The organism is Citrobacter sp. CK188, assembly GCF_030333525.1.
In the GTDB taxonomy this organism is placed as follows: Bacteria; Pseudomonadota; Gammaproteobacteria; order Enterobacterales; family Enterobacteriaceae; genus Citrobacter_B; species Citrobacter_B koseri.
In genome coordinates, this window is record NZ_JAOWFU010000035.1 from 314935 (window position 1) to 403131 (window position 88197).

General features: G+C 54.4%; 79 protein-coding genes and 1 pseudogene. 43 read left to right on the forward strand and 37 right to left on the reverse strand.

The window, feature by feature from the left end:
* Positions 1-155: 155 nt before the first annotated feature.
* Positions 156-2753, forward strand: coding sequence for a bifunctional aconitate hydratase 2/2-methylisocitrate dehydratase (gene acnB / locus OGV67_RS17225; protein WP_047458888.1), 2598 nt, complete (start codon positions 156-158; stop codon positions 2751-2753).
* A 176-nt stretch (positions 2754-2929) separates the two neighbouring features.
* On the forward strand, positions 2930-3292 hold the full coding sequence (yacL, locus tag OGV67_RS17230; protein WP_012134038.1) for a protein YacL: 363 nt from the start codon (positions 2930-2932) through the stop codon (positions 3290-3292).
* 33 nt (positions 3293-3325) lie between these two features.
* Here yacL and speD read toward each other — a convergent pair whose 3' ends face one another.
* From speD to OGV67_RS17245, 3 genes are all read right to left on the reverse strand, one after another.
* Positions 3326-4120 (reverse strand): adenosylmethionine decarboxylase, encoded by a 795-nt coding sequence (gene speD / locus OGV67_RS17235; protein WP_012134037.1) that lies wholly within the window; start codon positions 4118-4120, stop codon positions 3326-3328.
* Positions 4121-4135: 15 nt separating this feature from the next.
* The gene (gene speE, locus OGV67_RS17240) at positions 4136-5002 is read right to left on the reverse strand and encodes a polyamine aminopropyltransferase (RefSeq protein ID WP_012134036.1); all 867 of its coding nucleotides are present in this window, start codon (positions 5000-5002) and stop codon (positions 4136-4138) included.
* A 118-nt stretch (positions 5003-5120) separates the two neighbouring features.
* Positions 5121-5468: a YacC family pilotin-like protein gene (locus OGV67_RS17245; RefSeq protein WP_012134034.1), complete on the reverse strand. Its 348-nt coding sequence runs from the start codon at positions 5466-5468 to the stop codon at positions 5121-5123.
* A gap of 167 nt (positions 5469-5635) precedes the next feature.
* On the opposite strand from OGV67_RS17245, the gene cueO reads away from it, so the two are divergent.
* On the forward strand, positions 5636-7186 hold the full coding sequence (gene cueO / locus OGV67_RS17250; RefSeq protein WP_115615122.1) for a multicopper oxidase CueO: 1551 nt from the start codon (positions 5636-5638) through the stop codon (positions 7184-7186).
* 147 nt (positions 7187-7333) lie between these two features.
* On the opposite strand, the gene OGV67_RS17255 is transcribed toward cueO, so the two are convergent.
* Positions 7334-9724: a glucose/quinate/shikimate family membrane-bound PQQ-dependent dehydrogenase gene (locus tag OGV67_RS17255; RefSeq protein ID WP_115615121.1), complete on the reverse strand. Its 2391-nt coding sequence runs from the start codon at positions 9722-9724 to the stop codon at positions 7334-7336.
* Between the two features lie 205 nt (positions 9725-9929).
* Between OGV67_RS17255 and hpt the strand changes: the two genes are divergently transcribed.
* Positions 9930-10466: a hypoxanthine phosphoribosyltransferase gene (gene hpt, locus OGV67_RS17260; protein ID WP_024130701.1), complete on the forward strand. Its 537-nt coding sequence runs from the start codon at positions 9930-9932 to the stop codon at positions 10464-10466.
* A gap of 86 nt (positions 10467-10552) precedes the next feature.
* On the opposite strand, the gene can is transcribed toward hpt, so the two are convergent.
* The gene (gene can / locus OGV67_RS17265) at positions 10553-11215 is read right to left on the reverse strand and encodes a carbonate dehydratase (RefSeq protein WP_012134030.1); all 663 of its coding nucleotides are present in this window, start codon (positions 11213-11215) and stop codon (positions 10553-10555) included.
* A gap of 232 nt (positions 11216-11447) precedes the next feature.
* On the opposite strand from can, the gene OGV67_RS17270 reads away from it, so the two are divergent.
* The 3 genes from OGV67_RS17270 (at position 11448) to OGV67_RS17280 (ending at position 13685) form a co-directional block, all read left to right on the forward strand.
* Positions 11448-12374, forward strand: coding sequence for an ABC transporter ATP-binding protein (locus OGV67_RS17270; RefSeq protein WP_104869070.1), 927 nt, complete (start codon positions 11448-11450; stop codon positions 12372-12374).
* Positions 12371-13141, forward strand: coding sequence for an ABC transporter permease (locus OGV67_RS17275; RefSeq protein ID WP_115615102.1), 771 nt, complete (start codon positions 12371-12373; stop codon positions 13139-13141). The genes OGV67_RS17270 and OGV67_RS17275 overlap by 4 nt, the downstream gene beginning before the upstream one ends.
* Positions 13142-13244: 103 nt before the next feature.
* Positions 13245-13685: a PTS sugar transporter subunit IIA gene (locus tag OGV67_RS17280; protein ID WP_115626364.1), complete on the forward strand. Its 441-nt coding sequence runs from the start codon at positions 13245-13247 to the stop codon at positions 13683-13685.
* Positions 13686-13740: 55 nt separating this feature from the next.
* Here the strand turns inward: OGV67_RS17280 and OGV67_RS17285 are convergent, their stop codons facing one another.
* The 16 genes from OGV67_RS17285 to thpR all read right to left on the reverse strand — a co-directional run bounded on the left by OGV67_RS17285 (position 13741) and on the right by thpR (position 28491).
* On the reverse strand, positions 13741-14853 hold the full coding sequence (locus OGV67_RS17285) for a fimbrial protein (RefSeq protein ID WP_286465803.1): 1113 nt from the start codon (positions 14851-14853) through the stop codon (positions 13741-13743).
* An 11-nt stretch (positions 14854-14864) separates the two neighbouring features.
* Positions 14865-15473, reverse strand: a complete 609-nt coding sequence (locus OGV67_RS17290) for a fimbrial-like protein (RefSeq protein ID WP_012134025.1) — start codon at positions 15471-15473, stop codon at positions 14865-14867.
* Between the two features lie 18 nt (positions 15474-15491).
* Complete coding sequence (locus OGV67_RS17295) at positions 15492-16058, reverse strand: fimbrial protein (RefSeq protein ID WP_012134024.1); 567 nt, start codon at positions 16056-16058, stop codon at positions 15492-15494.
* Positions 16059-16084: 26 nt separating this feature from the next.
* A complete protein-coding gene (locus tag OGV67_RS17300) occupies positions 16085-16717 on the reverse strand; it encodes a fimbrial protein (RefSeq protein WP_071257592.1) in 633 nt (210 codons plus the stop codon).
* A 27-nt stretch (positions 16718-16744) separates the two neighbouring features.
* Positions 16745-19345, reverse strand: a complete 2601-nt coding sequence (locus OGV67_RS17305) for an outer membrane usher protein (protein WP_286465805.1) — start codon at positions 19343-19345, stop codon at positions 16745-16747.
* 64 nt (positions 19346-19409) lie between these two features.
* Entirely contained in the window at positions 19410-20153 is a 744-nt protein-coding gene (locus tag OGV67_RS17310; protein WP_114847947.1) for a fimbrial chaperone, read from the reverse strand.
* 80 nt (positions 20154-20233) lie between these two features.
* The gene (locus OGV67_RS17315; RefSeq protein WP_115181980.1) at positions 20234-20824 is read right to left on the reverse strand and encodes a fimbrial protein; all 591 of its coding nucleotides are present in this window, start codon (positions 20822-20824) and stop codon (positions 20234-20236) included.
* Between the two features lie 421 nt (positions 20825-21245).
* Positions 21246-21626: an aspartate 1-decarboxylase gene (gene panD, locus OGV67_RS17320; RefSeq protein WP_012134019.1), complete on the reverse strand. Its 381-nt coding sequence runs from the start codon at positions 21624-21626 to the stop codon at positions 21246-21248.
* Between the two features lie 92 nt (positions 21627-21718).
* Positions 21719-22573: a pantoate--beta-alanine ligase gene (gene panC, locus OGV67_RS17325; RefSeq protein WP_115615099.1), complete on the reverse strand. Its 855-nt coding sequence runs from the start codon at positions 22571-22573 to the stop codon at positions 21719-21721.
* Positions 22574-22691: 118 nt separating this feature from the next.
* Positions 22692-23483 carry a 3-methyl-2-oxobutanoate hydroxymethyltransferase gene (gene panB / locus OGV67_RS17330; protein ID WP_047458863.1) on the reverse strand — a complete coding sequence of 264 codons (792 nt, stop codon included), beginning with the start codon at positions 23481-23483 and terminating at the stop codon, positions 22692-22694.
* 120 nt (positions 23484-23603) lie between these two features.
* On the reverse strand, positions 23604-24083 hold the full coding sequence (gene folK / locus OGV67_RS17335) for a 2-amino-4-hydroxy-6-hydroxymethyldihydropteridine diphosphokinase (RefSeq protein WP_104869067.1): 480 nt from the start codon (positions 24081-24083) through the stop codon (positions 23604-23606).
* The gene (gene pcnB / locus OGV67_RS17340) at positions 24080-25477 is read right to left on the reverse strand and encodes a polynucleotide adenylyltransferase PcnB (RefSeq protein ID WP_220364121.1); all 1398 of its coding nucleotides are present in this window, start codon (positions 25475-25477) and stop codon (positions 24080-24082) included. Before pcnB ends, folK begins: the two co-directional genes overlap by 4 nt.
* Before the next feature lie 69 nt (positions 25478-25546).
* Positions 25547-26443: a tRNA glutamyl-Q(34) synthetase GluQRS gene (gene gluQRS / locus OGV67_RS17345; RefSeq protein WP_012134014.1), complete on the reverse strand. Its 897-nt coding sequence runs from the start codon at positions 26441-26443 to the stop codon at positions 25547-25549.
* A 145-nt stretch (positions 26444-26588) separates the two neighbouring features.
* Complete coding sequence (dksA, locus tag OGV67_RS17350) at positions 26589-27044, reverse strand: RNA polymerase-binding protein DksA (protein ID WP_001155232.1); 456 nt, start codon at positions 27042-27044, stop codon at positions 26589-26591.
* A gap of 177 nt (positions 27045-27221) precedes the next feature.
* Positions 27222-27926: a DNA/RNA nuclease SfsA gene (gene sfsA, locus OGV67_RS17355; protein WP_012134013.1), complete on the reverse strand. Its 705-nt coding sequence runs from the start codon at positions 27924-27926 to the stop codon at positions 27222-27224.
* A gap of 34 nt (positions 27927-27960) precedes the next feature.
* Positions 27961-28491: an RNA 2',3'-cyclic phosphodiesterase gene (gene thpR / locus OGV67_RS17360; RefSeq protein ID WP_047458852.1), complete on the reverse strand. Its 531-nt coding sequence runs from the start codon at positions 28489-28491 to the stop codon at positions 27961-27963.
* 73 nt (positions 28492-28564) lie between these two features.
* On the opposite strand from thpR, the gene hrpB reads away from it, so the two are divergent.
* The 6 genes from hrpB to fhuB all read left to right on the forward strand — a co-directional run bounded on the left by hrpB (position 28565) and on the right by fhuB (position 39945).
* Positions 28565-30994 (forward strand): ATP-dependent helicase HrpB, encoded by a 2430-nt coding sequence (gene hrpB, locus OGV67_RS17365; protein ID WP_200003578.1) that lies wholly within the window; start codon positions 28565-28567, stop codon positions 30992-30994.
* A gap of 170 nt (positions 30995-31164) precedes the next feature.
* Positions 31165-33705 (forward strand): bifunctional glycosyl transferase/transpeptidase, encoded by a 2541-nt coding sequence (gene mrcB / locus OGV67_RS17370; RefSeq protein ID WP_047458846.1) that lies wholly within the window; start codon positions 31165-31167, stop codon positions 33703-33705.
* A gap of 350 nt (positions 33706-34055) precedes the next feature.
* A complete protein-coding gene (gene fhuA / locus OGV67_RS17375; RefSeq protein ID WP_071257599.1) occupies positions 34056-36230 on the forward strand; it encodes a ferrichrome porin FhuA in 2175 nt (724 codons plus the stop codon).
* A 48-nt stretch (positions 36231-36278) separates the two neighbouring features.
* Positions 36279-37076, forward strand: a complete 798-nt coding sequence (gene fhuC, locus OGV67_RS17380; protein ID WP_012134007.1) for a Fe3+-hydroxamate ABC transporter ATP-binding protein FhuC — start codon at positions 36279-36281, stop codon at positions 37074-37076.
* Positions 37076-37966: a Fe(3+)-hydroxamate ABC transporter substrate-binding protein FhuD gene (fhuD, locus tag OGV67_RS17385; RefSeq protein WP_115615096.1), complete on the forward strand. Its 891-nt coding sequence runs from the start codon at positions 37076-37078 to the stop codon at positions 37964-37966. The genes fhuC and fhuD overlap by 1 nt, the downstream gene beginning before the upstream one ends.
* Positions 37963-39945 (forward strand): Fe(3+)-hydroxamate ABC transporter permease FhuB, encoded by a 1983-nt coding sequence (gene fhuB, locus OGV67_RS17390; RefSeq protein ID WP_115615095.1) that lies wholly within the window; start codon positions 37963-37965, stop codon positions 39943-39945. Before fhuD ends, fhuB begins: the two co-directional genes overlap by 4 nt.
* Before the next feature lie 70 nt (positions 39946-40015).
* Here the strand turns inward: fhuB and hemL are convergent, their stop codons facing one another.
* Entirely contained in the window at positions 40016-41296 is a 1281-nt protein-coding gene (gene hemL / locus OGV67_RS17395) for a glutamate-1-semialdehyde 2,1-aminomutase (RefSeq protein WP_049011622.1), read from the reverse strand.
* A 170-nt stretch (positions 41297-41466) separates the two neighbouring features.
* On the opposite strand from hemL, the gene clcA reads away from it, so the two are divergent.
* From clcA to erpA, 3 genes and pseudogenes are all read left to right on the forward strand, one after another.
* Positions 41467-42888, forward strand: coding sequence for a H(+)/Cl(-) exchange transporter ClcA (gene clcA, locus OGV67_RS17400; RefSeq protein ID WP_115615094.1), 1422 nt, complete (start codon positions 41467-41469; stop codon positions 42886-42888).
* A gap of 28 nt (positions 42889-42916) precedes the next feature.
* Positions 42917-42976: pseudogene (yadW, locus tag OGV67_RS17405) on the forward strand (small protein YadW).
* Complete coding sequence (gene erpA / locus OGV67_RS17410) at positions 42969-43313, forward strand: iron-sulfur cluster insertion protein ErpA (RefSeq protein WP_012134001.1); 345 nt, start codon at positions 42969-42971, stop codon at positions 43311-43313. The pseudogene yadW and the gene erpA overlap by 8 nt, the downstream one beginning before the upstream one ends.
* 105 nt (positions 43314-43418) lie before the next feature.
* Here erpA and OGV67_RS17415 read toward each other — a convergent pair whose 3' ends face one another.
* From OGV67_RS17415 to mtnN, 3 genes are read right to left on the reverse strand one after another with little or no spacing between them, the layout of a single operon-like run.
* A complete protein-coding gene (locus tag OGV67_RS17415) occupies positions 43419-44042 on the reverse strand; it encodes a TRIC cation channel family protein (RefSeq protein ID WP_012134000.1) in 624 nt (207 codons plus the stop codon).
* Positions 44043-44078: 36 nt separating this feature from the next.
* Positions 44079-44879 (reverse strand): vitamin B12 ABC transporter substrate-binding protein BtuF, encoded by an 801-nt coding sequence (btuF, locus tag OGV67_RS17420; RefSeq protein WP_012133999.1) that lies wholly within the window; start codon positions 44877-44879, stop codon positions 44079-44081.
* On the reverse strand, positions 44872-45570 hold the full coding sequence (gene mtnN / locus OGV67_RS17425) for a 5'-methylthioadenosine/S-adenosylhomocysteine nucleosidase (RefSeq protein ID WP_012133998.1): 699 nt from the start codon (positions 45568-45570) through the stop codon (positions 44872-44874). Before mtnN ends, btuF begins: the two co-directional genes overlap by 8 nt.
* Positions 45571-45653: 83 nt before the next feature.
* Here mtnN and dgt point away from each other — a divergent pair, with 83 nt between their 5' ends.
* The 3 genes from dgt (at position 45654) to cdaR (ending at position 50038) form a co-directional block, all read left to right on the forward strand.
* A complete protein-coding gene (gene dgt / locus OGV67_RS17430) occupies positions 45654-47168 on the forward strand; it encodes a dGTPase (protein WP_112001166.1) in 1515 nt (504 codons plus the stop codon).
* 132 nt (positions 47169-47300) lie between these two features.
* Positions 47301-48722: a serine endoprotease DegP gene (degP, locus tag OGV67_RS17435; protein WP_012133996.1), complete on the forward strand. Its 1422-nt coding sequence runs from the start codon at positions 47301-47303 to the stop codon at positions 48720-48722.
* A 158-nt stretch (positions 48723-48880) separates the two neighbouring features.
* Complete coding sequence (gene cdaR / locus OGV67_RS17440) at positions 48881-50038, forward strand: DNA-binding transcriptional regulator CdaR (protein ID WP_024130690.1); 1158 nt, start codon at positions 48881-48883, stop codon at positions 50036-50038.
* A gap of 90 nt (positions 50039-50128) precedes the next feature.
* Here cdaR and OGV67_RS17445 read toward each other — a convergent pair whose 3' ends face one another.
* The 4 genes from OGV67_RS17445 to map form a co-directional block, all read right to left on the reverse strand.
* The gene (locus tag OGV67_RS17445; protein ID WP_024130689.1) at positions 50129-50515 is read right to left on the reverse strand and encodes a DUF3461 family protein; all 387 of its coding nucleotides are present in this window, start codon (positions 50513-50515) and stop codon (positions 50129-50131) included.
* Positions 50516-50624: 109 nt separating this feature from the next.
* A complete protein-coding gene (dapD, locus tag OGV67_RS17450) occupies positions 50625-51449 on the reverse strand; it encodes a 2,3,4,5-tetrahydropyridine-2,6-dicarboxylate N-succinyltransferase (protein ID WP_012133993.1) in 825 nt (274 codons plus the stop codon).
* 30 nt (positions 51450-51479) lie between these two features.
* Entirely contained in the window at positions 51480-54152 is a 2673-nt protein-coding gene (gene glnD / locus OGV67_RS17455; protein WP_012133992.1) for a bifunctional uridylyltransferase/uridylyl-removing protein GlnD, read from the reverse strand.
* A gap of 106 nt (positions 54153-54258) precedes the next feature.
* Positions 54259-55053, reverse strand: coding sequence for a type I methionyl aminopeptidase (gene map, locus OGV67_RS17460; protein ID WP_012133991.1), 795 nt, complete (start codon positions 55051-55053; stop codon positions 54259-54261).
* A 324-nt stretch (positions 55054-55377) separates the two neighbouring features.
* Here map and rpsB point away from each other — a divergent pair, with 324 nt between their 5' ends.
* From rpsB to tilS, 20 genes are all read left to right on the forward strand, one after another.
* On the forward strand, positions 55378-56103 hold the full coding sequence (gene rpsB / locus OGV67_RS17465) for a 30S ribosomal protein S2 (RefSeq protein ID WP_012133990.1): 726 nt from the start codon (positions 55378-55380) through the stop codon (positions 56101-56103).
* Positions 56104-56237: 134 nt separating this feature from the next.
* Complete coding sequence (gene tsf, locus OGV67_RS17470; protein WP_024130688.1) at positions 56238-57089, forward strand: translation elongation factor Ts; 852 nt, start codon at positions 56238-56240, stop codon at positions 57087-57089.
* Between the two features lie 147 nt (positions 57090-57236).
* Entirely contained in the window at positions 57237-57962 is a 726-nt protein-coding gene (gene pyrH / locus OGV67_RS17475) for a UMP kinase (RefSeq protein WP_012133987.1), read from the forward strand.
* A gap of 272 nt (positions 57963-58234) precedes the next feature.
* Entirely contained in the window at positions 58235-58792 is a 558-nt protein-coding gene (gene frr / locus OGV67_RS17480; RefSeq protein ID WP_024130687.1) for a ribosome recycling factor, read from the forward strand.
* A 95-nt stretch (positions 58793-58887) separates the two neighbouring features.
* Positions 58888-60084, forward strand: coding sequence for a 1-deoxy-D-xylulose-5-phosphate reductoisomerase (ispC, locus tag OGV67_RS17485; RefSeq protein ID WP_012133985.1), 1197 nt, complete (start codon positions 58888-58890; stop codon positions 60082-60084).
* A gap of 255 nt (positions 60085-60339) precedes the next feature.
* A complete protein-coding gene (gene ispU, locus OGV67_RS17490; RefSeq protein ID WP_049007937.1) occupies positions 60340-61098 on the forward strand; it encodes a (2E,6E)-farnesyl-diphosphate-specific ditrans,polycis-undecaprenyl-diphosphate synthase in 759 nt (252 codons plus the stop codon).
* Between the two features lie 12 nt (positions 61099-61110).
* On the forward strand, positions 61111-61968 hold the full coding sequence (gene cdsA / locus OGV67_RS17495) for a phosphatidate cytidylyltransferase (RefSeq protein WP_012133982.1): 858 nt from the start codon (positions 61111-61113) through the stop codon (positions 61966-61968).
* A gap of 11 nt (positions 61969-61979) precedes the next feature.
* A complete protein-coding gene (rseP, locus tag OGV67_RS17500) occupies positions 61980-63332 on the forward strand; it encodes a sigma E protease regulator RseP (protein ID WP_012133981.1) in 1353 nt (450 codons plus the stop codon).
* A 31-nt stretch (positions 63333-63363) separates the two neighbouring features.
* Positions 63364-65793 carry an outer membrane protein assembly factor BamA gene (bamA, locus tag OGV67_RS17505; RefSeq protein WP_012133980.1) on the forward strand — a complete coding sequence of 810 codons (2430 nt, stop codon included), beginning with the start codon at positions 63364-63366 and terminating at the stop codon, positions 65791-65793.
* A 122-nt stretch (positions 65794-65915) separates the two neighbouring features.
* The gene (gene skp / locus OGV67_RS17510; RefSeq protein WP_024130685.1) at positions 65916-66401 is read left to right on the forward strand and encodes a molecular chaperone Skp; all 486 of its coding nucleotides are present in this window, start codon (positions 65916-65918) and stop codon (positions 66399-66401) included.
* Between the two features lie 3 nt (positions 66402-66404).
* Positions 66405-67430, forward strand: coding sequence for a UDP-3-O-(3-hydroxymyristoyl)glucosamine N-acyltransferase (lpxD, locus tag OGV67_RS17515; RefSeq protein WP_012133978.1), 1026 nt, complete (start codon positions 66405-66407; stop codon positions 67428-67430).
* A gap of 103 nt (positions 67431-67533) precedes the next feature.
* The gene (gene fabZ / locus OGV67_RS17520; RefSeq protein WP_003018528.1) at positions 67534-67989 is read left to right on the forward strand and encodes a 3-hydroxyacyl-ACP dehydratase FabZ; all 456 of its coding nucleotides are present in this window, start codon (positions 67534-67536) and stop codon (positions 67987-67989) included.
* Between the two features lie 3 nt (positions 67990-67992).
* Positions 67993-68781 (forward strand): acyl-ACP--UDP-N-acetylglucosamine O-acyltransferase, encoded by a 789-nt coding sequence (gene lpxA, locus OGV67_RS17525; RefSeq protein WP_115615093.1) that lies wholly within the window; start codon positions 67993-67995, stop codon positions 68779-68781.
* Positions 68781-69929, forward strand: coding sequence for a lipid-A-disaccharide synthase (lpxB, locus tag OGV67_RS17530; RefSeq protein ID WP_012133975.1), 1149 nt, complete (start codon positions 68781-68783; stop codon positions 69927-69929). Before lpxA ends, lpxB begins: the two co-directional genes overlap by 1 nt.
* Positions 69926-70522 (forward strand): ribonuclease HII, encoded by a 597-nt coding sequence (gene rnhB / locus OGV67_RS17535; protein WP_012133974.1) that lies wholly within the window; start codon positions 69926-69928, stop codon positions 70520-70522. The genes lpxB and rnhB overlap by 4 nt, the downstream gene beginning before the upstream one ends.
* Before the next feature lie 36 nt (positions 70523-70558).
* Complete coding sequence (gene dnaE / locus OGV67_RS17540; protein ID WP_024130683.1) at positions 70559-74041, forward strand: DNA polymerase III subunit alpha; 3483 nt, start codon at positions 70559-70561, stop codon at positions 74039-74041.
* A gap of 12 nt (positions 74042-74053) precedes the next feature.
* Positions 74054-75013 carry an acetyl-CoA carboxylase carboxyl transferase subunit alpha gene (gene accA, locus OGV67_RS17545; RefSeq protein WP_012133972.1) on the forward strand — a complete coding sequence of 320 codons (960 nt, stop codon included), beginning with the start codon at positions 74054-74056 and terminating at the stop codon, positions 75011-75013.
* Between the two features lie 129 nt (positions 75014-75142).
* On the forward strand, positions 75143-77281 hold the full coding sequence (gene ldcC, locus OGV67_RS17550; protein ID WP_115615092.1) for a lysine decarboxylase LdcC: 2139 nt from the start codon (positions 75143-75145) through the stop codon (positions 77279-77281).
* A gap of 59 nt (positions 77282-77340) precedes the next feature.
* Positions 77341-77730, forward strand: a complete 390-nt coding sequence (locus OGV67_RS17555; protein WP_071257623.1) for a VOC family protein — start codon at positions 77341-77343, stop codon at positions 77728-77730.
* A 62-nt stretch (positions 77731-77792) separates the two neighbouring features.
* Positions 77793-79109: a tRNA lysidine(34) synthetase TilS gene (tilS, locus tag OGV67_RS17560; RefSeq protein WP_115615091.1), complete on the forward strand. Its 1317-nt coding sequence runs from the start codon at positions 77793-77795 to the stop codon at positions 79107-79109.
* 83 nt (positions 79110-79192) lie between these two features.
* On the opposite strand, the gene rof is transcribed toward tilS, so the two are convergent.
* Positions 79193-79453, reverse strand: coding sequence for a Rho-binding antiterminator (gene rof, locus OGV67_RS17565; RefSeq protein ID WP_024130681.1), 261 nt, complete (start codon positions 79451-79453; stop codon positions 79193-79195).
* Positions 79440-79640, reverse strand: coding sequence for a YaeP family protein (locus OGV67_RS17570; RefSeq protein WP_012133967.1), 201 nt, complete (start codon positions 79638-79640; stop codon positions 79440-79442). Before OGV67_RS17570 ends, rof begins: the two co-directional genes overlap by 14 nt.
* Before the next feature lie 199 nt (positions 79641-79839).
* Here OGV67_RS17570 and OGV67_RS17575 point away from each other — a divergent pair, with 199 nt between their 5' ends.
* Genes OGV67_RS17575 through nlpE form a run of 3 tightly spaced genes read left to right on the forward strand, consistent with a single transcriptional unit; the run spans position 79840 to position 81539 of the window.
* A complete protein-coding gene (locus tag OGV67_RS17575; RefSeq protein ID WP_012133966.1) occupies positions 79840-80385 on the forward strand; it encodes a YaeQ family protein in 546 nt (181 codons plus the stop codon).
* Positions 80382-80804, forward strand: a complete 423-nt coding sequence (arfB, locus tag OGV67_RS17580; RefSeq protein WP_012133965.1) for an alternative ribosome rescue aminoacyl-tRNA hydrolase ArfB — start codon at positions 80382-80384, stop codon at positions 80802-80804. Before OGV67_RS17575 ends, arfB begins: the two co-directional genes overlap by 4 nt.
* 30 nt (positions 80805-80834) lie before the next feature.
* Positions 80835-81539 carry an envelope stress response activation lipoprotein NlpE gene (gene nlpE / locus OGV67_RS17585; protein WP_012133964.1) on the forward strand — a complete coding sequence of 235 codons (705 nt, stop codon included), beginning with the start codon at positions 80835-80837 and terminating at the stop codon, positions 81537-81539.
* A gap of 59 nt (positions 81540-81598) precedes the next feature.
* Here nlpE and proS read toward each other — a convergent pair whose 3' ends face one another.
* From proS to metN, 6 genes are all read right to left on the reverse strand, one after another.
* A complete protein-coding gene (gene proS, locus OGV67_RS17590; protein ID WP_012133963.1) occupies positions 81599-83317 on the reverse strand; it encodes a proline--tRNA ligase in 1719 nt (572 codons plus the stop codon).
* Positions 83318-83427: 110 nt separating this feature from the next.
* Positions 83428-84135, reverse strand: coding sequence for a tRNA (N6-threonylcarbamoyladenosine(37)-N6)-methyltransferase TrmO (gene tsaA, locus OGV67_RS17595; RefSeq protein ID WP_024130680.1), 708 nt, complete (start codon positions 84133-84135; stop codon positions 83428-83430).
* Positions 84132-84536 (reverse strand): envelope stress sensor lipoprotein RcsF, encoded by a 405-nt coding sequence (gene rcsF / locus OGV67_RS17600; protein ID WP_012133960.1) that lies wholly within the window; start codon positions 84534-84536, stop codon positions 84132-84134. The genes tsaA and rcsF overlap by 4 nt, the downstream gene beginning before the upstream one ends.
* A 118-nt stretch (positions 84537-84654) precedes the next feature.
* Positions 84655-85470: a methionine ABC transporter substrate-binding lipoprotein MetQ gene (gene metQ, locus OGV67_RS17605; RefSeq protein WP_012133959.1), complete on the reverse strand. Its 816-nt coding sequence runs from the start codon at positions 85468-85470 to the stop codon at positions 84655-84657.
* Positions 85471-85509: 39 nt separating this feature from the next.
* The gene (locus tag OGV67_RS17610) at positions 85510-86163 is read right to left on the reverse strand and encodes a methionine ABC transporter permease MetI (protein WP_012133958.1); all 654 of its coding nucleotides are present in this window, start codon (positions 86161-86163) and stop codon (positions 85510-85512) included.
* Complete coding sequence (gene metN / locus OGV67_RS17615) at positions 86156-87187, reverse strand: methionine ABC transporter ATP-binding protein MetN (protein ID WP_115615090.1); 1032 nt, start codon at positions 87185-87187, stop codon at positions 86156-86158. Before metN ends, OGV67_RS17610 begins: the two co-directional genes overlap by 8 nt.
* A gap of 189 nt (positions 87188-87376) precedes the next feature.
* On the opposite strand from metN, the gene gmhB reads away from it, so the two are divergent.
* Complete coding sequence (gene gmhB / locus OGV67_RS17620; RefSeq protein WP_047458784.1) at positions 87377-87943, forward strand: D-glycero-beta-D-manno-heptose 1,7-bisphosphate 7-phosphatase; 567 nt, start codon at positions 87377-87379, stop codon at positions 87941-87943.
* Positions 87944-88197 lie beyond the last annotated feature (254 nt).

Here is an 88197-nt window from a genome sequence, read left to right on the forward strand (position 1 = left end):
TTTGTAAACAGATTAACACCCCACTAAAATCCTGCTATTCTGCCCGTTGCGGTATCGGGCATTTACCCTACAAACTGCTGTCTCACAGGAGCGTGAAGAGAATCGCCCATATACAAAAGCGCCGCACTATGACAATGAGAGCGAGGAGAACCGTCGTGCTAGAAGAATACCGTAAGCACGTAGCTGAGCGTGCCGCCCTTGGGATTGTGCCCAAACCCTTAGATGCAACCCAAATGGCCGCACTTGTCGAGCTGCTGAAGACCCCGCCTGTGGGCGAAGAAGAATTCCTGTTAGACCTGTTAATCAACCGTGTTCCCCCTGGCGTCGATGAAGCCGCCTATGTAAAAGCGGGCTTTCTCGCTGCCGTCGCGAAAGGCGACACCACCTCCCCGCTGGTTACTCCAGAAAAAGCCATTGAACTGCTGGGCACCATGCAGGGTGGTTACAACATTCATCCGCTGATCGACGCGCTGGACGATGCCAAACTGGCGCCGATTGCCGCCAAAGCGCTGTCCCATACCCTGCTGATGTTCGACAACTTCTACGATGTAGAAGAAAAAGCCAAAGCGGGCAACGAATACGCGAAGCAGGTGATGCAGTCCTGGGCCGATGCCGAATGGTTCCTGAACCGTCCTGCTCTGGCTGAAAAAATCACCGTTACCGTCTTTAAAGTGACCGGTGAAACCAACACCGACGACCTTTCTCCGGCGCCAGATGCCTGGTCCCGCCCGGACATTCCGCTGCACGCGCTGGCGATGCTGAAAAACGCCCGTGAAGGTATTGAGCCGGATCAGCCTGGTGTGGTGGGGCCGATCAAACAGATCGAAGCGTTGCAGCAAAAAGGCTATCCGTTAGCCTACGTGGGCGACGTTGTCGGCACCGGTTCTTCGCGTAAATCCGCTACCAACTCCGTGTTGTGGTTCATGGGCGATGACATCCCGAATGTGCCGAACAAACGCGGCGGCGGTCTGTGTCTTGGCGGCAAAATTGCGCCTATCTTCTTTAACACGATGGAAGATGCGGGCGCGCTGCCCATTGAAGTGGACGTGAATAACCTGAATATGGGCGATGTGATTGACGTTTACCCGTACAAAGGTGAAGTCCGCCATCACGAAACCGGCGAACTGCTGGCGAGCTTTGAACTGAAAACCGACGTGCTGATCGACGAAGTGCGCGCGGGCGGTCGTATTCCGTTGATCATCGGTCGCGGCCTGACCACCAAAGCGCGTGAAGCGCTGGGTCTGCCGCACAGCGATGTGTTCCGTCAGGCGAAAGACGTGGCGGAAAGCGCTCGCGGCTACTCGCTGGCGCAGAAGATGGTGGGCCGCGCCTGCGGCGTTGCCGGTATCCGTCCGGGCGCTTACTGCGAACCGAAAATGACCTCCGTAGGCTCTCAGGATACCACTGGCCCAATGACCCGTGACGAACTGAAAGACCTGGCGTGCCTGGGCTTCTCGTCTGACCTGGTGATGCAGTCTTTCTGCCATACCGCAGCGTATCCGAAACCGGTTGACGTAACTACGCACCACACGCTGCCGGATTTCATCATGAACCGTGGCGGCGTCTCTCTGCGTCCGGGCGATGGCGTAATCCACTCCTGGCTGAACCGTATGCTGCTGCCGGATACCGTTGGTACCGGCGGCGACTCCCATACCCGTTTCCCGATTGGCATCTCCTTCCCGGCGGGTTCTGGCCTGGTGGCGTTTGCGGCGGCGACCGGCGTCATGCCGCTGGATATGCCGGAATCAGTGCTGGTGCGCTTCAAAGGCAAAATGCAGCCGGGTATCACCCTGCGCGATCTGGTACACGCGATCCCGCTGTACGCGATCAAACAGGGTCTGCTGACCGTTGAGAAGAAAGGTAAGAAAAACATCTTCTCTGGCCGCATTCTGGAAATCGAAGGGTTGCCGGACCTGAAAGTCGAACAGGCGTTTGAGCTGACCGATGCCTCTGCGGAGCGTTCTGCGGCAGGCTGTACCATTAAGCTCAACAAAGAGCCGATCATCGAGTACCTGAACTCCAACATCGTTCTGCTGAAGTGGATGATCGCGGAAGGTTACGGCGATCGCCGCACCCTGGAGCGCCGTATTCAGGGCATGGAAAAATGGCTGGCGGACCCGCAGTTGCTGGAAGCGGACGCGGATGCCGATTATGCGGCGGTGATCGAGATCGATCTGGCCGATATCAAAGAGCCGATCCTCTGCGCGCCGAACGATCCTGACGATGCGCGTCTGCTGTCTGATGTGCAGGGCGAGAAGATTGACGAAGTCTTTATCGGTTCCTGTATGACCAACATCGGTCACTTCCGTGCGGCAGGTAAACTGCTGGATGCGCACAAAGGCCAGTTGCCGACCCGCCTGTGGGTGGCGCCGCCAACCCGTATGGATGCCGCGCAGTTGACCGAAGAGGGCTACTATAGCGTCTTTGGTAAGAGCGGCGCGCGGATTGAAATTCCAGGCTGTTCACTGTGCATGGGGAACCAGGCGCGTGTGGCTGACGGGGCGACGGTTGTTTCTACCTCAACCCGTAACTTCCCGAACCGTCTGGGAACCGGGGCGAACGTCTATCTGGCTTCTGCGGAACTGGCGGCGGTTGCGGCGCTGATCGGCAAACTGCCGACGCCGGAAGAGTACCAGACCTACGTTGCGCAGGTGGATAAAACCGCCGTGGATACCTACCGTTATCTGAACTTCGATCAGCTTTCCCAGTACACCGAGAAAGCCGACGGCGTGATTTTCCAGACCGCGGTGTAACGGCTCCGACCTGTTCTGCGTAAAAACGCATCAATGCCCGGTGAACCTTGCGTCACCGGGCATTTTTATTTCTATTCCTTCCGCCCGTTCCGCTTTTTTTCTTCCGTTGTGCTGCGATAATTACAGCATGGGCGCAATGCGGTAATGGCGCATTGCCGGGAGCAGAGGAACACATTATGGATTACGAATTTCTGCGCGATATTACCGGAGTGGTAAAAGTGCGAATGTCCATGGGCCACGAGGTGGTGGGGCACTGGTTTAACGAAGAAGTGAAAGAGAACCTGGCCTTGCTTGATGAAGTGGAACAAGCGGCGCGTGCGCTAAAGGGCAGTGAGCGTTCCTGGCAACGGGCGGGACATGAATATACGCTCTGGATGGATGGCGAAGAGGTGATGGTTCGCGCTAATCAGCTGGAGTTTACCGGCGACGAAATGGAAGAGGGGATGAACTACTACGACGAAGAGAGCTTATCGCTCTGCGGCGTGGAGGACTTTCTTCAGGTTGTTGCGGCTTACCGTCATTTCATTCAACAACGCTAAATACGGTGGAGCCTCCGTGCTCCGCCGTTACGCTTATACCGCAGGGATATTGCGGCCGTAGTAAATCTCGCGCATCTCTTTCCACAGCGCAGCGGTAATCTCTTTGCGCTCGGTTTCCGTCAGATCTTCCGGTTTAGTGTGGAACATGTAGTGCTTAAGATCGAACTCTTTAAGCAGCATCTTGGTATGGAAGATATTTTCCTGATACACGTTCACATCCACCATGTCATACAGCGACTTCATGTCGTCGGACATAAAGTTCTGAATGGAGTTAATCTCATGATCGATAAAGTGTTTCATGCCGTTGACGTCGCGGGTAAACCCACGCACGCGGTAGTCGATGGTGACGATATCGGACTCTAACTGGTGGATCAGGTAATTCAGCGCCTTCAGCGGGGAAATCACGCCGCAGGTCGAAACTTCAATGTCGGCGCGGAAGGTGCACAATCCGCCTTCCGGGTGGCTTTCCGGGTAGGTATGCACGCAGATATGGCTCTTATCCAGATGGGCGACGACGGCCTCGGGCAGCGGGCCGGGATGCTCTGTTTTGTCGATAAGCTGCGGGTCGACCGGCTCTTCGCTTACCAGAATAGTGACGCTGGCGCCCTGGGGTTCATAATCCTGGCGGGCGATATTCAGGATATTCGCGCCGATGATGGAGCACGTCTCTGACAGAATTTCCGTCAGGCGATTGGCGTTATAGAGTTCATCGATATAGGCAATGTAACCATCGCGCTCTTCTGCGGTTTTGGCGTAGCAGATATCGTAAATACAAAAACTCAGACTTTTGGTCAGATTATTAAAGCCATGCAGTTTCAGTTTTTTCAATTTCTTATCTTCTCCTTAGGACGACGGTGTTGCGAGCGCGTCTTGCAAATACTGAGGTAAGGCAAAAGCTGCCGTGTGAACAGACGGATTGTAGTAACGGCATTTCAGGCCGGAGGTATGGAAACGCGCCTGAATAATCTCGGTCGACAGGTGGCGCAGCGCGTCATTGTCCGTCGCCCACGCGAAGGTCATAATGCCGCCGTAGTAGGTCGGAATGGCTGCCTGGTAGAAGCTGACATCGCCAAAGTAATGGCTGAGCTTGCGGTGGCTGTCAATGGCTTCATCCTGTTGCAGGAAGCAGACGCCGTTCTGTGCGACAAAGATCCCGCCAGGATTCAGACAGCGCTTGCAACCTTCATAGAAGGTTGAGGTGAACAGACTCTCGCCGGGGCCGATCGGATCGGTACAGTCGGAGATGATCACATCAAAGGTCTGGCTGGTCTGATTCACGAAGTTAACGCCATCGTCGATCACCAGATTAAAACGCGGATCGTCATAGCTGCCTGCGTTGTGATTCGGCAGATATTGACGGCAGAAAGAGACCACGCCAGCGTCGATTTCCACCATCGTGATCGTTTCGACATTTTTATGCCGTGTCACTTCACGCAGCATTGCGCCGTCGCCGCCGCCGATGATCAGCACATGTTTCGCGTGGCCGTGCGCCAGCAGCGGAACGTGGGTCATCATCTCGTGATAGATAAACTCATCGCGCTCGGTGGTTTGCACCACGCCGTCCAGCGCCATTACGCGGCCAAACGCGGCGTTCTCGAAAATAATCAGATCCTGGTGATCGGTTTTCTCGTGATACAGCACGTTGTCCACGGCAAAGTACTGACCAAACTGGTCGTGTAGCGTTTCATGCCACTTCGTATTTTCGGCCATTGGCTGATACCTCCATTGTTAACACCCGTAAAAAATGGGCGCAACATAATAGCTAACAATGACCGATGATGCACGGTCATTATTTCAGCAATAAGGTATCCGTTGGGTATAACGCGAGTTATTTTACGTAGGCCAGCAAACTCAGGGAATCGCGCGCCAGCGCTTTGCATTTTTTGGCGACGGGAATACCGATGCCGCTCAGATCGCGGTAGCTGTCTTCACCGAGGGATTTCATGTCGAAGGAGTCGTAATTGCTGAGGTCCCACTGGTTTTGCTGGGCAAAAAAGACCAGTGCGCGACGAATCTGACCGTTCGGTAGATTCTGGTAGCCGCAGTCATTTTTCAGAAAGACGAACACCGCCGTTAAATCTGCCATATCTTCGGCTTCGGATTCACTGAGCGCATAGCTGTTTGCGCATACGGCCATCAGGCTGCCGAACAACACTGTTCTGAAAAACGTCTTCATTGCTTCTACCACTGCATCACGGAAATTAAACGTTAGCACACTGCGGGCGAGGCGACGACATTTATTATTGTATCCGACGGGCGTCTGTGACTTGACCTTCCCGTAAGGTGAGGGTCTATGCTCAAAGGTCAGACTGCGTCCCGCCGGTTGAAAATAAGGAAGTGATTATGCAACGTCGTGATTTCTTAAAATATTCTGTGGCGCTTGGGGTCGTATCGGCACTGCCGTTGTGGAGCCGCGCCGTGTTTGCTGCGGAACGTCCCGCGTTACCCATTCCCGATCTTTTAACCGCCGACGCGCGCAATCACATTTCGCTGATTGTCAAAGCCGGACAGTCGACCTTCGCGGGTAAAACGGCAACGACCTGGGGCTACAACGGCACGCTACTCGGGCCGGCGCTTAAGCTGCGCAAAGGTCAGCGTATTACCGTGGATATTCATAACCAGCTTGCCGAGGAGACAACGCTGCACTGGCATGGGCTGGAAGTTCCCGGCGAGGTGGACGGCGGCCCGCAGGGGGTGATTGCGGCGGGCGGCAAGCGCTCCGTCACCTTCACGCCTGAACAGCGTGCGGCAACCTGCTGGTTCCACCCTCATCAGCATGGGAAAACCGGTCGTCAGGTGGCGATGGGACTGGCGGGCCTGGTACTGATTGAAGATGAAGACATTGGCAAACTGCTCCTGCCGAAACAGTGGGGGATAGACGATGTGCCGGTGATTATTCAGGACAAACAGTTTTCCCCTGACGGACAAATCAATTATCAGCTGGATATGATGACCGCCGCCGTTGGGTGGTTTGGCGACACGCTGCTGACCAACGGGGCGATTTATCCGCAACATGCTGCGCCAAAAGGCTGGCTGCGTCTGCGCCTGCTGAATGGCTGCAACGCGCGTTCATTGAACATCGCCACCAGCGACAACCGCCCGCTGTATGTTATCGCCAGCGATGGCGGCTTGCTGGCGGAGCCGGTGAAGGTAAACGCACTGCCCATGTTAATGGGGGAGCGTTTCGAAGTGCTTATCGACATCAGCGACGGCAAAGCGTTTGAGTTGATGACGCTGCCCGTCAGCCAGATGGGGATGACGATCGCGCCGTTTGATAAACCGCACCCGGTTATGCATATTCAGCCGCTGGCGGTCACGGCCTCCGGCACTTTGCCGGATACGCTGACCACGATGCCTGCATTGCCTTCTCTTGATGGCCTGACGCAGCGAAAACTGCAACTGTCGATGGACCCGATGCTCGACATGATGGGTATGCAGATGCTGATGCAAAAGTATGGCGATCGGGCGATGGCGGGAATGGATCATGGGCAGATGATGGGGCATATGAATCACGGTAGTGGTGGACATATGAACCACGGCGGGAAGTTCGATTTCCACAATGCCAATAAGATCAACGGCCAGGCGTTTGATATGACGACACCGATGTTTGCCGCCGCCAAAGGGCAGTATGAGCGTTGGGTTATTTCCGGCGAAGGCGACATGATGCTGCATCCGTTCCATATTCATGGTACGCAGTTCCGCATCCTGTCGGAAAACGGCAGCGCTCCGGCGGCGCATCGCGCAGGCTGGAAGGATACGGTGCGGGTTGAAGGCGGGATCAGCGAGGTGCTGGTGAAGTTTGATCACGAGGCATCGCAAGAACATGCTTACATGGCGCACTGCCATCTGCTGGAGCATGAAGATACAGGCATGATGCTTGGCTTTACGGTATAAACATGCCGGATGGCGCTGGCGCTTATCCGGCCTACAGTTTCGGTTTTACGGTATAAACATGCCGGATGGCGCTGACGCTTATCCGGCCTACAGTAAAATGAGCATCCTGTAGGCCGGATAAGGCGAAGCCGCCATCCGGCATAAACGTTACTGCGCGTCGTCAGGCAGAGCGTACGCGACAATATAGTCTCCCATCTTCGTCCCGAACGAACCGTGACCCCCGGCGGAAATCACGACGTACTGCTTACCGTTGACTTCATACGTCATCGGCGTTGCCTGACCGCCTGCGGGCAGACGGCCTTCCCACAGTTTTTCACCATTGCTCATGTTGTAAGCGCGCAGGTAGTTATCTGCGGTCGCGGCAATAAACAGCACGTTGCCAGCGGTAGAGATTGGGCCGCCCAGCATTGGCATCCCCATATTGAACGGCACTTTAAACGGCATCGGGAACGGCATGCTGTCCTGCGGCGTACCAATACGTTTTTTCCAGACAACTTCGTTGGTTTTCAGATCCAGCGCGGAGATGTAGCCCCAGGCAGGCTGTTTACACGGCAGACCAAACGGCGACAGGAACGGATTCAGCGTCACGCCATACGGTACGCCATACTGCGGCTGAATACCCGATTCCGAACCGGTGCCTTTGGCATCTTCCGGCGGCTCCATCGGATTACCCGGGCCGCGTGGGATCAGTTTAGAGACAAACGGCAGCGCCATCGGGTTGGCAATCGCCACCTGACGGTTCGGGTCGACGGAAATGCCGCCCCATTCGAACATACCGAGGTTGCCCGGGAAGACCAGCGTGCCTTTTTCTGATGGCGGGGTAAAGATCCCTTCATAACGCATCTGATGGAACATCACGCGGCACACCAGCTGATCGAACATGGTGGCGCCCCACATATCCGCACCGGTCAGGTCTTTCGTCGGACGGAAGCTCAAATCAGAGAACGGCTGCGTTTTGGTGACGTAATCCCCTTTGGCCGCGCCCTGCGGTACCGGTTTTTCCGGGGCAGGCACCACAAGCTGACCATTGCGACGGTCCAGCACGAAAATATTACCGGTTTTTGCCGGGGCGTAGATGACCGGAACGGTTTGCCCTTTCACGGTGATATCCGCCAGCGTCGGCTGGGACGGCATATCCATATCCCACAGATCGTGATGAACGGTCTGATAGCTCCAGGCCAGTTTACCGGTCGTTGCATTGAGCGCCAGGATCGAGCTGGCATAGCGCTCCTGCTCTGGCGTACGGTTGCCGCCCCAGATATCCGGGGTGGTGACGCCCATCGGCAGATAGACCAGATCCAGCTTCGCGTCATACGCGGCTGGCGCCCAGGAGTTTGGCGAGTTTGGCGTGAAGTGGTGCTCATCCGACGGGATCGCGTTCGGGTCTTTCGCACCGGGATCGAATGCCCACAGCAGTTTACCGCTGTTCACGTCAAAGCCGCGAATAACCCCGGACGGCTCGCGGGTAGAGAAGTTATCGGTGACGGCGCCTGCAATGACGATCACCTTGTCGGTCACGACCGGAGGTGATGTGGGTTCATACATGCCCGGCGTAGTGACCGGCATATTGGTTTGCAGGTTCAGAATGCCGTTGTTGGCAAAGGATTCGCACAGCTTGCCGTTGTCCGCGTTGAGGGCGAAAATACGGCCATCGTTCACCGGCAGAATAATGCGGCGCGGGCAGTCTGAAACGACATCCGGCGAGGCGTTATCGGTCGTGGCTTCATGATAGGAGACGCCACGGCAGGTGACATGCTGGAAGCTGGGATCGGTATTGAGCTGCGGGTCGAAATGCCACTTCTCTTTCCCGCTCGCCGCGTCCAGCGCGAACAGACGCTGGTGGGCGGTACACAGATACAGCGTATCGCCGACTTTAATCGGGGTCACTTCGTTGGTGATTTCACCCGGATCGTTCGGCTGCTTCAGATCGCCGGTACGGAACACCCACGCCTCTTTCAGGTTGTGGACGTTATCAGCCGTGATCTGCTTCAGCGGAGAGTAGCGCTGCCCTTCCTGATTGCGGCCATAGGCAGGCCAGTCCTGGTCCGCAACCGGAGAGATCGGTTCGGCAGGCACCGCGTCCGCGCTTAGCGTACCGTTGATCTCTTGCGGGTCGTTGAAGCCAGCCCAGGTGAGGATGCCGCCGCTTATCAGCAGGGCAACCACCAGTGCGCTGACAGCGCCGCCGGAAGGGACGCTCAGGCGATGCCAGACAAACGGTAAAATCAGCCAGATGCCGAAGAAGACCAGAATGTCGCTACGCGGGGTTAGCGCCCAGAAGTCGAAGCCGACTTCCCACACGCCCCAGATCATAGTGGCGAGGAGCAGGGCGGCATACAGCCACAGCGCGGAACGCTTGCTGCGCCACAATAGCCCGGCGACGCCAAGCATGACGATGCCCGCAATCGGGTAGTACCAGGAGCCGCCGATGGCGACCAGCCAGCCGCCGCCGATCAGCAGATACAGCCCGCAGAGTGCAGCGAAGAGGGCTGTCAGCGTCACGAGAAGCCGTGGCGCTTTTGCGTTGTTATTTGCCATAAAAAGATACCATCTCAATTTGTTAATTTTTTAGTAGCAATTAATTATAGGATTTAACAAGTGTGATCGTCATCACAAAATGAGCTTTATTAACAGATGCCGCGAATAAATACTTTTGCTGGTATACTGCGTGCCTTGCGCTTCGATGCTGTCTTATCAAGAGCAGGCATGAAGTGATTTGTTTTTAAATCATATGGTTAGAGATATGAAACATACTGTAGAAGTAATGATCCCCGAAGCGGAGATCAAAGCGCGCATTGCCGAACTGGGTCGTCAAATTACTGAACGTTATAAAGACAGCGGCAGTGACATGGTGCTGGTAGGTCTGCTGCGTGGCTCATTTATGTTTATGGCGGATCTGTGCCGCGAGGTACAGGTGTCTCATGAAGTCGATTTTATGACCGCCTCCAGCTACGGTAGCGGCATGTCCACCACTCGCGATGTGAAAATTCTCAAGGACCTGGATGAAGATATCCGTGGCAAGGATGTGCTGATTGTCGAAGATATTATCGATTCCGGGAATACGCTGTCGAAAGTGCGGGAAATCCTGAGCCTGCGTGAGCCAAAGTCTCTGGCGATTTGTACGCTGCTGGATAAGCCGTCTCGCCGTGAGGTTGACGTCCCGGTTGAGTTTATCGGTTTCTCGATCCCGGATGAGTTCGTTGTGGGTTACGGCATCGACTATGCTCAGCGTTATCGCCATCTGCCGTATGTTGGTAAAGTGGTGCTGCTGGACGAGTAAGAACGTTGTGCCGGATGGCGCTACAGGTACTATGTCCGTAGAAATGCAGGCCGGGTAAGGCGTAGCCGCCACCCGGCAATACACGTTTACTTGTGGTTAATATGCTTTTTGCTGAGGTTTGAAACCCCCCGACGATAGCGCTGTTCCAGCGTTTCACGGTTGGTCGCCGTGACTTCCAGATCGCGCAGCAGGCCGTCGTGAATACCGTAGGCCCAGCCGTGAATCGTCACTTTCTGACCGCGTTTCCACGCGGACTGCATGATGGTTGAGTGGCCCAGGTTGTATACCTGTTCCATCACGTTCAGCTCGCACAGGGTATCGATTCGACGCTCCTGCGGCATTTCTCCGAGTAATGAGCTATGTTTGAACCAGATATCGCGAATGTGCAGCAACCAGTTGTTAATTAACCCCAGTTCCGGGTTTTCAACAGCCGCCTGGACGCCGCCACAACCGTAGTGACCACAAATAATAATGTGTTCAACTTCCAGTACATCGACGGCATACTGCACCACGGAGAGGCAGTTGAGATCGGTATGAATGACCAGGTTGGCCACATTGCGGTGAACAAATAATTCGCCCGGCTCAAGGCCGGTTAAACGTTCTGCGGGAACGCGGCTGTCGGAACATCCAATCCATAGAAAGCGCGGTTTTTGCGCTTGCGCCAGTTTCTCAAAAAATCCGGGATCCTCTTCCACCAGCATTTTTGACCATAGTGCATTGTTGCTGATGAGTGTATCTATGTCTTTCATGGAGGTTAACGACCTGTAACCAAATAAGTGCGTTGGGCTAATATAGGGCAACTCCGGGATTATTTAAACCATATACTCGTCATTCTTCACGTTGCAGGTGCGTTGGCTTCCTCGCTCACCCCGGTCACTTACTGGTGTAAGCTTCCGGGGATTCACTGCGTTGCCGCCTTCCTGCAACTCGAATTATTTAGAGTGTAAATAAAGTGTAAGAACGTAAGGTAAGTAAAAATTCATGACCATTGCACTGGAACTTCAGCAACTTAAAAAAACGTATCCGGGCGGCGTTCAGGCGCTCCGTGGGATCGATTTGCAGGTTGAAGCGGGTGATTTTTATGCGCTTCTGGGGCCAAACGGGGCGGGGAAATCAACCACCATTGGCATTATCAGCTCGCTGGTTAACAAAACCTCCGGGCGCGTCTGCGTCTTTGGCTACGACCTTGAAAAAGATGTGGTCAACGCCAAACGCCAGCTTGGCCTGGTGCCGCAGGAATTTAACTTCAACCCGTTTGAAACCGTCCAGCAGATCGTCGTCAATCAGGCGGGGTACTACGGCGTTGAGCGTAAAGAAGCCGTTGCGCGCAGCGAAAAGTACCTGAGACAACTCGATCTGTGGGAAAAACGTAACGAACGCGCGCGTATGCTCTCCGGCGGGATGAAGCGTCGTTTGATGATCGCCCGGGCGCTGATGCATGAGCCGAAACTGTTGATTCTGGATGAACCCACCGCGGGGGTGGATATTGAACTTCGCCGCTCAATGTGGGGCTTTTTGAAGGATTTAAACGACAAAGGCACCACGATTATCCTGACGACGCACTATCTTGAAGAAGCGGAAATGCTGTGTCGCAACATCGGTATCATTCAGCACGGCGCGCTGGTGGAAAACACCTCGATGAAAAATCTGCTCTCTAAGCTGAAATCCGAGACGTTTATTCTCGATCTGGCGGCGAAAAGCCCGCTGCCGAGGCTGGAAGGCTATCAGTACCGTCTGGTGGATACCTCGACGCTGGAGGTCGAAGTATTGCGGGAGCAGGGCATCAATAGCGTCTTTTCGCAACTGAGCAGCCAGGGCGTTCAGGTTCTCAGTATGCGTAACAAGGCAAACCGCCTGGAAGAACTGTTTGTCTCTCTGGTGCATGATAAAAAAGGAGATCGCGGATGATGCAGCTGTATTGGGTCGCGCTGAAAAGCATCTGGGCGAAAGAGATTAACCGCTTTATGCGTATCTGGGTGCAGACGCTGGTGCCGCCGGTCATCACTATGACGCTCTATTTTATTATCTTCGGTAATCTGATCGGCTCACGCATTGGCGAGATGCACGGTTTTAGCTATATGCAGTTTATCGTGCCGGGCTTAATCATGATGGCGGTGATCACCAACGCGTATGCCAATGTGGCCTCATCCTTCTTTAGCGCCAAATTCCAGCGCAACATTGAAGAACTGCTGGTGGCGCCTGTCCCGACGCACATCATTATCGTCGGATATATTGGCGGCGGCGTGGCGCGCGGGCTGTGCGTAGGGGTTCTGGTTACGGTGATTTCGCTGTTCTTTGTGCCGTTCCAGGTACACTCCTGGGTGTTCGTGGCGTTAACGCTGGTGCTGACGGCGGTGCTGTTTTCGCTGGCAGGGCTGCTGAATTCGGTCTTTGCGAAAACCTTTGATGATATCAGCCTGATCCCGACGTTCGTGCTGACGCCGCTCACTTACCTGGGCGGTGTGTTTTATTCCCTGACGCTGCTACCGCCGTTCTGGCAAGGATTGTCGCATCTGAACCCGATTGTCTACATGATCAGCGGCTTCCGCTATGGTTTCCTGGGCATTCACGACGTACCGCTGGTCACTACGTTCGGCGTGCTGGCCGTGTTTATCCTGGCGTTTTACCTGCTGTGCTGGTACTTAATTCAGCGCGGACGCGGCTTGCGCACGTAATGTTTTTCCTCTCCTCCGCCGGGGGGAGAGGCAGACTTTGACGTTTATCACCCTTACTCATTTATCACACTGATAAACTACTTGCTTGCTAAGGAGGTAGGCTATGTTGGGTTGGGTGATTACCTGTCATGACGATCGCGCGCAGGAGCTACAGGATCGTCTGGAAGAAAAACATGGCCCGCTGGCGCAGTGCCGGGCGGTGAACTTCTGGCGCGGTCTGAGTACCAATATGCTCAGCCGTATGATGTGTGAAGCATTACACCAGGCGGATTCCGGCGATGGGGTGATCTTTTTAACGGACACGTCCGGCGCCGCGCCTTATCGTGTGGCGTCGCTGATGAGCCATAAACATTCCGGCTGCGAAGTGATTGCCGGTGTGACGTATTCATTGCTTGAAGAAATGCTTGTCGCGCGGGAATCCATGAGCAGCGCGGCGTTCCGTGACACCATTGTTTCCCTCGGCGCGCCCGATGTCACCAGTCTCTGGCATCAACAGCAAAAAAATCCGCCTTTTGTGCTGAAGCATGATTTGTACGCGTACTGACGGTCAATTCGTGGAAGCGATGATGCGGCTGACAGGCAGTCAGCCGCAGGGAACGTTATTCGTAGCTGAGGGTGAAAGTACCGACGGTTTCAAAAGTGCCGGCTTTAATTGTACCGATTTTGATTAACTGCCCGGTGAAATCCAGACCAATAGATTCATGATACCACTCACGATTTCCGCTGTAGGTGATACCGACACGCTCCGAACCGTCTACCTTCATTGTTTGTGTGTTGTTATTGATAATGGAACGAATTTTTACGCCCACGCCCTCTGCGCTCCCTGAAGAGTTGGTGAGAATCGTATTGTCTGCGCCATGATTGCCGGTCAGGGTGACGGTAACGGTCGTCAATGAGCAGCGGAATAAGTTAAACGTAAACGGCTTTTCTACCGACTCGCCCGTTTTTTCGAAATCGGAACGGTAAAAGTCGCCAAAATCCACGTCCCGATCGTATTCGTCATTATTTATCCCCATCCCCTGGCAGGTCGGCTCCATGACGGAAAACGCCATCGATGCTCCACTCATCATAAGGTCGAGATCGTTTTGCCCGGCATCTCCTATGTGCAGAGTACCGATTTTCCCTGGCAGCGCGTTCCCGTCCGTCTGACCATTTCGGGGGTGGTAGTCTGGCGTCTGATACATCGTGACGAAAATATCCCAGTTGCGTGTTGCGCTAGGCCCCGTCCAGGGGGCATCGCCATGGCTTGGGAAGGTTGACGTTCCTCCGGGCAGCGGCAGGTTTAAATCCAGATCGTTAGTGTTGTTGCCGTTGTGGCAGTTCCCGATACACCTCACGGAATAGGTGTAAACAATGCCGGGAATCGAGGTTTTGAGCAGCCCGGTAGGGCCATCTGACCCCTGAGTGGTATATTGATCCCACAAATTGGCGTCGGTAGGGCCGGTCAACGTTACGGCATTGCTCCCATTACCTCCGGATGTGATGGGCGCCGCTCCCTGGAATAAAGGGAAATCACCCTCCATAGACTGAGGGTTCATAATGATGAGCGGCGTATCGATGCCTCCGATGGGGCCAATGAGCGTTCTGGCAGTCCAGAAAGCAGGTATACTGGCCTGCTGTGTCGTAAAATGACATGCGGTGTCTGCTAACGCTTGCCTGGCGAAAATGGAGAGCACGCAAAATAATAGCGGCAGTAAATAGCGTAATTTCATCATAAATCCCTTTACTGATAGGTTACATTGACCACCACATTGCTGGTCACCAGTCCGTTGCCGACATCGCCCGTGTTCTGGTAGCGGGCGTAAAACACATAATCTGCTGGAAAGAGCGGTGCCGCTTGCCCGCTAAGGTCATACGCTACGTCGGAACTGCCATCGCTATTCAATACGTTCGTGTGGTGTGTGGCGGAAAAAACAACCACACCGACATTTCTGGCCTGATCGCTGACCGCGTTATTGATAAATACCTGGCTGTTGTCGGGGTTTATACCGAATTGCGGTTCAAATCGAAAATGAAGCTGCTGGCTTCCTTCGCTTCCTGCTGGCGGCACGTCGCAGTTGACAACCTGAATGGTAAACGTTGTACCGCCAGCGTCCGTTTCCGGCCGCAGGCGATCGCTGTTGTCCGTATTGTAAAACCAACTGCGCGTGACGGTTGGCAACTCGACATTACCGCCATTTTCCAGGCTTACTTGGCAGGTATTGGCCAGAATCTTCGCCTTAAAATTGACGTCCATTCCGCTGTCGTCAGCCTGACTGACGACAGGCCACAGTCCTGCCAGGCCCACCAGCAGGGCGAAAGTAAATCGCATAAAAAATAGTGTCTGTCGCATAGTTGCCCGCTGGCTACATTACTGGTAGGTGACTAAAAAGGTGATAAGCGACGTCGCTTCACCTGTTGTGATATCAGCGGCTGTTTTACCATTCGCAACGACCCAGCGAGCCACCAGAGGATAGGTGTAGCTTTGGTTCATATTCTTCGAACCAAACGAATGCGTCAGTACATTCGAAGGGTTGCCCGTCTGGCAGGCTAACTGGGTGCCTGAGTCTGCGGCGGTTTCCCAGATCTCAACGGCGGTATTCGTGGCGCCTGTTGTCGCGTAGGAGTCGCCGGAACAGGTATTGCCCGCCCCTGGCTGAGCCGCCACGGTTGTGGTTAACACGCCCGCGCATTCGGTCAGTGCGATATTAAAGGATTCGGTACGCGTACCGACTTCGTTCTTATACAGATCGCCGAAGTCAATCGTGCTGGTCGGGCCATCAGCATCCGTCACTTGGGTGTTACAGGTGCCGGGGAGGATCTCAGTGGTAAAGATAGCCTGCAACTGATTGGTGCCTGTCACCGGGGCGGCGTGGGTCAGGCCGCTGAATAATCCACCAGCTACCGCCAGCGCGAGAAAAAGAGAATTAGATTTCATTATGATGCTCCGTTATATCGCAGGAATTATTCATAGCTAAAGTTAAAGGTTGCTGTTGCCTGGAAGGCGCCAACCGCCGGGGTTGTACCGGAGATCCTTGTCGTCACCAGACGCGCCACAAGGTCGACCTGTTTGCTGTCTATTTCAGCAGGACTCCATTTAATCACCTCGGCATCGTTATCTGAGGTCTCCGTTTCGTTGGCAAAAATAGCAAAATAGCTGGTTGGTGCACTGACACGAGAGAATTTCAGGCCAACCCCGGTGGGGCCTGTCTCACCCGTACCGGGGAGGAGGATGGTTTTCGGCGTACCGCTGTCGTAACCGGAGGTCGTGCCGCTGATGGAGGCTTTAATTCCGGTTACGGATTCCGGGCAGTTTTTAATTTTCAGGGCGAATTGCGCCATCGTTGGCCCTGACGCTGCCTCGCTGGTCTGGTATTTAATGATATCGCCCAGCGACACTTTGCCGTCGGCGCCGATGATGATGGTGGAGCTACTGTCCGAGTCATTAATCGTCATATCACAGGTTGTGTCCCGGATATTGGCTCGGAAGGTAATGTCGATGCTGTCGCCGTTGTCTGCATGAACGGATGAACACACCGCCAGCGCTAACATAGCGACAGGTAAACTGCGGAGATATTTATTACTTTTTAAAGTCATTAGGGGAACTCCCTGTAGAAAAATAACTTATTGCATATGACAGAGTTGATTGTTCAGGATTGTGGTTAATCCTGCCTTTTGTGCGCTGTCGGTAATGTGATAATTCACCGTACAGGCGCTACCTGCTTCTTTACCCCAGACAACTCGCAGGGTGCCCTGATCTTCTACGCCGCGCACATAAGCCTGCCCGGCCTGACCGACGGCGCCGACCAGCTCGCCTTTATCGGTCAGGACGTCTGCGCCGAGTGGAATAAAGCCTTTATCGTTGCGTAGAAGTTCAAGGATGAGAGAACGACCTTCGTCGGTTTCGAAGTTGACCAGCACCACGGCGCCATCACGCGGGACGATGGTTTCACTGGTGTTTTTGACCTCGACGTCGGCGTCCAGAGAACTGATATTCAGCCCAACGCGGTTCTCACGGTAAGCCGAGGCATACGGCATAATCGCGTATCCTGAACGACCTATTTCACCTTTGCCGTAACCGAGCTGCGCGCCTTTTGCGCCGCTGGCATGAACCAGAATGATGGGGCCGGTGTCACTTAACGTTCCTGGCGCCATCGTCAGGCCGCCAGTGTGAACCACCATGCCGCCGCTATAGTTGGCGGAATATTGTTTGCTGCTGTCATCGCTAAAAGAGGTAGAGACTGACAGGGGGCCATACGGACTGCTCCACGAGCCGTAACCGCTGATCTGATTCAAATCGCCATAATCACCGGTATTGCTTGCCGTACTGATGGAGTAGTTAATCTTACCGTCTTCAGTATTACCGCTGGCGGTGTTGTTAAAGTTGGCGCTGCCTTCCATATCCGTACGCGCGCTCATATTGACGTTGTTAAAACCGGCAATATTTTTACGTTCACTGGAGAACGTGCTTAACGGAATGCTGACGTTGAGATAAACGCTGTCATCTTTTTCGCCATCTTCATCATAGGTACGCTGGAGCGAGATGCTGTAGCTGCCATAGCGGAAGTCATTGCTGTAACCTGCGCTGTAGTTTGAGGTGGAACCACTCTCATTCCAGTAGTCTTCCCAGGTGCCGGTGACATAGAGCGAGCCGTAGTTTTCACCATTGAACGCCAGCGGTTGACTGACGCTAATCTGAAACTGGTTTTTCATACGCTGATAGTCAGAATAGAGTTCGTCGCTGGACTCATATGACTGATTCTTATAGCTGCCGTATTTCACGTCGTCGTGCAGCGCGGCGGCGTCCCGCAAGCTGAGGTAGTCCTCCGTCGAGAAACGGTATGCCGCCACATTGAATGAGGTGTCGGTGGTTTCGATGACTTTGCTGTACGTCAGGCGATAGCTTTGGCCGGTCAGCGTCCCCAGCTCGTCAATTTGTGCATGTGACTGCGTGACGTCTAACGCGAAGGCGCCGATCGCGGTGTTCATCGCCATGCCAAGCAAACCGGCGTAAAAATCCATGTCGCTGTACTGCACGCCCGCGTAGCCGGTAAAGGTGTTGTTGAGACCGTAATACCAGGTGGCGTAACCAATGTTCGGTCTGTCATGCAGCGAATCGTCGTTCAGTTCGCCCGCGCCAAACTCCCAGCGTGAGGTTCCCGGACGCATCATCTGCGTAACCGAGGAAAAAGGAACCGTGAAGGTTCTCTTGCTGCCGTCAGACTCTTCTACAGTCACCTGTAGATCGTTACCGTAGCCGGTGGTGCTGAGATCGCTCAGTTCAAACGGGCCTGGCGGTACGGTGGTTTCATAAATTTTGCTGCCGCTTTGCATGACGGTGACTTTGGCGTTGCTGTTGGCGACGCCACGAATGACCGGTGAGTAGTTGGTACGGCCTTCCGGGCGCATGCGATCGTCGCTGTACAGGCGCATCCCGCGCAGGCTGACGGAGTCGAAGGTATCGCCGTTGGTGTAGGTTTCGCCCGCCACAACCTGCGCGGTTAACGCCGGAATATCGCGCTGGAGGTAAATGTCCTGGCTGGAGTAGTCCGAGCCGTTGTCTTTATCCCAGTTGTAGGTGCCGCGGGAGCGCAGTCGCCATGCGCCCAAATTCAGCCCATATTGCAGACCGGCGTAAGCCGTGTCGGAATTATTGCCATCGCTTTCGCTATGCCAGGCGTTGAGGTTGTACGACAGCAACGCCGCCGGAATACCTGCATCCCATAATGATGGATCGACATATCCCGCCGGGCGCTTGAGAACGTAAAGCTGCGGCATCGTCAATTCCAGGGTGAGTTTTGAGGTATCGAAATTCACCGACGAGTGGGGATAATATTTTTTGATATCAATACAGGTTGTATCATCGTCGGAAATAGTATTCCCCAGCACGCTACTATCAACGCCCGCTTGTTTCAGCAACAATGCGGTAATACACGGCGTGGCGCGTGGCGTTCCGTTATCTTTAAATTCGATGTTTTGCGTCGATTTATTTTCACCGTTCAGGCTTATTTTCGCCCGGTAGGTTCCCGGTAATATTGGATTACCCTGAGCATAACGGCTTACATCGACTGCACTCCCCATATTCAGCAGGAATTGATCGTTAAACTCTACCATTTCCTCTGAGTCGGGAGCAGAGGACTGTGCAGGCGTATTTCCCGTCGCATGAACAGAGAACGGCAATGCCGCACTAATGGCGAGACATAATAGAGATCGTCGAAAAATCATAACAAGTCCAGTCGATTAAAGCGGGTTGCCGTTATATAAGAAGAAAAAATATATTTTTAATTTATTAATTAACGTTGGCGGTGAGTTTTTCCGTTCCGCCAAAATCATTGATAGCGATATACACCACTTCTCCGCTGGCGTTATTCGTTAATCCTTTAACCGTCATGGTTTCGCTGGAGAATGGCTTAATCGACTTACTGTCAATTTCATACTCTTTGGCGCCGACCTTAAACGTTGCGCTGGAGAGTGAAACGTTATAGGGCGAGTCGTTACGGCCAACTAAAGACAGGGTGTTGCCCTGGCGCGTTTGCGACCATTTAACCTGCTTCATTGCCTCACCTGGGGTGCCTTTTAAGCCGTCCGGGCGGAAAAATAGCTTAATACGGGTACGGAAAGCGAGTTGCAGTTGGTTCTGGCTTTCGCCGTCTTTCGCCGTTGCTTTTTTGGGGATTTCCAGCACATTAAACCAGAATAAGGATTCCCGATCCTGCGGCAGCGGCTGCTGTAAATATGTCACACGCACAGACTGGCCTTTCCCTGGATCGATGCGTGAAATGGGCGGGGTAATGACAAAAGGCAGTTTTAATTCCTGCGGGTTAACGTTTGGGCTCCCGTCATCCAGCCAGATCTGAAGTAACAGCGGGTTTTTGCCTCGGTTATCCAGGTTCACAATCACATCTTTCATGGATTGTTGATATACGATGCGTGTGCCGGAGATAACCACGTCGGCGCATGCCTGAAACGAGGCGACGCCGATCATGGCGGCGGTGAGAGTTTTTAATCCGGTTTTTAACGTCAGGCTGAACATAATGCTATCCACTCCCTGTTGGATGTAACGAAAACATCCTCTGGCTTAAGCCAGAGGATGAAGAACAACAGTCCTGTTGCTTATTGGTAGTTCATGGTGAAGGCAACCTGTGCCTGCACGGAACCGCTGGTTACGCCAGTAGCCGGGCCCATATAAGCGACGGTGTAGTTCAGTTCGCCTTTGCCATCAGTCAGCGTGGTTGACTGAGTGTTGTTAGGATGATCGATTTTGATCAGATCGGTCTTCGTGTTGCCATCGTTGTGCAGAACCAGGCTTACGTTGGTTGCTGAACCTTGCAGGCCAGTTGGTGGAACCAGCGCGCCTTCGTTGTTTGCGGAAGAACCGCCCCAGGAATCAAACTGCGCATCAGCAGACTGCAACTCAGTATCCGCACAGGAAACGGACAGCGCGAACTTAGCCTGGCCCAGGGTGCTGTTAACGTCGGCAGCAGTACCAGCGGCGAAGTCTTCTACTGACACGGTCGGCAGAGTGACGTTGAAGTCTTTAGTTGTCTGGGAACTCAGTGGATCATCTTTCAGCGTGATGTTACAGGTATTCGGGGTGACCAGGCCGTGGAAGGTGATGGTGCCACGATCCGCGTCTGCTGCGAATGCTGAACTGGAAATAGTTGCCAGAACTGCCGCAGCTAATGCGTATTTTTTCAATGCCATTTTGATAAACATCCGTATTAGATAATAAGTGTACTTTACGTTTTTAGAAAAAGTACTTCGTCTGTTAAGCGTAAAGGCCGGCCGGGGAATTACATTAACTTTGCGGAGTATAGGAAAATATTTATTGATAATTGTAATTATCTTTACTTAAATGGTGTTTAAGTAAACTTAACTGATGGTTATTTTGTTGAAAGGTAAGTGTTTTTATTTTTGGTTATTCATCTGATGAATTTGTGAGGAAAAGAATTTAATGATATAAATAAATATAACGATGGATTGTTGAACGTTTGTTTAAATTTTCTGATAACGCCTCAACTAATATTATTAGTTGTCCTGATAAGAAAGGCCGGAATTATTTAAAATAAAAGGAGCTGAAGTTTTTCGGCTCCTTTTATTAATATAATAATATATTTGGGAAATATCAGGCAACCTGTACCGGGATCGCTTTCGCGGTGCGCTTCATTTCATTATCGCCTTCAAAATAGGCGACGTTGGGCTGCCAGCGACGCGCTTCTTCGTCTGACATGGTAACGAAACTTGCGATGATCACGATATCGCCCACCGCAGCGCAGTGCGCCGCTGCGCCGTTCACGGAGATGATTCTGGAACCACGCTCGGCGGCAATCGCATAGGTTGAGAAGCGCTTGCCGTTAGTCACGTTCCAGATATCAATGGCTTCGTTTTCAAGAATACCGGCTGCGTCCAGAAAATCCTGATCAATGGCGCAGGAACCTTCGTAGTGCAGGTCCGCCTGAGTCACTTTCACGCGATGGAGTTTGCCCTGCAACATAGTGCGAATCATAACTTCTACCTTTAAATCTTAGCGATAACGAAGCAGGCGTCGCCTGCTTTGAGGAAATTCTCAGGCAGTATTGCCTGATTTTTAACCCCTGTCTACTGGGTTAATGTAACGGACTGATTGTCGATCAGGCGAGCCTGACCCAGCCATGCCGCCATCAGGATCACCGCGCGTTTGCTGCTATCGGTAAGTTCCAGCAGCGTGTCCGCGTCGCGAATCTGAATGTCATCGGCGCGGAAGCCTTTTTCATTCAGCTCCTGCTCGGCGACGGCGATCATCTCTTCCAGATCGTGATTACCCGCCAGCAATTTCTCGGCGACGCTGTTCATCACCTTATTTAAGCCGGGAGCAATTTTGCGCTGTTCGGCGGTCAGGTAACCGTTACGCGAACTCAGCGCTAAACCATCTTTGGCGCGAATAATCGGTACGCCGACGATCTCGATGTCGTAGCCCATATCGGCCACCATCTTGCGGATTAAAGCCAGTTGCTGGAAGTCCTTTTCGCCAAAGCAGGCGATGTCCGGCTGGACGAGATTGAAGAGTTTGCTGACGATGGTGGAAACACCACGAAAATGGCCCGGACGGCTGGCGCCTTCCAGCATGGTGGACAGCCCAGGAACATCAACGTAAGTCTGGCCGTCAGTGCCTTGCGGGTAAATTTCCGCGGGCGCCGGCGCGAACACGAAATCCACTTTGCGTTTGTTCAGCTTTTCGCAATCTTCCTGCAACGTTCGTGGGTAGCGTACCAGATCGTCCGGGCGGTCAAACTGCATTGGGTTCACGAAAATACTGACCACCACGACGTCAGCGCGCGCTTTCGCTTCCTCAACCAGTTTCATATGACCATCGTGCAGGTTGCCCATCGTTGGCACCAGCGCAATGCGTTTACCGTCCTGGCGCAGGCGGCGAATATGCTGTCGCAGCAGCGGCAGGGTTTCAATAATTAGCACAACAAGACTCCTTAAGTTGCCTGATGGACCGTGGTTTGTAGGCCTGATAAGCGTAGCGCCATCAGGCATTTTGCCGGATGGCGACGCAGGGCGTTTTATCCGGCCTACAAGCACCCCATTAATGGAAGCTGTGTTCTTCGCCCGGATAGACGCTGGACTCAACCTCGGCAATATACTGCCGCACGGCGGCGCGCATGTCGCCTGCTTCCGCCAGGAAATTTTTAGCAAATTTCGGAATGTGGCCGCCGGTAATGCCGAAGGCGTCGTGCATCACCAGGATCTGACCGTCGGTTACGTTGCCTGCGCCAATGCCGATGACTGGAATGGAGAGCGCTTCGGTGACGCGTTTAGCAAGCTCAACCGGTACGCATTCCAGCACCAGCAACTGCGCGCCTGCCGCTTCCAGCGCCAGCGCATCATCCAGCAGTATCTGCCCCGCATCGCCGCGCCCCTGGATCTTATAGCCGCCAAAGATGTTGACGGATTGCGGCGTCAGGCCCAGATGGCCGCACACTGGCACCGCGCGTTCGGTGAGCATTTTTACCGTATCGACCAGCCAGGCGCCGCCTTCGATTTTGACCATATTCGCCCCCGCGCGCATCACCACGGCGGCGTTTTCAAACGCCTGCTCCGGGGTGGCATAGGCCATAAACGGCAGGTCGGAGAGCAGGAGACAGTTAGGCGCGCCACGGCGCACCGCACGCGTGTGGTAAGCGATATCTTCTACGGTAACAGGCAGGGTGGAATCGTGTCCCTGAACCGTCATGCCCAGCGAGTCGCCTACCAGCATCACGTTGATACCCTCGTCAGCGAAGAGTCTGGCGAAGCTGTAATCGTAGGCGGTGATAGTCGCGAAGCGCTTTTTCTCTTGCTTACATTTTTGCAGCAAGGCGATAGTCGTCGGTTTCATAACGTTTCCTGATGGTGGAGGTCATATTAACCGGCATTTTAACAGCAGCATTGATGGGGGCAATGGATTTAAGCAATCGATTAACCCGAAAGCAGTAAACGCTAAAGAGGGGCGGGCAATTTACCAGTAGGCAGGTTTTTCTGCTGCGAGACGCGTGAGGTAATGATGCAGCGTGACGCCGTTTGGGAACACCAGGTTGGGGGCGATTTCAAAGAGCGGCCACAGCATAAAACCGCGATTTTTCATGTCGTAGTGCGGTATCGTCAGGCGGGGCGTGTTTATTACGTCATCACCAAACAGCATGATGTCGAGATCGAGCGTGCGCGGTCCCCAGCGTTCGGCTTTGCGAACGCGGCCCTGTTGTAACTCAATACGCTGCGTGTGGTTGAGCAGTTCTTCCGGCGCCAGTTGGGTTTCCAGCGCAACGGCGGCGTTCAGGTAGTCCGGCTGATCCTGCGGGCCTAGCGGGGGAGTGCGGTAAAACGAGGAAACGGCAACAATACGGCTGTCCGGGATGTCGCCGATAGCCTTCACGGCAGCATTAACCTGCTCCAGCGGAGAGGCTAAGTTGCTGCCGAGCGCGATATAGGCAACCGTCACGCGGTTCCCTCGCGGCGTGGCGCGCGTTTGCGCGGACGACGATGGCGGCGGCGCGGCGCGGGGTCTTCATCCAGTTCATTCAGCATGCCTTTCTGATCGGGCGGCGCTGAAACCTGGAACTCGCCCCACCACTGCGCCAGACGTTGCAGTTCAGCGTTGTTTTCTACCTCGGCGCGCAACGCCAGCAGATCGTATGCGGCGCGGAATTTCGGGTGCTCCAGCAGCTTCCAGGCGCGTTTGCCCTGGCGGCGGGACATCCGCAACTGGAGTTGCCAGATATCACGGGTTAACGTGGTGAGGCGTTTCGGGATCGCCAGCGAACGGCACGCTTCGTCCAGCACCTCGTTCATGGCCAGCGCAAAGGCGTCGTAATAGGCCAGGCCGCTCTCCTGAGCGATTTTCTGCGCCATTTCCAGCAACGGATACCAGAACATGGCGGCAAACAAGAACGCCGGGTTAACGCGCATGTCGTTATGAATGCGGTTATCGGTATTTTTCAGCACCTGCGCAATGATGCGCTCCATCGCGCTGTCGCCGTTTTCGGTGAAATAACGCGTAATGGCGGGGAACAGGGGCTGGAACAGGCTGTATTCACGCAGCTTTTTGTAGGTTTCGAAACCATATCCCGCTTGCAGAAGCTTCAGGGACTCTTCAAACAGACGCGCTGGCGGAATATCGTTGAGTAAGGTCGCCAGGCGCGGAATCGGCTCTGCGGTTTCCGGGCTGATGCGCATATCGAGTTTTGCGGCGAAACGGACTGCACGCAGCATTCGCACCGGATCTTCGCGGTAACGCGTTTCAGGGTTGCCGATCAGGCGAATCACGCCGTCTTTCAGATCCTGCATACCGCCGACGTAATCGCGCACGGTGAAATCCGCCACGCTGTAATAGAGGCTGTTAATGGTGAAGTCGCGACGCTGGGCGTCTTCTTCAATGGAGCCGAAGATGTTATCGCGCAACAGCATGCCGTTTTGCCCGCGCTGGGAGGTGGCGCGGTCGCTGTCGTTGCCTTCATGGTGACCACGAAATGTCGCCACTTCGATAATCTCCGGGCCGAACATGACGTGCGCCAGACGGAAACGGCGACCCACCAGACGACAGTTACGGAACAACTTCCGCACCTGATCCGGCGTTGCGTTGGTGGTGACATCGAAATCTTTCGGTTTTTTGCCGAGCAGAAGATCGCGCACGCCGCCGCCAACCAGCCAGGCCTCATATCCCGCTTTATTGAGCCTGTACATTACTTTCAGAGCATTTTCACTGATATCTTTGCGGGAAATAGCGTGCTGCTCACGCGGGATTACCGTCATATGTGGACGGGCGACGGCCAGCTCAGCCTCGCTCTCCTCGCGGTTTAGCACCTTGCGGCAAAAATTAGCGACTCGGGTAAAAATAGTGCACCTCGGTAGTGTCAAACATCAATCAGGACAAGTTACTGCGTAAAAATAGCGGCTAATCATAGCTCAGCAAGACGCATTTGAGAATGCTGGATTTACACTTGCCGATTCCGGCACCGTCGTAAGCGTCCAGTTATCCACCGCATACTGCAATAATTCGTCGGTATGCATATCCTGCCATTGCGCCGTGGCGTTCTGGCCCAGAAAGCGCAGCGCGGCAATGAGTACGGGGCGTGGATCACCCTCCGGCAAGGCTGGGGCATGATTCTGTTTGGAAAGTTTAGCGCCTTGTTCGTTGAGCGCCAACGGCAGATGAATATAGTCCGGCGCGCGCCAGCCGAACTGCTGGTACAACGAAATTTGCCGTACCGTGGGTTCGATTAAATCCGCGCCGCGCACGATTTCCGTGACGCCCTGAAAATGATCGTCCACGACCACCGCCAGGTTATAGGCGAACAGGCCATCGCGGCGATGAATAATAAAATCCTCGCGCGCCAGCAGCGGGTCGGCCTGGATATCGCCGCGCAGCACGTCATGAAATTGCATCACCGGGCTGAACTGTTTAATCCGCACGGCGGCATTTTCCGGCCCATGCTGCAAGGTTCGGCAATGGCCGTCGTAAACGCCGCCGATGCGTTGAATGCGCGCGCGCGGGCAGGTGCAGTAGTAGCTTAAATTCTGCTGGCGCAGCCAGGCGAGCGCGTCGCGGTAGGCGTCATGGCGTTGGGACTGCCACAATATATCGCCATCCCAGTGCAGGCCGTAATGTTCCAGCTGACGCAGAATTGTCTCTGCGGCACCGGGAACTTCACGAGGGGGATCGATATCTTCAATGCGTACTCGCCAGATCCCATGCTGAGAGCGGGCTCGCAGGTAACTACCGAGGGCGGCGATCAGTGAACCAAAGTGCAGCTCGCCAGAGGGGGACGGGGCGAAGCGGCCAATATAGTGTGCGTTGGTCATACCGGTGGACAATATAAAAGAATAAGGCGGGAGATAACCCCGCCCGGATTTTGCCGGATGGCGGCGCAAACCCTTCATCCGGCCTATGAATTGTTGCCAGGCAGGATAAGCGTAGCGCCATCCGGCGTTCTACGGTCTGACGGGATTAGCCCGCCATTTGTTTTTCGCGGATCTCAGCCAGCGTTTTGCAGTCGATGCACAGATCGGCTGTTGGACGCGCTTCCAGACGGCGAATACCAATTTCGACACCGCAGGATTCGCAGTAGCCAAAATCTTCGTCTTCCACTTTCTTCAGCGTTTTCTCGATCTTTTTGATCAGTTTGCGCTCACGGTCGCGGTTACGTAGCTCAAGGCTAAATTCTTCTTCCTGCGCGGCACGGTCAACCGGATCAGGGAAGTTAGCCGCTTCGTCCTGCATATGAGTCACAGTGCGATCGACTTCATCCCTGAGTTGATTACGCCATGCTTCAAGAATACGCTTGAAGTGCGACAGCTGGGCTTCGTTCATATACTCTTCGCCCGGTTTCTCCTGGTACGGCTCCACCCCAGCGATGGCGAGAATACTCAGGGACGATGTTTTACGGTTTTGCCCTTCTTGCATGTTGCTTCTCCTTAACACGCACTATCGATCCCCATTGTCGGGGGAAAAATCAGGTCGCTATAAATAGCAGATGCTTTTCAGGATAGCAATTATCTAAACGTAACACTTGACAACCCTGTGAGGAAAAGCGTATTTGCGTACGCGACCAGAATACTAATTAACCGATTGTTTACGCCATTATAAAGTCATGGGTAACGGTTCTTTTAGAGTCATACCTTCGGCAGAAAGTTCGGCTTTATAAACCAGAATTTCTACCCCCTTTAGCTGTGCTTCAATCAATAGTTGCGCATATTTTGCATCGATATGCCGCGCGGGTGAAAACCGTGTAATGGCTGAATGCAGCACCGCGAATAACACCACGGCGCGATGGCCTTCAGCCGCTACGCTCATCAGTTCCCGAAGGTGTTTTTGTCCCCGTAAGGTGACGGCATCGGGAAAATAACCATACTCTTGTTCCGCTAATGTGACCGATTTCACTTCAATATAGCAGTCGGGTCGGGAATCTGCCTGTAACATGAAATCAATACGGCTGCGTTCCGCGCCGTATTTTACTTCGCTTTTTAACAGGCTGTAGCCTGAAAGTTCTGAAAGCTGCTCATTCTGAATCGCTTCCTTCGTTAATCTGTTTGCCCACAGGGTGTTAACGCAGATAAGTGCGCCTGTCCGGGTTTGCGTTAATTCCCAGGTGTGCGGATATTTGCGTTTAGTATTTTCTGATGTCGAATACCAGACGGTATCGCCCGGCGTGGCGCATCCGGTCATCGCACCGGTATTTGGGCAGTGTAACGTTAATTCCGTGCCGTCCGGCGTAATGACATCGGCTAAAAAACGTTTGTAGCGCTGAATTAAGGTGGCGCGCTGTAATGGCGGAGAGAACTGCATGTGATTTCCTTAAAGCCTGCTTTTGCAGACTATTTTATTCGGCAAGCGTCCAGCGCTGTAGTTGTGTGTAACGTGTGCGGCCGCGTTCGAACGACGAGGCATAAAGCGCAAATTCATTGACCGGAAACGACCAGCAAAAACCCGGCGCTGGAATGGCGACCGCATGGCTGGCGTCACGCAGCAGCGTAATATGCGGATGAAAAGGCTGGGGGCTTTGATAACAACCGCTGCGCGCCGCCTGGGCGCGTAACATGTTCGCCAGTTGCAGCAGCCCGCGCGGCGGCTGTCGCATCCCCAGCCAGACGACCCGCGAACGTAGCCACTGGCCCGCGTCATCCAGCCTGAGCGTAAAGCCCGGCTGACGGATACGTCCGGCAAGCTGTGATAACGCCTGTTGCTTGCTCGCGCTCACCTCGCCTAAAAACGCCAGCGTCAGGTGCAAATTCGCTGCGGCGACCGGCCTGCCGTCGTCCGGGGAAAAATGACCGGCGCGCCAGGCGATGATCTGCTCACGAACCTCGTCGGGCAATTCAATGGCAAAGAACAGCCTTTTCGGCTCAGACATGATGGGTACTCGGTTATGAATTAACGCGATGCTACAATGCAGCGCGAAGAATGTTAACCCTCTGGAGCCATTTGTGACGTCGTTGCCCGTTGCCGCCGTACTGCCCGAATTACTTGCCGCGCTTGAAAGCGCGCCCCAGGTTTTGCTCACCGCCCCAACCGGCGCGGGGAAATCGACCTGGCTGCCGTTGCAGTTTCTGACGCATAAAGGCATTCAGGGGCGAATTATTCTGCTGGAGCCGCGCCGCCTGGCGGCACGTAATGTGGCGCAGCGGCTGGCGGAACTCCTGAACGAGAAGCCCGGCGAGACGGTTGGTTATCGGATGCGCGCGCAAAGCTGTGTTGGCCCGCAGACGCGGCTTGAAGTAGTGACGGAAGGGGTGCTGACAAGAATGATCCAGCGCGATCCCGAGCTGAACGGCATCGGGCTGGTGATCCTCGATGAATTTCATGAGCGTAGTTTGCAGGCGGATCTGGCGCTGGCCCTGCTGCTGGACGTGCAGCAAGGGCTGCGTGACGATCTGAAACTGCTGATCATGTCTGCGACGCTGGACAACGGGAAGCTGCAACAGCGCCTTCCTGATGCGCCGCAGGTGGTGTCTGAGGGGCGTGCCTGGCCCGTTGAGCGTCGCTACCAGTCACTTCCGGCCCAACTGCGTTTTGATGAGGCGGTGGCCATCGCCACGGCAGATTTGCTGCGTCACGAAACCGGCTCTCTGCTGCTGTTTTTACCGGGCGTTGGGGAAATCCTGCGCGTACAGGAACACCTGGCCGCGCGCGTGGCGGATGATGTGCTGTTATGCCCGCTGTATGGCGCGTTGTCTCTGGAGGCGCAGCGTAAAGCGATACTGCCTGCGCCGCGCGGGATGCGCAAAGTCGTGCTGGCGACCAATATTGCCGAAACCAGTTTAACCATCGAGGGTATCCGTCTGGTGGTGGACAGCGCGCAGGAGCGCGTGGCGCGCTATGACGTGCGAACCGGCCTGACGCGGCTGATTACCCAGCGCGTCAGTCAGGCCTCCATGACGCAGCGAGCCGGACGCGCCGGGCGTCTGGAACCGGGCGTGTGTGTTCACCTGCTGGCGAAAGAGCAGGCGGAAAGGGCGGCGGCGCAAAGCGAGCCGGAGATTTTACAAAGCGATCTGTCCGGTTTATTGCTGGAGCTGCTGCAATGGGGATGCAGCGATCCCGCGCAGCTAAACTGGCTGGACCTTCCCCCGTCTGCCAACGTGCAGGCAGCCCGGCGGCTGTTGCAGATGCTGAATGCGCTGGATGGCGAGCGGCTGAGCGCGACGGGGCAGAAAATGGCGCGGCTTGGCAACGACCCCCGTCTGGCGGCGATGCTGGTCAGCGCCGGCAATGACAGCGAAAAGGCGACAGCGGCGAAACTGGCGGCGATTCTGGAGGAGCCGCCGCGCGCGGGCAATACCGACCTCAGCGTGGCGTTTTCGCGCCAGCAACCGGGCTGGCAGCAGCGTAGCCAGCAGCTCCTGAAACGGCTCAACGGGCGAGGCGGCGAAGTGGACGGCACGATGCTGGCGCCGCTGCTTGCGCAGGCGTTTGCCGATCGTATCGCGCGTCGACGCGGTCAGGAAGGGCGCTATCAACTGGCGAATGGCATGGGCGCGGTGCTCGACGCCGATGACGCGCTGGGTCGCCATGAGTGGCTTATCGCGCCGTTGCTGTTGCAGGGGAGCGCGTCGCCGGATGCCCGTATTCTGCTGGCTTTACCGCTGGATATCGAGGCGCTTATTCAGGCGTGTCCGGCGCTGTTGCAGCAGTCCGACACGGTAGAGTGGGACGACGCGCAGGGAACGTTAAAGGCGCTGCGCCGAATGCGCATCGGGCAACTGACGGTAAAAGTTCAGCCGCTGGCTAAGCCTTCGGAAGAGGAACTGCACCAGGCGATGCTCAATGGCATTCGCGATAAAGGGCTAAGTGTGCTCAACTGGACGCCGGAGGCTGAACAGTTCCGCCTGCGTCTGCTGCGCGCGGCGCAATGGTTGCCGGAGTACGACTGGCCCGCCGTTGATGACGCTTCTCTTCTGGCGACGCTGGAAAGCTGGCTGCTGCCGCACATGACGGGCGTTCATACGCTGCGCGCCCTGAAAGCCCTGAATATTACCCAGGCGTTACGCGGCCTGCTGGACTGGTCTATGCTGCAACGTCTGGATAGTGAGCTGCCCGCGCATTACACTGTGCCGACGGGAAGCCGGATAGCCATTCGTTATCACGAAGATAACCCGCCAGCGCTGGCGGTCAGAATGCAGGAGATGTTTGGCGAAGCGAATACGCCTGCTATCGCGCAGGGGCGCGTGCCGCTGGTGCTGGAGTTGCTCTCACCGGCTCAACGCCCGCTACAGATTACGCGCGATTTAAGCGCGTTCTGGCAGGGAGCGTACCGCGAGGTACAAAAAGAGATGAAAGGGCGTTATCCCAAACATGTCTGGCCGGACGATCCGGCGAATACCGCGCCGACGCGGCGCACGAAGAAGTATTTATGACTGCCGGATGGCGCTGTGCTTATCAGGCCTGCTCGCTCAAATGTAGGCTGGATAAGGCGAAGCCGCCATCCGGCATAAACATGGCAGAAAATTGAGAGATTTCTTCTTCTGTCGACTGACGGAAGGACAGAGAATCGGGCCTTTGCGCCTGTATGTTGCGGAGAAAAAGCATGGCCGGGAATGACCGCGAGCCAATTGGACGCAAAGGGAAACCACCGCGTCCGGTGAAACAAAAGGTAAGCCGTCGTCGACTCAGAGATGAAGAGTACGACGACGATTATGATGATGACTATGAGGATGAAGAACCGATGCCGCGTAACGGTAAGGGCAAAGGGCGTAAGCCTCGTGGCAAGCGTGGCTGGCTCTGGCTACTGCTAAAACTGTCGATTGTTTTTGTCGTGCTGATTGCGATCTACGGCGTCTATCTGGATCAAAAAATCCGTAGCCGTATTGATGGCAAAGTCTGGCAGCTTCCTGCGGCGGTATATGGCCGGATGGTTAACCTTGAGCCGGAAATGCCCGTCAGCAAGAATGAAATGGTGAAATTGCTGGAGGCCACCCAGTACCGTCAGGTGACGAAAATGACGCGTCCCGGCGAGTTTACCGTGCAGGCGAACAGCATCGAGATGATCCGCCGTCCGTTTGACTTCCCGGACAGCAAAGAAGGGCAGGTGCGTGCGCGTCTGACCTTTGACGGCGGCCATCTGGATACGATCGTGAATATGGATAACAACCGTCAGTTTGGTTTCTTCCGTCTCGATCCGCGCCTGATCACCATGCTCTCTTCGCCGAACGGCGAACAGCGCCTGTTCGTGCCGCGCAACGGTTTCCCGGATCTGCTGGTGGATACGCTGCTGGCGACGGAAGACCGTCATTTCTATGAGCACGATGGCGTTAGCCTGTATTCCATCGGTCGTGCGGTGCTGGCGAACCTTACCGCCGGGCGCACGGTTCAGGGGGCGAGTACGCTGACGCAACAGCTGGTGAAAAACCTGTTCCTCACCAGCGAACGCTCCTACTGGCGTAAAGCGAACGAAGCTTACATGGCGCTGCTGATGGATGCGCGCTACAGCAAGGACAGGATCCTTGAGCTGTACATGAACGAAGTCTATCTCGGCCAGAGCGGCGATAACGAGATTCGCGGCTTCCCGCTGGCGAGCCTGTACTACTTTGGCCGTCCGGTCGAAGAGTTGAGCCTCGATCAGCAGGCGCTGCTGGTGGGGATGGTGAAAGGGGCGTCAATCTACAACCCGTGGCGTAACCCGAAACTGGCGCTGGAGCGTCGTAATCTGGTGCTACGTCTGCTGCAACAACAGCAGGTGATCGACCAGGAGCTGTACGACATGCTGAGCGCGCGTCCGCTGGGCGTGCAGCCGCGCGGCGGGGTGATCTCGCCACAGCCAGCCTTTATGCAGATGGTGCGTCAGGAGTTGCAGGCGAAGCTCGGCGACAAAGTGAAAGACCTTTCTGGCGTGAAGATCTTCACCACTTTTGATTCCGTGGCGCAGGATGCGGCTGAAAAAGCGGCCGTTGAGGGCATTCCGGCGCTGAAGAAACAGCGCAATCTGAGCGATCTGGAAACCGCGATTGTGGTGGTAGACCGCTTCAGCGGTGAGGTGCGTGCGATGGTCGGCGGGGCGGAGCCGCAATTCGCCGGGTACAACCGTGCGATGCAGGCGCGCCGTTCTATCGGCTCTCTGGCAAAACCGGCGACCTATCTGACGGCGTTAAGCCAGCCGAAGCTGTATCGCCTGAACACCTGGATTGCCGACGCGCCGATCGCGCTTCGTCAGCCGAACGGGCAGGTCTGGTCTCCGCAGAACGATGACCGTCGTTACAGCGAAAGTGGCAAAGTGATGCTGGTGGACGCGCTGACGCGCTCCATGAACGTGCCGACGGTGAATCTGGGGATGGCGCTGGGACTTCCTGCCGTCACCGATACCTGGATGAAGCTGGGCGTGCCGAAAGATCAGCTGCATCCGGTTCCGGCCATGCTGCTGGGGGCGCTGAACCTGACGCCAATCGAAGTGGCGCAAGCGTTCCAGACCATCGCCAGCGGCGGCAACCGGGCGCCGTTGTCAGCATTGCGTTCGGTGATTGCGGAAGACGGTACGGTGTTGTACCAGAGCTTCCCGCAGGCTGAGCGCGCGGTTCCGGCGCAGGCGGCGTATATGACGTTGTGGACGATGCAGCAGGTTGTGCAGCGCGGCACCGGGCGTCAGCTGGGCGCGAAGTATCCGGGTCTGCATCTGGCGGGTAAAACCGGGACCACCAACAACAATGTCGATACCTGGTTTGCAGGGATTGATGGCAGCCAGGTGACGATTACCTGGGTGGGGCGCGATAATAACCAGCCGACGAAACTGTACGGCGCCAGCGGCGCGATGTCGATTTATCAGCGTTATCTGGCGAACCAAACGCCAACGCCGCTGACGCTGACGCCGCCGGAAGATGTGGTGGATATGGGCGTTGATTACGACGGTAATTTCGTCTGTAGCGGTGGAATGCGAGCGCTGCCGGTCTGGACGACCGACCCGGACGCGCTGTGCCAGCAGGGCGAAATGATGCAACAGCAGCAGCCGACCGGGAACCCGTTCGATCAGTCTTCTTCGCAGCAACAGCAGCCTCAACAGCAGCAACCGGCGCAGCAGGAGAAGAAAGACAGCGACGGCGTGGCGGGGTGGATCAAGGATATGTTTGGTAGTAACTAACCGTTGCGCCTGATGGCGCTGCGCTTATCAGGCCTACAGAACCAATAAACGCATTGGATCTTGTAGGCCGGATAAGGCGCGCCAGCGCCGCCATCCGGCAAGATGGCAAAAACAGGCGCGAACCGTAGGCCGGATAAGGCGCGCTAGCGCCGCCATCCGGCAAATTTCCGCAGAATAACATTCCAGCCTAAATCATTAACCCTTCCTTTTCATCTGGTTATTTCTTAACCCCTTAGTTTTGATAGGGGCGCGTATTGCTTGCTATCGCGCCAACGTTTCGAATATTATGCTGCGGTCATAAGAATAATTCTCGTTTACGTTATCATTCACTTTTCATTAGAGATATACCAATGGCGCGTCTTAAAACTGCTCAGCCAAACTCTTCGCTGCGTAAAATCGCAGTCGTAGTAGCCACAGCGGTTAGCGGCATGTCTGTCTATGCACAGGCGGCGGTTGAACCGAAAGAAGAAACTATCACCGTAACCGCTGCACCTGCCCAGCAGGAAAGTGCCTGGGGGCCATCACCAACGATTGCGGCCAAACGATCCGCAACCACCACCAAGACCGATACCCCGATTGAGAAAACACCACAGTCTGTTTCGGTGGTGACTCGTGAAGAGATGGATATTCATCAGCCAGGCTCAGTAAAAGAGGCTTTGGCATATACTCCAGGGGCTGCCGCTTCAACACGCGGCGCTTCTACCACCTATGATTTTGTTATTATTCGTGGTTTTTACACGCCAGGCCCAACCCCGAACAATTACCTGGATGGCATCAAATTACAGGGTGACTACTACAGTTCTGCTGTTGTTGATCCCTATATGCTTGAACGTGTGGAATTGATGCGTGGACCGACGTCCGTTCTTTATGGAAAAAGTAATCCGGGCGGCTTGATCTCTATGGTAAGCAAAAGCCCGACGTCAGAGCCTTTAAAAGAAATTCAATTTAAAATGGGAACAGACAATCTGTTCCAGACTGGTTTTGATTTCAGCGATTCTCTGGATGATGATGGCGTCTATTCTTATCGCTTAACAGGGCTTGCTCGCTCAAACGATGAGCAACAGGATTTTGCGAAGCAGAAGCGTTATGCCATTGCTCCCGTGTTTAGCTGGAAACCGGATGAGAAAACAAACCTGACACTGCGTGCAAATATCCAGAATGAACCTTCAACGGGTTTTTATGGCTGGTTGCCGAAAGAGGGGACGGTAGAACCCTTACCTGACGGTTCTCGTATTCCAGTAAGTTTTACCGATGCTGCTCCTAACAATACCTATTCTCGCTACCAAAGAATGGTCGGGTATAGCTTTGAGCACAGTTTCGATGACACATTTACCGTGCGCCAAAATTTACGTTATAGCCAAATTAAGACATCTCAGCAAACAGTGTACGGTTTTGGTGCTGTTGGCAACCAACTGACCCGACAGAGTATTGTCGCGAATGAAAACTATAATGATTTTGGTGTAGATACACAGTTGGAAAGCAAGTTTGCTACAGGTGATGTGGCGCATACTCTGCTGACGGGTGTTGACTATTCTCGTCTGCGTAACGATATCGACAACGCTTATGGTACAGCGCCTCCGTTAGATATGAATAATCCTGTATATGAGGATGTCGTGTTCCCGGATGCGAAACCTTTCCAGTTAAATACTCAACATCAGACTGGCCTGTATGTTCAGGATCAACTGGAATGGGATAAATGGGTTGCAACTCTGGGAGGGCGTTATGATTGGTCTGAGCAGGCAACAACAATTCGTTCCAGCAACCAGAAAGTTGAACGTAACGATGAGCAATTTACCTGGCGTGCCGGGATAAATTATCTCTTCGATAATGGCATTACGCCATATTTCAGTTACAGCGAGTCTTTCGAACCGAACCCGTCTAAAGCCTGGGCTGCTACACCTGCGGACAACGTTGCTTATGCTCCCTCTAAAGGTAAGCAATATGAAGCTGGTGTGAAATATGTGCCGAAAGATCTGCCTGTTGTAGTCACTGCTGCTGTCTATGAACTGACCAAAACGAACAATCTGACTTCTGATCCAAGTAATCCGTTTGCTCAGGTTCCGGCAGGTGAAGTGCGTTCACGTGGCGTTGAGTTAGAAGCGAAAGCGGCAGTTAATGCGAACATTAATATGACAGCGTCTTATACGTATACGGATGCTGAATATACGGAAGACACAACGCTGAAAGGCAAAACCCCTGTTCAGGTGCCGAAACATATGGCTTCGCTTTGGGGCGACTATACCTTTTACGAAGGTTACCTTTCTGGCTTAACGCTGGGGACTGGTGGCCGTTTAGTTGGCTCCAGCTATGGCGATCCGGAGAACTCCTTTAAGGTCGGTAGTTCAACTGTGATGGATGCAGTTGTGAAATACGATCTGGCTCGTTTGGGGATGGCGGGTTCCAGTGTTGCAGTAAATGTAACAAACTTGCTTGATCGTGAATATGTCTCCAGCTGTTTTGCTACCTATGGCTGCTTCTGGGGCGCGGAGCGTCAGGTCGTTGCAACCGCAACCTTCCGTTTCTAATTTCTCTTTGGGCACGGTTCGCCGTGCCCGCTTTACAAGTTGGCCGCTATGCAGGAAAATATAACCCGTCCCGACACGACTTTCGCCCTACGTAATGTCTCCTTTCGTGTGCCTGGCCGCACGCTTCTGCATCCTCTTTCGCTGACCTTTCCGGTGGGTAAAGTTACCGGGCTTATTGGTCACAACGGTTCAGGTAAATCAACCTTACTGAAAATGCTGGGGCGGCATCAACCGCCGTCGGAAGGCGACGTGTTGCTCGACGATCAGCCGTTGAACAGCTGGAACAGTAAAGCGTTTGCCCGCAAGGTCGCCTATCTGCCGCAGCAGCTTCCGCAGGCGGAAGGGATGACGGTGCGCGAGCTGGTGGCGATTGGGCGTTATCCGTGGCACGGCGCGTTGGGTCGTTTTGGCGTAACCGACAGAGAAAAAGTGGAAGAGGCGATTACGCTAGTGGGACTAAAACCACTGGCGCACCGTCTGGTGGACAGCCTCTCCGGCGGGGAACGTCAGCGGGCGTGGATCGCCATGCTGGTGGCCCAGGATAGCCGCTGTCTGCTACTCGATGAACCCACCTCCGCGCTGGATATCGCGCATCAGGTTGATGTGCTGGCGCTGGTGCACCGCTTAAGCCAGCAGCGTGGGTTGACGGTGATTGCCGTTTTGCACGACATCAACATGGCGGCCCGCTACTGTGATTATCTGGTGGCGCTGCGCGGTGGCGAAATGATTGCCCAGGGAACGCCAGCAGAGTTGATGCGTGGTGAAACGCTGGAGCTGATTTATGGCATCCCGATGGGAATTTTGCCGCATCCGGCTGGTGCCGCACCCGTGAGTTTTGTCTATTAATGAGCGGTTTACATTCTATTACCCGACGTCGATTGTTAACGGCGATGGCGCTTTCTCCTCTGCTCTGGCAAATGGGGCAAGCCCGGGCCGCAACCGTCGATCCTCATCGTATTGTCGCCCTGGAGTGGTTGCCGGTAGAGCTGCTGTTAGCGCTCGGCATCATGCCTTACGGCGTGGCGGATATTCCCAATTATCGCCTGTGGGTTAACGAGCCCGCATTGCCGGAGTCGGTCATTGACGTTGGGCTGCGTACCGAACCCAATCTGGAACTGCTGACCGAAATGAAGCCCTCATTTATGGTCTGGTCGGCAGGCTATGGCCCTTCGCCTGAAAAGCTGGCGCGTATCGCGCCGGGGCGCGGCTTTAGCTTCAGCGACGGCAAAAAACCGTTAGCGATAGCGCGTCAGTCGTTAATTGAAATGGCGCAACTGCTTAATCTTGAGTCTGCGGCCAGCCGCCATCTGGCGGAATACGATAGCTTTATCGACAGCCAGAAACCGCGCTTTGCCCGGCGTGGCGATCGGCCTCTGCTGCTGATGACGTTGCTCGATCCGCGCCATATGCTGGTTTTCGGCCCGAACTGCTTATTCCAGGAGACGCTGGACGCGTTCGGCATTCGCAATGCCTGGCAGGGGGAAACCAATTTCTGGGGCAGCACTGCGGTCGGTATCGACCGGCTGGCGGCCTATAAAGACGCTGACGTCCTCTGTTTTGATCACGGCAATAACCCGGATATGGCCGCGTTGATGGCGACGCCGCTGTGGCAGGCGATGCCGTTTGTGCGCGCCGGACGTTTTCAGCGCGTGCCTGCCGTCTGGTTTTATGGCGCGACGCTGTCGAGCATGCGTTTCGTGCGCATTCTGGATAATGCGCTGGGAGGTAAAGCGTGAGTCGACGTATTGCGCTATTTCCGGCGTTGCTGCTGGCGGTGTTATTTATCGCTGCTGCCTGGCTGACCTGGTTTAACTTCTCCATCGCATTGCCGCGCAGCCAGTGGCAGCAAGCGTTCTGGTCGCCGGATATCGACAGCATTGAGCAAATGATTTTCCACTATAGCCTATTGCCGCGTCTGGCGATCGCCTTGCTGGTCGGGGCCGGGCTTGGGCTGGTGGGCGTATTGTTCCAGCAGGTGCTGCGTAACCCGCTGGCGGAGCCAACGACGCTCGGCGTGGCGACGGGGGCGCAGCTCGGGATTACGCTAACGACGCTGTGGGCGATTCCCGGCGCGATGGCCACGCAATTTGCGGCGCTGGCAGGCGCGTGCATGGTAGGCGCGCTGGTGTTTGGCGTCGCCTGGGGAAAACGCCTGTCACCGGTCACGCTGATTCTCGCCGGTCTGGTGGTGAGCCTGTATTGCGGGGCGATTAACCAGCTGATGGTGATTTTCCACCACGACCAGTTGCAAAGCATGTTCCTGTGGAGCACCGGAACGCTGACGCAAACCGACTGGAGCGGGGTGCAGAGGCTGTGGCCGCAACTGCTGGGCGGCGTGATACTCACCTTGCTATTGCTGCGTCCGATGACCCTGATGGGGCTGGATGACGGCGTGGCGCGCAATCTGGGGCTGGCCTTGTCGCTGGCGCGTCTGGCGGCTTTATCGCTGGCGATCGTGCTCAGCGCGATGCTGGTTAACGCCGTTGGGATTATCGGCTTTATCGGCCTGTTCGCCCCGCTGCTGGCGAAAATGCTTGGCGCGCGTCGCTTACTGGCGCGCCTGATGCTGGCGCCGCTGATTGGCGCGCTGATCCTCTGGCTTTCCGATCAGACCATTTTGTGGCTGACCCGCGTCTGGATGGAGGTCTCCACGGGTTCCGTGACGGCGCTGATTGGCGCACCGCTGTTGCTGTGGCTGCTGCCGCGTCTGCGCAGCATGAGCGCGCCGGCAATGAACGCTAATGACCGCGTAGCGGCGGAACGCCAGCATGTGCTGAGTTTTGCGCTGGCAGGCGGTGTCGTGCTGCTGTTAGCGGTGTTCGTGGCGCTCTCTTTTGGCCGTGACGCGCACGGCTGGAACTGGGCGAGCGGCGCGCTGCTGGATGAACTGATGCCCTGGCGCTGGCCGCGTATTCTGGCGGCATTGATTGCGGGCGTGATGCTGGCGGTGGCGGGGTGCATTATTCAACGCCTGACCGGAAACCCGATGGCCAGCCCGGAAGTGCTGGGTATCAGCTCCGGCGCGGCGTTCGGTGTGGTGCTGATGCTGTTCCTGGTGCCGGGTAACGCCTTTGGCTGGCTGCTGCCTGCCGGGAGCATCGGCGCGGCGGCGACGTTGCTGATCATCATGGTCGCGGCAGGACGCGGGGGCTTTTCTCCGCACCGTATGCTGCTGGCGGGGATGGCGCTCAGTACGGCGTTTACGATGCTGTTGATGATGTTACAGGCGAGCGGCGATCCGCGCATGGCGGGAGTGCTGACCTGGATCTCCGGTTCGACCTACAACGCGTCGGAAGAACAGGTGGTACGCACCGGCATTGTGATGGTGATTCTGTTGGCGATTACGCCGCTGTGTCGTCGCTGGTTAACCATTTTACCGCTGGGCGGCGAGACGGCGCGGGCGGTGGGTATCGCGTTGACGCCATCGCGTGTTGGGCTGTTGTTGCTGGCGGCCTGTCTGACGGCGACCGCGACGATGACCATTGGGCCGCTGAGCTTCGTTGGGCTGATGGCGCCGCATATCGCGCGGATGCTCGGTTTTCGCCGCACGATGCCGCATATGATTATGTCGGCGCTGGCGGGGGGAATACTGCTGGTTTTCGCCGACTGGTGCGGCAGAATGGTGTTGTTCCCGTATCAGATCCCGGCGGGATTGCTCTCGACGTTTATCGGCGCGCCGTATTTTATTTATCTGTTACGCAAGCAGAGCCGGTAATGGTGCTTTATCCGGCCTACGGCGCCATATGTAGGCCGGGTAAGCGTAAGCGCCACCCGGCAATGACAATTTACAGCTTCGCAAATACCCGACGCGCGGCATCGATGGTGTTGTTGATATCGTCCATGCTGTGCGCCACGGACATAAAGCCTGCCTCGAAGGCGGACGGCGCCAGGTAAACGCCTTCATCCAGCATCATGTGGAAGAAACGTTTGAAGCGCTCAACGTCGCATGCCATTACATCCTGATAGCAGTTTACGGATTCCGCATCGGTAAAGAAGATGCCGAACATACCGCCGACGTGATTCACCACCAGTGGAATATTGGCTTCCTGCGCGGCGTCCAGCAGGCCTTCTGCCAGGCGGGTCGTCAGTTCGTCCAGCGTCTCGTGAATCCCCGGCTGGGCGACTTCGGTCAGGCAGGCGAAACCCGCCGCCATAGCAATCGGGTTGCCGGAAAGCGTTCCCGCCTGGTAAACCGGGCCAGTCGGCGCCAGTGCGTCCATCACATCGCGGCGTCCGCCAAATGCGCCTACCGGCATGCCGCCGCCGATGATTTTGCCCAGACAGGTCAGATCCGGCACTACGCCGTAATAATCCTGTGCGCCCGCCAGCGCCACGCGGAAACCGGTCATCACTTCGTCAATGATCAGCAGCGCGCCGAATTCGTCGCACAGGGCGCGCAGGCCCGGCAGGAATTCCGGCAGCGGAGGGATGCAGTTCATATTGCCCGCCACCGGCTCGACGATAATACAGGCAATCTCTTGCGGATATTGCTCGAATGCCGCGCGTACAGAGGCCAGATCGTTATAGGTGCAGGTCAGGGTATGTCTGGCGAAATCAGCCGGAACGCCCGGTGAGTTCGGCTGGCCCAGCGTCAGTGCGCCGGAACCCGCTTTCACCAGCAGGCAGTCGGCGTGGCCGTGGTAGCAGCCTTCAAATTTGATGATCTTGTCGCGACCGGTGAAGCCGCGCGCCAGGCGAATCGCACTCATTGTGGCTTCGGTGCCGGAGTTCACCATCCGCACCATGTCCATAGTCGGTACCAGTTCGGTGACCAGCTCCGCCATTTTAACTTCCATCTCGGTCGGCGCGCCGAAGCTCAGCCCGCGCGCAGCGGCTTCAATCACTGCATTACGGATGGCGGGGTGGTTATGGCCCAGTACCATCGGACCCCAGGAGCCGACGTAATCGATGTACGCTTTGCCATCGACATCATACAGATACGCGCCGTCTGCTTTTTCGATAAACAGCGGGGTGCCGCCCACGCCAGTGAAGGCGCGAACAGGGGAGTTGACGCCGCCGGGGATAAGCTCGCGCGCTGCGCTGTAGAGGTTTTCAGACTTGCTCATGGATGGGGTTCCTGGTTCGTAGAAAAAGTGAATGCCCTTTATTCTAAGTTATTCACAGAAGGTTATGAACATTTTGCGCATTTGAAACATGACGATTTACAGGGGATTTTCCCGAAACAGGCGGGTACAATGCCGCTTCTGTATTTGTATTACCAATTAATGATCATCTGATGAACACAGACACTCCCACTTTCGAAGCACAGCAAGTTGTGCGCTTACGGCGCGGGGATCTGATCCGCAGACTACTTCAGCGGGATAAAACGCCGCTGGCCATCTTATTAACGGCGGCGGTGGTCGGCACCGTCACGGGTCTTATTGGCGTTGCGTTTGAGAAAGCCGTGACCTGGGTGCAGAACTTACGTATCGGCGCGCTCGTTCAGACGGCCGATTACGCGATTCTGGTCTGGCCGCTGGCCTTTATCCTCTCTGCGCTGCTGGCGATGGTCGGTTATTTTCTGGTGCGTAAGTTTGCGCCGGAAGCCGGTGGGTCGGGCATCCCGGAAATAGAAGGCGCGCTGGAAGAGTTGCGTCCTGTTCGCTGGTGGCGCGTGCTGCCGGTGAAATTTGTGGGCGGTATGGGAACGCTGGGCGCTGGCATGGTGCTGGGGCGGGAAGGGCCGACGGTACAAATCGGGGGCAATATCGGGCGAATGGTGCTGGATCTCTTCCGTATGCGTAGCGCCGAGGCGCGTCACACCTTACTGGCAACCGGTGCGGCCGCAGGGTTATCGGCTGCCTTTAACGCGCCGCTGGCGGGGATCTTATTTATCATCGAAGAGATGCGCCCGCAGTTTCGCTACAATTTAATTTCGATCAAAGCCGTGTTTACGGGCGTGATCATGTCGAGCATTGTGTTTCGTATTTTTAACGGTGAAGCGCCGATTATTGAGGTCGGGAAGCTCTCAAACGCACCGGTTAATACGCTATGGTTATATTTAATCCTCGGCATGATTTTTGGCTGCGTCGGGCCGCTGTTCAATCACCTGGTATTGCGCACTCAGGATATGTTCCAGCGTTTTCACGGCGGCGAAATCAAAAAGTGGGTTCTGATGGGCGGCGCGATCGGCGGCCTGTGCGGTATTCTCGGCTTAATTGAGCCAGAAGCGGCGGGTGGTGGATTTAATTTGATCCCCATTGCGGCGGCGGGGAATTACAGCGTAGGCCTGCTGCTGTTTATTTTTATCGCCCGCGTCCTTACCACGCTGCTTTGTTTCTCATCCGGTGCGCCGGGCGGAATTTTTGCGCCAATGCTGGCGCTGGGGACGTTGCTCGGCACTGCATTTGGTATGGCGGCTGCGGCGTGTTTTCCGCAGTACCATCTGGAGGCCGGAACATTCGCGATTGCCGGAATGGGCGCGCTGCTGGCGGCGTCGGTGCGTGCGCCTTTAACGGGAATCGTGTTAGTGCTGGAGATGACCGATAACTATCAGCTCATTTTGCCAATGATTATTACCTGTCTTGGCGCAACACTATTAGCACAATTTATGGGCGGAAAACCGCTATACTCCACCATCCTTGCGCGCACGCTGGCGAAACAGGATGCGGAGCAGGCGGCAAAAAGCCAGCAGTCGGTCGCTGGTGAGAATACTTGAATGAAATACCAGGGTATTAGATAATGCCATAACGATTGGGTTATAATTTGCCCAATTGCCAATGTCGTTTGGAGCAAAAAATGAGTGATGACGTAGCGCTGCCACTGCAATTTACTGAAGCAGCAGCCAAGAAAGTAAAAAGCCTGATCGCTGACGAAGATAACCCGAATCTGAAACTGCGCGTGTATATCACCGGCGGTGGTTGCAGCGGTTTCCAGTACGGTTTTACCTTTGATGATCAGGTGAACGAAGGTGATATGACCATCGAGAAGCAGGGTGTTGGCCTGGTGGTTGACCCGATGAGCCTGCAATATCTGGTAGGCGGCGCTGTCGATTACACCGAAGGTCTGGAAGGTTCCCGCTTTGTGGTCACCAACCCGAATGCGAAAAGCACCTGCGGGTGTGGTTCGTCCTTTAGTATCTGATGTATTGCCGGATGGCGACGCAGGGCGTCTTATCCGGCCTACGGTGCGTGTTGCTGCGTTCCTGAATGTAGGCCCGATAAGCGTCAGCGCCATCGGGCAGTGAAATCAACGCCCGTTCTCATCCAGAGCAAACGTCGGTAATTTTAAATGCCAACGAATTGCGGCCAGACGAATCATCAACGTCACAACCATCCCCATCATACTGGCGCTTTCCAGTGGCACGGAAAAGGTATAAAACGCCGTCGCATGCACGATGCCGCCGATAATACAGGCCGTGGCATAAATCTCCGTGCGTAAGATCATCGGCACTTCACGCGCCAGCACGTCGCGGATAATCCCGCCGCCGACGCCGGTAATCACGCCCATACAGATGGCGACCAGCGGGCCTGTTTCGGCAAGGAACGCCTTATTGACGCCGATACCGACGAACACCGCGAGGCCGACGGCATCCAGCACGGGAAGCATCCATTTAGGCAATCGTCTCGGCTGGCGCACCAGCAAAATGGTGAGCATGCTGGTGACCATCGCCACCACCAGATCGGTCGGATCTTTGACCCAAAAGACGGGCCCGTTATCCAGCGCCATATCGCGGATCGTCCCGCCGCCCACTGCGGTCACGACGCCCAACACCAGTACGCCAAACGGGTCCATACGCAACTTTCCGGCCAGCAATACGCCAGAGATAGCAAAGACAGCTGTGCCTACAATATCCAGCCAATAGACGAGCATTATCGAATCCCCACTGAGAACCTGACTGCGCAGGTTCTATTCTACTTGTGAAAGCGCATTACAGAGTTGTTTTGCGGCGAGGATGATACGCGGGCTTGCGCGTTCAAACCAGTCACCATTCAGCGGTATAACCGGGATTTTTAGCTGGTTTTGCCAGTATTGTTCTATTTTAGGAATTTCGCCCGCATCGCCGGTAACGACAATCGCCTGCGGATGTCGGGCCAGCACCTGCTCGCGGCTGACCTGCGGCCAGGGGACGCGACTGCCCGCAAAAATATTTTCTCCGCCGCAGACCTCCAGAACCTGGTGCTGGATGGAGCCTTTTCCGCTGGTGAATAACGGATTCGCGCCAAACTGGAGAAAAACGCGTTTTTTCGGTTTATCAGCATACTGCGACTTTAGCGCGGCATACTCGTCCAGCAGCGTTTGCGCCGCACGTCTGGCTTTTTCTGGCTCAGGACTCCATGCGGCAAGCTGGCGCAGTGCGTCGGCGACCTGCTCAATGGTTACGGCATCCACCCACATGATTTTAATGCCCAGGGACGCCAGCTGGTTAACCTGTCGTTCAGCATTGCCCCCTCGCCAGGCGATGACCAGGTCGGGTTTGAGCGCCACAATACGTTCCAGATTCATCCCTTGCCAGGTGGAGACTTCTTCGATGTTTTTCGCTTGCGGGGGATAGTCGGAATAACTGCTGACGCCAACGGGCGTGATCCCTGCGGCAAAGGCAAGTTCGGTGTTGGAAGGGGAGAGGGAAACGACGCGCGGTGCGGCGCAAAGCCACAGCGGAAGGGCTAAAAGCAGGGCGGCCAGCGCCCTGGAGAATAATTTAGCCATGCGCCAGTTTCTGCACCAGCGTTTCAACCATCAGGCTGGACTGCTTCGCGGCTACGGCCAGGAATTCGTCAAAGCTGAGGTGGGATTGCTGATCGGCCACATCAGAGATGGCGCGAACCACCACGAAAGGCACGTTGAAGTTATGGCAGACATGCGCGATCGCGGTCGCTTCCATTTCCACGGCAATCGCCTGCGGGAAATTGTGGCGGATTTTCGCCAGGCCCACGGAACCGTTAATGAAAGCGTCGCCGCTGACGATCAGTCCGCGAACCGCATTCAGGTTGAGTTTTGCGATGCAGGATTCCGCCGCCGCGATCAGCGCGTCGTCGGCTTTAAAACCTGCCGGGCAGCCAGGGAGCTGACCAAATTCATAACCAAACGCGGTAACGTCGGCATCGTGATAACGCGCTTCATCGGAAACGACGATATCGCCGACTGTCAGCGTCGGGGCCAGACCGCCAGCGGAACCGGTATTAATAATGACATCCGGCTTGCAACGTTCCAGCAGCAACGTTGCGCCCAGCGCCGCCGCGACTTTACCGATGCCGGATTTCAGCAGCGCAATCTCGGTCCCGTTCAGTTGGCCGGTGTAAATTTCACAACCGCCCAGGGTGATCGTCTGACGGTTTTCGATTTTGTCACGCAGCAGCGTAACTTCTTCTTCCATTGCACCAATGATGCCGATTTTCATAGATTTACTCGCGATAAGCCAGATTTGAAGGCATAGTCTATCATGCGCTTAAGGGGAAGCGCATTTCTCAGGCGGGAGAGGACATGGCACAGATCGATTTCCGAAATAAAATTAACTGGCATCGTCGTTATCGTTCACCGCAGGGTGTGAAGACCGAACATGAGATCCTGCGGATCTTTGAAAGCGATCGTGGACGCATCATCAATTCCCCGGCGATCCGTCGGCTTCAGCAAAAAACGCAGGTCTTTCCACTGGAGCGTAACGCCGCCGTTCGGACGCGGTTGACGCATTCTATGGAGGTGCAGCAGGTCGGACGTTATATCGCGAAAGAGATCCTGAGCCGGTTAAAAGAGTTAAAGCTGCTGGAACAATACGGTCTGGATGAACTGACCGGCCCCTTTGAGAGCATTGTGGAAATGTCCTGCCTGATGCATGACATTGGCAATCCGCCGTTTGGTCATTTCGGCGAGGCGGCGATCAATGACTGGTTTCGCCAGCGCCTGCACCCGGCGGATGCGGAAAGCCAGCCGCTTAGCGACGATCGCTGCGCGGTGGCGGCGCTGCGTCTGCGTGAAGGCGAGGAGTCTTTGAATGATATTCGTCGCAAGGTGCGCCAGGATTTATGTCATTTCGAGGGCAACGCGCAGGGCATCCGCCTGGTGCATACATTAATGCGCATGAATCTGACCTGGGCGCAGGTGGGCGGCATTTTAAAATACACTCGCCCGGCATGGTGGCGAGGAGAAACGCCCGCGACGCACCGTTATTTAATGAAAAAGCCGGGGTATTATCTCTCTGAAGCGCCGTATATTGAGAGGTTACGTAAAGAACTTGCGTTAGCGCCTTACAGCCGCTTCCCATTAACATGGATTATGGAGGCCGCCGATGATATCTCTTATTGCGTGGCCGATCTGGAAGATGCCGTCGAGAAAAGAATCTTCAGCGTTGAGCAGTTATATCACCATCTTTACGAAGCATGGGGCCACCATGAAAAAGGGTCGCTGTTTACTCAGGTTGTTGAGAATGCCTGGGAAAAGTCTCGTTCAAATTCGCTAAGTCGCAGTACGGAAGATCAGTTCTTTATGTATTTACGCGTGAATACGCTAAATAAACTGGTGCCCTACGCGGCTCAGCGTTTTATTGATAATCTGCCGCAAATCTTTGACGGCAGTTTCAATCATGCGCTGCTGGAAGACGCCAGCAGCTTCAGCCAGTTGCTAGAGTTATATAAAAATGTAGCGATAAAACATGTGTTTAGCCACCCGGATGTTGAGCAACTGGAATTACAGGGCTATCGCGTCATCAGCGGGTTATTAGAAATTTACCAACCGTTATTACGTATGTCCCTGGTAGATTTCAGGGAACTGGTTGAAAAAGAGCGGGTGAAGCGTTTTCCAATAGAATCTCGTTTATTCCAGAAGCTCTCTACGCGCCATCGCCTGGCTTACGTGGAGGCCGTCAGTAAATTATCGTCGGAGGCACCGGAGTATCCCACGCTGGAATATTATTATCGCTGCCGTTTGATCCAGGATTATATCAGCGGGATGACGGATCTGTACGCCTGGGATGAATACCGGCGTCTGATGGCGGTTGAATAATAAATACGCTTTTGTAAAGATGGACAATAAATTTTTACTTTTTCCAGAAACTTTATTCTGGAACTTCGCGCTATAAAACGAATCTGACGTACACAGCAATTTTGCGTTATCTGTTAATCGAGATTGAAACACATGAAAAAAACCACATTAGCAATGAGTGCACTGGCTCTGAGTTTAGGTTTGGCGCTGTCCCCCCTGTCTGCAACGGCGGCTGAGACGGCGTCTTCGGCAACGACTGCCCAGCAGATGCCAAGTCTGGCACCGATGCTCGAAAAAGTGATGCCATCGGTGGTGAGTATCAACGTGGAAGGTAGCACAACCGTCAACACGCCGCGTATGCCGCGTAATTTCCAGCAGTTCTTTGGCGATGATTCGCCATTCTGTCAGGACGGTTCGCCGTTCCAGAGTTCTCCGTTCTGCCAGGGCGGGGGTCAGGGCGGCGGTCAGCAACAGAAATTTATGGCGCTGGGCTCCGGCGTCATTATTGATGCCGCAAAAGGTTATGTCGTCACCAACAACCATGTGGTGGATAACGCGACGGTCATCAAAGTTCAACTGAGCGATGGCCGTAAATTTGACGCTAAGGTCGTCGGTAAAGATCCGCGCTCTGATATCGCGCTGGTTCAAATTCAGGACCCGAAAAATCTGACGGCCATTAAGCTGGCGGATTCCGACGCGCTGCGCGTGGGGGATTATACCGTCGCTATCGGCAACCCGTTTGGTCTGGGCGAAACGGTGACTTCCGGTATCGTCTCCGCACTGGGTCGTAGCGGTCTGAACGCGGAAAACTACGAAAACTTTATCCAGACGGATGCCGCCATCAACCGTGGTAACTCCGGTGGCGCGCTGGTGAACCTGAACGGCGAGCTGATCGGGATTAACACCGCGATTCTTGCGCCGGACGGCGGCAACATCGGTATTGGTTTTGCTATCCCCAGCAACATGGTGAAAAACCTGACCTCCCAGATGGTGGAGTATGGCCAGGTTAAACGCGGTGAGTTGGGTATCATGGGGACGGAGCTAAACTCTGAACTGGCGAAGGCGATGAAAGTTGATGCCCAGCGCGGCGCGTTTGTCAGCCAGGTGATGGCGAACTCTTCTGCGGCGAAAGCCGGTATTAAAGCCGGGGACGTGATCACGTCCCTGAACGGTAAGCCGATCAGCAGCTTTGCCGCGCTGCGCGCCCAGGTGGGTACGATGCCGGTAGGCAGCAAAATCAGCCTTGGTCTGCTGCGTGATGGCAAGCCGGTGACCGTCAACCTGGAACTGCAACAGAGCAGCCAGAATCAGGTTGATTCCAGCTCCATCTTCAATGGTATTGAAGGCGCGGAAATGAGCAACAAAGGCCAGGATAAAGGCGTTGTCGTCAGCAACGTGAAGCCGAATACGCCGGCTGCGCAGATTGGCCTGAAGAAAGGGGATGTGATTGTGGGGGCCAACCAGCAGGCGATTAAGAACATCGCTGAGCTGCGTAAAATCCTCGACAGCAAACCTTCTGTTCTGGCGCTGAATATTCAGCGCGGCGATAGCACCATCTATCTGCTGATGCAGTAATTTCCTCTCTTGCCCTTTTCCTGTCCGGGAAAAGGGCATTTCTCACATTCTGTGAGGCCTACCACAACTCCATACTTCTCTGCTTTAGTTTGTGCAGATGCACAATGATGCAGGTTAGCATCTTCCCTATGCTTGAGCTCTGCTCACAGGAGGGGATTATGGCTGGCTGGCATCTTGATACCAAAATGGCACAGGATATTGTGGCGCGCACAATGCGCATCATCGATACCAATATCAACGTAATGGATGCCCGTGGGCGTATTATCGGTAGCGGCGATCGGGAGCGCATTGGTGAATTGCACGAAGGCGCGCTGTTGGTGCTGTCGCAGGGGCGCGTGGTCGATATTGATGATGCGGTGGCGCGGCATCTCCACGGCGTGCGCCAGGGGATCAACCTGCCGTTGCGCCTGGAAGGGGAGATCGTCGGCGTTATTGGTTTAACCGGTGAGCCGCAACACCTGCGAAAATACGGTGAGCTGGTCTGTATGACGGCCGAAATGATGCTGGAGCAGTCGCGGCTGATGCATCTGCTGGCCCAGGACAGTCGTCTGCGTGAAGAACTGGTGATGAACCTGATTCAGGCTGAGGAAAATACGCCAGCGTTGACGGAGTGGGCGCAGCGGCTGGGTATCGACCTGAACCAACCGCGTGTGGCTGCCGTGGTTGAAGTGGACAGCGGGCAGCTTGGCGTTGACAGTGCGATGGAGGAGTTGCAACAGCTGCAAAATGCGTTAACGACGCCTGAACGCAACAATTTGATTGCTATCGTTTCTTTGACGGAAATGGTTGTGCTGAAACCGGCGCTGAATCAGTTTGGGCGCTGGGATGCGGACGACCATCGCAAGCGTATTGAGCAGTTGATTTCCCGGATGAAAGAGAACGGGCAATTGCGCTTTCGGGTCGCACTGGGGAACTATTTTACCGGCCCGGGCAGTATCGCCCGTTCCTGGCGCACTGCGCGTACCACCATGATGGTGGGCAAGCAGCGTATGCCGGAGCAACGCAGCTACTTTTACCAGGATTTGATGCTGCCAGTGCTGCTGGACAGCCTGCGTGGCGGCTGGCAGGCCAATGAGCTGGCGCGCCCGCTCTCAAAGCTGAAAGCGATGGATAATAACGGGCTGTTACGCCGGACGCTGGCCGCGTGGTTTCGCCATAACGTGCAGCCGCTGGCAACGTCGAAGGCGCTCTTTATTCACCGTAATACGCTGGAATACCGTCTGAACCGCATCTCTGAGTTGACGGGGCTGGATTTGGGCAATTTTGACGATCGGCTGTTGCTGTATGTCGCGTTGCAACTGGACGAGCAGCATTGATTGCCTGATGGCGCGACGCTTATCAGGCCTACCGGGAGTTACCTGTAGGCCGGATAAGGCGTAACACGCCGCCATCCGGCAACGCACAGCTTACTTACGCGTTAGTTTTTCCAGATCCGCTTCGATTTCGTTGATCTTGTTGGCGACCACGCTTTCCAGATGACGTAAATCATCCAGGATCTTACGTTTGAGATCGACTTCCGTGCGATCGCGCTGGCAGATCTGATCCAGTTCATCGATCACATAGCGCAGGTTAGGACTGATCTCCTGCACCTCTTTGTAACCTTGTCCGATACCATCGGCGACGACGGTTTTACGCTGGCGGGGATATTTGAACTTTACGCTTTTGGCAAAGAACTCGCCTCTATCCTTCTGGAAATAGATTTTCAGGATATCGTTGTTGGCTTCTTGCCGCAGGCTGTAACGATCGATTTCTTCAGGATTGGTAATGCCCAGACTTTTCAGATTGTCATACATAGCGGTACCCTTCATCTCAACATAACCTATGAATAATTAACGAAAAGTTCTCTTTCCGCCAGCCACAGATGTAAAAAAAGCGGGCTCAGCCCGCTTTTTCAAATCATTGTTAGTCGATGGTGCGTAACAGCTCGTTGATCCCGACTTTGCCGCGCGTCTTCGCGTCGACTTTTTTCACGATGACCGCACAGTACAGGCTGTATTTACCGTCTTTCGACGGCAGGTTGCCGGAAACCACAACGGAGCCTGCCGGTACACGGCCATAATGGATTTCGCCCGTTTCGCGATCGTAAATACGGGTGCTTTGACCGATGTACACGCCCATAGAGATCACGGAGCCTTCCTCAACGATCACCCCTTCAACCACTTCAGAACGCGCGCCGATGAAGCAGTTATCTTCGATGATTGTCGGGTTCGCCTGTAGCGGTTCCAGTACGCCGCCGATGCCGACGCCGCCGGACAGGTGTACGTTTTTACCAATCTGCGCGCAGGAACCTACGGTCGCCCAGGTATCTACCATCGTGCCTTCATCAACGAATGCGCCGATGTTTACGTAGGATGGCATCAGCACGGTGTTGCGTGCGATAAACGCGCCCTGACGCACAGCGGCAGGCGGCACTACGCGGAAGCCTTCTTTCTGGAAGCGCGCTTCGTCATAGTCGGCGAATTTCATCGGCACTTTATCGAAGTAGCGGCTTTCCGCACCGTCGATAACCTGGTTATCGTTAATACGGAAAGAGAGCAGAACCGCTTTCTTCAGCCACTGGTGAGTCACCCACTGACCATCAATCTTTTCTGCCACACGCAGCGCACCGGAATCCAGCAGAGAAATGACCTGGTTAACCGCTTCACGGGTCACGGTATCTACATTCGCCGGAGTGATGTCGGCACGGCGCTCGAAAGCGGACTCAATAACGTTCTGTAACTGCTGCATTGTTAAACTCTTTCCATATGAATAAACACACTACCCTTTATCGTTTGGATTGAGGGCCGCTGTCAACCGTTGATGCACTTCCTGCTGTAGCTCATTATTAAGGGCACGCCGGTCGGCTGTCGCGATTATGAATAAATCTTCTACTCGCTCGCCAATGGTTGTAATTCGGGCGCCATGAAGCGAAATTCCCAGATCGGCAAAAATTTGCCCGACCCGCGCCAGCAGGCCCGGCTGATCGAGAGCGATAAGTTCAAGGAACGATTTTCTGTCGGTGTGAGTAGGCAGAAAAGTGACCTCGGTATCGACGGTAAAGTGGCGCAGTTTGGCCGGCTGGCGACGCGGCTGCGGAGGCTGCCAGCTGCTCTGGGTAATCGCCTGCTCCAGTCCAAAACGGATGGCTTCGTGACGGTCGGCGGAGAGAGGGCTGCCGTCCGGCTCCAGCACAATAAAGGTATCCATCGCCATGCCGTCGCGGGTGGTGAAGATTTGCGCGTCATGAACGCTCAGATTGCGCCTGTCCAGCTCTGCGCAAACGGCGGCAAACAGATAAGGGCGGTCAGGACTCCAGATGAAGATCTCCGTTCCGCCGCGCGTGGCCTGCGGGCTGACCAGAATCAGCGGTCGGGTCAGATCGTGTTGTAACAGATGACGCGCATGCCAGGCCAGCTGATTCGGACTATGGCGCACGAAATAGTTAGCGCGGCAGCGTGTCCAGATTTGATGCAGCGCCTCTTCGTTTATATTGTCCATTCGCAGCAGTGCCAGCGCCTGAAGCTGATGATGGCGCACGCGTTCGCGCATATCCGGCGTGTTTTGCATGCCGCGACGTAGCTGTTTTTCGGTGGCGAAGTACAGTTCGCGCAACAGGCTTTGCTTCCAGCTGTTCCACAGCGTTTCGTTAGTGGCGCAAATGTCAGCGACCGTCAGGCATACCAGGAAGCGCAGGCGGTGTTCCGTTTGCACCTCTTCGGCGAACTGTTTGATGACCTCAGGGTCCTGGATATCGCGCCGCTGGGCGGTAACCGACATCAGCAGGTGCTGGCGTACCAGCCAGGCGACCAGTTGCGTTTCGCGTGAGTTCAGGCCGTGCAGTTCGGCAAATTTGAGCACGTCCTGCGCGCCCAGTACCGAGTGGTCGCCGCCGCGCCCTTTGGCGATATCATGGAACAACGCCGCGATCAGGATCAGTTCCGGTTGCCGCAGGCGCGGCCAGAGATCGACGCACAGCGGATGGCGCTGTCGGGTCTCTTCTTTGGCGAAACTTTCCAGCTTCAGCATCACGCGAATGGTGTGCTCATCCACCGTGTAGGCATGGAACAGGTCGAACTGCATTTGGCCGACGATATGCGACCATTGCGGCATGTAAGCCCAAAGCACGCTGTGGCGATGCATTGGCAGCAAACCGCGGCTGACGGCGCCCGGATGACGCAGCATACTGAGAAACAGAGAGCGCGCTTCCGGGATGTAGCACAGCGGCTGGGTCAGGTGGCGGCGGGCATGGCGCAGATGGCGCAGCGTGGTGGAATAGATGCCAGTGATGGTGCTATTGCGCACCATCATATAAAACATCCGCAGGATCGCTTCCGGCGAACGGATAAACAGATCGTCATCGCGCAGGTCGATCAGCGTGCCGCGCAGTTGAAAATCGTCATCAATCGGGCGCGGTTTTTCATCGGCGGGCAGGGCGAGGATCGCTTCATCAAACAGCTGCAATAGCATCTGGTTCAGTTCGCTGACCCGACGCGTGACCCGGAAATAGTCTTTCATCATGTGCTCAACCGGCTCGTTGCCTTCGCCAGTGTAGTTGAGCCGCTGGGCAACGCTGAGCTGCCTGTCGAACAGCAGGCGGTTGTCGTAACGGCTGACCACCAGGTGCAGCGCGAAGCGAATGCGCCACAAAATATGCAGGCACTCGTTTAGCTCGGCGCGTTCTGCCTGGGTTAAGAAGCCGAAGCCGACCATCTCATTGAGAGACGTTGCGCCGAAGTGGCGGCGGGCCACCCATTGCAGGGTGTGGATATCACGCAGGCCGCCAGGGCTGCTTTTAATATCGGGTTCAAGGTTATAGCTGGTGCCGTGATAGCGCTGGTGGCGCTGGTTTTGCTCTTCGACTTTGGCGGCGAAAAATTTCTCCGACGGCCAGAAACCTTCACTGAAAATATGCTTTTGCAGCTCCAGAAAAAGCGCCACGTCGCCGATCAGCAGACGTGTTTCAATCAGATTGGTGGCGACGGTTAAGTCCGACAGCCCTTCCAGCAGACACTCTTCCAGTGTGCGCACGCTATGCCCAACTTCCAGCTTCACATCCCACAGCAAGGTCAGCAGTTCCCCGACTTTTTGCGCCTGAGCGTCGGGCAGCTTTTTACGGCTCAGGATGAGCAGGTCAATGTCGGAAAGCGGATGCAGCTCGCCCCGGCCATAGCCGCCGACGGCCACCAGGGCCAGATCGGCAATTTGCCCGAATCCGGCGTCGATCCACAGTCGTTGCAACAACTGGTCGATAAATTCGGTGCGGGCTTCAATCAATTGCTCTGCGGAAATCCCGCTGTCAAAAGCGTCTCCCAGCCACTGCTGGAAAATATCAATGTGGGCTTTAATTCCGCTGACGGTAAGCTCGTCACGCGACCAGGCTCCCGGATTTTGCGGTTGGCCGGGTAGGGTGGGGAGAGCCGTATTCGCGTGCTGTTCAGGAAGAGTATTCATTATGCGCCACCCATTAAAAAGCCGGATGCGGCGTTAACGCCTTATCCGGCCTACGGGTAAACGCTGATTGTAGGCCTGATAAGCGGTAGCGCCATCAGGCAAAAGTTTATGCGTCGTGCGTGATAATCGCCGGGATGGTGTCATCCTTGCGTAACGTCAGAATTTCACAGCCGTTTTCGGTTACCACAATAGTATGCTCGTACTGCGCAGACAAGCTTCTGTCTTTGGTTTTTACCGTCCAGCCGTCTTTCATGGTGCGGATGCGGTAATCACCGGCGTTCAGCATCGGTTCAACGGTGAACGTCATTCCCGGTTGCAGAACCACGCCGCCGTCGTCCGCATCGTAGTGCAGAACCTGCGGTTCTTCATGGAAGCCGCGACCAATCCCGTGACCGCAATATTCGCGAACGACAGAGAAGCCTTCGCCTTCCGCGTATTTCTGAATGGCCGCGCCCAGCGTGCGCAGACGGATGCCCGGTTTGACCATTCGCAGCGCCAGATACAGGCTTTCCTGGGTTACTCGGCACAGGCGCTCGCCCAGAATCGTCGGTTTGCCGACGATAAACATTTTTGACGTATCGCCGTGGTATTCATCTTTAATTACGGTTACGTCGATATTGACGATATCGCCGTCTTTCAGCAATTTGCCGTCGTCCGGGATACCGTGGCACACCACTTCATTAATGGAGATGCAAACGGATTTCGGATAACCGTGGTAGCCGAGGCAAGCGGAGATCGCGTGTTGTTCATTGACGATGTAGTCGTTGCAGATGCGATCCAGTTCCCCGGTGCTGACGCCCGGTTTGATATACGGTTCGATCATCTCCAGCACTTCTGCGGCCAGGCGGCCAGCGACGCGCATTTTTTCGATTTCTTCAGGGGTCTTGATTGAGATAGCCATGAATTCTGTCCATCGGTGTCGATTATTTCGACAATAATTGTGTAAGTGCTGTCAATGGTATCAGTCCAAAGCGTAGCCTGCCAAATTGAGAATCATTAACAGCACATCGAGCCAACAATTATTGGTGTCTGCGGCGTATTTGTGGTATAAAGCGCGCCGGACTTCCGTTCCATTCGAAGACTACACAAGATGGACTGAAGCGACAAATCTCACTTTGTGTAACAACACACACGTATCGGCACATATTCCGGGGTGCCCTTTGGGGTCGGTAATATGGGATACGTGGAGGCATAACCCCAACTTTTATATATAGAGGTTTTAATCATGGCAACTGTTTCCATGCGCGACATGCTCAAGGCTGGTGTTCACTTCGGTCACCAGACCCGTTACTGGAACCCGAAAATGAAGCCGTTCATCTTCGGTGCGCGTAACAAAGTTCACATCATCAACCTTGAGAAAACGGTACCGATGTTCAACGAAGCGCTGGCTGAACTGAACAAGATTGCTTCTCGCAAAGGTAAAATCCTTTTCGTTGGTACTAAACGTGCTGCAAGCGAAGCGGTGAAAGACGCTGCTAACAGCTGCGACCAGTTCTTCGTGAACCATCGCTGGCTGGGCGGTATGCTGACTAACTGGAAAACCGTTCGTCAGTCCATCAAACGTCTGAAAGACCTGGAAACTCAGTCTCAGGACGGTACTTTCGAAAAGCTGACCAAAAAAGAAGCGCTGATGCGCACTCGTGAGCTTGAGAAACTGGAAAACAGCCTGGGCGGTATCAAAGACATGGGCGGCCTGCCGGACGCACTGTTCGTTATCGATGCTGACCACGAGCACATTGCTATCAAAGAAGCAAACAACCTGGGTATCCCGGTATTTGCTATCGTTGATACCAACTCTGATCCGGACGGTGTTGACTTCGTTATCCCGGGTAACGACGACGCAATCCGTGCTGTTAGCCTGTACCTGGGCGCTGTAGCTGCAACCGTTCGTGAAGGCCGTTCTCAGGATCTGGCTTCTCAGGCGGAAGAAAGCTTCGTAGAAGCTGAATAATAAGGCACGCTCGTTCGAGCCCCCTTATAAACCAGGTAGTATCACGTTTGGTTAGGGGCCCTTTAGGCCCCTTTTTCACTTTTAAATCTGTGCGGTTTGATGCCGGGCAGATCAAATCTTCCGAGGATTTTAGAATGGCTGAAATTACCGCATCCCTGGTAAAAGAGCTGCGTGAGCGTACTGGCGCAGGCATGATGGATTGCAAAAAAGCACTGACTGAAGCGAATGGCGACATCGAGCTGGCAATCGAAAACATGCGTAAATCCGGTGCGATCAAAGCAGCGAAAAAAGCAGGCAACGTTGCTGCTGACGGCGTGATCAAAACCAAAATCGACGGCAACTACGGCATCATTCTGGAAGTTAACTGCCAGACTGACTTCGTTGCTAAAGATGCTGGTTTCCAGGCATTTGCTGACAAAGTGCTGGACGCCGCTGTTGCTGGCAAAATCACTGACGTTGACGTGCTGAAAGCACAGTTCGAAGAAGAGCGCGTTGCTCTGGTGGCAAAAATCGGTGAAAACATCAACATTCGCCGTGTTGCTTCCCTGGAAGGCGACGTTCTGGGTTCTTACCAGCACGGTGCGCGCATCGGTGTTCTGGTTGCGGCTAAAGGCGCTGACGAAGAGCTGGTTAAACAGCTGGCAATGCACGTTGCTGCAAGCAAGCCTGAGTTCGTTAAGCCGGAAGACGTGTCTGCTGAAGTGGTAGAGAAAGAATACCAGGTACAGCTGGATATCGCGATGCAGTCTGGTAAGCCGAAAGAAATCGCAGAGAAAATGGTTGAAGGCCGCATGAAGAAATTCACCGGCGAAGTTTCTCTGACCGGTCAGCCTTTCGTTATGGAACCGAGCAAATCTGTTGGTCAACTGCTGAAAGAGCACAACGCCGACGTAACTGGCTTCATCCGCTTTGAAGTGGGCGAAGGCATCGAGAAAGTTGAGACTGACTTTGCAGCAGAAGTTGCTGCGATGTCCAAGCAGTCTTAATTGTCGAAAAGGAGCCGCCTGAGGGCGGCTTCTTTTTGCGTCCATCTTGTAAATTCAGCCAACCCCTATAGTGGCTGCGCTGAAAAGCGACATACAATGTCGCCGGAATTAACTCATCTCAATCGTTGACAGTCTCAGGAAAGAAACATGGCTACCAATGCAAAACCCGTCTATAAACGTATTCTGCTTAAATTGAGTGGCGAAGCTTTGCAGGGTTCGGAAGGCTTCGGTATTGATGCAAGCATACTGGATCGTATGGCTCAGGAAATCAAAGAACTGGTGGAACTGGGCATTCAGGTTGGTGTGGTGATTGGTGGCGGTAACCTGTTCCGTGGTGCTGGTCTGGCGAAAGCGGGTATGAACCGCGTTGTGGGCGACCACATGGGCATGCTGGCCACCGTGATGAACGGTCTGGCGATGCGCGATGCGCTCCACCGCGCCTATGTGAACGCCCGCCTGATGTCCGCTATTCCGCTGAATGGCGTGTGTGACAACTACAGCTGGGCAGAAGCCATTAGTCTGCTGCGTAATAACCGTGTGGTTATCCTGTCTGCGGGCACCGGCAACCCCTTCTTCACCACCGACTCTGCGGCTTGCCTGCGCGGTATCGAAATTGAAGCGGATGTGGTGCTGAAAGCCACGAAAGTCGATGGCGTATTTACTGCGGACCCGGCCAAAGATCCGTCCGCCACGATGTATGAACAACTCACCTACGGCGAAGTGCTGGATAAAGAGCTGAAAGTGATGGATCTGGCCGCGTTCACGCTGGCTCGTGACCACAAATTGCCAATTCGTGTCTTCAATATGAACAAGCCGGGCGCGCTGCGTCGTGTCGTGATGGGCGAAAAAGAAGGGACTTTAATCACGGAATAATTCCCGTGATGGCCAATTCCGGGTAAGATTCGCCTTTACCCGGCAGGATTTATATATCCTGTGGCATGAATTAAACGAGACTATACTGAGCATACTCTGTATACACGAAATCATTCATGCTGCATCACGGCGGCAAGAGCGTGAATCCCGAGGCCCGTACACCGGTACGTGACAGGGAAGAACGTTCGCAGCCAACGCAGAGGCAGCCTGAAGGATGAAGTGTATTGTGTGATTGTCTGGTCGACTGAGACTAGTTTTCAAGGATTCGTAACGTGATTAGCGATATCAGAAAAGATGCTGAAGTACGCATGGAAAAATGCGTTGAAGCGTTTAAAAACCAAATCAGCAAAATTCGCACGGGTCGTGCTTCTCCCAGCCTGCTGGATGGCATTGTCGTGGAATATTACGGCACGCCGACTCCGCTGCGTCAGCTGGCGAGCGTAACGGTAGAAGACTCCCGCACGCTGAAAATCAACGTGTTCGATCGCTCCATGAGCCCGGCGGTTGAGAAAGCGATTATGGCTTCTGACCTCGGCCTGAACCCGAGTTCTGCGGGTAGCGATATCCGTGTTCCGCTGCCGCCGCTGACTGAAGAACGTCGTAAAGACCTGACCAAAATCGTTCGTGGCGAAGCAGAGCAGGCGCGTGTTGCCGTGCGTAACGTACGCCGTGACGCGAACGACAAAGTAAAAGCGCTGCTGAAAGATAAAGAGATCAGCGAAGATGACGATCGCCGTTCTCAGGACGAAGTACAGAAACTGACTGACGCTGCCATCAAGAAAGTTGATGCGGCGCTGACGGAAAAAGAAGCGGAACTGATGCAGTTCTGATTTTCCTGTACGACTAAAACGCCGCTGGTTGACCCTGACGGGTCTTCCGGGCGGCGTTTTGCTTTCTATCCTGTCTCAATTCTTCTGGACGTTTCATGAAGCAACTAACCATTCTGGGCTCGACCGGCTCTATTGGTTGCAGCACGCTGGATGTGGTGCGCCATAATCCTGAAAGCTTCCGTGTTGTCGCGCTGGTTGCGGGTAAAAATGTCACCCGTATGGTAGAGCAGTGCCTGGAGTTTTCGCCGCGTTATGCGGTGATGGACGATGAACAGAGCGCTCAACGGCTGAAAACTGCGCTTCTGGAACATGGAAGCCGCACTGACGTCCTGAGCGGACAACAGGCCGCCTGCGATATGGCTGCGCTGGATGAGGTCGATCAGGTGATGGCGGCTATCGTGGGCGCGGCAGGTCTGCTGCCTACGCTTGCGGCGATTCGCGCCGGTAAAACCATCCTGCTTGCCAATAAAGAGTCGCTGATTACCTGCGGGCGTCTGTTTATGGACGAGGTGAAACGCAGTAAAGCCCGGCTTTTACCGGTAGATAGCGAACATAACGCGATTTTTCAGAGTATGCCCCAACCTATTCAAAACGATCTGGGATACGCTGAGCTGGAGCAAAATGGCGTGATGTCGATTTTGCTTACCGGGTCTGGTGGCCCTTTTCGTGAAACGCCATTGTGCGATCTGGCGGCTATGACGCCCGATCAGGCATGTCGTCATCCGAACTGGTCTATGGGACGAAAAATTTCCGTCGATTCCGCCACCATGATGAATAAAGGTCTGGAATACATTGAAGCGCGTTGGTTGTTTAACGCCAGCGCAAGCCAGATGGACGTGTTGATTCACCCGCAGTCGGTTATTCACTCAATGGTGCGTTATCAGGACGGCAGCGTTCTGGCGCAACTGGGGGAGCCGGATATGCGTACGCCAATCGCGCATACGATGGCGTGGCCGAATCGCGTGAACTCTGGCGTGAAGCCGCTCGATTTTTGCAAGCTCAGTGCGTTGACGTTCTCTGCGCCGGATTATCAGCGTTATCCGTGCCTGAAACTGGCGATGGACGCGTTTGAGCAAGGTCAGGCCGCGACAACCGCGCTGAATGCGGCGAATGAAATCACCGTCGCCGCATTTCTGGCTGAAGAGATTCGCTTTACAGATATTGCTGAGCTCAATTTATCTGTGCTGGAGAAAATGGATTTGCAGGAACCGGGAAGCGTTGACGACGTTCTCAGGGTTGATGCCGTCGCGCGTGACGTCGCCAGAAAACAGGTGATGCGACTCGCAAGCTGATGATAATCCCTCTACACAGGATCGTGCTATTTGTTAGCGTTGGGCTTCAGTGATATAGTCTGCGCCACCCGATCGCAGATATTTGGCTTTATGCGGTCAGGTAAGCCGTGGTTTGACACGGCTTTTTTGTGGATGCACAAAATCATTCAGGTTGCATCATTCATAGCCAACGAAGAGGCAGCCTGAAGGATGAAGCGCAAAAGGCTTCAGTATTCCTGAGTACCGTTAAATCCTTTCAGGGACTAAAAACGCGTTATGTTGTCTGCAACTCAACCACTAAGCGAAAATTTGCCAGCACATGGCTGTCGCCATGTAGCAATCATTATGGATGGCAATGGCCGCTGGGCGAAAAAGCAAGGGAAGATTCGCGCCTTTGGGCATAAGGCCGGAGCAAAATCCGTCCGTCGGGCCGTATCTTTCGCTGCCAACAACGGTATTGATGCGTTAACGCTGTATGCCTTTAGCAGTGAGAACTGGAACCGACCAGCGCAGGAAGTGAGTGCGTTAATGGAGCTGTTCGTGTGGGCGCTGGATAGCGAAGTAAAAAGCCTGCATCGCCATAACGTTCGTCTGCGCATTATTGGCGACACCAGTCGATTTAACTCGCGTTTGCAAGAACGTATTCGCAAGTCTGAAGCGCTTACCGCCCAGAATACCGGGCTGACGCTGAATATCGCGGCGAATTATGGCGGACGTTGGGATATTGTCCAGGGAGTCAGGCAACTGGCAGAACAGGTGCAGGAAGGACTGCTGCGCCCTGATCAGATTGACGAAGAGATGCTAAACCAGAAAATCTGTATGCATGAACTGGCTCCTGTAGATTTAGTAATTAGGACTGGGGGAGAGCATCGCATTAGTAACTTTTTGCTTTGGCAAATTGCCTATGCCGAACTTTACTTTACTGATGTTCTTTGGCCCGATTTCGATGAACAAGACTTTGAAGGGGCGCTGCATGCCTTTGCCAATCGAGAGCGTCGTTTCGGCGGCACCGAGCCCGGTGATGAAAAAGCCTGATGGGGGTCGCTTTTGCTGAAGTATCGCCTGATTTCTGCTTTTGTTTTAATACCCGTTGTCATCGCGGCGCTTTTTTTACTTCCGCCGGTGGGGTTCGCCATTGTCACGCTGGTCGTTTGTATGCTGGCCGCCTGGGAATGGGGACAGTTAAGCGGTTTTACCACGCGTACTCAGCGGGTCTGGCTGGCGGTGCTGTGCGGGTTATTGCTGGCGCTGATGCTGTTTTTGCTGCCTGAATATCACCGCAACATTCATCAGCCGCTTGTTGAGGTTTCGCTTTGGGCGTCGTTGGGCTGGTGGGTCGTTGCATTATTACTGGTGTTATTTTATCCCGGTTCGGCGGCGATCTGGCGTAATTCAAAGACATTACGCGTAATTTTCGGGGTGTTAACCATCATTCCTTTTTTTTGGGGAATGCTGGCGCTGCGCGCCTGGCACTATGATGAGAATCATTACAGTGGCGCCATATGGCTGCTCTATGTCATGATCCTCGTCTGGGGGGCAGACTCCGGGGCATATATGTTTGGCAAACTGTTCGGCAAACATAAACTTGCGCCAAAGGTTTCTCCTGGTAAAACCTGGCAGGGCTTTATTGGCGGACTCGCGACTGCCGCCGTGATTTCATGGGGTTACGGCATGTGGGCGAATCTGGATGTTGCGCCTTCAACCTTACTGATTTGTTCTGTCATCGCGGCCCTGGCGTCAGTGCTGGGCGATCTGACTGAGAGCATGTTTAAGCGTGAAGCAGGAATTAAGGACAGTGGTCACTTGATCCCAGGGCATGGTGGTATTCTGGATCGTATTGATAGCCTGACGGCAGCAGTACCGGTCTTTGCTTGCCTGTTGTTACTGGTATTCAGGACACTCTAACGGAAGGTTTTATGCTGAGTATTCTCTGGAATCTGGCTGCATTCATCGTCGCACTGGGTGTGCTTATCACCGTGCATGAATTTGGTCATTTCTGGGTTGCCCGGCGCTGCGGTGTTCGTGTCGAGCGCTTTTCTATCGGTTTTGGGAAAGCGCTTTGGCGGCGTACCGATCGATACGGTACGGAATATGTGATCGCCATGATTCCCCTCGGCGGTTACGTCAAAATGCTGGATGAGCGCGCTGAGCCGGTTGTGCCGGAACTGCGCCACCACGCTTTCAACAATAAAACCGTGGGACAGCGGGCGGCGATTATCGCCGCAGGTCCGATTGCAAATTTTCTTTTCGCTATTTTTGCCTACTGGCTGGTTTTTATCATCGGCGTCCCTGGCGTTCGTCCGGTAGTTGGTGAAATAACACCCAACTCGATTGCCGCCCAGGCGCAAATTCTTCCTGGTACGGAACTTAAAGCCATTGATGGCATCGAAACCCCTGATTGGGATGCGGTGCGCTTACAGCTGGTGTCCAAAATCGGCGATGAGCGTACGACAATCAGCGTGGCGCCGTTCGGCAGTAATCAGCGCCAGGATAAAACGTTAGATTTGCGCCACTGGGCATTTGAGCCAGACAAAGAAGATCCTGTATCTTCTTTAGGGATTCGGCCGCGTGGTCCACAGATCGAACCGGTGCTGTCAGAAGTGCAGGCGAACTCCGCTGCAAGTAAGGCGGGTTTGCAAGCAGGCGACAGGATCGTTAAAGTCGATGGTCAGTCGTTAACGCAATGGATGACGTTTGTGACGCTTGTGCGCAACAATCCAGATAAGCCGTTAGCGCTGGAAATTGAAAGGCAGGGGAGTTCCTTGTCTTTGACGTTAATCCCGGATACAAAGCCGGTTAACGGAAAGGCAGAAGGTTTTGCGGGTGTTGTGCCTAAAATTATTCCTCTGCCGGATGAGTACAAGACTGTACGCCAGTATGGGCCATTCAGCGCCATCCTCGAAGCCACGGACAAGACGTGGCAGTTGATGAAGCTGACGGTCAGTATGCTGGGAAAATTGATAACCGGTGATGTGAAACTGAACAACCTCAGTGGGCCGATTTCTATCGCTCAGGGGGCTGGGATGTCAGCGGAATTTGGGGGCATTTATTACCTGATGTTTCTTGCGCTTATCAGCGTGAACTTAGGGATAATCAACCTGTTTCCGCTGCCCGTTCTTGACGGGGGGCATCTGCTGTTCCTGGCGATTGAAAAGCTGAAGGGCGGGCCGGTATCCGAGCGGGTTCAAGACTTTAGTTACCGCATTGGCGCGATTTTGCTGGTGTTGTTAATGGGGCTTGCACTTTTCAATGATTTCTCTCGGTTGTAAGAGAGTTAGTTAGGAAGAACGCATAATAACGATGGCGATGAAAAAGTTGCTCATAGCGTCGCTGCTGTTTAGCAGCGCCACCGTATACGGTGCTGAAGGGTTCGTGGTGAAGGACATTCATTTCGAAGGCCTACAGCGAGTCGCCGTTGGTGCGGCCCTCCTCAGTATGCCGGTGCGCACAGGCGACACGGTTAATGATGAAGATATCAGTAATACCATTCGTGCTCTGTTCGCCACTGGCAACTTCGAGGATGTCCGCGTCCTGCGCGATGGTGATACGCTTCTGGTTCAGGTAAAAGAACGTCCGACGATTGCCAGCATCACTTTCTCCGGTAACAAATCGGTGAAAGATGACATGCTGAAGCAGAACCTTGAGGCGTCTGGCGTGCGTGTTGGCGAATCACTGGATCGCACCACGCTCTCTGATATCGAAAAAGGACTGGAAGACTTCTACTACAGCGTTGGTAAATACAGCGCCAGCGTAAAAGCGGTCGTCACGCCGTTGCCGCGTAACCGTGTGGACCTCAAACTGGTGTTCCAGGAGGGTGTATCGGCGAAGATCCAACAGATCAATATCGTCGGCAACCATGCCTTCAGCACTGACGAACTCATTTCTCACTTCCAGCTGCGCGACGAAGTGCCGTGGTGGAACGTCGTGGGCGATCGTAAATACCAGAAACAGAAACTGGCTGGCGACCTTGAGACGCTGCGCAGCTACTATCTGGATCGCGGTTATGCCCGTTTCAACATCGATTCGACGCAGGTCAGCCTGACGCCGGATAAGAAAGGCATCTACATCACCGTTAATATCACCGAAGGCGATCAGTACAAGCTTTCCGGTGTGCAGGTGAGCGGTAACCTGGCTGGACACTCCGCCGAGATTGAGAACCTGACGAAGATCGAACCAGGTGAACTCTATAACGGCACCAAAGTGACCAAAATGGAAGACGACATCAAGAAACTTCTTGGTCGTTATGGCTATGCCTACCCGCGCGTGCAGTCGCAGCCTGAAATCAACGATGCCGATAAAACCGTTAAATTACGTGTGAACGTTGATGCGGGTAACCGTTTCTACGTGCGTAAGATCCGTTTTGAAGGCAACGACACCTCGAAAGATTCCGTCCTGCGTCGCGAAATGCGCCAGATGGAAGGGGCATGGTTAGGCAGCGATCTGGTCGATCAGGGTAAAGAGCGTCTGAACCGTCTGGGTTACTTTGAAACCGTCGATACCGACACGCAGCGCGTTCCGGGCAGCCCGGACCAGGTTGACGTCGTCTATAAAGTGAAAGAGCGTAACACCGGTAGCTTTAACTTCGGTATTGGTTACGGCACAGAAAGCGGCGTGAGCTTCCAGGCGGGCGTTCAGCAGGACAACTGGTTAGGTACGGGTTATTCCGTGGGTATTAACGGAACCAAAAACGACTACCAGACCTATACTGAACTGTCTGTCACTAACCCATACTTCACCGTTGATGGCGTCAGCCTCGGCGGCCGTATCTTCTATAATGACTTCCAGGCAGATGATGCGGATCTGTCCGACTACACCAACAAAAGTTATGGTACGGACGTTACGCTGGGCTTCCCGATTAACGAGTACAACACGCTGCGTGCAGGTTTAGGTTATGTACATAACTCCCTGTCCAACATGCAGCCGCAGGTTGCCATGTGGCGTTACCTGAACTCGATGGGTGAATATCCGTCCAATACGAATGACCGCAACTCATTCAGCGCTAACGACTTCACCTTCAACTACGGTTGGACTTATAACAAGCTGGACCGTGGCTTCTTCCCGACGGAAGGTACGCGTGTCAACCTGAATGGTAAAGTGACCATCCCGGGCTCTGATAACGAATACTACAAAGCGACGCTGGATACCGCGACCTATGTGCCGATCGATGACGATCACAAATGGGTGGTTCTGGGTCGTACTCGTTGGGGTTATGGTGACGGTATTGGCGGCAAAGAGATGCCGTTCTATGAGAACTTCTATGCCGGTGGCTCAAGCACCGTGCGTGGCTTCCAGTCCAATACTATCGGTCCAAAAGCGGTGTACTACCCGGCGAGCAGCCGTCATGACGGTGATGACGACTACGATAACGATTGTAAGAGCACTGAAACTGCGCCATGTAAGTCTGATGACGCAGTAGGCGGTAACGCTATGGCTGTCGCCAGCCTCGAATTCATCACCCCGACGCCGTTTATTAGCGACAAGTACGCTAACTCGGTTCGTACCTCCTTCTTCTGGGACGTAGGTACTGTCTGGGATACGAACTGGGATTCGAACGCGTATGCCGGTTACCCGGACTACAGCGATCCGAGTAATATCCGTATGTCTGCTGGTATCGCATTACAATGGATGTCCCCATTGGGGCCGTTGGTCTTCTCCTACGCCCAGCCGTTCAAAAAGTACGATGGAGACAAATCGGAACAGTTCCAGTTTAACATTGGTAAGACCTGGTAATTGTTCTGTGCAAAGGAATGTAATGGTAGTGTAGCGATGACTTTTGGCGATCTCGTCTGAGATCGCCTGGCCACGCAAAGAACTGTGCCTGCGGGCACAAATGGGATGGTAAGGAGTTTATTGTGAAAAAGTGGTTATTAGCTGCAGGTCTCGGTTTAGCGATGGTAACGTCCGCACAGGCTGCTGACAAAATTGCGATCGTTAATATGGGTAGCCTGTTCCAACAGGTCGCACAGAAGACGGGTGTTTCTAACACGCTGGAAAACGAGTTCAAAGGCCGTGCCAGCGAATTGCAGCGTATGGAAACCGATCTGCAATCTAAAATGCAGCGTTTGCAGTCCATGAAAGCAGGTAGCGAACGTACTAAGCTGGAAAAAGACGTGATGGCTCAACGCCAGACTTTCTCTCAGAAAGCCCAGGCTTTTGAACAGGATCGCGCGCGTCGTTCCAACGAAGAGCGTGGCAAACTGGTTACCCGTATCCAGACTGCTGTGAAATCCGTTGCTAACAGCCAGAGCATCGATCTGGTCGTTGATGCCAACACCGTTGCTTATAACAGCAGCGACGTGAAAGACATCACTGCTGACGTACTGAAACAGGTTAAATAAGTAATGCCTTCAATTCGACTGGCTGATTTAGCAGAGCAGTTGGATGCAGAATTACACGGTGATGGCGATATCGTCATCACCGGCGTTGCGTCCATGCAATCTGCGCAAACAGGCCACATCACGTTCATGGTGAATCCTAAATACCGTGAACACTTAGGCGTATGCCAGGCTTCTGCCGTTGTCATGACGCAGGACGATCTTCCTTTTGCTAAGAGTGCTGCGCTGGTAGTGAAGAACCCCTACCTGACGTATGCGCGAATGGCGCAAATTTTAGATACCACGCCGCAGCCTGCGCAGAATATTGCACCGAGTGCAGCGATCGATGCGACAGCGACGCTGGGTAACAATGTTTCAGTTGGCGCGAATGCGGTCATTGAGTCTGGCGTAGAACTGGGCGATAACGTGATTATCGGCGCAGGTTGCTTCGTCGGGAAAAACACAAAAATCGGTGCAGGTTCGCGTCTGTGGGCGAATGTAACGATTTACCACGACATTCAGATCGGTGAGAATTGCCTGATCCAGTCGAGCACTGTCGTCGGCGCAGACGGTTTTGGTTACGCTAACGATCGGGGTAACTGGGTGAAGATCCCGCAGCTTGGTCGCGTCATTATTGGCGATCGTGTTGAGATCGGCGCCTGTACGACGATTGACCGTGGCGCGCTGGATGACACAGTGATCGGCAACGGCGTTATCATTGATAACCAGTGCCAGATTGCACATAACGTTGTGATTGGCGACAATACGGCGGTTGCCGGTGGCGTCATTATGGCGGGCAGCCTGAAGATTGGCCGTTACTGCATGATTGGCGGGGCCAGCGTGATTAACGGGCATATGGAAATATGCGATAAAGTCACGGTGACGGGTATGGGGATGGTCATGCGTCCTATCACTGAGCCTGGCGTCTATTCTTCAGGCATTCCGTTGCAGCCTAACAAAGTATGGCGTAAAACCGCTGCACTGGTGATGAACATTGATGATATGAGCAAGCGTCTCAAAGCGATTGAGCGCAAGGTTAATCAACAAGACTAGCGTTCCACCTGTAGTGCCATCCTTTTACGGCCTGTCACATTCATATGATTGCGGCAGGCCGTGTTATTATTGCCTTTTAGTATATTTGGACAGGAAGAGTATTTTGACTACTAACACTCATACTCTGCATATTGAAGAGATTTTAGAACTTCTGCCGCACCGTTTTCCGTTTTTGCTGGTTGACCGTGTGCTGGACTTTGAAGAAGGTCGTTTTCTGCGCGCAGTGAAGAATGTCTCCGTAAATGAGCCTTTCTTCCAGGGCCATTTCCCGGGTAAACCGATTTTTCCGGGTGTGCTGATTCTGGAAGCGATGGCGCAGGCAACAGGGATTCTGGCGTTTAAAAGCGTTGGAAAACTGGAGCCGGGTGAACTGTATTACTTCGCGGGTATTGACGAAGCGCGCTTTAAGCGTCCTGTCGTGCCTGGCGATCAGATGATCATGGAAGTGACTTTCGAGAAAACGCGCCGTGGCCTGACCCGCTTTAAAGGGGTTGCTCTGGTCGATGGCAAAGTTGTGTGCGAAGCAACCATGATGTGTGCTCGTAGCCGGGAGGCCTGATACGTGATTGATAAATCCGCCTTTATTCATCCAACCGCCATTGTGGAAGACGGCGCCTGTATTGGCGCTAATGTTCATATTGGTCCTTTTTGTATTGTTGGACCCCATGTCGAAATTGGTGAGGGTACCGTACTGAAGTCTCACGTTGTCGTGAATGGCCATACAAAAATTGGTCGCGATAACGAGATTTATCAGTTCGCCTCCATCGGTGAAGTAAACCAGGATCTGAAATATGCTGGCGAACCGACCCGTGTGGAAATTGGCGATCGTAACCGCATTCGCGAAAGCGTCACCATTCATCGTGGCACAGTGCAGGGTGGTGGGTTGACGAAGGTGGGCTGCGATAACTTACTGATGATCAATGCCCATGTGGCGCACGATTGTACAGTAGGCAACCGCTGTATTCTGGCCAATAACGCTACGCTTGCGGGCCACGTTTCGCTGGATGATTTTGTCATCATCGGCGGCATGACCGCAGTGCACCAGTTCTGCACCATTGGCGCGCATGTGATGGTTGGCGGCTGTTCTGGCGTTGCTCAGGACGTTCCGCCGTACGTTATTGCTCAGGGCAATCACGCGACGCCGTTTGGCGTCAATATCGAAGGGCTGAAGCGTCGCGGCTTCACCCGCGAAGCGATCACCGCGATCCGCAACGCCTATAAAGCGTTGTACCGCAGCGGCAAAACGCTGGATGAAGCTAAACCGGAAATTGCCGAGCTGGCGAAGCAGTACCCGGAAGTGCAACTCTTTAGCGATTTCTTTGCCCGCTCAACGCGTGGTCTGATTCGTTAATGGCGGAACAGCGTCCCTTAACGATAGCCCTGGTCGCCGGAGAAACCTCCGGCGATATTCTTGGTGCAGGCTTAATTCGCGCGCTGAAGGCGCGCGTGCCCAACGCGCGTTTCGTCGGCGTGGCGGGGCCGCGTATGCAGGCTGAGGGCTGCGAAGCCTGGTATGAGATGGAAGAGCTGGCGGTAATGGGCATTGTTGAAGTGCTTGGTCGCCTGCGTCGCTTATTGCATATTCGTGCCGATTTGACCCGCCGCTTTACCGAGCTTCAGCCGGATGTTTTTGTCGGCATTGATGCGCCGGACTTCAATATTACCCTTGAAGGCAACCTGAAAAAGCAGGGCATAAAAACCATCCATTATGTCAGTCCGTCCGTCTGGGCGTGGCGACAGAAACGCGTTTTCAAAATAGGCAGATCCACCAATATGGTGCTGGCTTTTCTGCCTTTCGAAAAAGCGTTTTACGACAAGTTTAACGTGCCATGCCGTTTTATCGGGCATACGATGGCGGACGCTATGCCGCTGGACCCGGATAAAAACGCCGCGCGTGATGTGCTGGGAATCTCGCATGATGCACACTGCCTGGCGCTACTGCCCGGTAGCCGTGGCGCGGAAGTGGAGATGCTGAGCGCAGACTTCCTGAAAACCGCGCAGCTGCTGCGTCAGACCTATCCTGACCTTGAAGTTGTCGTACCGCTGGTGAACGCTAAACGCCGCGAGCAGTTCGAGCGCATTAAAGCTGAGGTTGCGCCGGAGCTTTCCGTGCATCTGCTCGACGGAATGGGGCGTGAAGCGATGGTGGCCAGCGACGCCGCATTGCTGGCGTCTGGTACGGCGGCGCTGGAGTGTATGCTGGCGAAATGCCCGATGGTGGTGGGGTATCGGATGAAACCCTTTACCTTCTGGCTGGCGAAGCGCCTGGTAAAGACCGATTATGTTTCGCTGCCTAATCTGCTGGCGGGAAGAGAATTAGTCAAAGAGCTGTTGCAGGAAGAGTGTGAGCCGCATGCGCTTGCAGAGGCCTTGCTGCCGCTGCTGGCGAATGGCAAAACCAGCCATGCGATGCATGACACCTTCCGCGAGTTGCACCAGCAAATCCGTTGCAATGCCGATGAGCAAGCGGCGGACGCTGTCCTGGAGTTAGCACAATGATCGAATTTGTTTATCCGCATACGCAGTTGGTCGCGGGTGTGGATGAGGTTGGACGCGGCCCGCTGGTCGGCGCGGTGGTGACGGCCGCTGTGATCCTCGATCCGGCTCGCCCAATCGTGGGTCTCAATGATTCCAAGAAGCTCTCAGAAAAGCGCCGTCTGGCGCTGTATGATGAAATCAAAGAAAAAGCGTTAAGCTGGAGTCTGGGACGCGCGGAACCTCATGAAATTGATGAGCTAAATATTTTGCACGCCACGATGCTGGCGATGCAGCGCGCCGTTGCCGGTTTGCATATTGCGCCGGAATATGTGCTGATTGACGGCAACCGCTGTCCGGCACTGCCCGTGCCCTCTATGGCGGTGGTGAAAGGCGACAGCCGTGTGGCCGAGATCAGCGCGGCATCTATTATTGCGAAAGTGACGCGCGATGCCGAAATGGCGGCGCTGGACGGTATTTTCCCACAGTATGGTTTTGCCCAGCACAAAGGGTATCCGACCGCCTTTCATCTGGCGGCGCTTGCTGAACATGGTGCGACGGAGCATCATCGACGTAGTTTTGCTCCTGTCAAACGCGCCCTGGGACTTGCGTCCTGATTCTTGTGTCGAGATTAAGTAAACGGGAATCTGAAGATGTCTGAACCACGTTTCGTCCACCTGCGGGTGCACAGCGACTACTCCATGATCGATGGGCTGGCGAAAACCGGGCCGCTGGTAAAAAAGGCGGCCGCGTTAGGCATGCCTGCGCTGGCGATCACCGATTTTACCAACCTTTGCGGTCTGGTGAAGTTCTACGGAACGGGCCACGGCGCAGGGATTAAGCCTATTGTCGGCGCTGATTTCCATGTTCGCGGCACTCCGCTGGGAGATGAACTCTGCCAGTTGACCGTGCTGGCGGCAAATAATACGGGCTATCAGAATCTTACTCTGTTGATCTCAAAAGCCTATCAGCGTGGCTACGGCGCAGAAGGGCCGGTGATCGACAGGGAATGGCTGACTGAATTAAAAGACGGTCTGATTTTGCTTTCCGGTGGCCGGATGGGCGATGTGGGCCGCAGTTTGTTGCGCGGCAACAGTGCGCTGGTGGACGAATGCGTCGCCTTCTATGAAGAACATTTCTCCGACCGCTACTATCTGGAGCTGATCCGCACGGGTCGGCAGGATGAGGAAACGTATCTGCATGCGGCGGTTGAGCTGGCGGAAACGCGTGGCTTGCCGGTTGTCGCAACGAATGATGTCCGCTTTATTAACAGCGAGGACTTTGACGCGCACGAAATCCGCGTGGCTATTCACGATGGTTTTACGCTCGACGATCCTAAACGCCCGCGTAATTATTCGCCGCAGCAATATATGCGTAGCGAAGACGAGATGTGCGAGCTGTTCTCCGACATCCCGGAAGCGCTGGAAAACAGCGTTGAGATAGCCAAACGCTGTAACGTGACCGTCCGTCTGGGCGAATACTTCCTGCCGCAGTTTCCAACGGGGGACATGACCACCGAAGACTTCCTGGTCAAGAAATCGAAAGAGGGTCTGGAAGAACGTCTCGAATTCCTGTTCCCTGACGAAGCGGTGCGTAAAGAGAAGCGTCCCCCCTATGACGAACGTCTGGACATTGAACTTCAGGTTATTAACCAGATGGGGTTCCCAGGCTACTTCCTCATCGTGATGGAGTTTATCCAGTGGTCGAAAGATAACGGCGTACCGGTGGGGCCGGGGCGCGGTTCCGGTGCGGGGTCGCTGGTGGCCTATGCGCTGAAAATTACCGACCTTGATCCACTGGAATTCGACCTGCTGTTCGAACGTTTCCTTAACCCGGAACGTGTCTCCATGCCTGACTTCGACGTTGACTTCTGTATGGAGAAACGCGACCAGGTTATCGAACACGTAGCGGATATGTACGGCCGCGATGCGGTATCTCAGATTATTACCTTCGGTACGATGGCGGCGAAAGCGGTTATCCGCGACGTGGGGCGCGTGCTGGGGCACCCGTACGGTTTCGTGGATCGTATCTCGAAACTGGTGCCGCCTGACCCAGGCATGACGCTGGCGAAAGCGTTTGAGGCGGAACCGCAACTGCCGGAAATTTACGAGGCGGATGAGGAAGTTAAAGCGCTGATCGATATGGCGCGCAAGCTGGAAGGCGTCACGCGTAACGCCGGTAAGCACGCCGGTGGCGTGGTTATCGCGCCGACCAAAATCACCGATTTTGCGCCGCTGTACTGTGATGAGGCCGGTCAGCACCCGGTAACGCAGTTTGATAAAAACGACGTGGAATACGCCGGGCTGGTCAAATTCGACTTCCTGGGGCTGCGCACGCTCACCATCATTAACTGGGCGCTGGAGATGATCAACGCCCGCCGCGAGAAGAATGGCGAACCGCCGTTGGATATCGCGGCAATCCCGCTGGATGACAAGAAAAGCTTCGACATGCTGCAACGCTCGGAAACCACGGCGGTCTTCCAGCTTGAATCCCGCGGCATGAAAGATCTGATTAAGCGTCTGCAACCTGACTGCTTCGAAGATATGATCGCGCTGGTGGCGTTGTTCCGCCCCGGCCCGTTGCAGTCGGGCATGGTGGATAACTTCATCGACCGTAAGCATGGCCGTGAAGAGATTTCCTATCCAGACGTGCAATGGCAGCATGAAAGCCTGAAACCCGTACTGGAGCCGACCTACGGCATCATCCTGTACCAGGAACAGGTTATGCAGATTGCCCAGGTGCTTTCCGGTTACACCCTTGGCGGCGCGGATATGCTGCGTCGTGCGATGGGTAAGAAAAAGCCGGAAGAGATGGCGAAACAGCGTTCCGTCTTTGAAGAGGGCGCCAGAAAGAACGGCATCGACGGCGAGCTGGCGATAAAAATCTTCGACCTGGTGGAAAAGTTCGCCGGGTACGGGTTTAACAAATCGCACTCCGCCGCCTATGCGCTGGTGTCTTACCAGACGCTGTGGCTGAAAGCGCACTACCCGGCAGAGTTTATGGCGGCGGTAATGACCGCCGATATGGACAACACCGAAAAAGTGGTCGGTCTGGTGGATGAATGCTGGCGCATGGGACTTAAAATCCTGCCGCCGGATATCAACTCAGGACTGTATCACTTCCACGTTAACGACGACGGCGAAATTGTTTACGGCATCGGCGCGATCAAAGGCGTGGGTGAAGGCCCGATTGAAGCTATCATCGAGGCGCGCAATAAAGACGGTTACTTCCGCGAGCTGTTTGATTTATGTGCCCGCACGGACACGAAAAAGCTCAACCGCCGGGTACTGGAAAAACTGATTATGTCCGGGGCGTTTGACCGCCTTGGGCCGCACCGCGCCGCGCTGATGAACTCGCTGGGCGACGCGCTGAAAGCCGCCGATCAGCATGCCAAAGCGGAAGCGATCGGACAGGCGGATATGTTTGGCGTACTGGCGGAAGAGCCGGAACAAATTGAACAATCCTATGCCAGCTGCCAGCCGTGGCCGGAACAGGTGGTGCTGGACGGGGAACGTGAAACGTTGGGGCTTTACCTGACGGGACACCCTATCAATCAGTATTTAAAAGAAATTGAGCGCTATGTCGGAGGCTACCGGCTGAAAGACATGCATCCGACAGAACGTGGTAAAGTCACCACGGCTGCGGGGCTCGTGATTGCTGCAAGGGTTATGGTCACCAAGCGCGGCAATCGTATCGGCATCTGTACTCTGGATGACCGCTCTGGACGTCTGGAAGTTATGCTGTTTACCGACGCTCTGGATAAATATCAGCAATTGCTGGAAAAAGACCGCATACTTATCGTCAGCGGACAGGTCAGCTTTGATGACTTCAGCGGCGGGCTTAAAATGATGGCCCGTGAAGTCATGGATATTGACGAAGCCCGGGAAAAATATGCTCGCGGGCTTGCTATCTCGCTGACGGACAGGCAAATTGATGACCAGCTTTTAAACCGACTCCGTCAGTCTCTGGAACCCCACCGCTCGGGGACAATTCCAGTACATCTCTACTATCAGAGGGCGGATGCACGCGCGCGGTTGCGTTTTGGCGCGACGTGGCGTGTCTCTCCGAGCGATCGTTTGCTAAACGATCTCCGTGGCCTCATTGGTTCGGAGCAGGTGGAACTGGAGTTTGACTAATACAGGAATACTATGAGTCTGAATTTCCTTGATTTTGAACAGCCGATTGCAGAGCTGGAAGCGAAAATCGATTCTCTGACTGCGGTTAGCCGTCAGGATGAGAAACTGGATATTAATATCGATGAAGAAGTGCATCGTCTGCGTGAAAAAAGCGTAGAACTGACGCGCAAAATCTTTGCCGATCTTGGCGCATGGCAGGTTGCTCAACTGGCGCGCCATCCGCAACGTCCATACACCCTGGATTATGTTCGCCTGGCGTTTGATGAATTTGACGAACTGGCGGGCGATCGCGCCTATGCGGATGATAAAGCTATCGTCGGCGGCATCGCGCGTCTGGATGGTCGTCCAGTGATGATTATTGGTCATCAGAAAGGCCGTGAAACGAAAGAGAAAATCCGTCGTAACTTCGGCATGCCGGCACCTGAAGGGTATCGCAAAGCGCTGCGTCTGATGGAAATGGCTGAGCGTTTCAACATGCCGATCATTACCTTTATTGACACCCCTGGCGCTTACCCTGGCGTGGGCGCGGAAGAACGCGGTCAGTCTGAAGCGATCGCACGTAACCTGCGTGAAATGTCACGCCTGAGCGTACCGGTGATTTGTACCGTTATCGGCGAAGGGGGTTCCGGCGGCGCGCTGGCGATTGGCGTGGGCGATAAAGTGAATATGTTGCAGTACAGCACCTATTCCGTTATCTCCCCGGAAGGCTGTGCGTCCATTCTGTGGAAAAGCGCGGACAAAGCGCCGCTGGCCGCAGAAGCGATGGGTATTATCGCGCCGCGCCTGAAAGAGCTGAAGCTGATTGATTCCATCATTCAGGAACCGCTGGGTGGCGCGCACCGCAACCCGGAAGCGATGGCGGCTTCTCTGAAAGCGCAACTGCTGGCCGATCTCGCCGATCTCGACGTGTTGAGCAAAGACGATTTGAAAAACCGTCGTTATCAGCGCCTGATGAGCTACGGCTACGCGTAAACATCATCAATGCCTGATGGCGCTTGCGCTTATCGGACATGGAGTAAAAAGGGTCACATTTTGTGGCCCTTTTTTTTACCTGCGGTTTGACCAGGCTATGATTAGCTAAGGTTTTTCCAGGAGGAACGCATGAATATCATTGCCATCATGGGGCCGCATGGCGTTTTTTATAAAGACGAACCCATCAAGGAACTTGAGCTTGCCCTACAGTCGCAGGGGTTTCAGATTATCTGGCCGCAAAATAGCGTCGACCTGCTGAAATTCATTGAACACAATCCGCGAATCTGTGGCGTCATTTTTGACTGGGATGAGTACAGCCTCGATTTGTGTAGCGATATCAACCAGCTAAATGAATACCTGCCGTTGTATGCGTTTATCAATACGCATTCGACGATGGATGTCAGCGTGCATGATATGCGTATGGCACTGTGGTTTTTTGAATACGCGCTCGGCCAGTCAGAAGATATTGCAACCCGCATCCGCCAGTATACGAATGAATACCTTGATAACATCACGCCGCCGTTCACCCGGGCGTTGTTTACCTATGTGAAGGAAGGAAAGTATACCTTTTGCACGCCGGGGCATATGGCGGGAACCGCTTACCAGAAAAGCCCAATTGGCTGTCTGTTTTATGACTTCTTCGGAGGGAATACGCTAAAAGCGGATGTGTCTATTTCCGTGACCGAACTGGGTTCGCTGCTGGACCATACCGGGCCGCACCTGGAGGCGGAAGAGTATATTGCCCGCACCTTCGGCGCCGAGCAGAGTTATATGGTGACCAACGGCACCTCCACATCGAACAAAATTGTCGGCATGTACGCGGCGCCGTCGGGCAGCACGCTGCTGATTGACCGTAACTGCCATAAATCTCTCGCGCACCTGTTGATGATGAGCGATGTGGTGCCCCTCTGGCTGAAACCCACGCGCAACGCACTCGGTATTCTGGGGGGCATTCCTAAGCGTGAATTTACGCGTGAGAGTATTGAACATAAGGTTTCGGAGACGGCGCAGGCGCAGTGGCCGGTACATGCGGTTATCACCAACTCGACCTATGACGGCCTGCTGTACAACACCAACTGGATTAAACAAACGCTGGATGTCCCTTCGATCCATTTCGACTCGGCCTGGGTGCCCTATACCCATTTTCACCCGATTTATCAGGGGAAAAGCGGGATGAGCGGCGAGCGGGTGCCGGGAAAAGTCATCTTCGAAACGCAGTCGACGCATAAAATGCTGGCGGCGCTGTCTCAGGCATCGCTTATTCACATTAAAGGGGATTACGATGAAGATACCTTTAATGAAGCGTTTATGATGCACACCTCAACATCGCCAAGCTACCCCATCGTGGCGTCGATTGAGACGGCTGCGGCAATGCTGCGTGGCAATCCGGGTAAACGATTGATCAATCGCTCCGTGGAGCGGGCGCTTCATTTTCGCAAAGAGGTACAGCGGCTGCGCGAAGAGTCGGAAGGCTGGTTCTTTGATATCTGGCAACCGGAAGAGGTGGATGAAGCGGAATGCTGGCCCGTTGCGCCCGGCGAGGAGTGGCACGGTTTTACCGATGCGGATGCCGACCATATGTTTCTCGATCCGGTGAAAGTCACCATTTTGACGCCCGGTATGGATGAGCAGGGCAACATGAGCGAGGAGGGGATCCCCGCAGCGCTGGTGGCGAAGTTCCTTGATGAGCGCGGCGTGGTGGTAGAAAAAACCGGGCCTTATAACCTGCTGTTCCTGTTCAGTATTGGTATTGATAAAACCCGGGCGATGGGATTGCTGCGCGGCCTGACGGAGTTTAAACGCGCTTACGATCTTAATCTGCGCGTTAAAAATATGCTGCCGGATCTGTACGCCGAAGATCCCGATTTTTATCGTAATATGCGGATTCAGGATCTGGCGCAGGGTATCCATAAACTGATCCGCCAGCACGATCTTTCCGGGTTGATGTTACGGGCGTTCGACACATTGCCCGAAATGAAAATGACGCCGCATCAGGCCTGGCAGAGGCAGATAAAAGGCGAAGTGGAGACCATCGCGATTGATCAACTGGTGGGGTGTATTTCCGCCAGTATGGTGCTGCCGTATCCGCCTGGCGTGCCGTTGCTGATGCCGGGGGAGATGATCACCGAAGCGAGCCGCGCGGTACTCGATTTTCTGCTGATGCTGTGTTCCATCGGCCACCATTACCCTGGCTTTGAGACCGATATTCATGGCGCAAAACAGGATGAAGATGGCGTTTACCGAGTGAGAGTCTTAAAAACGGCATGATGGCTTGCCTGAGCGACTGCAAGGCGGGTAACGTGCTGATAACACATTAAGGAGACGCTATGCTGGGATTAAAACAGGTTCACCATATTGCGATTATTGCGACGGATTATGCGGCGAGCAAAACGTTTTATTGTGACGTACTGGGTTTCACGCTGTTGAGTGAAGCGTACCGGGAAGAACGTGATTCCTGGAAAGGCGACCTGGCGTTAAACGGGCAATATGTGATTGAGCTTTTTTCTTTTCCCTTCCCGCCTGCGCGACCGAGCCGACCGGAGGCCTGCGGTCTGCGGCATCTGGCGTTCAGCGTGGAAGACGTAGACAAAGCGGTAGCGCATCTGGAGGCGAACAACGTTAAATGCGAGTCGGTTCGCGTTGACCCGTTTACGAATAAACGTTTTACCTTTTTCAACGATCCAGACGGACTACCGCTCGAACTGTATGAGCAGTAAAACTTGTCATCACGGTTTCTGCCCGGTAACGTGCCGGGCAGTGCCACAGTTAAGCAATGATCATGACAACACTCACCCTGAACGCCTCACTCCTGCCATACCGCCAGATTCTGGTGGCCTTTAGCGGCGGGCTGGATTCTACCGTACTGCTGCATCAACTGGTGCAATGGCGAGAACAGCAGCCTGATGTCACGCTGCGCGCCATCCATATTCATCATGGGTTAAGTTCCCATGCCGATAGCTGGGTGACGCATTGCGAGGCTGTGTGCCAGCAGTGGCTGGTGCCGCTGGTTGTCCGACGTGTGCAGCTTCAGGATGAGGGGCTGGGTATTGAGGCTCAGGCGCGCCAGGCGCGATACGCGGCCTTTGCACAGGCGCTGCATCCCGGTGAAGTCCTGGTCACGGCCCAGCATCTTGACGATCAATGTGAAACGTTTCTGCTGGCGTTGAAGCGCGGCAGCGGCCCGGCGGGATTGTCCGCTATGGGGGAACGCTCGTCGTTTGCCGGAACGCAGCTGATCCGCCCGCTACTTGGGGAAACCCGTGCGGCGCTGGAGCAGTGGGCAAAACGCTATGCGCTGCGCTGGATTGAGGATGAAAGCAATCAGGATGATGCCTACGATCGTAATTTCCTGCGCCTTAGGGTGCTGCCGCTGCTGCAACAACGCTGGCCACATTTTGCTGAAGCGACTGCCCGTAGCGCCGCGCTTTGCGCAGAACAGGAGCGCCTGCTGGATGAGCTTCTGGCAGAGGATTTAGCGGGCTGTATCACCGCTGATGGAGCATTGCAGTTAGCGCCGTTAATGGCGATGAGCGGCCCGCGACGTGCTGCGCTATTGCGCCGCTGGCTGGCCGCGAAGCATGCGCCGATGCCTTCCCGCGACGGGCTGGAACGTATCTGGCAAGAGGTGGCGCTGGCGCGTGAGGACGCCGCTCCCTGTTTGCGCTTTGGCGAGTACGACATTCGCCGTTATCAGTCACAGCTATGGTGGATAAAATCCGTTACCGGCCAAAGCGCGACGGTGATCCCGTGGTCATCGTGGCAAACACCGTTATCGCTGCCCGTTGGACTTGGGACGGTGCGGCTTGTTCCAGGAGGCGACCTGCGCATGCCGCGTGCCGACGAGCCAGTTAGCATACGCTTTAAGGCATCTGGGTTACTGCATATTATCGGGCGCAATGGCGGGCGTAAGCTAAAGAAAATCTGGCAGGAACTGGGCGTACCGCCCTGGCGGCGGGATACCACGCCGCTGCTGTTTTATGGCGAGACGTTGATTGCTGCCGCAGGTATTTTTGTTACCTGTGATGGTCTGGCGGAGGAGGGAGCGGGCGTCAGGCTGGAATGGAAGGAAGAGACGTCGTCATCGCGTAATGCCTGATGGCGCTGCGCTTATCAGGCCTACGTATCGCATGGAAAGTAGGCCGGATAAGGTGCTTGCACCGCCATCCGGCAACAAAAGAATCAGGATTCGCTGACGATTACAGTACCGATTTGTGGATGACTGAAGCTGGTAATTTTGTCCAGACGCAGCTCGCGTGTTTCACCGGCGACATCCGCGATCAGATATTCCACGTTTTTGCGCGACACCAGATCGTTGGCTTTCGCCTGTAAAACTTCTCCATCCTTAAGTTCCAGCGTCAGTAACAGATGATGCTGGCAGGCGAGTTCAAGATTATCGTAATCATCGCAGTTGATGGGTTGATACGTTTCATTCATTGACATAATCGCTCACCAGTAAGTTCGCGGCAGCATATGCCGCCTTTTCCCTGACCGACTCTGAAAGGGCATCGTCTGCTGCCACTTCATTAAGCACTTTCAATACACAACCCAGCGCATCCGGGACATACCCTAAGTCTCCGCTGGCGATTTCCGCATACCGCTTGCGTATTAACTCACAATATTTTTCCACATGCCCTCCTGTCAGCACTCTGACTTAACCGTGGATGCAAGTCTAAGCCTACGAAGATAAACTCTGTTTAGCAAGGTGACTATAACATACCCATCCAGGCAATATCAGCAGGTTGACGGCGCAGGTATACGACATCCGTTAACAGCCTTTTGACGCAGATTTCGCTACAATGTGTCCCTGATTCGAAAGGAGTTCTCTCATGGCGCTTAAAGCGACGATTTATAAAGCCGTAGTCAATGTGGCGGATCTTGACCGCAACCAGTTTCTTGACGCGGCATTGACGCTGGCGCGTCACCCTTCTGAAACGCAGGAGCGCATGATGCTGCGCCTGCTGGCCTGGATTAAATATGCCGATGAGCGCCTACAGTTCACGCGTGGTCTGAGCGCAGAAGATGAGCCTGAGGCATGGCTGCGTAACGACCATCTGGGGATTGATTTATGGGTTGAGCTGGGGCTGCCGGATGAGCGCCGCATTAAGAAAGCCTGTACCCAGGCTGCGGAGGTTGCGCTGTTTGCCTATAATAGTCGTGCCGCGCAAATCTGGTGGCAGCAGAACCAGAGTAAATGCGCGCAGTACGCTAACCTGTCCGTGTGGTATCTGGATGATGAGCAACTGGCGAAACTGAGTGATTTTGCCGGCCGAACCATGACGTTACAGGCAACGATTCAGGATGGCGCCATCTGGCTGTCGGATTCTCAGAATAATCTGGAAATTCATCTGGCTGCATGGCAACAGCCTTCATGATTGTCATCTCCCGAAATGTCTCGATTCCCGACAATGAGCTGGAAATCACAGCCATTCGTGCGCAGGGAGCGGGTGGACAGCACGTTAATAAGACCTCAACGGCTATCCATTTGCGCTTTGACATTCGGGCCTCTGGCCTGCCAGAGTATTATAAGGAACGTTTGTTGGCTGCCAGCCATCATCTTATTAGCAGCGATGGCGTCATTATTATCAAGGCGCAGGAGTATCGCAGCCAGGAGCTCAACCGGGAGGCGGCTATCGCCCGGCTGGTGGCAGTCATCAAAGAATTAACCGCAGTGCAAAAAAGCCGACGGGCAACCCGCCCTACGCGCGCGTCGAAAGAACGCAGGTTGTCATCGAAGGCACAAAAATCCACAGTGAAGGCGCTTCGCGGTAGAGTTCGTCGTCCTCAGGAGTGACGAGCGGGGATAACATTTCATAAGGAATTTATGGTGAAAACAGCGATATTGTCAGTAGCGGCAGCATGCACGCTCTTTGCCTTGATCGGATGTAATAATCGTACTGAAGTGGAAGCGTTACAGCCGACGCAGACGGCAGAATTAAAACCGATGCAGCAAAGCTGGCGTGGCGTATTGCCTTGCGCAGACTGTGAAGGGATCGAAACCTCTTTGTTCCTGGAAAAAGATGGAACATGGGTGATGAATGAACGTTATCAGGGCGTTCGTGAAGAACCCTCTTCGTTTGCCTCGTATGGCACCTGGGCGCGTACAGCCGATAAACTGGTATTGACCGACAGCAAAGGCGAGAAGTCTTACTATCGTGCGAAAGGCGACGCTCTGGAAATGCTTGATCGTGAAGGTAATCCGATTGAGTCGCAGTTTAATTACACGCTTGAGTCGGTGTCTGCCAGTTTGCCCGTAACGCCAATGCCGGTGCGCGGCATGTATTTCTATATGGCGGATGCGGCGACCTTTACCGATTGCGCTACCGGGAAACGGATGCCGGTGGCGAACAATGCTCAGCTGGAACGTGATTATCTGGCGGCACGAGGCGCTGCGGAAAAGCCGGTATTATTAACGGTGGAAGGTCACTTTACGCAGGAAGCCAACCCGGATACGGGCGCGCAGGTAAAAACGCTGGTGGCCGATAAAGAGATTAAATTCGTTCCTGGACAGGATTGTTCCAGCAAGTAATTGCGGTATCGACCCCGTCTGGACATAAAAAAACCCCGCATCAGCGGGGTTTTTTGTGTTTAGCCTTTGATGGCTTTCACCAGGAAATCGACGATCTCGCCAGTTTTAATCAACTGCTTCTCGCCGTTACGACGGTATTTGTATTCAATATCGTCGTTGTCCAGGTTACGGTCGCCCAGCACGATAGTGTGCGGGATGCCGATCAGTTCCATATCCGCGAACATGACGCCAGGACGCTCTTTACGGTCATCCATCAGCACTTCGATGCCTTGTGCGCGCAGTTCACCGTACAGTTTTTCCGCCAGTTCCTGCACCCGGAAGGACTTGTGCATGTTCATCGGCAGAATGGCAACCTGGAATGGCGCAATGGCGTCAGGCCATACAATACCGCGTTCGTCGTAGTTCTGCTCAATCGCCGCCGCCACCACGCGCGTTACCCCGATACCGTAGCAACCCATCGTCAGGATCTGGTTACGACCATCTTCACCCTGTACGGAGGCTTTCAGCGCTTCGGAATACTTGGTGCCCAACTGGAAGATATGACCTACTTCGATGCCGCGTTTAATCAGCAGCGTGCCCTGGCCGTCCGGGCTTGGATCGCCTGCCACGACGTTACGGATATCGGCGACTTCTGGCGTCGCGACATCGCGATCCCAGTTGATGCCGAAGTAGTGCTTACCGTCGATGTTGGCGCCTGCCGCGAAATCGCTCATTACTGCAACGGTACGGTCGATCACCACCGGAACCGGCATATTTACCGGGCCGAGAGAACCCGGGCCGGCTTTCACCAGCGCACGAATCTCTTCTTCTGTGGCGAAGGTTAGCGGGCTGGCAACCTGCGGCAGTTTTTCCGCTTTCACTTCGTTCAGTTCGTGATCGCCACGTACCAGCAGAGCAACCAGCGGGTAGCTGCTTCCTTCAACCGCTTTCACCAGCAGCGTTTTGACGGTTTTCTCAATCGGCAGATTGAACTGCTCAACCAGCTCCGCGATGGTTTTCGCGTTTGGCGTATCAACCAGCGTCATCTCCTGGCTGGCAGCCGCGCGCGGCGCTTTCGGCGCAACGGCTTCGGCGAACTCAATGTTAGCCGCGTAGTCAGAAGAATCAGAGAAGATCACATCATCTTCACCGCTTTGCGCCAGTACCTGGAACTCGTGGGATGCGTTACCGCCGATAGACCCCGTGTCTGCCTGTACCGCGCGGAAATCCAGGCCCATACGGCTGAAGATTTTGCTGTAAGCGGCATACATTGCGTCGTAAGTTTCCTGTAGCGATTCCTGAGAGGTATGGAAAGAGTAGGCGTCTTTCATCAGGAATTCGCGGGAACGCATTACGCCGAAACGCGGACGTACTTCGTCACGGAATTTGGTCTGGATCTGGAAGAAGTTCAGCGGCAGCTGTTTGTAAGAACTGAGTTCGTTACGAATCAGGTCGGTGATAACTTCTTCGTGAGTCGGGCCGAGTACGAACGGACGCTCGCCACGGTCAACAAAACGCAGCAGTTCCGGGCCGTACTGTTCCCAACGACCACTCTCTTGCCACAGGTCAGCAGGCTGAACCACTGGCATTGACACCTCGATGGCACCGGCGTTATTCATCTCTTCACGCACGATGTTTTCGACTTTTTTCAGGACGCGCAGGCCAGTCGGCAGCCAGGTATATAACCCGGAGGCGAGCTTGCGGATCATCCCGGCGCGCAGCATCAGTTGATGGCTGATAACCTCGGCGTCGGCAGGTGTCTCCTTCAGAGTGGAGAGCAGATATTGGCTAGTACGCATGTTGTTACGGTTCCAGTTGGACGATCGAACAGGCTCAACGCGAGCCTGACACAAAAAAAGTGATTTAGTTTACCAGCGAGAAAGGGATGTCAAAAGAGAAGGGCGTGAAATTAGCGGGGTTCCAGCGCAAAGACTTCAAAACCCTCTTCGGTGACGCGCCAGCGCACGTTGAAATCGTGCAGCCAGACGGCGTACGTTTTACCGGTCTCTTCACCTTTACGATAGGCGGGACGCGGATCTTGCGCCAGCACTTCGCCGATAAATGTTTTCAGTTGCGGGTAACGCTGTTCAAGCCGTGAAAGCTGTTGGTCAATGTCGGCCGTGAAGCTGACGTGCATCTCTGCAACAGGCGCCTGTTGCGCATAGCTGGCCGTTGCGCCCGGTAATGACTCGGCAAACGGCAGGTAGGGTTTGATATCAATAACCGGCGTACCATCAACCAGATCCAGACTGCCCAGCTTCAGGATGACTTTCTCTTTCTGACAGACAATCTCTTTCAATTCAACCAGCGACATACCGACAGGGTTAGGGCGAAAGGTGGAGCGGGTCGCGAAGACGCCCATCCGGGCATTGCCGCCGAGACGGGGAGGGCGAACCGTCGGGCGCCATCCGCCAGCCATCGTCTGATGAAAGACGAAGATCACCCACAAATGGCTGAACGCTTCCAGACCGCGAACGGCATCGGCCTGATTATAGGGCGCAACAAGATGCAGTTCGCCGTCGGCGCTTTTTACCAGACCTGGCTGTCGCGGGACGGCGAACTTTTCTTTATAGGGGGAGCGAATAACGCCTATTTGCTCGAACTGAAAACTGCTCATTTAGCCGAGATGTTAAGGGCGGAACCGATGCAAACAGCCTGACGGTAGCAGCCTGGCGTTCCACTGGTGACTTCGCAGCTGTGCAGCAGTACAGCATTCGCCTTCATTTTAGAGGCGTTAATCTGCATGCGTTTACGTGCCGTCGGGATGCTCGGCGGGGAATCCTGATTAGATGCCTGGCAGGAGTCACCGCTGACTTCGCCAAGATCGCGGAACGGTTTACCCACTAACTCTTCGGCGTTGGTGTAAATTCGGACCGGTGCGGCACGCGGCGCTTTCGGTTTTTCCGACTCCGCTTTTGGCGGGGTTGCGGTGCTTTGAACGGGTTCAACAGGGGATCTGCTTAGCATGGAACAACCGCCCAGCATGAGTGCCAATAAACAGATCGGTAAAGCACGCATAATATTTCCTCAATGAATGATCTAATCGTCAGATATTGAATCAGGAGCTTGCATAAATGACAAGACGGGCAAGCGCCCGTCCTGAATGATATTACAGATTGTGGAAACCGCCTAAAAATTACCAGCCTTTAACAGCACCTCCGTTGAAGACTTTATTCGCGGCTTCGTAGACTTCGTCAGACTGATAAGCCTGAACGAATTTCTTCACATTCTCTGCGTCTTTATTGTCTTCACGCGTTACGATCAGGTTAACGTACGGGGAATCTTTATCTTCCACGAAGATACCGTCTTTTGCCGGCGTCAGGTCAATCTGGCTGGCGTAAGTGGTGTTAATCACGGCCAGGGCAATTTGCGCATCGTCCAGAGAGCGCGGCAGTTGCGGTGCTTCCAGCTCAACAATTTTCAGGTTCTTCGGGTTTTCGGTCACGTCCAGAACGGTCGGCAGCAGGCCAACGCCATCTTTCAGTTTGATTAATCCTACTTTCTGCAACAGCAGCAGTGAACGACCAAGGTTAGTCGGATCGTTTGGTACGGCTACCTGAGAACCATCCTGTAGCTCATCAAGTGATTTGATTTTTTTGGAATAACCGGCAATCGGATAAACAAAGGTATTGCCAACGGCAACCAGCTTGTAACCGCGATCTTTGATTTGCTGATCCAGGTACGGCTTGTGCTGGAAAGCGTTCGCGTCGATATCGCCTTTGCTTAACGCTTCGTTCGGTAATACGTAGTCGTTGAACGTCACCAGCTCAACATCCAGACCGTATTTTTCTTTCGCTACTTTTTGCGCGACTTCCGCAACCTGCTGTTCAGCGCCGACAATCACGCCCACTTTGATGTGGTTCGGATCTTTTTCATCCTGGCCGCAACCCACAAGTGCCAGAGAACCAATCAGGGCTCCCACTGCCGCAAAGGTTTTAAATTTGAACGCCATGCTTATTTCCTTAATGAGTCATTTGTGTTGTGTTTAATGTTACTTGTGCGTCACTGCCCGAACGATGCGATCGCCGGATAACTGAATTAAATAAACCAGAACGACCAGTAATACCAGCACCGTATTCATCACGGTAGCATTGTAGCCAATGTAACCATACTGATAGCCAATCTGACCGAGTCCGCCAGCGCCAACGGCGCCGCCCATAGCAGAGTAGCCCACCAGGGTGATCAGGGTAATGGTTGCGGCATTGACCAGACCCGGTAATGCTTCCGGCAGCAGCACCTTACGCACGATTTGCAGCGGCGTGGCCCCCATCGCACGGGAGGCTTCGATCAATCCGGTTGGGATTTCCAGCAATGCGTTTTCCACCATGCGGGCGATAAACGGCGCGGCGCCGACGGTTAACGGCACAATCGCCGCCTGCAAACCGATGGAGGTGCCGACAATCACACGGGTAAACGGAATCATCCATACCAGTAAGATAATGAACGGGATGGAACGGAAGATATTGACGACCGCAGAGAGTGTGCGGTAGAGCTTCGCGTTTTCAATAATTTGCCCTGGACGCGTAACGTACAGCAGTACGCCAACCGGCAGACCAATAACAAAACCAAAAAAGCCGGATACAAAAGTCATCGCCAGCGTTTCCCAGACGCCGCGCGCCAGTAACCACATCATCGCCTCAGACATAACCCAGTACCTCTACTTTCACATGGTGTTCCTGCAACCAGGCAATTGCGGCTTGCGTCTCTTCTTGCGTGCCGTGCATTTCCGTCAGCATAATGCCGAACTTCACGCCGCCTGCGTAATCCATCTGCGCGCTAATAATGTTGTTGTTCACATTGAAGCGGCGGGCCGTCTCAGACAGCAGCGGGGCGTCTACGGATTGTCCGGTAAATTCCATACGCAGCATGGGGACGCTGTCCGCATACGGCTCCGCTTTTAAACGTTCCAGATAATCTTCCGGGATATCCAGATGCAATGTGGACTGGATAAACTTCTGCGCCAGCGGCGTTTTTGGATGGGAGAACACTTCGCTGACCGTATCCTGCTCAATCAGTTCTCCGTTACTGATAACTGCGACACAATCGCAAATGCGCTTAACCACATCCATCTCATGAGTAATAAGAAGAATGGTCAGGCCAAGGCGACGGTTAATATCTTTCAGCAGTTCCAGAATCGAACGGGTCGTTGCCGGATCGAGGGCGCTGGTGGCCTCGTCGCACAGCAGGACTTTGGGATTGCTGGCTAATGCGCGAGCAATCGCTACACGCTGTTTCTGGCCGCCGGAAAGGTTGGCCGGGTAGCTGTCGTGCTTATCGCCGAGCCCTACCAGATCCAACAGCTCTGTGACGCGGCGTTTAATCTCGTCTTTCGGCGTATTGTCCAGTTCCAGCGGCAACGCCACGTTGCCAAAAACGGTACGTGAAGATAACAGGTTAAAATGCTGGAAAATCATGCCAATCTGGCGACGGGCTTTCGTCAACTCAGATTCAGAAAGGGTGGTCAGCTCCTGGCCGCCAACCAATATGCTCCCTTCCGTGGGACGTTCCAGCAGATTCACACAGCGAATGAGTGTGCTTTTACCGGCGCCGGAGGCGCCAATAACGCCATAAATTTGTCCGGCAGGGACATGCAGGCTGACGTTGTTCAGCGCCTGAATGGTGCGAGTCCCCTGTTGGAACACTTTGGTGATATTCGAAAGTTTAATCATTGATTATTTATTATCGTAATTAAGTTAGCCGTGGCATTTTCTTCTGCCTGATACGGTCGAAGCCGTCAACAAAATGGATGTTAAGGCATCCAGACGTCTAAATCAATCAGGCTTTCGATGATGAGCACTTTCTTGCTCGCTGAAACATGCGATACTAACGGCACATGCCTTATTCAGGAGCTATAAAAGGTGGCAAAGTCCGTACCCGCAATTTTCCTCGACCGTGATGGCACTATTAATGTGGATCATGGTTACGTACATGAAATCGATGAGTTCGAGTTTATTGAAGGCGTCATTGACGCGATGCGTGAACTGAAAAAGATGGGCTTTGCGCTTGTCGTTGTTACCAACCAGTCTGGTATTGCGCGCGGTAAATTTACGGAAGCGCAGTTCGAAACGCTGACTGAATGGATGGACTGGTCGCTGGCGGACCGCGATGTCGATCTGGATGGCATCTATTATTGTCCGCATCATCCGCAGGGCAGCGTAGAAGAGTTCCGTCAGGCGTGTGATTGTCGTAAACCGCATCCGGGGATGCTTATCTCTGCGCGTGATTTTCTGCACATTGATATGGCCGCGTCTTATATGGTGGGTGACAAAATAGAAGATATGCAGGCGGCGGCAGCGGCAAATGTTGGTACGAAAGTATTGGTACGCACCGGCAAGCCCGTTACGCCCGAAGCAGAAAATGCGGCAGATTGGGTGTTAAATAGCCTTGCTGACCTGCCATCGGCGATAAGAAAGCAGCAAAAATAAGCGTTGTGATTAAAAGATGAGCGGTTGAGATAAAAATGCATTTTTCCGCTTGTCTTCCTGAGACGACCCCCTATAATGCGCCTCCATCGACACGGCGGATGTGAATCACTTCACACAAACAGCCGGTTGATTAAAGAGAAAAATCCTGAAATTCAGGGTTGACTCTGAAAGAGGAAAGCGTAATATACGCCACCTCGCGACAGAGCGCTAAAGCGCGTCGCAACTGCTCTTTAACAATTTATCAGACAATCTGT

Excerpts from the sequence above, each read along its gene's own strand:
- erpA (WP_012134001.1), top strand. The coding sequence starts at position 42,969 with ATGAGTGATGACGTAGCGCTGCCACTGCAATTTACTGAAGCAGCAGCC.
- rseP (WP_012133981.1), top strand. The coding sequence starts at position 61,980 with ATGCTGAGTATTCTCTGGAATCTGGCTGCATTCATCGTCGCACTGGGT.
- dnaE (WP_024130683.1), top strand. The coding sequence starts at position 70,559 with ATGTCTGAACCACGTTTCGTCCACCTGCGGGTGCACAGCGACTACTCC.
- clcA (WP_115615094.1), top strand. The coding sequence starts at position 41,467 with ATGAACACAGACACTCCCACTTTCGAAGCACAGCAAGTTGTGCGCTTA.
- OGV67_RS17310 (WP_114847947.1), bottom strand. The coding sequence starts at position 20,153 with ATGTTCAGCCTGACGTTAAAAACCGGATTAAAAACTCTCACCGCCGCC.
- arfB (WP_012133965.1), top strand. The coding sequence starts at position 80,382 with ATGATTGTCATCTCCCGAAATGTCTCGATTCCCGACAATGAGCTGGAA.
- rnhB (WP_012133974.1), top strand. The coding sequence starts at position 69,926 with ATGATCGAATTTGTTTATCCGCATACGCAGTTGGTCGCGGGTGTGGAT.
- glnD (WP_012133992.1), bottom strand. The coding sequence starts at position 54,152 with ATGAATACTCTTCCTGAACAGCACGCGAATACGGCTCTCCCCACCCTA.
- cdaR (WP_024130690.1), top strand. The coding sequence starts at position 48,881 with ATGGCTGGCTGGCATCTTGATACCAAAATGGCACAGGATATTGTGGCG.
- OGV67_RS17315 (WP_115181980.1), bottom strand. The coding sequence starts at position 20,824 with ATGGCATTGAAAAAATACGCATTAGCTGCGGCAGTTCTGGCAACTATT.
- metQ (WP_012133959.1), bottom strand. The coding sequence starts at position 85,470 with ATGGCGTTCAAATTTAAAACCTTTGCGGCAGTGGGAGCCCTGATTGGT.
- OGV67_RS17285 (WP_286465803.1), bottom strand. The coding sequence starts at position 14,853 with ATGAAATTACGCTATTTACTGCCGCTATTATTTTGCGTGCTCTCCATT.
- dgt (WP_112001166.1), top strand. The coding sequence starts at position 45,654 with ATGGCACAGATCGATTTCCGAAATAAAATTAACTGGCATCGTCGTTAT.
- OGV67_RS17295 (WP_012134024.1), bottom strand. The coding sequence starts at position 16,058 with ATGAAATCTAATTCTCTTTTTCTCGCGCTGGCGGTAGCTGGTGGATTA.
- OGV67_RS17290 (WP_012134025.1), bottom strand. The coding sequence starts at position 15,473 with ATGCGACAGACACTATTTTTTATGCGATTTACTTTCGCCCTGCTGGTG.
- mtnN (WP_012133998.1), bottom strand. The coding sequence starts at position 45,570 with ATGAAAATCGGCATCATTGGTGCAATGGAAGAAGAAGTTACGCTGCTG.
- panB (WP_047458863.1), bottom strand. The coding sequence starts at position 23,483 with ATGAAACCGACGACTATCGCCTTGCTGCAAAAATGTAAGCAAGAGAAA.
- lpxB (WP_012133975.1), top strand. The coding sequence starts at position 68,781 with ATGGCGGAACAGCGTCCCTTAACGATAGCCCTGGTCGCCGGAGAAACC.
- nlpE (WP_012133964.1), top strand. The coding sequence starts at position 80,835 with ATGGTGAAAACAGCGATATTGTCAGTAGCGGCAGCATGCACGCTCTTT.
- fhuD (WP_115615096.1), top strand. The coding sequence starts at position 37,076 with ATGAGCGGTTTACATTCTATTACCCGACGTCGATTGTTAACGGCGATG.
- rpsB (WP_012133990.1), top strand. The coding sequence starts at position 55,378 with ATGGCAACTGTTTCCATGCGCGACATGCTCAAGGCTGGTGTTCACTTC.
- proS (WP_012133963.1), bottom strand. The coding sequence starts at position 83,317 with ATGCGTACTAGCCAATATCTGCTCTCCACTCTGAAGGAGACACCTGCC.
- OGV67_RS17555 (WP_071257623.1), top strand. The coding sequence starts at position 77,341 with ATGCTGGGATTAAAACAGGTTCACCATATTGCGATTATTGCGACGGAT.
- gluQRS (WP_012134014.1), bottom strand. The coding sequence starts at position 26,443 with ATGACCAACGCACACTATATTGGCCGCTTCGCCCCGTCCCCCTCTGGC.
- OGV67_RS17270 (WP_104869070.1), top strand. The coding sequence starts at position 11,448 with ATGACCATTGCACTGGAACTTCAGCAACTTAAAAAAACGTATCCGGGC.
- accA (WP_012133972.1), top strand. The coding sequence starts at position 74,054 with ATGAGTCTGAATTTCCTTGATTTTGAACAGCCGATTGCAGAGCTGGAA.
- cueO (WP_115615122.1), top strand. The coding sequence starts at position 5,636 with ATGCAACGTCGTGATTTCTTAAAATATTCTGTGGCGCTTGGGGTCGTA.
- fhuA (WP_071257599.1), top strand. The coding sequence starts at position 34,056 with ATGGCGCGTCTTAAAACTGCTCAGCCAAACTCTTCGCTGCGTAAAATC.
- degP (WP_012133996.1), top strand. The coding sequence starts at position 47,301 with ATGAAAAAAACCACATTAGCAATGAGTGCACTGGCTCTGAGTTTAGGT.
- hemL (WP_049011622.1), bottom strand. The coding sequence starts at position 41,296 with ATGAGCAAGTCTGAAAACCTCTACAGCGCAGCGCGCGAGCTTATCCCC.
- yacL (WP_012134038.1), top strand. The coding sequence starts at position 2,930 with ATGGATTACGAATTTCTGCGCGATATTACCGGAGTGGTAAAAGTGCGA.
- rcsF (WP_012133960.1), bottom strand. The coding sequence starts at position 84,536 with ATGCGTGCTTTACCGATCTGTTTATTGGCACTCATGCTGGGCGGTTGT.
- OGV67_RS17445 (WP_024130689.1), bottom strand. The coding sequence starts at position 50,515 with ATGTATGACAATCTGAAAAGTCTGGGCATTACCAATCCTGAAGAAATC.
- map (WP_012133991.1), bottom strand. The coding sequence starts at position 55,053 with ATGGCTATCTCAATCAAGACCCCTGAAGAAATCGAAAAAATGCGCGTC.
- OGV67_RS17575 (WP_012133966.1), top strand. The coding sequence starts at position 79,840 with ATGGCGCTTAAAGCGACGATTTATAAAGCCGTAGTCAATGTGGCGGAT.
- OGV67_RS17245 (WP_012134034.1), bottom strand. The coding sequence starts at position 5,468 with ATGAAGACGTTTTTCAGAACAGTGTTGTTCGGCAGCCTGATGGCCGTA.
- bamA (WP_012133980.1), top strand. The coding sequence starts at position 63,364 with ATGGCGATGAAAAAGTTGCTCATAGCGTCGCTGCTGTTTAGCAGCGCC.
- thpR (WP_047458852.1), bottom strand. The coding sequence starts at position 28,491 with ATGTCTGAGCCGAAAAGGCTGTTCTTTGCCATTGAATTGCCCGACGAG.
- rof (WP_024130681.1), bottom strand. The coding sequence starts at position 79,453 with ATGTCAATGAATGAAACGTATCAACCCATCAACTGCGATGATTACGAT.
- OGV67_RS17255 (WP_115615121.1), bottom strand. The coding sequence starts at position 9,724 with ATGGCAAATAACAACGCAAAAGCGCCACGGCTTCTCGTGACGCTGACA.
- dapD (WP_012133993.1), bottom strand. The coding sequence starts at position 51,449 with ATGCAGCAGTTACAGAACGTTATTGAGTCCGCTTTCGAGCGCCGTGCC.
- OGV67_RS17275 (WP_115615102.1), top strand. The coding sequence starts at position 12,371 with ATGATGCAGCTGTATTGGGTCGCGCTGAAAAGCATCTGGGCGAAAGAG.
- sfsA (WP_012134013.1), bottom strand. The coding sequence starts at position 27,926 with ATGCAGTTCTCTCCGCCATTACAGCGCGCCACCTTAATTCAGCGCTAC.
- ldcC (WP_115615092.1), top strand. The coding sequence starts at position 75,143 with ATGAATATCATTGCCATCATGGGGCCGCATGGCGTTTTTTATAAAGAC.
- OGV67_RS17305 (WP_286465805.1), bottom strand. The coding sequence starts at position 19,345 with ATGATTTTTCGACGATCTCTATTATGTCTCGCCATTAGTGCGGCATTG.
- metN (WP_115615090.1), bottom strand. The coding sequence starts at position 87,187 with ATGATTAAACTTTCGAATATCACCAAAGTGTTCCAACAGGGGACTCGC.
- mrcB (WP_047458846.1), top strand. The coding sequence starts at position 31,165 with ATGGCCGGGAATGACCGCGAGCCAATTGGACGCAAAGGGAAACCACCG.
- fhuC (WP_012134007.1), top strand. The coding sequence starts at position 36,279 with ATGCAGGAAAATATAACCCGTCCCGACACGACTTTCGCCCTACGTAAT.
- tsaA (WP_024130680.1), bottom strand. The coding sequence starts at position 84,135 with ATGAGCAGTTTTCAGTTCGAGCAAATAGGCGTTATTCGCTCCCCCTAT.
- hpt (WP_024130701.1), top strand. The coding sequence starts at position 9,930 with ATGAAACATACTGTAGAAGTAATGATCCCCGAAGCGGAGATCAAAGCG.
- tsf (WP_024130688.1), top strand. The coding sequence starts at position 56,238 with ATGGCTGAAATTACCGCATCCCTGGTAAAAGAGCTGCGTGAGCGTACT.
- tilS (WP_115615091.1), top strand. The coding sequence starts at position 77,793 with ATGACAACACTCACCCTGAACGCCTCACTCCTGCCATACCGCCAGATT.
- OGV67_RS17610 (WP_012133958.1), bottom strand. The coding sequence starts at position 86,163 with ATGTCTGAGGCGATGATGTGGTTACTGGCGCGCGGCGTCTGGGAAACG.
- pyrH (WP_012133987.1), top strand. The coding sequence starts at position 57,237 with ATGGCTACCAATGCAAAACCCGTCTATAAACGTATTCTGCTTAAATTG.
- dksA (WP_001155232.1), bottom strand. The coding sequence starts at position 27,044 with ATGCAAGAAGGGCAAAACCGTAAAACATCGTCCCTGAGTATTCTCGCC.
- OGV67_RS17300 (WP_071257592.1), bottom strand. The coding sequence starts at position 16,717 with ATGACTTTAAAAAGTAATAAATATCTCCGCAGTTTACCTGTCGCTATG.
- ispU (WP_049007937.1), top strand. The coding sequence starts at position 60,340 with ATGTTGTCTGCAACTCAACCACTAAGCGAAAATTTGCCAGCACATGGC.
- OGV67_RS17280 (WP_115626364.1), top strand. The coding sequence starts at position 13,245 with ATGTTGGGTTGGGTGATTACCTGTCATGACGATCGCGCGCAGGAGCTA.
- OGV67_RS17415 (WP_012134000.1), bottom strand. The coding sequence starts at position 44,042 with ATGCTCGTCTATTGGCTGGATATTGTAGGCACAGCTGTCTTTGCTATC.
- can (WP_012134030.1), bottom strand. The coding sequence starts at position 11,215 with ATGAAAGACATAGATACACTCATCAGCAACAATGCACTATGGTCAAAA.
- lpxD (WP_012133978.1), top strand. The coding sequence starts at position 66,405 with ATGCCTTCAATTCGACTGGCTGATTTAGCAGAGCAGTTGGATGCAGAA.
- speE (WP_012134036.1), bottom strand. The coding sequence starts at position 5,002 with ATGGCCGAAAATACGAAGTGGCATGAAACGCTACACGACCAGTTTGGT.
- btuF (WP_012133999.1), bottom strand. The coding sequence starts at position 44,879 with ATGGCTAAATTATTCTCCAGGGCGCTGGCCGCCCTGCTTTTAGCCCTT.
- ispC (WP_012133985.1), top strand. The coding sequence starts at position 58,888 with ATGAAGCAACTAACCATTCTGGGCTCGACCGGCTCTATTGGTTGCAGC.
- panD (WP_012134019.1), bottom strand. The coding sequence starts at position 21,626 with ATGATTCGCACTATGTTGCAGGGCAAACTCCATCGCGTGAAAGTGACT.